This is a genomic window from Actinomadura fibrosa (genome assembly GCF_900659615.1).
In the GTDB taxonomy this organism is placed as follows: Bacteria; Actinomycetota; Actinomycetes; order Streptosporangiales; family Streptosporangiaceae; genus Spirillospora; species Spirillospora fibrosa.
Window position 1 is genome coordinate 1 of the sequence record NZ_CAACUY010000019.1, and the last position, 83,875, is coordinate 83,875.

Sequence of the window (83,875 nt, forward strand, 5' to 3'; positions counted from 1 at the left end):
GCCGAGCGGTACCAGGTGGCGACGCACTACACCGACTGGCGGGGGAAGGAGGCGAAGGTCTCGCGCGACACGCTCGTGGCGGTCCTCGCGGCGCTCGGCCGGCGGGCGCAGCCGGCCGTCCCGCCGGTGCTGGTCGCCGGCGGCCTGCGGCTGGACCCCGGGCGGCGGACCGCGACGCGGGACGGGCGCCGCCTCGACCTCAGCCCGAAGGAGTTCGCGGTGCTGGAGCTGCTCATGGGCGCGGCGGGCCGGGTCGTGTCCGCGGAGGAGCTGCTGGAGCGGGCGTGGGACGAGGCCGCCGACCCGTTCACCGGCACCGTGAAGGTGACGGTGAGCCGGCTGCGGCGCAAGCTCGGCGACCCGCCCGTCCTGGAGACGGTGCCGCACGCCGGCTACCGGATCTGACCATGGGCCTCCGGTGGACGATACGGCTCCGGCTGACGCTGCTCTGCGGCGCCCTGTTCGCGGCGGCGGGCGCGGCGCTGCTCGCGGTGACGTACCTGCTCGCGACCCGCGCGCTGCCCTGGGCGGGCATCGAGCCGCCGCGCCCGCCCGACCTCGGCCTCCCGGGCCCGCCGCCCGGCGTCCCGGACGTGCCGGACCCCGCGTCCCGGGCGGACGACCTGCGCCAGTTCCTGCTGGCGTCGGTGCTCGGGCTGGTGCTCATGACGGTCGTGGCCGTGGGGCTCGGCTGGCTGCTGGCGGGCCGCGCGCTGCGGCCGCTGCGGGCGATGGCGGCGACCGCGCGGGACATCTCCGCCCGGTCGCTGCACCGGCGCCTCGCCGTCCGGGGACCGGCGGACGAGGTCAAGGACCTCGCCGACACCGTCGACGGGCTGCTGGACCGGCTGGAGGCGTCGTTCGAGGCGCAGAAGGCGTTCGTCGCCCACGCCTCGCACGAGCTGCGGACGCCGCTGACGTTCGAGCGGAGCCTGCTGGAGGTGACGCTCGCCGACGAGGACGCCGCCGCCGCGACGCTGCGGACCGCGTGCCTGCGCGTCCTCGACAGCAACCGGAGGCAGGAGCGGCTGATCGCCGCGCTGCTCACCCTGGCCCGCGGCCAGCGGGGCCTGGACCACCGCGAGGACCTCGACCTCGCGGTCATCGCCGCGACCGTCCTCGACCGCCCGGCGGCGCCCGACCATCCGGCGGCGCCCGGGCGCGCGGCGGGGGAGGGGCCGGTAGTCGAGGCGGAGCTCGACCCGGCTCCCACCGTGGGCGACGCGAGGTTGGTCGAGCGGCTGGTCGCGAACCTCGCCGACAACGCCGTCCGGTACAACGTGCCGGACGGGCGGGTCGTGATCCGGACCGGCGTTCACGGGGGCCGCCCGACCCTGTGCGTCGGCAACACCGGGCCGGTCGTCGCCCCCGAGGACGCCGCCGCCCTGGTCCGGCCGTTCACGCGCCTGGAGCGGGGCCGAACCGGCGACGGCGGCGGCGGCGACGGCCTCGGCCTCGGGCTGTCGATCGTCGCCGCGATCGCCGGTGCCCACGGAGCCGACCTCGACGTCTGCGCGCGTCCGGGCGGCGGGCTGGACGTGCGCGTGGCCTTCCCGCCCCCGCCCGACCCGCCCGGCCCGCCGCCGCTGCCGTGAACCGCTAGATCGGCGTGGTCTCGCGCTCCACCGGCGGCTTCGCCTCCTCCAGCTCGGGCGCGCGTTCGGGGACGCTCGCGAGGTCTGCGCGGAAGCGCCGGTTGAGGGCGGCGCGCACCCGGCGCAGCGGACGCCGCGCCTCGGGGCTCTCCACGTCGTCGCGCGGCGGCGGCACGTCGAGCGGGACGGCGGGCGCCGGGCGCGGGTCGGTGATGGCCGCGATCTCCTCGTCCGAGAGGTGCCGCTCGACCTCGCTGAACCGGCCGTCGGGCGACTGGCGGATGATGCCGGTCTCCAGCCCGTGCGTGACGAGCCCGAGGTCGCGGCGCTGGAGGCCGACGCAGATCCGGTACGCGACGATGTAGGCGAGCACCGGCCCGAGGACGACGGCGAACCGGAAGAACCAGGTCGTCCAGAACAGCGAGACGTCGAACTTGTGCGCGAGGACGTCGTTGCCGCCCGCGAGCCACAGCATGCCGTAGAACACGACGCCGCCGGCGCCGACGCCCGTCCGCGCCGGGACGTCCCGGGGACGGTCGAGCAGGTGGTGGATCTGGTGGTCGCCGGTGACCCAGCGCTCGATCCACGGGTAGGCGGCCAGCCCGGTGAACAGCAGCCCGGGGACGCCGAGGACGGGCAGGACCACGTTCAGCGAGAGCGTGTGGCCCCACGCCGTGATCTCCCAGCCGGGCATGACGCGCAGCGCGCCCTCCAGCCAGCCCATGTACCAGTCCGGCTGGGAGCCCGCGCTGATGGCGCCGGGGTCGTACGGCCCGAACAGCCAGACCGGGTTGATCTGGACGAACGCGGCCAGCAGCGTCGTGACGCCCGCGATCCACAGGAACAGCGCCGACGTCTTCCCGATGAACACCGGGAAGAACGGGTAGCCGCGGACGGTGCTGTTCGTGCTGCCCTTCCCCGGGAACTGCGTGTGCGTCTGCCGCCACGTCAGCACGACCGCGTGCAGCGGAATCAGCGCGGCGAGCAGCCCCGGGATCAGCAGCACGTGGATGACGTACAGCCGCGGGATGATGTCGTTGCCGGGGAACTCCCCGCCGAACAGGAACATCACCAGGTACGAGCCGACCAGCGGGATCGAGGCCGTCGCGCCCTCCAGGATCCGCAGGCCCGTGCCCGACAGCAGGTCGTCCGGCAGCGAGTAGCCGAACAGCCCGTTGAACATCACCAGCACGAACATCAGCACGCCGATGATCCAGTTCAGCTCGCGCGGCTTGCGGAACGCGCCGGTGAAGAAGTTGCGCAGCAGGTGGACGAGGATCGCGGCCATGAAGATCAGCGTCGACCAGTGGTGGATCTGCCGGACGAGCAGCCCGCCCCGGACATCGAAGCTGATCTTCAGCGTGGAGGCGTACGCCTCGCTCATCTCGACGCCGCGCAGCTTGGTGTAGGACCCGTCGTACACGACCTCGTGCATGCTCGGCTTGAAGAACAGCGTGAGGTACACGCCGGTCAGCAGGATGATCACGAACGAGTACATCGCGATCTCCCCGACCAGGAAGCTCCAGTGGTCGGGGAACGCCTTGCGCAGGGCCTTCTTCGCGAAGGACGTCGTGCCGAACCGCTCGTCCAGCGCCCGCGTCGTGGCGTCCAGCGCCCGCGGCGGCCGCCCGGCCGCGCGGGCCCCGGCCGGCTCCCGTGTCCCCGCCATCGTCACCGTCCTCTCATCGATCTCTGGACATACGACCGATCAGGGGGGACGGATGTGACATCGTCCGATGTGCACCGCGTCACATGTTCCTGTCACCTTCCCGGGCGGACAGTCCACAGGTCGCGGCGCTCATGACGGCGAAGCCAGCGCGTCCGGTAGGCGAACCGGACCGGCGGGGGCAGCATCGCCAGCACGGCGCGGCTCGTGTCCTCGGACGCGCCGTCCAGCAGCCAGGGCAGGAAGTCGCGCAGGCCGCGGAAGCCGATCTCGCGCCGGAACTCGACCTCGAACGTCCCCCACTCGTACGGGGTGAGGAGTTCGTGGACGAGCGGCAGGGCCTTCGCCTCCGTGTAGTCGAGCAGCGTGGCCACCGCCTCCGGCAGTTCGCGCGCGCACCACGCGAAGACGTGCCCGTCGCCGCGCTCCAGGGCCGTGTCGACCGTGTCGAACAGCGGGACGAGCCGCAGGCCCAGGAACTCCATCGCGTCGACGAGCGGCGGACGCGGCCCGGCGCCCGGCACCCTGCCGCGCATCACCGTCCACAGCGCCCGCTCCTCCGCCGCCCGCTGGGCGAGCCAGTGGAGCCTGAACGTCTCCCAGCCGTTCCGCACTCCCCGCGAACCCACCGCCCCGTCCACGCCCCCGGCGGCCTCCAGCCGGGCCATGTCGCGTCGGAACGCGCCGTACATGGCGTGCAACATCGTCAGGTCGAACTGTCTGCGCGTGCTCTTTTCCGGACTGGCGCCCACTGCTCCTCCACGTCATCCACGTCCGGCCGCTACCAATGCAGATGGATCAGAGGCCCGAAACGTGACAGCCGGCGGAGGAAAAGATGCGGCGCGTCGCCCGGCACCGGCACCGGCGCCCGCTCTCGCGCTGCCGCGGGAGCGGGCGCGGGCGCGCCTCAGAGCGGCGCGCAGTCGAATCCGGAGACCCTCTGGGGAAGCTGCACGACGCCCGCGGGGGAGCTTCCCTCCTCGTCGTCCTCGCAGAGGAAGTCTTGTCGTCGCTCGCCCGCGAGATGAGGAGGAATCCCTCCTCGATCGGACCCTCCGTCAGGGCCCCCTCGGAGCCGGCGCAGCCCGGCGAGCCCCACGCCTCGCCCTTCTTGCCGGCGTACGTCCGGTCGCAGGTGTAGGTGGTCTCGGCGTCGCGCGGTGCCGTCTCGCTGGCGCGCGCGGAACGAGCCGCGGGGACGGCGAGCGCGGAGGCGGCGGAACAGGCGAGCACGACCGCCGTCAGCAGGCGGAGGCCGGAGGGGTTCGTACCGTTCATGGGGGGCGACTCCTGAACTAGGTGACGTGGAGCAACAGCATAGTGACGCAAGGTAGTCATGCGCGACACGTTCGGTTACCAGCGCCCGGATGAGACATCCCCGGACGGTCGCCGGCCCGAGCGGGAGCGCGGCGGGCGCGAGACCGCGGAGCGCGGCGGGCGCGAGACCGGGGAGCGCGGCGGCCACTAGACTCCCGCCATCGAACGCGCGCGACCACCCCGGCTCACCGAACACCCGGACGCCCCGCCCGCCGGCCCGCGACCCGGCGGAGGGCGGCTGGCCGAGGTCTACGACCCGGCCCGTCCGGGGCTGCCGCGCGGGCGCAGCAGCCTGCCCGCCGAGGTCGTCCGCGAGGCGCAGCGCGACCGCCTGCACCGCGCGGTGATCTCCGCGGTGGCGGAGGAGGGCTACGCCACCGCCACCGTCGCGCACGTCGTGGCCCGCGCCCGCGTCTCGCGCAAGGCGTTCTACGACCACTTCTCCGGCCTGGAGAGCTGCTTCCTCACGGCGCTGGACGCGGCGCAGCAGGTGATCGCGAAGGAGCTGACGGGGGCGCCCCGCGACCCGTCCGCCGCCGACCCGTCCCTCGCCGTGCTCCGCGGCGGGCTGCGCGCCTACCTGGCGCTGTGCGCGCGGGAGCCGGAGTACGCGCGGTGCATCTTCATCGAGCTGCCCGCCGCCGGGCCGCGCGCCGTCAGGGGCCGCGACCGCGGCCACCGCATGGTCGCCGACCTGCTGCGCCGGTGGCGCGAGCGCGCCGCGGCGCGGCACCCGGAGTGGCGGCCCGTCCCGGACGAGTGCCACCTCGCGGCCGTCGGCGCGGTCGCCGAGCTCGTCACCGCGCACGTCGCGCGCGGCGAGACCGAGCGCCTGCCCGCCCTGCACGGCGTGATGACCGGCATCGTGCTCCGCGTCCTGGACGCCCCGATCCCGGACTGACGGCCGCGTCCCGGACGCCCGCTCACGCGCGGATGTAGCGCACGACGAGCGCGGCCAGCTCGTCCACCATCCGCTCGCGGGGGATGGGCGGCCGGTCGAGCACGTACTTGATCGAGAGCTGGCCCACCGTCTCGGTGAGGATCCACAGCGTCGCGTCCACGTCGAGGTCCTCGCGGAACGCGTCCCGGTTGAGCAGCAGGTACACGCGGACGAGGTCGGTCAGCCGCCGCTGGAGGGCGGCCAGCTTGTCGAAGGGGCCGAGCCGCGGGATCTGCTCGACGATGATCCGCAGCAGGTCGGCGTCCTCCTCCAGCAGCCGGATCTGCGCGTCCAGCAGCGCCCGGCCCGCCACCTGCCACGGCTCGGCCATGGTGGACTCGATCTGCGCGCCGAGCCGGTCCGCGAGCCGGTCGGCGAACCGGTCCAGCACCGCGACGACGATGGCGTCCTTGTTGGGGAAGTACTGGTACAGCGAGCCGTTGCTGATCCCCGCGGCCTCCGCGATCCGGTTGGTGGACGCGCCGTCGTAACCGCGCTCCGACAGCACCCGGGTCGCCGCCGCGAGGATCCGCTCGACCGTCCGGCGCGAGCGCTCCTGGCGGGGCGTCCTGCGCGGTGACATGTCAGGTGGATGCGTCATGAGGCACCGCTCCGCCGTGTAAGCGACTGCTTATTCGCGTTCAACCTAACGGAGCGGGCGGAGCGCCGCCACCGCCGGCGGCGAGCCGCGCCTCCCGCCACGGCGCCGCGGGCCGTACGGTGCTGCCATGGGAATGGTGCATACGGTGGGACTCGTCCTGCATCCGCAACGCGACTCCAAGGAGGCCGTCGACACGATCGTCGGCTGGGCCGGTCGCCGCGGCGGGACGGTACTGGGGCTTCCCGAGGAGATCGGCCGCATCGACTGCAGCGCGATACCGGCCGGGCCCGGAGCGCTCGTCGAGCGCGCCGACCTGCTCGTCAGCCTCGGCGGGGACGGGACGATGCTGCGCAGCATGCGGCTGGTGTCCGGGCAGCGCACGCCCGTCCTCGGCGTCAACCTCGGCCGCCTCGGCTTCCTCGCCGAGATCGACGTCAAGGACCTGCCGGACGCGCTGACGAGCATCGACGAGCACCGCTACCAGGTCGAGCCGCGGATGGCGATCTCGGCGGAGCTGCCCGGCGGCGAGACCGTCAGCGCCTTCAACGACATCGCGCTGGTGCGCGTCCCCGGCGACGGGCTGGCGGCGGTGGAGGTCGCCGTCCACGATCAACCATTCGTCCGGTACGCCGGGGACGCGGTGATCGTAGCGACCTCGACCGGTTCGACCGCCTACAGCTACTCCGCGGGCGGCCCGATCGTCTCGCCCGCCGTGGAGGGCTTCCTCGTGGTGCCCGCGGCCGCGCACTCGACGTTCAACCGCGCGGTCATGCTGTCCGCGGACGAGGAGGTCACGCTGCGGCTGCTGCCGACCTGCGGGACCCTGGCCGTGGAGGTGGACGGCGGCGTCGCCGCGCAGGTCCATCCGGGCGACTGCGTCCGGGTGACCGCCGCCCGCGGCGCCGCGAGCGTCGTCCGCCTCGGCGACTCCACCTTCTACGAGCGCGCCCGCCGCAAGCTCCGCGTCAGCGGCAGCGCCGAAGCCGACTGATCACCGCTCCGACACACCGACCCGAGCCTGGACCGCGCCCCCCTCCCGCGCGATCCACGCCTCGGCTCGCGGCATGCGCTCCTTGACGCCTCCGTTCCAGAGGCGCCGGAACAGCGGATCGGCCGCGGCCGCCGCGCGGCTGGTCACGTGGAAGCGGTGGATCATCCGCTCGGCCAGGGGAACCAGGTCACGACGCTGCCGCCCGGACATCCCGTAGGCGTCGGCGAACACCGCCGCGCGCCGGGGGATGTCCGCTTCGACGAGGGCGGGCGGCCGGTCCCTGGGGTCCAGCAGCGGCGCCCACCAGTAGAGGGCGTTGGCGATGTCATAGACCCGGGTGGTCGGACGGGCGAGGTCGAAGTCGATGAGAGCCGCGGGGAGCCCGTAGCGGAAGACCACGTTGCCCGGGCAGTAGTCCCGGTGGCCGACGAGTTCGGCGCCGCCGTCGACGAGCGGGATGCCTTCCGTCCCGGGCAGCGTCGCCCAGACGGCATCGTCGGGCGGCGTCCAGCCCTCCGCAGCGTCATGAAGCCGCCGGATCAGACGAGCCAAGGCGACCAGGACGTCCTCACCCGTGGCTTCGGGCGGAAGCGGCTCGCGTGGAACATCGCCCGGCACGAACGACAGCATCTCCCAGCCCTGCTCGTCGAGGCCCAGGGGTTCGGGAGCGTCGGTGAACCCGGCCTGACGAAGGTGGGCGAGGTAGGCGTGGACCGTGGCGGTGAAAGGCCTGACCGGACGACGCACGGTGGCCCCGACACGGGTGATGTCCGGCGTCACACCTTCCGCTGCGAGCGGGACGGCCGGCACGAGGCCGCTGTCCTGGCCGTCCCGCTGCACGTCTCTCGACCCGGTTACTTCCAGGTGTCGTTCGCGGTGTGGGGGGACGTGCCGGTCGTGTAGGTGCGGTTCGCGCCGCTCTCCCAGGTCACGGTGCCGGAGCCGTCCTTCTTGATGTACTTGTACTCGATCTTCGTGCCGGTGGGAAGCGCCGCCGTGCCGCTCCAGACCGGGTAGTTCGCGGACGAGAGCGGGACCGCGGCGGCCGGGTTCCACGAGCCGAGGGCCGCGACGTTGCCGACCAGGTAGACGTTCGTGCCCCAGGTCGTGGTGGCGTTGACGTTGAAGGCGTCGGTGACGGTCGCCGGTGTACTGGTCGGCGGGGGAGTCGAGCCGGACATCGCGCCCACGTGGATCGCGACCGCGCCGTTCGCCGGGATCGTCACGCTCGCGGTGCCGCCCGACACGGTGACCGTCGTCCCCGCGCAGCCGCCGTTCGCGGTGCCGCCCGTGATGACGTCGCAGTACGCGCCGTCCGGCAGGCCGGTCGTGTACGTGGCGGTGGACGGGGAGCCCGAGTCGTTCAGGCCGATCCAGCCCCTGCCGCCGCGGCTGAACCCGATCACGTTGCCCGCGGTGGCCGTGAAGTTGGCGACGGTGGTCGCGGACGCGGTCGCGTTGTGCCAGCCCACCATGCCCTTGACCCCGGTCGACCGGGTGAGGCACTGCCAGCCGGACGAGCAGTTCGCGTCCGTGACGAAGCCGTTCGCGTCGGCGGGCGGCGACTGGCCCGACGACGACCAGGTGAACCCGTCGTACACGGTCGGCTTCCCGTACGGGTAGGCGAGGAGGAAGTAGGTGGCGAGCGTGTAGTCGGCGCCGCTCTTGTAGCTCAGCGTCGATCCGTCCCGCTCCGTGTCATGGTTGGTGACCATGGCGTAAGTCTGGGCGCCGCTCGCGTCCAGCGACCATGAGGGGATGCCCGACAGGTTCGACAGCGTCCCGTTCTGGAACTGGGTCTTGAGCCCCATCGCGTAGGAGAAGCCGAGCACGTCGCCGTTGGACGTGAACGCGGAGGGCTTCAGGTCCGCGGTGGTCGAGCCGGGCATCACCTCCTGCGCGATGTACGGCGCCTTGCCCTCGGCGGTGGTCGGGTTGAGCGCGCTCCTGATGGCCGCGAAGTCGCTCTGGGCGATGTGCTTGGCGGCGTCGACGCGGAACCCGTCCACGCCGAGCCCGATCAGGTCGTTGAGATAACCGGCGATCTTGCCGCGGACGTAGGAGCTCTGCGTCTTGAGGTCGGACAGGGACACGAGCTCGCAGTTCTGCACCTCGGACGTGTTGTTCCAGTCGTCGATGCCCGCGTCGTCGTCGTTGCAGTAGCCGTCGTTGGCGTGGTGGAAGTCGCCGTAGCCGTACGGGACGGCGGGGTACGAGAACCCGGGCGGGTCGAACGTCGATCCGCCGTAGGTGGTGTTCAGCGTGTTGTTGTGACCCGCCATGTGGTTGACGACGGCGTCCACGTACACGCGGACCCCCGCGTTGTGGCACGCGGTGACCATCGCGGCGAACTGGGCGCGCGTGCCGAGGCGGCTCGTCAGGCCGTACGAGACGGGCTGGTACACCTCCCACCACGGGTGGGCGCCGTCGCCGTTGGACGCGAGGCTCACCGACTCGGCGGGCGGCGCGACCTGGACGGCGCCGTACCCGGCGGGCCCGAGGTGGCCGGTGCACGCCGCCGCGACGGAGTTCCAGTTCCATTCCCACAGGTTGGCGGTGACGTCACTGTCGTTGAGCGCGACCGCGGCCCGCGCGGACCCGTCGGGGAGCAGCGCGACCGCGGGGGTGAGCCCGCCGAGCACGAGGGTCCCGGCGGCGAGGAGGGACTTGATCCCGGCAGGACGGGAGCCGGGACGGGAGCGTGGGCGGGAGCGGGGGCGGGAGCGGGGGCGGAGCCGGGTACCGGATCCGCGTCTGGGCAGGGGGCTTCCACGTTGCATGTCGGCGAACTCCTGTCACGCGGGCGCCTGGCGGGCGCCCAAGGGGGTGGGGGACGGCCGTCCGCGAGCAACGTGAGAATGCTCTGTTCTTGCAAGCCCGTCAAGAGCTTGCGCAAGTTTTCAGTGTTCTTGCTGCAACGCCTCACGGCGTTCGCGCTGCGGGACCACGGTGTACTTCGGGTCCTCCGCCGAGCGGACCCCGGCGTGGAACACGCCGAACCGCGTGCAGGCGGACGCGGCCAGCAGCGCCGCGCCGCTCAGCGCCGCCGCCGCACGGCTCCGCCCTCCGAGCAGCGCGCCTCCGGCCGCGCCCGCGACCGACAGCACCTCGGCCGTCCGCATCAGCCGTCCGGACCGGCCCTCCCGGTACGGCTCGGCGACCATCCCGAGCCGGCGCCGCATCAGCGTCACGGCGGCCAGGTCCAGCGCCGTGCCGAACACGGCGGCACCGCGGGCGGGCCCGTTCTCCCCGCGCGGCGCGGCGATCAGCGCCATCCCGGACGCGGCGGCGGTCGCCGAGCCCACGAACACGAACGGCAGCTCGCGATAGCCCCCGTGCCACGCCGGGACCGCGGTGTCGGCCGCCAGCACGGCCGTGTAGGACGCGACGACCGGACCGAGCACCGCAGCGCCCGCCGTCGCCGCGGCACCGAGCCGCGGGAACCACCCCGTCACGTCCAGGACGGCCGCCGCCCCCGCCGCCGGACCGTACGCGGCGAGCACCCACGACCCCACGCTCATCGGCGACGTCGGCTTGACGACGCGCAGCATGTGGTGGAACCGCGCCGGCCTCCCGAGGTCGTGCACCAGCGCGTACGTGGATCCGGCGATGGCGGCGAGCGAGGAGATCTTCAGCGCCCGCGCGGTGGCCGGAAGGCCGGTCAGCTGCGCCCCCGCCGCGAGCACCGACCCCGCGCCGGCCAGCCCGCCGAGGAAGAAGTACCCGGCGATGTCACGGGCCTCCCACTTCGGCGGGTTGAGGATCGGCTTGCCGTAGTACGACGTGAACTCCGCGTCCGGGACCATCGCGCGCTCACCGCGCCCGCCCCGGCGCCGCTTACCGTCCCGGCGCCCGCCGCGGGGATGCTCGCCCTTGCCGACCACGGCCTCCCGGCCCGGCCGCTCTCCGCGGACGCCGCCCTCGCCGACCTCCGACGTGCTCATCGGCGGCCTCCCCGGCGTGCGTGCAGGGCGTCCCCCGTCGTGCTCATCGGCGGCCTCTCCGGAGTCGGTCTAGGGCGTCCGCCGACGTGCTCATCGGCGGCCTCCCCGGCGTCGGTTTAGGGCGTCCCCCGTGTTGCTCATCGGCGGCCTCCCTGGCGTCCGTTCGCCGCGTACACGGCCGCGATGCCGCCGAGCATGGTCAGCGCCGCGACGCCCGCGTGCTTCCACATGGACGGCAGGTCGCGCGTGGTCACGACGGGGTCCGGCGGCAGCCCGTACACCTCCGGCTCGTCCAGCAGCAGGAAGAACGCCCCGTCACCGCCGACGCCGTCGTCCGGGTTCTCGCCGTAGAGGCGCGCGTCCGACACCCCGTGCTCGTGCAACTGCTCGACGCGCGCCGCGGCCCGCTCCCGCAGCTCGTCCAGCGGACCGTACTGGATGGAGTCGGTCGGGCACGCCTTCGCGCAGGCGGGCTCCTGGCCGGCGCCGAGCCGGTCGTAGCACATCGTGCACTTCCAGGCCCTGCCGTCGCCCTTGCGCTGGTCGATGACGCCGTACGGGCACGCCGGGATGCAGTAGCCGCACCCGTTGCAGATGTCCTCCTGGACGACGACGGTGCCGAACTCCGTGCGGAACAGCGAGCCCGTGGGGCAGACGTCCAGGCAGGCGGCGTGCGTGCAGTGCTTGCACACGTCGGACGCCATCAGCCAGCGGAGCCCCTCGTCGCCACCGGAGCCGTCCGGGACCTCCGCCGTCGCCGTGCCGCCTCCCGCGCCGTCGCCCGTGCCGTCGCCCGTCCGGTCGTCCACCGGGGCCCCGGCGGCGACGCGGCGGTTCTGCTCGATGAAGGCGACGTGCCGCCAGGTGTCGGCGCTGAGCCCCTGCGTGTTGTCGTAGGACATCCCGGTGAACTCAAGGCCGTCCTCGGGGACGCTGTTCCACTCCTTGCAGGCGACCTCGCAGGCCTTGCAGCCGATGCACACCGACGTGTCGGTGAAGAAGCCCATCCGGGGCGGCGGGTCCTGGTAGCCCGCGTCGCGGGCGACCTCCGGCTCGGCCCCGGCGAGCAGGTTGCGTCCGACGAGACCGCTCATCCCCGATACTCCTTCCAGGCCCTGCCAACCTTCCCCGTCGGCGGCCCGCTACACCCCGTCCGCCCTCGGACGGACCCTACAGCGAGCCGGGGCGACTTCCCGGTGCGGAGGCGGGCGCTTCTAGGCGTTCCGAACGGCGGCTGAAGTTCGATTGGCGCTTTTGCTGGAACGGTCCCCATTGAAAAACGTCCGATCGTTGAATACTTGACGTTCCGTTGGGGCTGTTCGGGGGGCTGTAGAGGCCATTCACAGGTGTGGCTCCGGTTGATTTTGTTGTGGAAAATCGGAGATTGACCGGCCATTTTGTTCTGGTTACTCTCGCGTCGAGATCCTGGGTCACGTTCTGCTCTTCGGCCGCCGAAACGCTCGCGTCCATTCCGACGAAGAGGAATCGCATGCGTAAAGGGATCGCCATTTCCGCCGCAGCCGCAGCCGCCGCCGTGCTGGCCCTGACGTCCGCGACCGCCGCCCCCGCCTCCGCGACCGCCGCCCCGGTCCTCGCTCGTACCGCCGGTCCCAACGGCGTGACCATCGAGATCGCCACCGTCAACGGCTCCGGTTGCCCCGCCGGGACCGCCGCCGTGGCCGTGTCGGACGACAAGGAGGCGTTCACCGTCACCTACAGCGACTACATGGCGCAGGCGGGCGGCAGCTCCGCCCCGACCGACTTCCGCAAGAACTGCCAGATCAATCTCAAGGTGCACGTGCCGCAGGGGTTCACCTACGCCATCGCATCGGCCGACTACCGCGGATTCGCCTCGCTGGAGCAGGGCGCCGGCGGCGTCGAGAAGGCGAGCTACTACTTCCAGGGAATGTCGCAGACCACCGCGATAACCCACAACCTGAAAGGCCAGTTCGCCGACAACTGGCAGTTCACCGACACCAACGACGTGGCGCAGCTCGTCTACAAGCCCTGCGGCGAGGAGCGGAACTTCAACATCAACACCGAGCTGCGGGTCAGCAAGGGCACCTCCGACCCGGCGAAGGTCAGCTTCCTGGCCATGGACTCCACGGACGGCAGCATCAAGACCACCTACCACTTCGCCTGGAAGCGCTGCCCGTAACCCCTTCACGCCCCACCCCAGAGGAGACGACTCCCATGCACAAGGCAATCACGGCCATGGCGGCGTGCGCGGCCGCCCTCGCCACGGCCGCGGCCACGGCGGCGGCCCAGGCTCCGGCGGCGTCCGGCGCGTCCGCGGACGACCCGCCGCCGCCGGACCGGATCGTCATCGACGTCCTCACCGTCAACGGCTCGGGTTGCCCGGCCGGCACCGCAGCGGTCGCCGCCGCGAGCGACAACACCGCCTTCACCGTCACCTACAGCGACTACCTCGCCCAGGCCGGCGGCGACTCCGACCCGACCGCGTTCCGCAAGAACTGCCAGATCAACCTGCGCGTCCACGTGCCGCAGGGGTTCACCTACGCGATCGCCGGCGCCGACTACCGCGGCTTCGCCCACCTCGCCGCCGGCGCGTCCGGCCTCGAACGGGCGAACTACTACCACCAGGGCATGTCGCAGACCACGCCGGTCAGCCACACGCTCAAGGGCGCCTACTCCGACGACTGGCAGTTCTCCGACCGGACGCCCGTCGCCGAGCTCGTGTTCAAGCCGTGCGGCGAGGACCGCAACTTCAACATCAACACCGAGCTGCGCGTGAACAAGGGCTCGTCCGGCGCCGGCGAGACGAGCTTCATGGCGTTCGACTCCGCCGACGGCAGCGTCAGGACGACGTACCACTTCGCCTGGAAGCGCTGCCCGGGCACCTGACGGCTCCTCCGTCCGGGCGGCGCCCTCACTCGGGGGAGGACGCCGCCCGGACGCGAGGCCAAGAGGAGGCGGCCCGTGCGGCTGCGAGACGGCGCGGGGCCGTGCGGACGCGAGGCCGTGCAGGTGCGGGGCCGTGCGGGTGCGGGGCGGCGCGGGGGCTGTGCGAACGCGGGGCGGCGCGGGGGCGTGCGGGCGCGGGGCGTGCGGGTGCGGGGTGGCGCGGGGCCGTGCGAAAGCGGGTGCGGGGCGGTGTTGGGTCAGCGGGCCAGGTGGCGGGAGATGACCAGCCGCTGGATCTGGTTCGTCCCCTCGAAGATCTGCATGACCTTCGCCTCGCGCATGAACCGCTCGACGGGGAAGTCGCGGGTGTACCCGGCGCCGCCGAGGACCTGCACGGCGTCGGTGGTCACCTTCATGGCGTTGTCGGTGGCGACCAGCTTGGCGATGGACGCCTCGCGGCCGTACGGACGGCCCGCGTCCCGCAGCCGCGCGGCGGCGAGGTAGGTGGCGCGGGCCGACTCGACCGCGGCGGCCATGTCCGCCAGCACGAACGCGAGGCCCTGGTGCTCGATGATCGCCTTCCCGAACGCCTCGCGCTCCTTGGCGTAGCCGACCGCGGTGTCGAGCGCGCACTGCGCGAGGCCGGTCGCGACCGCGGCGATGCCGAGGCGCCCCGCGTCCAGACCCGCGAGCGCGATCGACAGCCCCTGGCCCTCGTCCCCGATGAGGTGATCGGCGGGGATCCGCGCGTCCACCAGGCGGACCGTCGCGGTCGTCGACCCCATCAGGCCCATCTTGTCCTCGGGCTCGTCGAACTCCAGACCGGGCGTCCCGGCGGGGACGTGGAAGCACGAGATGCCCCGCGAGCCGTTGTCGGACGTGCGGGCCATGACGGTGTAGAAGTCCGCCTTGCCGCCGTGGGTCGTCCACGCCTTGGCGCCGTTGAGGACGTACGAGTCGCCATCGCGGACGGCCCGCGCCCGCATCGCCGCCGGATCGGAGCCCGCGTGCGCCTCCGACAGGCAGTACGCGCCGAGCTGCTCGCCGGACAGCATCCCCGGCAGCCACCGCGCCCGCTGCTCGTCCGTGCCGTACGCGAACAGCGGGAAACAGGACAGCGCGTGCACGCTGACGCCCACCCCGACGCTCGCCCAGGCGGCCCCGATCTCCTCCAGCACTTGCAGGTAGACCTCGTACGGCTGGGCGCCGCCGCCGAACTCCTCCGGGTAGGGGAGCGTGAGGAGGCCCGCCCGTCCGAGCGTGGTGAACACGTCGCGGGGGAAGGTGCCGGTGCGCTCGGCGTCCGTCACCCGCGGCGCGAGCTCCTTGGCCGCGATCTCGCGGGTGAGGGCGACGAGGTCCTCGGACTCCTGGGACGGCAGGTGGCGCGTGGCGGGCATGCGTGACTCCTTTCGCCCTCCGAACAGTACCAGGGCCGGTACTCAAGAACCGGTCTTGGTACTCTCCTGCCCATGACCTCGGCGGACGAGACGGTACGCGCCCTCGACACGAAGGCGGCGCGCCGCCGCGACGCCCTCATCGAACGGCTCATCGAGGTCTTCCTCGACCGAGGCTTCGCCGACCTGAGCGTGGCCGAGCTCGCCGCCCTGCTGCGCTGCTCCAAGAGCACCCTCTACACCGTCGCCGCGAGCCGCGAGCAGATCATCGCCGCGGTCGTCCGCGCGTTCTTCCGCCGCGCCACCGCCCAGGTCGAGGCGGCCCTGGAGGAGCACGCCGGCGAGGACGCCGACCCGGCCGAGCGAGTCGGCGCCTACCTGCGCGCCATCTCGGACGCGCTCGCCCCGGCCTCGCCCGCGTTCTTCGCCGACCTCGACGCGTTCGCCCCGGCCCGCGAGATCTATAAGCGCAACACCGCGTTCGCCGTCCAGCGCATGCAGGGCCTGGTGCGCGAGGCGTCCGCCGGCGCGGACGCCGCGTTCGTCGGCGCGGTCGCCGGCCAGGTCATGGAGTCGATCCACCGCGGCGAGATCAAGGAACGAACGGGCCTCGACGACTCCGCGGCCTACGCCGCCCTAGCCGCCCTGATAGTCGCAAGAATGACCACACCCCCGCGAGAATGACCGCGCCACCCGGATGATCGCGCCACAGGGACGGTCGCGCGGCCCGTATGACCATGTCCGCGCCGGACCCTCTGCAACGTGAACGGACCTCTGCACCGTGAACGGGCGGTCTGCGCCACGAATGAACCCTCCGCACCGTGAACGGGCTGTCTGCGCCGTGGACGGGCTGTCTGCGCCGTGGACGGGTTGTCTGCGCCGTGGACGGGTCGTCTGTGGCACGAACGGGCCGCAATCGGCCGTGCGGGAAGGGGGCGGGGTGTTGTGACGCCTGGTGCTACATGTCAGGCTTCGTGGTGCTTTGTCCCCGTCCCCTCCCACCGGAGACCGAAGTCATGCGCAAAGCCGCGCTAGCATCGCTCCTCGGCCTGTCGCTCGTCGCCACCACCCTCACGGCGACCGAGGCCGCGGCGGCGCCCGCCCCGTCCAGGCTGGCCTCGCTCGTCACGCTGAAGGCCGTCCGCCACCACCAGCTCAACCTGCAGAAGGTCGCGGACGCGAACGGCGGCAACCGGGCCGCCGGGCTCCCCGGCGGAACGATCACCGTCAAGTACATCGCGGACCAGCTCAAGCGCGCCGGGTACAGCCCCCAGATCCAGAACTTCACGTTCGACTTCTGGCAGGAGCTGTCCGACCCCGTGTTCGCCGAGACCGCGCCGACCCCGAGGACGTTCGCGCCGACCACCGACTTTGCGACCCTCCAGTACTCCGGGTCCGGCGACGTCACGGCCGCGGCGACCGCGGTCGACCCGGACGCCGCCGGCACGGGCAGCGGCTGCGAGGCCGGCGACTTCGCCGGCTTCCCGGCGGGGAACATCGCGCTGATCCGGCGCGGCGGGTGCTTCTTCTCCGTCAAGGCGGACAACGCGATCGCCGCCGGCGCGAGCGCCGTGGTGATCTACCAGGCGCCCGGCACCCCCGGCCCGGTCGCGGGCACGCTGACCAAGCCGTACGCGATCCCGGTGGTCGGGCCGACGAACGCCGTCGGCGTCGACCTCGTCCAGCAGGCCCGGAACGGCGGCGTCACCCTGCACGTCAAGACCGACACCCTCAACCAGAAGCGGCAGACGTCGAACGTCGTCGCGAACACCAAGCGCGGCCGGGCCGACAACGTCGTGGTGGTCGGCGCGCACAACGACAGCGTCACCGAGGGCCCCGGCATCAACGACGACGGCTCCGGGACCGCGACGCTGCTGGCGATCGCGCAGCAGATCGGCAAGCTCGGCGGCAAGATCCGCAACCAGGTGCGCTTCGCGTTCTGGGGCGCCGAGGAGGAGGGCCTGCTCGGCTCGCAGTACTACGTCGACAACCTCCCGCAGGCCGAGCGCGACAAGATCGCGCTGAACCTGAACTTCGACATGCTCGCGTCCCCGAACTTCGTGCGGTTCGTCTACGACGGCGACAACAGCACCGGCGGCAGCAACGTCGAGCCGCCCGCCGGGTCCGGCGCCATCGAGAAGACCTTCAACGACTACTTCGCCGGACGCGGGCTCGCCACCGACCCGACGGCCTTCGACGGCCGGTCCGACTACAACGCCTTCATCACCGCGGGCATCCCGGCCGGCGGCATCTTCACCGGCGCCGAGGGGATCAAGACGCCCGCGCAGGCCGCCGTCTACGGCGGCACCGCCGGGCAGCCGTACGACCCCTGCTACCACCAGGCGTGCGACCGGTACGACAACGTGAACCTCAAGGGCTTCGACCAGATGATCGACGCCACGGCCGCCGTCACCGAGCTGTTCGCCCACAGCACGCTCACCGTCAACGGCAACGAGTTCGCGAAGAAGCGTCCACAGGCCGCCAGGACCTCCGCCGCGCCGCGGACCGGCCCGTCCGCGACCAAGTAGACGAACCGTCCAGCCGTGTGAGGGACGCGTCCGCTCCGGGCGCGTCCCTCACCCTTCTCCTGGCTCACGGCGCCAGCGGCCCGCCTCTGGTTCCGATCTTCCGGGATGCCGCCGACCGTCCCCTACGCTCGGACGTCCCCGCCGCCTGTCCATCTCACGGAACCAGCACGATCCGGCCGAACACCGTGCCCGCGTCCATCTCGCGATGGGCCTGCGCCGCTTGATCGAGCGGCAGCACCTCGTGGACGACCGTACGCAGAGTCCCCTGGGCGGCATCGGCGAACTGGGACGATCGCACGGCCTGCCTCTCGGGACCGGGCACGGTGTCAGAGCTGAACGTGGCGAACGACAGCGATCTACGGAAGGCGTCCATCAGCCGCATCCCGAAGTCCGCCGGCGGCTGACCGCCGACCACGCCGACGGACACATATCGTCCGTTGGCGTTCAGCTTGTCCAGAAAGAGAGGAAGCTGAGGACCGCCCACCACGTCGATCACCACGTCGAACCCTCGTGGCGCATCTGGGCCGCCCTCCCCGGAGCGGTCGAGAACCTCGGTCGCGCCCAAGCCCCGCAGGCGGGCGCCCCGCTCCGCCGACGAAGCGGTGACCACCACCGCGCCCGCGCCACCCCTGGCCGCGAGCTGGAGCGCCGTGATCCCGATGCTGCCCGCCGCACCGCGCACGAGCACCGTCTCGCCCGCTGCGAACCGGGCACGTTCCAGGGCGAAGTGGGCGACCACCCCGGACCCGCCGAGCGCCACCGCATCGGCGCTGAACAGACCAGCAGGCATCGGAAGGACGTCCTCGACCGCGGCGACGGCCTGCTCGGCATATCCACCGGACAGGCCGGTGAACGCCCACACCCGTCGCCCGATCCACGAGTCGTCCACGCCCTCTCCCACCGCTGTGACGCTGCCCGCGACCTCACTGCCGAGAAGATGTCCTTCCCGGAAGCCGTAGGCGGCGAGTGTCCCCCGGCGGATCACCGCGTCCACACCGCCCACCCCGATCGCCTCCGTGGCGATCCGCACCTGCCCCGGCGCGGGAACGGGCACGGGCACATCGACGACCGCCAGGCCGTCCGGACTCCCGAACTTCTCGATCACGACGGCTTTCATCCTGGCCCCCCCAGTCAGCGAATGGACGTTAGCGGCGCGGACGTAGGCGGCGACCCGCGTCCCCCCCGCATCGCTGGTGACGTGCCGAAACGAGACGGCGCCACCGCCATCGGACCGTAACGGACGCACCCGTCCGTTTGGCTAATGTGAGAAACGATGACCAGCCATTTGCCTCACATCCGCTCCGACGCCCGCGACAACCGGGCCCGCATCCTGGACGCCGCCCGCACGGTCTTCGGCGAACAGGGCTTGAACGCGCCCATGCGAGAGGTCGCCCGCCGTGCGAACGTCGGTCCCGCGACTCTCTACCGGCACTTCCCGACCAAGCAGGCCCTCATCGGAGAGACCTTCGCGGAGCAGAGGCGAGCCTGCCAAGCCGCCGTCCGCGAAGCCCTCGCGAACCCCGCTCCATGGCACGGGTTCCAGGAACTGATCGAGCGGATCTGCGAACTCCACGCCCATAGTCGAGGCTTTGCCGACGCCTTCATGACGGCCTACCCCGAGACCATGGATTTCGCCGCCGACCGGGAGCGAACGCTACGCGCGGTCACCGAACTGGCCCGCCGCGCCAAGGAGACCGGCCAACTGCGCCGAGGCTTCGTCATCGACGACCTGATCCTGATGCTCATGGCCCACCGAGGCGTCCAAGACGCACCGCAACCCGCCCGCCTAACGGCCTCCCGCCGTTTCGCCGCCTACATCATCGAAGCCTTCCGCGCCGTCCCGGATTCGGATTCCCCCGTCCCACTACCCCCGCCCCCAAACCTCGAACTCGCCCTCCCATCCACCGCCCACTGACCGCCAGCCGGCGCACTGAGCCGCGGACGCTACGGGTGGGAATCCAGCTTCGCCGCAACCGATCTGGTCTAGATGGGGTTCTCACGATGTTGCCTGGTGAGAGAAATGGTGATGGTTGTGAGTGCTTCGGCGAGAGGCGAGCAGGACGCGACGCTTGCGGATCGGCGTCCGCGTGATGCGTGGTCCGCGATGGAGCGGTTCTACGCGGCGGAGGCGGCGTACGTGGCTGCGGGCGGATACGGCAAGGCGAGCTACGACCAGGTCGCCGCGTATCTGGATCCGGAGGTGGTGCTGCATCAGGCTCCCGGACTGCCGTTCACGGGAATCGGGAAGTGGCAGGGACAGGACGGCATGGAGCGGTTCCTGGCCGTCTTCAGTGAGGTCTGGGAGTCGATGGAATTCCTGGATCAGGAGCACTGGGGGGAGGGAGACACCGTGGTCGTCCACAATTGGGTCCGGTTCCGTGCCCGCGCCACCGGCCGGGAGATCGAGACTCTGATCGTGCAGGTGATCACGGTCAGAGACGGGCGCATGCTCGAATGCCGTCCCTTCTACTGGGACCCCGCCGCCATCGCCGCAGCCTGCGGTTCTCATCTGGATGCGGGTGTGGTCAGCCCGGACGCTGATTCGAGTTGACCCTGACGTTGCGTGAGGCTCCACGCTGACCGCATGACCGACTACTACGACGCGTTCGAGATCAGCCCGGTCCCGCCGCCCGGGCCCGATGTGACGCCGCCTGAGATCTACCGGGGCATCTACGGGATGCCGATGTTCGTCACCGTTCCGACGTCGGACCTGGCCGCGTCCGTCGATTTCTGGACGCGCGGGCTCGGCTTCATCGATCTGTTCTCGGTTCCCGGGCAGGTCACGCACCTTCGACGGTGGGCATTCCAGGACGTTCTGCTCGTCCCGGCCGGCGCCCCGTCAGCCCCTCCGGCGGTGAGCGTCAGCTTCTCCTGCGTGCTGAGCCAGATCGAAGAGATCGCGGAGGCGTGCTCTGCATTGGTTCCCGGATGCACGGAAGGGTCGCGGCAGACACCCTGGAACAGCGTGGAACTGGAAGTCATCACGCCGGAGAACGCGCGCGTGATCATGACCGCGGCCCGTCCCCTCGATCTCGACAGCCCCGAGGCGCGCTACCTGGAAGAATCCGGCTTCACCCTCCCTAAGGGGGAAGATCGCGCAGGTCAGGCGGCCGTGCCAGACTCGACGGCGTGATCGATGCCGCTATGGACGATGCCGTGGGCCCCGACGGGCTGACCGTCGGGGCCGCGGCATCGCACGTGGGAGTCACCGTCCGCACCCTCCACCATTGGGACGCGATCGGGCTCGTCCACCCGTCCGGACGCACCGCCGGTGGTTACCGGCTCTACTCGGCGGCCGACGTCGCACGCATCCACCGGGTGCTCATCTACCGCGAGCTCGGCCTGTCCCTGGACGACATCGGCGACCTTCTCGATGCTCCGGCGGTCGACGTGACCGTGCCGCTGAGGCAGCAGCGCGCCCAGCTCCTCGACCGCATCTCCCGTCTGCGGGCGATGGTCGATGCGGTCGATCGCATGATCGAAGTTGCGAGCACCGGGATCCTGCTGTCCGCGGAGGAACAGGTCGCGATCTTCGGGAAGCGTTGGGAGCCGTCCTGGACCGCCGGGGCACGTGACCGATGGGGCGACACGGCCCAATGGGCGCAGTACGCCGAGCGCGCCGCGGGCAGGACGTCCGAGGACTGGCAGCGGATCGCCGACGGCGTCACAACGCTCGAAGACGACCTGGCAGCCGCGAAGCGCGCCGGAATCATGCCGGGCAGCGCCGAAGCCAACGCTCTCGCGGAACGACACAGGACCTCCATTGACGCGTATTTCGACTGCACGCACTCGATGCACGTCTGCCTGGGGAAGCGGTATGCCGCCGATCCCGTTTTCACGGCCTACTACGAGGCGATCGAGCCAGGCTTGACCGTTTGGCTTCGTGAGATCATCGAGGCTAATGCCCGCGACCGAGGCGTCGACCCGGATTCAGCCACCTGGACGTGACGTACCCGCGTCCCCGCCTACTGTCATTGGGACTGCTGACGCGTCACCCAGGCTTCGGTGGGGAAGTCGAACTCCGCCTGCACCAGGAACTTGTTGACCTTTGCCCCAGAGCAGGACGGCCAGTAGCCGAAGGTCAGCTTGCTACCGCCGAACAGCATCCACCAGGCATCGAAGCCGGCCTTCTCCAGCCTGGCGGTGATCGTGTCCTTCCGCACGCCCGTCAACTCATAGGTGGCTTGGTTGCCCTGCTGAATGGCGATGGTGAACTTCTTTCCTTGCATGGTGCCGACGTAGGTTCCCAGCCATTGAGAGTACTCCGACGCGCACTCCGCCGCCTGAACGGGAGTGGAACTCGCCGAGATCGCAGTAGCGGGGTGAATTGCCGACGGCGCCGCAACAGCGGCGAGGACGGTGGCCAGGGCGAGCACGACGCGCTGAACTTGAGGCATGGCAGGATCCTTTGCATGTCGGAGGACGGTAGTGAACCGTCCTCAGGTCAGGCGCGGTGTGTGCCCACATCATCACTGTAAGTTATCTTTCGCAACTCTCTGTGGCGACAGGTTCGTCTGTCGGGTACCTCGCGCTGCGGCATTCGGTCTCCCGGCGCGATCACTTGCCCTTTGGTGGTCGAGTGACCTGGAAGCAGGTGCTGAGCTCGTCCTTCTGAAGTTGATCCTCGTGGATGCCGCGCGTAATCGGGAATAGTGGGTGTTGTCGCACATGATGGGTTGTGGCTGTTTTGTTGCGGTGCCGCCGTGGCGTGAGGGTGCATCGTGACACGGTGACGGACTGGTTTCTCGCCGCTCGTCACTGTCGCTCCGTGGTCGGCCGATGTCTCTTTTCTCGCTTTTGTGTGGTTGCGGTGAGTGGACGGTTGGGCCGACCCCTTTCCGTCGTGCGAGAGGGTCCCGCCCTCGCGATGATTGCTGGCACGTTGGTTGCTGTCGTCGGTTTCTGGTCAGTGTTCGGCTAACGGTGTCGCGCAACCCGCGCCAGTTCTCCTCGCGGTCGCCGTCCGTGCCGTGCCGCGGTTGCTGCGATCGCCTGGCGCCAGTAAGGGCGCTCTGTTGGTAGGTAGGAGAATCGCGAGCGCGGGGGCCCGGAAGAAGGTCGGATTGGATTGCTGGATATCGCTGCAAGCGATCACGGTCTGCGATATTCTGGTTACAGGCGTTGAGGGGAGGGAAGATGAGTGCCGGAATCGCGGAACTGACTGCCGAAATGCGTGGGCGGGGCGAGTGGGAGCATCGGCGTTTCTTTCCGCCCGGCCCGAAGTTGGCCCTCTGTCTTTCTGGCGGAGACGCCACCTTGGGCACTCTGTCGGAGGCCGAACTGGTCGAGGTCGCTGCGGCGGCGCGTCGGCAGACCGCCTGGGCGCAGGCCCGCGAGCTGGCCGCGATCGCCGAGCTGGCCCGCCGTCGCACTCGCGATGAACAGGACGGCCACCTCGACTACCGGATCCTCTCGGCCCACGAGTCGGTCGTCGAGGAAGTCGCCGCCGCCCTCAGTCTGACCGGTGAGAGCGCCGCCACTCAGGTCCACCTGGCCGAGCGCCTGCACACCGATCTCCCCGAGACGCGTTGCGCGCTGGAGACCGGGCGAATTGACTTGCAGAAGGCCCGTGCAATCAGTGACCTCACCGACCACCTTCCCGAGGACGTCGCGGCCTCGGTTGAAGGCGCGGTCATCGAGCAGGCCTCGGAGCAGACCACCGGGCAGCTGCGCCGCCGCATCCGTCGTGTCGTGAAGCGACTGGCTCCTGAGCATCTGGAGCGGCGCAAGCGCGAGGTGATCGCCGGGCGTCGGCTGGAGGTCTGGGAGACTCCCGACGGCACCGCCGACCTGTCTCTGCGCGACCTGGCCGCCACTGACGCGCACGCCATCCACAACAAGATCACCGCGATGGCGCACAGCTTGCGTCAGGACGGTGATGTGCGGTCGATCGACCAGCTCCGCGCCGATCTGGCCCAACAACTCCTGCGCGGAACGCCACTCCCTGAAGTCGCTTGCGCCGTACTCGCCGAACAGGCGAACCCCGCCGAGCCTTCAGTCACGCCGCCATCCGCGCTGTCGGTCGAGGCCGCCGCTCCAGTCACAGCCACGACCGCTAGCGCCTCCGTCACGTCGAGTACGTCTGGTGCGGGGGTCGCGTTGGTTGCCTGCACCACGTCCGCGGCGCCCGTTCCGCCTGTCACCTCGACTGCCACGCCCGCCACGCCCGCCGCGCCCGCCGCTTCCTCCATGGTCGCTGCGGTACCCGAGGTTCGGGACGCGGCCGACGTGTTGGCGGACGTCATCGACTCGCGGCTGGCGCAGGTCACTGAGGATGCCCGGGCGCATCAGCGGCTCAACGGGCTCGGTGTCCGCCTCCAGCACGCCGTTCGCGAGATCGAGGGCCAGGTCGCTGCCGTCCGTGACGCGCTCTGCGCAGCCGCCGACCACGGGCACTCCGGCTACCGGCCCCCCAACGCAATGCGCCGAGCGGTCGAAGCTCGACATCCGGTCTGCGTGTTTCCGAGCTGCAACCGCCGCTCCGACCACTGCGACCTCGACCACACGATCGCCTGGGACGGGCACGGGCACGGACGCACCTGCCCCTGCAACCTCGCCCCGCTATGCCGACGCCATCACCGGACGAAGCAGTCCCCAGGATGGGCGCTCCACCAGCCTTGGCCCGGCCTGCTGGTCTGGATCACACCCGCCGGAACCTGGCACATCGTCCGCCCCGAACGACAACAGGAATGAGCCAGAGAGGGTTCGCTAGCTCTCTCGCCGCTGACTCCGATCGTGCTGCCCAGCCGACGCTGTGGACGTGTTCGAGTGCCGAGTCTTCGGGGCGTCCCATTCCACACTCGGTTCACTTGCTCGGCGAGCGCTCCTTTGCAGGGCGGCCCCTGAAGGCTGTCCCGTAACGCCAGACCTTCAAGATCGTTGATCTCGCTGTGGAGCGGGTGATCAGGGCCGATCGGGACGAGATGGGTGCCGGTGTTCACTGGCCTGCCGGTGCGGCAGCTCCGCCGTCTGGTGCGGATCGTTGCAGGTCGAGGCGGTGCGCAGACCGGGACCGGGCGGCGGTGGAGTTTGCCGCTGGCCGACCGGATGCTGCTGATCGCGGTGTGCTACCGCACCAACCTCGCACTGCGGCAGGTCGCGTTGCTGTTCGGGGTGTCCAAATCCGCCGCGCACCGCGTCGTGGACCACCTGGCGCCGCTGCTCGCACTGGCCCCGGTCACCCGCCGGCACAGCCCGGACACGGTACTGGTCGTGGACGGCACGCTCGTCCCCGTCCACGACCGGACGGTCACCGCCTCGTCCAAGAAACACCGGTACTCGGCGAACATGCAGGTCGTCATCGACGCCAAGACCCGGCTGATGGTCGCCGTCGGACGCCCGGTCCCGGGCAACCACAACGACTGCACCGTCTTCCGCGATTCAGGTGCCGATACCGCGTGCCGGGGCGCGCACGTGATGGCAGACGGCGGCTACCAAGGAAACCAGCACGTCATCATGCCCTACCGGCGGCCACGCGACGGCAGCGAGCTGCCCACCTGGCAGCACGAGCTCAACACCGTCCACAAACGGGTGCGCGCCCGCGTCGAGCACGCACGACCTGGCGATAGCCGGCTGACCGGTCCGGAGGACGCCATCTCAGCGGCAGCACGCCTGGCCGCGCCTCTCGACCATTACGGGACAGCTTTTAGCTCGCTTCACCGATATGGCGTCGGGGGCTGCCGCCCGTGGTGCCTCGCCCCGCGGTGCGGCACCTGGGGCGTGGAGTCGGCCGCGGCCCGCGTCGAAGGCACGGAGATCACGGACGGGTCGGAGCCAGCGGCTCGCCGCCGTCGTACTGCGCGCTTGGGGCTAGGACGGCGCGCTCCAGCCAGGTGGCCCCGTCGAATGGTCAGTGCAGGGTCGCGATTAGGCGTCGTAGTGAGGCGTGGGCGGGCGGGCCCCATGTTGCCTTGCCGCCTGGACCGCCGTGGACGCCGGCGTGTCCGATCATGATGCCGCTGAGGGCGCGGCCTACCGCCCAGCCGCGGGCGCGGCGCAGGGTCGCGGGGTCCGGGGGAGGCTGGTAGGCGGCGTGGAAGTGGGCGGACGTGCCGTCGGGCAGCAGGATCCAGGCGGCGGCCAGGTCGAAGGCCGGGTCACCGGCGAAGAGGTCCCCGAAGTCGATGACGCCGCTGATAGTGCCGTCCGCGGTGAGGACGTTGGCCGGGTGCAGGTCGCCGTGTTGCCACAGTGCCGGGCCGTCCCAGTCGGGCGCGGTGGCGGCGTCGTCCCAGACTGCGCGGACGGCGTCAGGGTCAGGGATGAGGCCGAGCTCCATCAATGCGGCGAGATGGCTGGCGAATCCCTCGAAGTGGTCGGACAGCCGTCCTCCGCGGTCCCGGCCAATGGGCGCATGTATGGGGCGGGTTGGTGCAGGGCCGTCAGGAAGGTGGCCAGGGTGGTGGCCGCGTCGGTGGCGCGTGTGGGGGTGACGGGGGCGCGGTCGGCGGCGGTGCCCGGTACCCAGGTGGTGACGAGCCATGGGTGCGGGAAGCGTGGTGAGGGCTCGCCGAAGCGCTGCGGGACGGGCACGGGCAGCGGGAGGCGTGGGGCGAGGACGGGTAGCCAGGTGTGCTCTTTGCGCAGCAGCTCGTCCGCGGACTGCGTCGCCCAGGGCAGCCGGACGGCGAGGTCGTCGCCGAGGCGCCATAGCTGGTTGTCCCAGCCGCGCGCGCCGAGCCTCACCGGGCGGTCGGCCAGGTCGGGGTGCTGGTCGCGCAGCAGGTCCCGGACCAGCTCGGCGGTGACCTCGACTCCGGTGTGCGTCATGCGGGACAACGGCATCCAGCCCGGGGGGTCGGTGAATCAGGTCAGGGGGTGGAGGGTGGTGCGGGCGGCAGTGAGGAGGGCCGCTGCGCGGGGGAAGTCGGTCAGGGCTCGTGCCATGACGTCGAGGGCGGCGAGGACGACGGTGTCGTCGACGCCTCGGGCGGCGAGGATTCCGGCGGTCCAGCGGGTCGCGGTGGTGAAGAGGTCCGCGTCGTCGACGTAGAGGGCGGCGGCGAGGACGTCGATGAGCAGCTCCACCCACTCCACTTCCTGGTCGGTGTGGCCTCGGGCGAAGCGGGGCGGCAGGGCGGTCTGGACGTCGTGGGCGAGCTGGGCGGAGGAGCGGGTGATGAGGGAGTACTCCTGGTCGTCCAGGTGCGGGAGGGCGGGGCGGGAGCCGGTGGGGCGGAGCGGGGGGATGCCTTTCGCCAGCAGGTCGGCGGCGGTGCGGGCGTCGGGGGCCCATCCGGCGGCCTCCAGGAGGCGGGCGTGGCGGCCGTCGGAGCCGAAGGCGGGGCCGCCCGCGAGGACGGGGACGCCGAGGTCGCGGGCCGCGGTGATCGCCTGGTGGGCGGCGGGCAGGCGGGCGGTCATCGAGGCGGACAGGGCCACCACGGCGGGACGGGTCCGGCGGAGGTGCGTGGCGAGGTAGCGGGTGGGGACCTGCGCGCCGAGGTATTCGACGTCCCAGCCGCGGAGGCGGAGCACTTCGGCGAGGAGGCGGGCGGGGAGCGCGTGCCATTCGCCTTCCGCGCAGGCGACCGTGATGCGTCCTTCGACCGGTGGCCCTGGGGGCGCGGGGCGGGACGGGTGGTGCGCGAGGGCGGCGATCACCCGTTCGCTGATCGCGGTCGCCGCGTGCTCCTGGGCGACGGTCATGCCGCCGAGGGCCCATTCGGCGCCGACGCGGTCCTGGACCGCGGCGACGACGTCCATGAGGAGGGCCTCGGGGGCGAGGCCGGCGTCGAGGGCGGCGAAGGCCGTCTGGACGGAGGAGCGCTCCCGGCCGGAGACGACCATGGTCCAGAGCCGGTCGGTCCACGGGTCGGCTCTCATCGGGTCGCCTCTCATGGTTCGTGCCTCGGCGCGCCGATGGCGACGACGGCCATGTCGTCGTGGGGTCCGCCGCCGACCCAGCGGGACGCGAGCATCTGCACCCGTTCGACGACCGCCTCGCAGGGCAGGCCGGCGCAGCTCGCGAGGGCGCGGTGGAGGCGGTGCTCGCCGAACATCTCGCGGCCGGCGTGCGCGTCCCTGGCCTCGGTGATGCCGTCGGTGTAGAGGAGGCAGGTGTCGCCGGGGCGGAGGACGGCGGCGGCGGTGCGGGAGCCGACGCGGTCCAGGCCGCCGATCAGGTTGCCGCGGCTCGCGACCCGCTCGACGCGGCCGTCCGTCCGGACGATGAGCGGCGGGGGATGGCCCGCCGCGGTCAGCCGCAGGCGGACGTCCTCGCCGTGGCGCCGCAGGGACGCGAGGACCAGGGTGGCGAACCGCGGGTCCCGGTCGCCGCCAGGGCCGGCCAGCAGCAGGTCGTTGAGCAGGCCGAGGACCTTCTGGTGGTCGCCCGCCAGCGGCCGCAGGACGCGGAGCGCGGCGCGGAGCCTGCCGGTGACGAGGGCGGCTTCGAGGTCGCTGCCGCACACGTCGCCGAGGGCGACGAGCCACTCGCCGCCGTCCGCCGGGGGGAGGACGTCGTAGAAGTCGCCGCCGACCTTGTCGCCGGAGCTGGACAGGAGGCGGCCGGTGGCGAGCTCGGCGCCGTCGAGGCGGCGGAGGCGGGGCGGGGCGAGCTCCCGCGCGAGCATGTCGGTGATCGAGTCCTTCTCCGCGGACAGCCGGGCCGCGGACAGGGCCGTGCCGCCCGCGGCGGCGAAGAGGCCCGCGAAGTCCTCCTCGTCGGCGGTGAACGCGGCGGTGCGGAGGAGGATCAGCGCGCCGACGACGCTGCCGTGGCCGGTCATCGCGGAGACGGCCATCGCGGTGAAGGCGCCGAAGCCCTCGAAGCCGTCGAGGGCGAGGCGGGCCGGGACGCCGGCGGGGTCGATCCAGCCGGACGGGACGGGCGGGAGCCCCTTCAGCGCCTCGTCGAGGCCGGGGACGTCCGCCGGGTCGAAGCGGAGGTCGGCGCGGGCGACCGGGCCGCCGGAGCGGCAGTAGGCGGTGGGGAAGCGGTGGCGGGTCGCCGTCCCGACGACGAGGGCGGCGTCGGCCAGGTGCCGGGACGCCAGCAGGGCCGTCGTCGCCAGGCAGTGGTCGACGTCGAGCGAGGCGAGGCGGGTCGCCTCGGCGAGGAGGGCGCGGCGGTCGCGCTCGCGGCGCAGCGCGCGTTCGGCGCGCCGGAGGGCGAGGGCCGCGGTGTTAGCGCTGGTCAGGGTGCCGTCATCGGCGACGGCGAGGGCGGGGCGGGAGGTCTCCTCCGGGGCGCTGTCGCCGGTCGTCGGCGTGCGCCTGCCGCTGTCCTCTGCTGGCGTAGGGATCGCCTCCCCCCGGGGCGTGTCACTCTGCGGGACGGGCGGACTCCCGACTGTAGTCGGACGGTCGCTTCGACGGCTGCCTTTTCCTCAAGGGCGGTCGCCCGCCGGGGCCGCGCGGCCGGATGCCAGGATGAGATCCATGACCGGACGGTCCCGCCTGCTGCTCCTCGACGGCCACTCGCTGGCCTACCGGGCGTTCTACGCGCTGCCGGTGGAGAACTTCGCGACGACGTCGGGCCAGCCCACGAACGTCCTGTACGGCTTCGCGAACATGCTGGCCAACGTGCTGCGGGACGAGCGGCCGACCCACGTCGCCGTGGCGTTCGACGTCTCGCGCCGGACGTTCCGGACGGAGGCGTTTCCCGACTACAAGGCGGGGCGGGCGAAGTCGCCGGGCGAGTTCGGCAGCCAGATGGAGATCCTGGACGACCTGCTGGCCGCGATGGGGATCGCCACGGTCCGGGTGCCGGGCTACGAGGCGGACGACGTCATCGCGACGCTCGCCACGGCGGCGGAGGCGGCGGGCTTCGAGGTGCTGATCGTCACGGGCGACCGCGACGTGCTCCAGCTCGTGAACGACGACGTCACCGTCCTGTACTACTACCGGACGGCCGCGGAGATGATCCGGTACACGCCCGGGAGGGTCGAGGAGAAGTACGGGCTGACCCCGGCGCAGTATCCGGACTTCGCGGCGCTGCGCGGGGACCCGTCCGACAACCTGCCGGGCATTCCGGGCATCGGGGAGAAGACGGCCGCGAAGTGGATCCGCGAGTTCGGGTCGCTGGCGGCCCTGCTGGAGCGGGCGGACGAGGTGCGGGGCAAGGCGGGGGAGCGGCTCCGGGAGGCGTCGGACACGGTACGGCTGAACCGGCGGCTGACCGAGCTCGTCCGGGACCTGGACCTGCCCGTCGAGCTGGACGACCTGGTCCGCAGGCCCTATGACCAGGCGGTCTTCAGCAGACTTCTCGACGAATTGGAGTTCCGCAACGCTAGCCTCCGGAAGCGGCTGTTCGAGGCCGATCCAGGTTCCGCCGAGGTGGAGCGTTCCGCGGAGGTGGACGCGGCGCCGGTCGAAGGGCGCGAGCTCGGGCCGGACGAGCTGGCCGGATGGCTGCGGGAGAACGCGGCGGGCCTGGTGGGCCTGGCCGTCGACGCCACGTGGGCGCGCGGCTCCGGTGAGATCGAGCGGGTCGCGCTCGCTTCTCCCGACGGGCGCGCGGCGTCGTTCGTGCCGTCAGAGTTGAGCGAGAGTGATGAGGCAGCCTTCGCGGCGTGGCTGGCCGATCCGTCGCGGCCGAAGGCGTTGCACGACGTGAAGGCGCTGCTGCGGGTCCTGCCCGAGCACGGGTGGCGGCTCGGCGGCGTGGCCACGGACACGGCGATGGCCGCCTACCTGCTGCTGCCCGGCCTGGCCGCCTACGGGATCGCCGACCTCGCGGCCCGCTACCTGGGGCGCCGCCCGTCCGCCGAGGGCGCGGCCGGGACGATGCTGCGGGCCAGGGCCGTCCTCGATCTGAAGGGCGAGCTCGATCCGGAGTTGGCCGCGACGGGCATGGACGCGGTGCTGCGGGACGTGGAGCTGCCGTTGTCCGGGCTGCTGGCCCGGGCGGAGCGAGCCGGGATCCAGGTGGACGCGGACCTCCTGCACGATCTGGAGCGGCAGTTCGCTGAGGGGATGGAGCGCGCCGCCGCCGACGCCGCGGACATCGCCGGGCACCCGTTCAACCCGGGCTCGACCAAGCAGCTCCAGGAGGTCCTGTTCGGCGAGCTCGGGCTGCCGCGGACGAAGAAGATCAAGTCGGGGTACTCGACCGACCTCGACGCGCTGACCTGGCTCGCGACGCAGACCGACAACGGGCTCCCGGAGCTCCTGCTCCGCCACCGCGACCTGGCCCGGCTGCGCACCACCGTCGCGGGACTGATCCGGGAGATCGGCGCGGACGGCCGCGTCCACACGACGTTCCAGCAGACCGTCGCCGCCACCGGGCGGCTCACCTCGACGGACCCGAACCTCCAGGTCATCCCGATCCGCACCGAGGAGGGGCGGCGGATCCGGCGGGCGTTCCGGCCGGGCGAGGGCTTCGCCTCGCTGATGACCGCCGACTACGGGCAGCTCGAACTGCGGGTCATGGCGCACCTGTCGCAGGACCCGACGCTGCTGGCGGCGTTCGCGTCCGGCGAGGATCTGCACACCACGATGGCGGCGCGGGTCTTCGGCGTCGGGCCGGGCGCGGTCACCGCTGAGATGCGCCGCAAGACCAAGGCGATGTCGTACGGGCTGGCGTACGGGCTGTCGGCGTTCGGGCTGGCGAAGCAGCTCGGCATCGCGGTGGCGGAGGCGCGGCCGCTGATGGACGCCTACTTCGAGCGGCTCGGCGGCGTCCGCGACTACCTGGACCACGTGGTCGCCGAGGCCCGGGTGACGGGCTACACCCGCACGCTGCTCGGCCGCCGCCGCTACCTGCCGCAGCTGTCCAGCGAGAACCGGCAGCGCCGCGAGACCGCCGAGCGGATGGCGCTGAACGCGCCCGTGCAGGGCTCCGCCGCCGACATCGTCAAGATCGCGATGCTGCGGGTGGACGAGGCGCTGACCGCGGCCGGGCTCCGCAGCCGCCTGCTGCTCCAGGTGCACGACGAGATCGTCCTGGAGGTGGCGCCGGGCGAGCACGACCGGGTGGAGGAGCTGGTCCTGGAGGGCATGACGACGGCGTATCCGCTCAGCGTGGGCCTGGAGGCCGCCATCGGGAACGGGCCCGACTGGGACGCCGCCGCCCATTGATTCGCCCGGCCTCAGGCCGGTGGGCTGCCCTTCCAGGCGCGTTCCAGCAGTGCGCGCAGGCCGGGTTCCTCCACGGGACGCGGGTTCGCGTACGGCGCGGCGAGGACCTGGGCCAGCACGTCGTCGAGCCGAGCGGGGTCGGCGCCCAGCTCCGCGAGCGAGCGCGGGAGGCCGAGTTCGCCGGTCAGCGCCCACAGCGCGGCGGCCGGGTCGTCCTCGCCCAGCGCCCGCCGGAGGGCCTCGACGGCGCCGGGCGCGGCGGACGCGTTGTAGGCGAGGGCGTGCGGGAGGACGACGGCGTGGGTCTCGGCGTGCGGGAGGCCGAGCGTGCCGCCGAGGGCGTGGCAGAGCTTGTGGTGCAGGCCCATCGTGGTGACGCCGAGGCAGGAGCCGCACAACCACGCGCCGTACAGCGCCCGCGAGCGCGCGGGACGGTCACCCGGGTCGCGGACGACGGCGGGCAGCGCGGCGGCGAGCACGCGGACGGCCTCCTCGGCCATCAGCGACACGACCGGCGAGCGGTCCGGCGCGTAGAGCGCCTCGACGGCGTGCGCCATCGCGTTCGCCCCGGACGCGGCCGACACGCGCGCCGGCAGGCCCAGCGTCAGCGACGGGTCGTACAGGACGGTGCGCGCCAGCACCCGCGGGTCGTGCCCGGTGCGCTTGACGCCGTCCTCGGTGGTGCCCCACACCGGCGTCATCTCCGACCCGGCGTAGGTGGTCGGGACGGCCACGACCGGCAGCCCCAGCCCCTTCGCGATCATCTTCGCCAGGCCGACCGCGGAGCCGCCGCCGTACGCGACGAGGCCGTCCGCTCCGGCGGCGCGGGCCGCGCGGAGGCCCTCGGCGGCGACCTCGGCGGGCACGTGCATGACCGCCTCTGCGTGGACGCCCGCCGCCCGCTCGCCCAGCAGCCCCGCGACCCGCTCGGCGTCGGCGCGGCGTCCCGGCGTGGACAGCACCAGGACGCGGCGGAGGCCGAGCGCGTCCACCTCGTCCGCGAGCCTGCCGAGCACGCCGTTGCCGAAGACGACGCGGACGGGAAGCGGCTGGTGGACGAACTCCGGCTGGTCCATGCCCCGACTCTACGGCGGACGGCGGACGGCGGCCGGGTCCGCGGTCAGCGGCCGAGGAGGACGAGGCGCAGGCGCCGTCCACGGCGCTTGCGGTGCCACGCCTCCCGCTCGTTGACCTCCGGGAACGGCTCGTCCGGGACGGGGACGCCGAGGAACGCGCACAGCGGCTCCCAGCCGTCGCGGACGTCGAGGACGAGCAGCCGCTCCGGCGGGATCTCCGCCTTGACCTCGGCGATGTGCCGCTCGAACACCGCGAGGACGTGCGCGCGGTCGCCGACGCGGCCGTCGAAGACCCGGTCCATGACGGTCGCCTTCGCCATCCGGGGGTAGAGGGCGAAGTCCGGCGCGCGGCGCTCGACCAGCCAGCGCGTGATCCGGCGGCGCAACGGCGGCGGGCGCCGCTCGGCGAGGGCGCTCGCGAAGATCGTCCCGGCGACGCTGTCGTACCAGCGCGCGGGGTCGCGGACGGTGAGGATCACCTTGGCGTCGGGATAGTGCGCGGCGAGTTCGCGCCAGTAGGACGCGGCGGGCCAGTCCACGGCGGCGGGGAAGCCCGCGAACACCTCGTCCCAGCCGGGGCCCCGGCCCTCGGCGACGTCGAGCCATTGCCGGACCCGGAACGGCTCCTGGATGACGACGCTCATGTGGTAGCAGGGGGCGAAACCGAGGGTTTCGAGGGCCGCCCGGAGCGACGCCGTGCCCGTCCGGCCGAATCCGGCTCCGATGACCTCCACGCCGTGCCCCTCCCGCTCCGCGCGCCCGTCCCGGTTCTGCTCCGGTTCTGATCCGCGCCGCCTACCGTCGCGGTGGACGACATGCCGGTTGTACGACGGTTCCCGCGTCCGCACAACCGGCGCAGCGGCGATTTCAAGGAGCCGGACGATGCCCGCCGAACCGCCCTTTCCGCATGCCTACCAGCCCTTCCCGCACGCCGTTCTCCAGGCGCTCGCGGAGTCGCCGGGGACGGTCGCGTTCGAGCACGGGGACCGGCGCGTCACGCGCGGCGAGGTGCTGGAGACCGTCGGGCGGCTGGCGGGCGCGCTGCGCGACGCGGGGCTCGGCCCCGGCCGGGCCGTCGCGATCCGCACCGCCGTGACGCCGGAGGCGTTCGCGGCCCACATCGCCGCGCACGTCCTCGGCTGCCGGGTCGTGGGGGTCCGGCCCGGCTATCCGGCGGGCCAGCTCGCGCACGTGCTCGGCACGGGCGTGGACGCGCTGCTCGCCGACCCGTCCACCCTGACGCCGGAGTTGGCCGGAGCCGCCGGACGGCCACTGCCGCTGCTGTCGCTCGGCCCCTGCTCCGGGGCGTCCGACCTCCTGGCGTACGCGGGGCGAGCGCATTCCCTGGCGATCGCCGCCCGCCCGGACGACGTCGCCGCGCTGCACTTCACCAGCGGCAGCACCGGGCGGCCCAAGGGCTGCGCGATCACCTACCGGGCGCTGGGCGCGCACTGGGCGTGGCAGCCGCGCGCCTGGGGCCCGGCCGCCGCGGAGCTGGCCGCGGGCTCCGGCCGCTACCTGCTCTTCGGCACGCTGGCGAGCATGGTCGTGTTCGAGTTCCTCGCGCCGTGCCTGCTCGGCGGCGGCACCGCGGTCATCCCCAAGGACGACGGGCGGCCGCTGTTCCCCGACGCGCTGGAGCGCCACGGGATCACGGCCTCGATCATCACCGTCCCGCGGCTGTGCCGGATGCTCGACCTGCTCCGGGACGACCCGGACCGGGCCCGCGGGCTGCGCAATCTACGGGCGCTGATGGTCTCGGGGTCGCCGATCGGGCCGCGGCGGCTGGCGGAGGCGGCGGAGCGGCTCGGCCCGGTCGTCTACCAGGGGTACGGGCAGACCGAGGCCGGATCGATCTCGATCATGACGCCCGGGGAGATCGCGGCCCACCCGCCGCACGCGCTCGCCGCCGTCGGCCGCCCGCACCCCGGAGTGGAGATCACCATCCGGGACGACGACGGACGCGAGGTCGCACCGGGCGCCACAGGGGAGGTCTACGTGCGCAGCCCGTACCTCATGGCGGGGTACTGGGGGCAGCCGGAGGAGACCGCCGAGACCCTGCGCGGCGGGCTGCTGCGCACCCGCGACCTCGGCCGGCTCGACGCGGACGGCTTCCTGCACCTCACCGGCCGGACCCGCGACGTGATCATGGTGAACGCGATGGTCGTGTACGCGGGGCCGATCGAGCGGGTCCTCGCCGGGCACCCGGACGTCGCCGAGGCGTACGTGGCGGGCGCCCCGGACGAGGACACGGGCGAGGCCGTCCACGCGTTCGTCGTTCCGGCGGCCGGAGCCGTCCCGGACGCGGGGGCGCTGTCGGCACTCGTCCGCTCTGAGCTCGGGGACGACAGCGTCCCGCGCACCGTCACGGTGGTGCACGGCGTGCCGGAGGCGGTGGGCGGCAAGCCCGACAAGCGGGCGCTGCTGCGGCTGCTCTGATCGTTCTCTGAGATTCGGCCGTCACCCTGGCCGTTGTCCGTTCAATTACATCTCCGCGACGGAGGGGTGCCGTGCCGGACAGCGCGCTGGACTACCTGGTGATCGGGGCCGGCCCGGCGGGCCTGCAACTCGGGTACTTCCTGGAGCAGGCCGGGCGAAGCTACTCGATCCTGGAGGCGGCGTCCGCGCCGGGCGCGTTCTTCGGGACGTTCCCGCGCCACCGCCGGCTCATCTCGATCAACAAGAGGCACAACGGGACGGAGGACCCGGAGCTCAACCTCCGGATGGACTGGAACTCGCTGCTGTCCGACGACCCGGACCTGCTGTTCACCCGCTACAGCGACCGCTACTTCCCGCACGCGGACGACATGGTCCGCTACCTCGCCGACTTCGCCTCCGCCTGGAGACTGCGGATCTCCTACGGCACCCGCGCCGTCCGCGTCACCCGCGAGCGGTCCGGCGGGCCGGGCGGCGACCGGTTCCTGGTCACCGACCAGGACGGACGCGTCCACGCGGCGCGGCGGCTCGTCGTCGCGACCGGCGTCGGGCAGCGGGCCAACGTGCCGCCGATCCCGGGGATCGAGGAGGCGGACCTCTACGCGGACGCGTCCACCGACCCGGCCGACTACGTCGACCAGCGGGTCCTCGTCATCGGCAAGGGCAACTCGGCGTTCGAGACGGCCGACAACCTGGTGGAGACGGCCGCGGTGGTGCACGTGGCGGGCCCGCGGTCCCTCCGGATGGCGTGGCGGACCCACTTCGTCGGGCACCTGCGCGCCGTCAACAACAACTTCCTCGACACCTACCAGCTCAAGTCGCTGAACGCGGTCCTGGACGGCGACGTGCGCCGCGTCGAGCGGCGCGCGGACGGCGGCTACCTCGTCACGGTCGGGTTCGTCCGCGCGAACGAGGTGACCAAGGACATCCCCTACGACCGGGTCATCGTCTGCACCGGTTTCCGCATCGACGACTCGGTCTTCGCGGACGGCGACTGCCGGCCCGAGCTCACGATCGGGGACCGGTTCCCGGCCCTCACACCCGCGTTCGAGTCGGTCAACGTCCCCGGCCTCTACTTCGCGGGGACGCTGACGCAGTCGCGCGACTTCAAGCGCGGCACGAACGGGTTCATCCACGGGTTCCGGTACGGGGTGCGGGCACTGCACCGCATCCTGGAGACGCGCCACCACGGCGCCGCCTGGCCCGGCCAGGACCTGCCCGCCGACCCGGACGTGCTCGCCGCCGCCGTCCTCGCGCGCGTCAACCGCAGCTCGGGCCTCTGGCAGCAGTTCGGCGTGCTCGCCGACGCCGTGGTCCTGGACGGCCGGGGCGGCGCCCGCTACCTGGAGGAGCTGCCGGCCGGGCTGGAGGGCCCGCCGATCGGCCGGCCCGGCGCGCGCGGCCACTTCACGGTCGCGCTGGAGTACGGCCCGGACCACGACGCGCACGACCCGTTCGACGTCTCCGTCGGCAGGATCGCGCAGAGCGACGCGGGACGGGCGGACGAGGGCCACTACCTGCACCCGGTGGTGCGGTACCACCGGGAGGGCGCGCCGCCCGCCGTCCACCACGTCACCGAGAACCTGGAGAACGACTGGACGTCGCAGGAGGTCCACGTCCGGCCGCTCCGGGACTTCTTCGCCGAGCACCTCGCCCCGGCGCGGGTGTGACGGCCATGACCACCGGAACGGGCACGGCCAGGGCGGGTGGCGCCGGAACGGGCACCGCCGGGCCGGATGCCTCCTTGGCGGGAACCTCCGGAGCGGGTGCGCAGCCGCCGTTGACGCTGCGCGAGTTCGAGGCGGCGGCCCGCGCGCGCCTCGACCCCGCGCACTACGACTACTTCGCGGGCGGGGCGGGCGACGAGGTCACGCTGCGGGCCAACGAGGCGGCGTTCGCGCGGGTCGCGCTGCTGCCGCGCGTCCTGCGCGGCGCCGGGCCGCCCCGCACGGACGTGACGCTGCTCGGCACCGCGGCGTCCATGCCCGTGCTGGTCGCGCCGACCGCGTTCCACCGGCTCGCCGACCCGGAGGGCGAGCGGGCGACCGCGCGGGCGGCGGCCGCCACCGGAACGATCATGATCGTGAGCATGGCGGCGACCGTCGCCGTCGAGGACGTGGCCGCCGCGGCGCCCGGCGCGGCCCTGTGGTTCCAGCTCTACGTCCAGCCCGACCTCGCGTTCACCGAGCGGGTCGTGCGGCGCGCGGAGGCGGCGGGCTGCGCCGCGCTCGTCGTCACCGCGGACTCGCCGGCCCGCGGCGTCCGGGAGCGCGAGCTGCGGCACGGGTTCCTCGACCTGCCGGACGGCCTGCGCTGCGAGAACATGCGCGACGGCGCCGGGACGCGGTCGATCGCCATGTCGCCGGAGCTGTCCTGGGACCACATCGACCGGCTCAGGGAGATGACGGCGCTGCCGATCGTGCTGAAGGGCGTCCTCCACCCGGCGGACGTGCGGCCCGCGCTCGACCGGGGCGTCGCGGCGCTGGTCGTCTCCAACCACGGCGGGCGGCAGCTCGACGCGGTCCCCGCCGCGCTGGACGCGCTGCCCGCCGTGGCCGCCGCCGCCGGTCGCGCCGTCCCCGTGCTGCTGGACGGCGGGGTCCGGCGCGGCACCGACGTGCTGAAGGCGCTCGCGCTCGGCGCGGACGCGGTCGCCGTGGGCCGCCCGGTGATCTGGGGGCTGGCCGCCGGCGGCGAGCGCGGCGCGGCGCGCGTGCTGGAGCTGCTCCGCGCGGAGGTCGAGCTGGCGCTCGCGCTCTGCGGCTGCGCGTCCCCCGGCGACCTCGCCCCGGACATGGTGGTGCGGCGCCCATGGTGACCGGCGCGGGCACGGCGGCGATCACGGTGGCGGCGGTCCTGGTCGCCGTGGCGAGCCTGCCGTGGTGGCTGCCCGGCAGGGTCGTGGCGCTGCGCGTCCGCCTGTTCGCCCGCATCAACGGGGACGAGGGCATCCCCGTCCCCGGCGACCTGATCGGCGTGGAGCACTTCCGGGAGGTGTACTCGCACCCGGCCGCCGGCGGGCGCAGCAAGGGCGCCGCCCTCTCGGACCTGTTCTGGTACTGGCTGGCGCCGGGGCCCGAGGTCCACCAGGAGCACCTGGAGGCGGGGGAGCGGTACGACCAGGTCGCCGCGGCCACGCGCCGGTTCCTCGCGATCCCGCGCGGGGAGGCCGAGGAGCTCGCCCGCCGCTGCACCGCCGAGGTCCTGCGGGAGACGGACACGGGAGCGCCGCGGACCGTCCGGCTGCGGGACCTGATGATGCCGGTCTGGGCCGCGTTCTCCTACGAGCTCGTCTTCGGCGGCCCGTGCCCGCCCGCCGCCCGCGACCTGATCGTCGCCCACGCCGACGACGTCGCCACCGCGCTCACCTGCTGCGGCCTGCGGCACATGGACCGGCGCGCCCGCCTCACCCGGTACGTCGCCGCACGGCTGGACCAGGTGCGGCACCCCCTCCCGGACGGCCTGTCGGACGAGGAGCGCGCCTTCTACGTCCAGGGGACGTTCTTCAACACCGCGGTCGTGCAGATGGCGGAGGCGATGGCGCACCTGCTGCTCGTCCTAGCCCGGCACCCGGAGGCGCAGGAGACGGCGCGCACCGGCGACGACGCCGCGCTCGACCGGGTGATCAACGAGACGCTGCGGCTGTACCCGCTGTTCGGCGTCGCCCACCGGATCACCACCGGCGACATCGAGCTGGACGGCGGCCCGACGATTCCGGCCGGGTCGGTGCTCTGCTTCAACTACCCCGAATTCCACCGCGCGGGGTTCACCGACCCCGGGCGCTTCGACCCCGACCGCTTCCGTCCCGACCGCCGGGAGGACGGGCGCGCCGTCCGGGACCTGAACCACATCCCGTTCGGCGTCGCCGCCAACCGGCCGTGCCCGGCGTGGCGGCTCGCGCCGATCGCCGTGCGCGCCGCCGCGCGCGAGACGGTGCGCCGGTACGTCCTCGCCTCGTCCGCCTCCCACGTCCGGTCGCTGCCCAACCGGGGCCCGTGCCTGCTGATCCCGCGCGCCGGGTCGGACGCGCCCCCGGAGCCCGGCTCCCACCGCGCGGCGCTGCTGCGGATGCGGGCGCGCGACCGGTGCGAGGACGTCGGGCGCAGCGTCCTGCAACTCGTCCGCGGCGCCCGCATGGTGCGCGAGGCGCGCCGCCTGCGCCTGTGCGAGCGCCATTTCGCCGCGGACGGCACCGCCGAACGGCCCACTGACCAGCCCGTTCCGCCGCACGTCACCTGACCCGACCAGAGCGGGGACCGCCATGCTCGTACTCGCCCAGCCGCCCGTCGCCCAGCCTCCCGCCGAGCCCTCCGCCGCCCACGCCGCCCACGCCGCCGCCGTGCACGCCGCCGCCGCGGCGTCCCGTGACGCCAACCTCGACCTCGTCCTGAAGGTACTGCCCGCCCTCGTCGTCATCCTCCTGGCCGCCTGGCTGTGCGGGCGCCTGGCGCTGATGGTGATGCAGCCGCGCGTCCTCGGCGAGATGGTCGCCGGGGTGCTGCTGGGGCCGACGCTGTTCGGGGCGCTGTTCCCGGACGCGCAGGCGAAGGTGTTCCCGCCCGAGGTCAAGCCCATCCTGTACGTGCTCAGCACCCTCGGCCTGACGTTGTACATGTTCCTCGTCGGCGCCGGGCTCGACCACGGCTCCGCGTCGCCCGGCGAGGGCCGCAGGGCGATGGCGCTCGCGGTCTCCGGGGTGGTGCCCGCGTTGCTGCTCGGCGTGGGCACGGGCGCGGCCCTGTGGGGGACGCTGTCGCTGCCCGACGTCGGCCGCCTGGAGTTCGCCCTGTTCGTCGGGGGCGCGCTGTCGCTGACCGCGTTCCCCATGCTGGCGCGGATGCTGTACGAGCGGAACCTGGAGAACAGCCCCCTCGGCCGGCTGTCGCTGCTGGCGGCGGCCGTCGACGACGCGGTGGCGTGGTGCCTGCTCGCCGTCCTGACGGCCGTGCACCTGGAGTCGGGCATGGGCGACGCGCTGCGCACCATCGGGCTCGCGGCGCTGTTCGCGGCGGCGATGCTGCTGGTGGCGCGCCGGCTGCTGCGGCCGCTCGGCCGGGAGTTCGCCCGGACGGGGACCATCGGCCCCAACGCGATGTACGTCATCGTCCTCGTCGCGGTCACGGCGGGCTGGCTGACCGACTGGATCGGCATCTACTCCGTGTTCGGCGGCTTCATCGCGGGGCTGGCGATGCCGCGAGACCCGGAGTTCCGCCGCGCGCTGCACGAGCGGATGATGGGCTTCGTCTCGACGCTGCTGCTGCCGACGTTCTTCACCTTCTCGGGGCTCAACACCCGGCTGGACGGCATCGCCGGCGGCACCATGCTGGCCGCGCTGCTGGCGATCATGGCGGCGGGCTTCGTCGGCAAGTACGCCGGCTGCTCCCTCGCGATGCGCGGGCTCGGCTTCTCCTGGCGGGAGTCGTGCGCCGTGGGCGCGCTCATGAACGCGCGCGGGCTGATGATCCTGATCTTCATCAACATCGGGCTCGCCCAGGGCATGATCACGCAGGAGCTGTTCGCCATGCTCGTGCTGGTCGCGGTGATCACGACCGCGAGCGCCCTGCCGCTGTACAAGCTGGCCCTGCCGGAGCGCTACGAGCGGCGGGCCGTCCCGGCAGAGCCCGTGTCCGCGGAGCCCGCCGACGCCGCGGCGACGGCGCACGTGTCCGCGGCGCGTCCGGTTCACTAGGCGACCACGATGTCCACAATTGCCCGAAGTGTGGAGCCTGCCCCGCCGGGATGCGACGGTGGCGTCGTGGCCGCGCCATCGAGGCCGGCGGGCAGGGACGGGCGAGCCGCCGCCCACCGGCTGCTGATCGCCGAGGACGACCGCGACCTGGCGGAGCTGCTCGCCGGCCTGTTCGCCGAGCAGGGGTACGCGGTCGACCTGGCCTTCGACGGCCAGCGCGCCCTGCACCTGGCGCTCGGCCGCCGGCACGACGCGATGATCGTCGACCGGGGGCTGCCGGACGGCGACGGCGTCGAGCTCGTGCGCCGGCTGCGCCGCCGGGCCGTCACCGTGCCCGTGCTCGTCCTCAGCGCCCGCAGCGCCGTCGCCGACCGGGTCGCCGGGCTGGACGCGGGCGCCGAGGACTACGTCGTCAAGCCGTTCGAGATCGACGAGCTGATGGCGCGGGTCCGGGCGCTGCACCGCCGGCACCTCGACCACGCCGGGCTGCTCCCGCTCGGCGCGGGCTGGTTCGACGCCGAGTCCCGCGTCGTCGAGCTGCCGTCCGGCGAGCGGATCCCGCTGTCGGAGCGGGAGGGCCGGCTGCTGCGCGCCCTCGCCTGCCGCCCGCGGCACGTGCACACCCGCGACGCGCTGCGGCAGGGCGTCTTCGACGGCGCCCGGACCGAGTCGATCGTCGACACCTACGTCTACTACCTGCGCAGCAAGCTGGGGCAGAACGTCGTCCGGACGGTCCGCGGCGTCGGCTACCGCGTCGGCGAACTGTAGCGGGGCCCGGCCCGCCTCAGGAGGACGGCCGCCTGATCGCCCAGAGGACCATGAGGGCGAGGCCGGGGCCGAGGAGCACCCCGGCCACCACCTCGCCCGGCGCCTTCCACCAGAGCACCTGGCAGAGCAGGAGCGGCACGCCGGCCGCGACGGCGGCGGCGCCCGCCACCGGGACCCCGCGGGGCGGGAGGGAACGCCATCGGACGCGCAGCCGCGACATGCCGGTCATGCTCCCAGTATGCCGCCGGACGGGCCGCCGTCACGGGCGCTCGGCGCGACCGTCCAGACCGCCGTCCGGGGCCGTTCGCGCCGAGTCCGCCGCCGCGTCACCGTTCCGCGCCATGATCAACAGGTCGGTGTGAGCGCTGAGGAAGGCGGTGCCCCATGGTGAAGCGGTTCGCGGCCGCGATGGCGGCGGGTTCGGTCGCCCTGGTCTGCGGTGTGGTCCCGGCCGCCGCCGACGGTCCCGGCGGCGCGCCGCCGGTGGGAGCCGCGGCGACGCCGCCGCCGGACACCGACGGCGCCGGGTCTGGAGAGCGGCCAGACGCGCGCGCCGCTGCGACGCCCGCCGCCCCCGAGGCGGCCGGGAGCCCGACCGTCACGGCCACGACCCGGCTGGCGCCCGGCGTCCTGCTGAAGGCGTTCGCGACGTCCGGGACGGGCGGTGCGGTGACCGGCGGCCTCGTCGACGTCGACCTGCGCAGCCCCGGGACCCGCGTCGGCCTGCTGCGCCCGCCCGCCGTCGCCGCGCGCCGGACGGTCAGCGCGATGGCGGACGACCGGCACGCCATCGCCGGGATCAACGGCGACTTCTTCAACATCAGCGAGACCCACCCGGGCGTCCCGCCAACCGGCGCGCCGTCCGGGCCCGAGGTGGACGGCGGGCGCCCGCTGAAGGCCGCCGTGCCCGACGGGCAGCGGTTCGGCCCGGCGCTGCCGCCCGGCACGTCCGCCGAGGACGTCATCGGGGTCGGCGCGGACGGCCGGGGGCACGTCGCCCGCCTGCGCCTGACCGGCACGATCAGCGCGGGGCGGACCTCCCTCCCGCTGCGCGGGCTCAACCAGTACGCGATCCCGGTCGGCGGCGCGGGCGCCTTCACCCGCGCATGGGGCGCGGTGTCGCGGCTGCGCGCGGTGTGCGGCACCGACACGCGGCGCGCCGACCCGTGCGACACCGACGTGGCGGAGGTGACCGTGCGGCGCGGCGCGGTCGTCAAGGTCGCGGACACGGTCGGCGCGGGCGCGATCCCGAAGGACACCACGGTCCTGGTCGGGCGCGGGCAGGCCGCGGGCACGCTGCGCGCGTTTCGGGCGGGGCAGCGCGTGAAGATCCGCTACGCGTTCACCGGGCCGGAGCGGCTGCGGTTCGCGATCGGCGGCTTCCCGATCCTCCGCGACGGCGCGCCGCTGACCGGCCTGGACCCGCTCGGCCCGGCCCCGCGGAGCGCCGCGGGCGTCAGCCGCGACGGCCGCCACCTGTACCTCGTCGTGGTCGACGGGCGGTCCCCGCGCAGCGCCGGGCTGACCGTCGCCGAACTGGCCGGGCTGCTCGACCGGCTCGGCGCGGGCGCCGCGGTCAACCTCGACGGCGGCGGCTCGTCGGCCCTGGTGGCGCGGGGGCCGGGCGAGACCGCCGCGACCGTCCGCAACGTCCCGTCGGACGGCGCCGAACGCGCCGTCGCCAACGGCATCGGGGTCCTCCCCGCCCCGTGATCGGGGTTCAGGTGCCGGTGGCCAGGGCCGGGTGGCGCGGGTCGTCCACCTTGACCGTGACGTCGGCGGCCTGGAGCGGCCGGGACTCCGCGTCGTAGCGCGCGTAGGCGGGCAGCGTCCACGCCTCGTCCTCCGGCGTGCGGCGGGCGAGGGCGGGCGCCGACAGCGACAGGTGGACGGTCAGGTCGAGCGGCAGCCCCCGGCCGAGCAGCAGCGCCCCGTCCAGCAGCAGCACGCCGCCCGCCGGGACGGTCTCGTACCGCGCCCGCGTGGCCCGGTCGCGGACGGGATCCCACAGGCTGGGCAGCACCTTCCCGGTGCCGCCCGGCTCCAGCGGTGCGAGCACCTCCCGGACGAGCCCGCCCTCGTCCAGCCAGTGGTCGTGGAACACGTCCGGGTCGCGGCGCCCGAACTCGAACCGCAGCGACGCCGGGCGCAGGAAGTCGCGCGCCGACACCCGCAGGACGGCCCGGCCCCGGAGCCGCACGGGCCCGGCGAGCGCGTCGGCGAGCCGCCCCGGCTCCGCCGCCGGAGCGCCGTCGACCGCGACACGCAGCCACCGGTCACGGGGCTCCGCCGCGATCCGGTCGGCCAACTCCTCCACCAGGAGATCGGGCGAAATCGGACGCACGAGCATCCCCCCATCCAACAACACGCCAGCACGTGTGATCCCAGGCGCCGTCCCCAACGGCGCGGACGGCCGAGACCGCAACGCGCATGTCCTCAGCCGCCGCCTAGCGTGGCGCGGGCGGCCGAGGCTGCGGCGCGCGGGTCGTCAGCGCCGCTTCAGCGTGGCGCGGGTGGTCAACATGGCTATGCGCGTGGCCTCAACTGCCGCCTAGGACTGCTTGGGCGGCGTTGTGGCCGGGGATTCCGCTTACGCCGCCGCCTCGGCGGGCTGCCGCGCCACACAGCAGGATCCGCGGGTGCTCGGTCTCGACGCCCCAGCGGCCGCGGTCGGCGGGGTCCTCGGCGTAGGGCCAGGAGAGGTCGCGGTGGAAGATGTGCCCGCCCGGCAGGCCCGCCTCGGCCTCCAGGTCTACGGGGGTCTTCGCCTCCAGGCAGGGCGTGCCGTCCGGGGCGCGCAGGAGGCAGTCCTCGATGGGCTCGGCGAGGACGGCGTCGAACGAGGCCAGCGTCGCGCGGAGCGCCTCCGCCCGCGCGCGGTCCGGATCCGCGCGGAAGAGGCGGGCCGGCATGTGCAGCCCGAACAGCGTCAGCGTGTGCGCGCCCGCCGCCCGCAGGTCCGGGCCGAGGATCGAGGGGTCGGTCAATGAGTGGCAGTACACCTCCGCAGGGGGCAGCGCAGGGATACGCCCGGCGGACGCCTCCGCGTAGGCCCTCGCGAGCTGCGCGCGTCCCTCGTTGATGTGGAACGTGCCGCCGAACGCCTCCTCGGGACGCACGGACGCGTCGCGGAGCCGCGGCAGCCGCGCCAGCACCATGTTGACCTTGAGCTGGGAACCCTCGGGCGGCTCGCCACCGCTCAGCGCGGTCGGCGGCAGGTTGACGAGGACCCGGCCCGCCGTCACCGCGTGCTCCTTGCCGTCCGCGTCGCGGAAGGCCACCTCGCCGGACGGGTCCACCGCCAGCACCTCCATCCCGGTGCGCAGCTCGGCCCCGGCGGCGCGGGCGGCGCTAGCGAGGGCGGCCGTGACCGCGCCCATCCCGCCGACGGGCACGTTCCAGTCCCCGGTCCCGTCGCCGATGACGTGGTAGAGCAGGCACCGGTTGGCGAGCAGCGAGGCGTCCGACGGGTCGGCGAACGTCCCGATCAGCGCGTCGGTCAGCACGACCCCGCGGACGGTGTCGTCGCCGAACCGCTCGTCGACCGCCTCGCCGACCGGGCGCTCGAACAGCTCCCGCCACGCCTCCGCGTCGTCCACCGCGCGGCGCAGGTCCGCGCGATCCGGCAGCGGCTCCAGCAGCGTGGGGGCGACCCGCTCGGCGACGCGTCCGGTCAGGCCGTAGAAGCGCCGCCACGCCGCGAAGTCGGCGTCCCCGCCTGTGACGGCCCTGAAGGACGCGGCCGTCCGCGCGCCGTCAGCGCCGTCCACGAGCAGGCCGCCGCCGCCCACGGGGGTGTAGGAGGCGAACCGGCGGCGCCGCAGTTCCACCGGCAGCCCGAGGTCCCGGACGATCCGCCCCGGCAGCAGGCTGACCAGGTAGGAGTATCGCGACAGCCGCGCGTCCACGCCCGGGAACACCCGCGCGGACACCGCCAGCCCGCCGAGGTGGCCGAGCCGCTCCAGCACCAGCACCCGGCGGCCCGCGCGGGCCAGGTACGCGGCGGCGACGAGCCCGTTGTGCCCGCCGCCCGCGATCACGACGTCGTACATGATCCCAGCGAAGCACAGCCCGGCCCGCGATCACACCGCGCAGGCCAGCAGGTGCGTCCCCCAGGGACCGAGCTCGACGTACAGGCCGGGGTCGCGCAGCTCGTCCCCGTCCCGCTCGTAGACCGCGCCGCTCAGCAGGTCGCGCAGCGTCCACGCGCGGCCGCGCAGATCGTCCCAGGGCAGCGGTATCCGTGCATGGGCGGGACGGTCCGTGAGGTTGACCACCGCGACGTGCCGCGCCTCGGCGGACGTGCGGCACATGGCCACGAGGCCGAGGTAGGACGGGTCGTCCGGCCATCCCGAGCAGTCGAGCAGGCTCCAGTCGCCTTCGCGGAGCCGCCCGTCCCGCACCGCGGCCAGCAGCCGGTGGTGGAACTCCCGCGCCGCCTCGTCGGGCGGCTCATCCGGGCGGCGGGCGAGGAACACCGGAACCCGCACCCGCCGCCCCTCGAACTGGCCCTCGTGCCACAGGACGGCCCCGGGCAGCACCGCCGCCAGCACCGCCGCGGCGCGCTCCCGGGCCGGTCCCAGCGCCGCCGCGGCGCGCGGCTCGTCGTGGTTCTCCAGGAAGCGCACCAGCCCGCGCTGGTAGTCGACGCCGGCGCGCAGGTGGTCGCGGACCGCCCCGGCGTCCCCGCCGGTGATCCGGTCGTACAGCCGCTTGTCGTAGCAGAGGTCGAACCCCTGCCGCTGCAAGGCCCACTCCCGGTCCCAGTACGCCTCCGCCATGAACGTCATGTCCGGATGCCGGTCGCGGACGCGTTCGAGGACCTCCGGCCAGAACTCGGCGGCGGGAGGCGGCCCGGCGCGCGGGCCCCACGTCCGGGCGAACACGTCGTTCATCATCAGCATCGCCATGTCGCAGCGCACGCCGTCGCACCGGTCGCCGATGGACGCCAGCGCCTCCGCGGTCGCGGCGCGTGCCTCCGGGGCGAACGCGTCGAGCTGGACGACGTCCGGCCACGGCGGGAAGAACGGGTCCCGGCCGCGCGCGTAGATGCGGCCGTCGACCTGGATGAACGCGGCGGGATCGGCCGCCAGGTCCGCTTCGGTGCCCTGGACGAAGCAGTCCGGCCGGTCCGCCAGCCAGGGGTGGTCCGGGGCGACGTGGTTCGGGACGTAGTCGAGGTACAGACCGAGGCCGCGCCGGTCCAGCTCGGCGCGGGCCGCGGCGAGCCCCTCCTCGCCGCCGAGGCGTTCGTCGGCGACGTAGTCGCGGACGCAGTACGGCGATCCCGCGATGTCGGCGTCGGCGACGTCCGGCAGCGCCTCCCGGAAGGACGCGAGGAGCCCCGCGTTCGCGAGCGCGATGGCGCGCCCGGCGGGACTCCGCCGCCAGACGCCCATCAGCCACACGACGTCGGTGCCGGGGACGGCCAGCTCGTCCCACGCCTCCTTGGGGACGTCCTGCAAGCCCGCCCCGCGGCCGTGCCGCCGCTCGACCTCGCCCAGCCACACCAGCGTGTTGACCTCGTAGACGACGGGTTCGCGCTGGACCCGCCGTGCGCTCGCGGGGGAGGTCATGACGTCGCCGGCCCTTCCGCGCCCCCGCCCGCCTGGAAGTCCGCGGCGGTGAGGTCGCTGTGGAGGATCATGAAGGTGGCGACCAGGGCGGTCCAGCCGGTCTGGTGGGCGGCGCCGATGCCGGCGCCGTCGTCGCCGTGGAAGTACTCGTGGAAGCTCAGCAGGTCCCGCCAGTGCGGGTCCTCCTGGAACGTCCGCTGGCCGCCGTACACCGGGCGCCGCCCGTCCGGCCCGCGCAGGAAGACGCCGACCAGCCGGGACGTGATCTCGCGGCTCACCTCGTACAGCGTCATCCGGTGCCCCGACCCGGTCGGGCACTCGACGGTGAAGCCGTCGCCGTAGAAGGCGTGCAGGTTCAGCAGCGCCCGGACGATCAGCGCGTTCATCGGGAACCAGACCGGCCCGCGCCAGTTGGAGTTGCCGCCGAACATGCCGCTGTCGGACTCGGCCGGCAGGTACGCCACCCGGTGGACCTGCCCGTCCGTGCGGAACTCGTACGGCCGGCCGGCGTGGCGGCGCGACAGGGAGCGGATGCCGTGCGGGCTGAGGAACTCCTCCTCGTCCAGCATGATCGCGAGGACGCGGCGGAGCTTGTGCTCGTCCAGCAGCGACAGCAGCCGCCGCCCGCCGGCGCCCTCCCGGCCCGCCGCGGACATGCCCCGCGTCACCGTCGGATGGCGGGTGGCGAAGTCGCGGACCCGGTCCAGCAGGCGGGCCTCGCCGGGATCCGGGTGCGGCAGGAAGACCGTGGACGCGCACAGCGGCAGCAGCCCGACGAGCGACCGCACCTTCAGCCGGGTCGCGGACCCGTCCGGCAGCCGGAGGACGTCGTAGAAGAACCCGTCCTCCTCGTCCCACATCTCGTCCTTGACGTCGCCGACCCGGTCGATCGACGCGGAGATGCGCAGGAAGTGCTGCGCGAACCGGACCGCGAGGTCCTCGTAGCCGGGGTCGCGGTCCGACAGCACGGCCGCGATCTGGAGCATGGTCTGCGCGTAGAAGGCCATCCACGCGGTGCCGTCGGCCTGGTCGAGCGAGCCGCCGGTCGGCAGGGGCGCGCTCCGGTCGAACACCCCGATGTTGTCCAGGCCGAGGAAGCCGCCCTGGAACACGTTGCGGCCGTCGGGGTCCTTGCGGTTCACCCACCAGGTGAAGTTCAGCAGCAGCTTCTGGAACACCCGCTCCAGGAAGTCGAGGTCGTCGTTGCCGGTCAAGCGCCGGTCCAGGGTGTGGACGAACCGCGCGGCCCAGGCGTGCACGGGCGGGTTGACGTCGCCGAAGTTCCATTCGTAGGCGGGGATCTGCCCGTTCGCGTGCAGGTAGCGGTCGCCGAGCAGCACCTCCACCTGGTGCTTGGCGAGGTCCATGTCCACCGCCGCGAGCGCGACCGCGTGGAACGCGAGGTCCCACGCGGCGAACCAGGGGTACTCCCACTTGTCCGGCATGACGATGACGTCGCCGGCGGTCATGTCGAACCAGCCGTGGTCCCGCAGGCCCGACGGCGTCCACGGGTCGCTGCCGTGCTCGGCGAGCCACGTCTCGACGTCGAAGTGGTAGTACTGCTTGCTCCACAGCAGCCCGGCCAGGGCCTGGCGGAGCACCAGCGCCTCGTCCGCCGTCGCTCCGGCCGGGACCAGCGGCGCGTAGAAGGCGTCCGCCTCGCCGCGCCGCTCGCGCAGCGTCCCGTCGAAGCCCGCGCCGAACGGCGCGTCGAGCCGCGCCCCCGCGAGCCGGACCCGGACCGTCGCCGCACCGCCGCCGGGCACGGTCAGGACGTGATGCGCGGCCGCCTTCGTCCCGGTGCCCGCCGGATTGACCGCCGCCGCGTCCCCGTCCACGACGTGCCGCCCGATGCCGTCCTTGACGTACGGCGAGGCGCTCGGGGTGCCGAACACCCGCTCGTTGTGGGTCTCGTTCTCGGTGAACAGCAGCGGGACGTCACCGTCGTCGACGTACAGGTGGTAGCCGCCGAGCTCCGGGTGCTCCGCCGCGACATGGCCGCGGCCGTCCGCGCGCAGCAGCGGCCTGGGCGGATCCCCGCCCCACGACCACGTGTTGCGGAACCACAGCGTCGGCAGGACGTGCAGGACGGCCTCATCGGGGCCGCGGTTGGCGACGGTCACCTCGACGAGCACGTCCTCCGGAGCGGCCTTGGCGTACTCGACGAACACGTCGAAATACCGGCCGCCCTCGAAGACCCCGGTGTCGAGGAGTTCGTATTCGAACTCCTGCCTGCCCCGCGCCCTGTTCGTGGACACGAGGTCGTTGTAGGGGAACGGGGCCTGCGGATACTTGTAGAGGAACCGCATGTACGAATGCGTCGGCGTGTTGTCGAGGTAGAAGTAGTACTCCTTGACATCCTCGCCGTGGTTGCCCTCCCCGTTGGTCAGGCCGAACGGCCTTTCCTTCAGGATGGGGTCGCGCCCGTTCCAGAGGGCCACCGACAGGCACAGGCGCTGCTCGGCGTCGCTGATCCCGCCGAGACCGTCCTCCCCCCAGCGGTAAGCCCGCGAGCGGGCATGGTCGTGCGGGAACGAGGACCACGCGTCGCCGTCGCCGCTGTAGTCCTCGCGGACCGTCCCCCACTGGCGCTCGCTGAGGTACGGGCCCCACAGCCGCCATGGAGCGTCCGGCGCCGCCGCCTGCCGCAGTCGTTCTCGTTCGGCGTCCATGTCGGCAGTGTCCGCCCGCCGTCCGTGCCCGGCACCGCCCGCGGCGGGTGACATCTGACCGGTCGTGGACGGGCCGCGCCCGCCGGCCACCACCCGTCACATGCGCAGGCCCGTGTTCCCGTAGCGCTCGATGAGGGCCCGGACGGGCACGGTCAGGGGACGGCCGAGCGCCTCGGACGGGGTCAGCCACGCGGGCCGCCGCCCCTCCTCCAGCACCTGGACGGTGGTGCCCGCGGGGACGTCCACGACGTAGGTGTGCCAGCGGTGCGCGTCCGAGCCGCGCCAGCACGAGTCACCGGGCATCTCGTCCACGCCGACCAGGACGAGGTCCGCCTCGTCCACCAGGAGGCCGACCTCCTCGCCCAGCTCGCGCCGCGCCGCGTGCCGCGGATCCTCACCGGCGTCGATGTGCCCGGCCGGGACCGTCCACCGGAGCGGGAAGTAGACCCGCTCGAAGAGCAGGAACCGGCCGTCGGCGCGGCGGACGAACACCCCGGCGGTCGCGTGCCAGTACTCGCCCGTGCCGTCGACCCACCAGGTCAGCGCCGGATCGACGGCGAGCGTCCGCGGGTACTCCTCGCCGCACGTCGCGCAGCGGAACCCGGCCGCGCCGTCCACGGCGGTGACCGTCTCCGCGCGGCACCCCCAGCAGTACTGATGGCGCCGCCCGTCGCCGGGGACCTCGACGTCCAGCTTCACGGCCGCTCCGCGACGGATGGCCGGACGCGGTAGTGGTAGCCGTGCGAGAGGGTGAAGCCCGCCCGCTCGTACAGCGTGCGCGCCGCGCCGTTCCCCGCCTCGACCTGCAAGTACAGCCGGTCCGCGCCCTGGGCCGCCGCCCAGCGGGCCCCGGCCGCCAGGACCGCGGTCGCGATGCCCCGGCGCCGGAGGTCGGGACGCGTCGCCATGCAGAAGACCCCGGCCCAGCCCGTGTCGGCGACGAACAGCCCCATCCCGGCGGGACGTCCCGCGTCGTGGACGGCCAGCACCACGGCGGGCGGGACGATCCGCTCGATGACCCCGATGCCGTCGGCGGGCACGCCCAGCTCACCGAACAGGCTCGGCCACCGGGTGCGGTCATCGGCCTCCGCGACGACGACGCCGGCCGCCCCGCCGCCGGGCGCGGCCGTACCGATCACGTCGGCGGCGGCAGCGGTCAGGACCAGGGTCGCGGCCTGCGCGGCGTACCCGCGCGCCGCGAGCGCGGCGTCCAGCGCCCGGTACCGATCGGCGGGGCTGACCTGGACGCGGGCGGGCCGTCCGCGCTCCGCGTAGAAGGACTCGACCTCCTCGACGTCCGGCACGGCGTCGTCGGACAGGGGCAAAGCCGAGTTCGAGCGCTTGCGGTCCACACCGGGGGAGTGGCGCAGGAGCCAGCCGCCACGCTCCTCGGCGGTCTCGGCGGGCCAGGCCCGCACGGCGCGCGACTCGACCTCGAAGGCGTCCGCGGTCGCGAGTCCGGTCCTGGGCCCGGTCACCGGCGCGCCTCAGCCGACGTGCACGAGCGGGCGGCGCTCGGCGTCCGGTTCAGCCTGGCGCAGGATCTCCCGCGTCAGCGGCGGGATGTCGCCGCCGCCGAACACCAGGTAGCGCAGCAGCGCCCCGATGGGGTTGCCCTCGGCCCAGTGGAAGTAGACGTGCGGCTGCTCGGCGGTCTCGTCCCGGATCTGGAGCAGGATCGCCGCGATCGCGTTGGCGATGCTCGGGCTCTCCGTCCGCAGGACCCGGTACCCGTGCCGCTCCTCGCCCCGCACCCGCAGCGTGGACGTGAACTCCGAGGCGTCCGACACCGTCACCTCAAGGAAGACCAGGCCCTCGTCCTTGCGCAGCCGGTGCAGCTCCCACGCCTCCTCGGCCTTGTCGTCGTACTCCCGCCGGTCGCGGGCGTCGGGCTCGTTGGCGATGATGTGGAGGCCGCCGTCCCGCCGGAGGAAGCGCCGGGCCGCGTCGTCGAACTCGACGCCGGTCACGCGCAGCTCGGTCGAGCGCGTCGCCCGGGAGACCAGCGACGTCACCACGATCGCCACGCAGAACAGCACCGCGATCACCAGGCCGTCCGGGCGCTCGATGATGTTGGCCGCCGTCGCGTACACCAGGATCGCCGAGACGACCCCGAACCCGATCCCGGCCCGCCGCCGGCCCCGCTTGAACGCCGCCAGCGTCGCCGCGACCGCCGCCGAGAGGATCAGCGCCAGTACCCCGGTCGCGTACGCGCCGCCCTGCGCCTCGACCTCCGCGCCGAACAGCAGCGTGATCCCGAACGAGATCAGCGTGAAGATCAGCACCATCGGGCGGGTGGCGCGCGTCCAGTCCGGCGCCATCCCGTAGCGGGGCAGGTACCGCGGCACGATGTTGATCAGGCCCGCCATCGCCGACGCGCCCGCGAACCACAGGATCAGGACGGTGCTGAGGTCGTAGGCGGTGCCGAACCAGTCCCCGAGGTACTTGTGCGCCAGGTACGCGAGCGCCCGCCCGTTCGCCTGCCCGCCGTCCTCGAACTCCTTCTCCGGGATCAGCACGGTCGTCGCGAAGCTGGAGGTGATCAGGAAGACGCTCATGATGGCCGCCGCCGTGGTCAGCAGCTTGCGGGCGCCCCGGATCCGCTCCTCCAGCCCGCCTTTCACGAGCGGCATGACGGCGACGCCCGTCTCGAAGCCCGACAGCCCGAGCGCGAGCTTCGGCATCACCAGCAGCGACACCGCGATCATGGCGAGCGGGCTGGAGTGCTCGTCGCGCAGCAGGTTCGACCAGTCCGTGACCAGGTCCGGATCGCCGATCACCTTGGCGAGCGCCGTCCCGACGACCACCACGTTCAGCGTCAGGTACACCGCCACCAGCACGACCGCGATCGAGATCGCCTCGCTGAACCCCACCAGGAAGACGGCGCCGAGCGCGGCGATCAGCACCAGCGTCACCGGGATCTGCCAGCCGGCCAGCGCGTCCGGGACGAACGGGTTGTGCAGCAGGTGCGCGCTCGCGTCCGCCGCCGACAGCGTGATCGTCACGATGAACGCGGTCGCGACGAAGCCGAGCAGGAACAGCACCAGCAGCTTGCCCCGCCAGCCGGGCAGCAGCCGCTCCAGCATCGACAGCGACCCGAGCCCGTACGGGCTCTGCCCCGCCACCGACCGGTACACCGGCAGCGCGCCGAACAGCGTCAGCGCCACCAGCAGGAGCGTCGCGATCGGGCTGAGCGCGCCCGCCGCGAGCGCCGCGATCCCGGGCTGGTAGCCCAGGGTCGAGAAGTAGTCGACCCCGGTGAGGCACATCACCTGCCACCAGCGGTGCTGCTTCTCCGGCGCGTCCTCATGGTGCGGCCCGTGCTTCTGCCCGGGCCGGTGCAGGCCTTCGAGCAGCCACCGCCGCACCGCCGGCCCCTCGGCCGGCCCAGCCGACGTGCTCACGCCGTCACCCCGTCTTCCTCCCCGCCGAACGATCAGCACACCTTACTCAGGCGGGACGGTGCCCGGTACGGCGGCCAGCAGGTCCGCGAGCTCGCCGAACCCGCGGACGGCCAGGTCGCTCCGGGTGTCCTCCGCGCGGTCGGCGCCCCGGGCGGGCCCCTTCTCCAGGGGACGCTCCAGGAACGCCGTGCGGAGGCCCGCCTCCCGGGCGCCGTCGATGTCCCACGCGTGCGCGGCGACCATCAGGACCTCCGACGGCTCCACGTCCAGGAGCCCGACGGCGGTCAGGTACGCCCGCGGATCCGGCTTGTAGGCGCGGGCGAGCTCCGCCGACAGGATGCAGTCGAACGGGAGCCCCGCCTCCTTCACGAGGTTCGTCAGCAGCGCGAAACCCCCGTTGGACAGCGCCGCGACCACGTACCGCTCCCGCAGCCTGGCGAGGCCGTCCACCGAGTCGTCCCAGGCGGGGAGCCGGTGCCAGGACCGGACGAGCCGCCGCCGCGCGTCCTCGCCGAACGCGCCCGCGACGCCGTGCAGCTCCAGCAGCTCGTCCAGCGACTCCCGGTGCAGCGTGTCGAGGTACGCCCAGTCCCGCTCGCCGTCGTTGACCCGCCGCATGGACGGCAGGTACCGGTCGCGCCACGCGTCGGCGAACGCCCCGCCGTCCAGCTCGACGCCGCGCCCCGCGGCGATCTCCGCCACCTGCTCCGCGACCCCCGTCCGCCAGTCGACGGTCGTCCCGAAGATGTCGCAGGCCACCACCCGCACCGAACCCGGATCGAATCCCACGCGCGCCTCCCCGGCCGAGCCGCCCTCGCGGCGTCCCGGGGCCTTCCTAGCACTCCCGCCCGCCCGGAGTGGGCGTCATCCGGAGGATCGAGCGAACCGAACGGTCTTCGGTATGGCCATTTACCCGGACGGCGCCGGTTCCCTATGTTGGTTCCCGGGAGACGCCCCGCCTCCCGCCCGTCCCGGCGGGTGAGCAGCACTGGGAGGAAGCACGTGGAGCACGTCCGGCAGTTCTACATCGGTGGGAAGTGGGTCGAGCCGCTCGGCGGCGACACGATCGAGGTGGTCGACCCGTCCACCGAGAAGCCCTTCACCTCCGTCGCCCTCGGCACGGCCGCGGACGTCGACGCCGCCGTCGCCGCGGCGCGGACCGCGTTCGAGACCTACTCGCGGACGACCCGCGAGGAGCGCCTCGCCCTGCTCGACCGGATCATCGAGGTGTACAGCGGGCGCCTCGGCGAGCTGGCCGAGACGATCAGCCGCGAGATGGGCGCGCCGCTGTCCCTGGCGAACAACGCGCAGGCCCTCGCCGGCCTGGCCCACCTCGGCACCGCGCGCGCCGTCCTCGCCGACTTCGAGTTCGAGCGCCCGCTGGGCTCCACGCTGCTCGTCCGCGAGCCGGTGGGCGTCTGCGGGATGATCACCCCCTGGAACTGGCCGCTCAACCAGATCGCCTGCAAGGTCGCCCCGGCCCTCGCCACCGGCTGCACGATGGTGCTGAAGCCGTCCGAGGTGGCGCCGCTCAACGCCATCCTGTTCGCCGAGATCCTGGACGAGGCGGGCGTGCCCGCGGGCGTGTTCAACCTCGTCAACGGCGACGGCGCCGGAGTCGGCGCGCCGCTGTCCGCCCACCCGGACGTCGACATGGTGTCGTTCACCGGCTCCACCCGCGCCGGCATCGAGGTCGCGCGGGCCGCCGCGCCGACCGTCAAGCGCGTCGCGCAGGAGCTCGGCGGCAAGTCCGCCAACATCATCCTGGACGACGCCGACCTGCGAGAGGTCATCACCCGGGACGTGCGGAACATGTGCACGAACTCGGGCCAGTCCTGCAACGCCCCGACCCGGATGCTCGTCCCCGCCGCCCGCATGGACGAGGCCGCCGCGATCGCCGCGGAGGCGGCGCGCGGGATCAAGCCCGGCGACCCGCGCGACGAGGGCACCACGATCGGCCCCGTGGTGTCGGAGGTGCAGTACGGCCGGATCCAGCAGCTCATCGAGAAGGGGATCGGCGAGGGCGCCAAGCTGGAGGTCGGCGGCCCCGGCAGGCCCGAGGGCCTGGAGACCGGCTACTACGTGCGGCCCACCGTGTTCTCGCACGTGTCCAACGACATGACGATCGCCCGCGAGGAGATCTTCGGGCCGGTGCTCGTGCTGATCGGCTACGAGGACGACGACGACGCCGTCCGCATCGCCAACGACACGGTCTACGGGCTGTCCGGCTACGTCTCCGGCAGCCCCGACCGCGCCAAGGCGGTGGCCCGCCGCATCCGCAGCGGCAACGTCCACCTCAACGGCGCTGGCCCCGACTTCAACGCGCCGTTCGGCGGCTACGGCCACTCGGGCAACGGCCGCGAGTGGGGCGCGCTCGGCTTCGAGGAGTACCTGGAGACGAAGGCCATCATGGGCCACGACGCCTGATCCCGCTTCTCGGGCGGGGCTGTGAGTCCGGTGTCCCTGGTGCGCGGTCGGCCGTGCGCCGGGGGCGCCGGACCTGCTGTAATGGGCTTGTGCACCTCAACCCTTACGGCGCGGACGCCGTGAACCTCGCCGCCGACCTGGCCAACCGGCCGCCGCGCAGCGCCGAGGAGCTCGCGGACCGCTGCCGCGCCGCCGGGCTGCTGGTCGAGGAGCCCGTCACGGCGGACGACCTCGACCGCGTTCGGGCCGTCCTGCTGGCCTGGGAGAAGGTCGTCGACGCCGGGGACGAGCGCGAGCGCGCCGAGCTGCTCAACCGGATGCTGGCCGCGAGCGCCGGGCATCCGCGGCTCACCGCCCACGCCGGCGACGGCTGGCACCTGCACTACCGCGACGACGGGCAGCCGCTCGGCGCCGTGCTCGCCTCGCTGATCGCGGTCGGCACCGCGCTGCACCTGGTGGGGCGCGGCATGCACCGGCTCCGGCGGTGCGCGGACGCCGGATGCGCCGCGGTCTTCGCCGACACCTCGCGCACCGGGCGGCAGCGGTACTGCTCGCACCGCTGCGCCAACCGCGACGCCGTCCGCCGGCACCGGGCGGCCCGCGCCGACGGGAACCGTCCCGCCCCGGCATGACCGGGACGGGACGGCGCTGAGCGGGACGAGCGGGGAGAGCGCGGTCAGCCGCCGATGGTCGAGTTCTCGGCGGCGGTGACGATCGTCGTCGCGTCCTCGGGCAGGAGGTGGCCGGCGTTCACCGACGCCTGCGCGGCGGCCCGGACCTTGGCGACGTAGTCGTCATGCGTCGGGTACAGGCGGCTGAGCACCGGCTCTGCGGTGCGCGGCAGCGACGGGTCGGACGGGTCGCCGGCGTTGTGCCGGTCCCACGGGTCGGAGTCGCCGTTCCACGGGTCGCGGGCGCCGTAGAGGCCGCAGAACACGCCGCTGCCGCTGGTGTCGCGCTCCCCGGTGAGGGTCCGGGTCGGCACCGTGACGTCCGGGAGCCGGACGCCTCCGGTGGCGAGGCCGGTGGACGGGTCGCGCAGGACGGTGCTCAGCGGGGCACCGCTCGGCGGCTGCGCCCCGCCGCGCGCCCACGAGGCCAGGTGCCGCAGCGCGGCGTTCATCGAGTAGTGGCCGGGGCCGTCGTTGAAGGGGGCCGAACCGGCGGCGCAGTCGGGCTGCGGCGCGGCGGAGCCCACCGACTTCAGCACGGTCGGGTTGCCGAGGTCGTAGGCCCACTGGTCGCCGTGCGCGGTGCCCGCGAGCTCCCAGTGCACGACCCGGTCGGTGTCCGGCTGCCGCGCGACGGAGGCGAGGGGCACGTCGGTCTCGGTGAGCACGACGAAGACCGGCACCGCCGAGTCGGTCCGGATCCGGGACGGGTTGGGCATCGTCAGCACGTCGGCCAGGCTGCCGCTGATCGGCGAGGCGACCGCGCTGTTGCTGTGGACCATGAGGCCGTCGTAGACCTGGGCCACCGGCTGCACGGCGTTGGCGTAGGTCGTCATGAAGCCCGCCGACTGCGACTCGCCGTCCGCGAGCACCGTCGTGGGCCGCAGCCCGCCGAGTGGGTCCGGCCCGTTCGGGGTGCGGAGCGCCTGCCCGGCCTGGGAGAAGATGTCGTAGGAGTAGGCGTCGCCGGGGTGGACGAGGCTGCCGTAGCGGGCCGGGTCCCAGCCCTTGAGGCCGTGGACGTCGCCGAGGCCGCCGTTGACGCCGACCGCCTGCGCCGAGACGCCGACCCAGGCGTACCCGCGGCGCAGCAGCTCGTCGCGCTCGAACCAGTAGTCGGGGGAGAGGTCGAGCTGGCCGCTGACGTTGAGCCACTCGACGACGACGGTGCCGTTGAACTTCGCCGGGTCGGACGGGCGGCGGACCAGCAGCCGGCTCTTGTACGCGGCCTGGCCCGACGCGCGGACGTTCCAGCGGCCGTCCGACGTCCAGAGGCCGGACTTGGCGTAGGACGTGGCGGTGCCCTGGATGAAGTACTCGCTCTCGGTGTAGCCGAACGAGCCGAGGTCCTCGGCGGCGGCGAGGAACGGGAAGCCGTGGCTGCCGGCGGGCGGGACGGTGATCGTGGGGTTGGCGGCCGCGGCCCGGGCGGCGGGAGCGGTGGGCGGCGCGGCGATCAGGGCGGCGGAGAGCACCGCCCCCAGCGCGGCGGCGGTGGCCCGCCGCCGGATGGGCCGGAGGGGGATGCGCACGGGTGAACCTCCGTGGACGGGGTGGCAGGGATGCACAGTGTCGGCCGCGCGCACCGGACGGGACATCGGGGAAATCGCCAGCGGCGCGCTCCCGCCGGGTTCCGGGCCGGTCCCGCCCGTGGATTGCCTCAGATCACATCACCCAAATCGTCGCAGAGATTGTTAACATTCTCGGACCATCCATCTCGCGGTGCGTCCCCGCCGCGGTGCCGCCGGACCCCGGGCGGCATCCCACCCGAGGAGGCGGTCGGCGATGCGTGCTCTCTTCGCCCACGGTCCGTTCTTCCGATCGAGCGCCCGGAGACGCGGGCGCGGCCGTTCCCGGCCGGTGACCGGTCTCGCCGTCCTGACGCTCCTGATCGCGGCCCTGGCGTCCGCGGGAAGCGTGACCGGCACGGCCAACGCGGCGAACGCCGTGAACGCGGCGGGTGCGGGCGGCTCCGGCGCCGCGAGCGCGACCGCCGCGCGGCAAAGGCGGCCCGTCACCGCGGACGGCCTCGCGGATCTGCCTCCGCTGCGTCCGGTGCGGGACTGCGCCAGCCTGGTGGGGCTCGTCCTGGACGGCGTCACCGACGCGCCGGTCACGATCCAGTCCGCGACCGTCACGACGCAGGGCGCGCCCGCGCCCTACTGCGCGGTCCGCGGCACGATCGCGCCCGCCGACACGATCGTCATGCGGCTGCCGGTCAACGGATGGACGCAGCGCTACGTGCAGACGGGCTGCGGCGGCCTGTGCGGCAGCGCGAACATCGGCTACACCCAGGCGTCCACCTGCCCGCCGATCGCGGACGGCACGATCGCCAGCGCCACGACGGACATGGGGCACCAGGGGCAGAACGACGGCTCGTGGGCGGCGGGCAACCCGCAGGCGCAAATCGACTTCGCCTACCGCGGCGTACACGTCACGTCGCAGGTCGCCAAGGCCGTCATCGCCCGGTTCTACGGCCGCTCCCCGGTCTACTCCTACTTCGACGGCTGCTCCGACGGCGGACGCGAGGCGCTCATGGAGGCGCAGCGCTTCCCCGGCGACTTCGACGGCATCGCCGCGGGCGCGCCCGCGAACAACATGGTCGTCCAGAACACCCTTCACCACGCGTGGAACGTCCTGACCAACCTGGACGGGAACGGCCGCTACATCCTCCTCGCCGACAAGCTGCCGCTCGTCCACAACGCGGTCCTCGCCGCCTGCGACGCCCGGGACGGCGTCAAGGACGGCGTGCTCGACGACCCGCGGCGCTGCGACTTCGACCCCGGGACGCTGCGCTGCGTGAAGGGCCAGGCGCCCGCGACCTGCCTGTCCGCCGCCGAGGCCGGGGTCGTCCGGCGGCTGCACGACGGCGCGGTGGACGCGCGGGGCCGCCGGCTCGAACCGGCGATCGCCCACGAGTGGGGCTCCGAGCTCGAATGGACGCTGTTCGTGCCCGCCGCGCAGGGGCAGACGGTCGCCAGCGAGAACTTCGTGCTCTCCTTCGCGCGGTACCTCGGCTACACGAACGTGGCGAACCCCGGTTGGAAGCTCTCCGACCTGAAGTTCACGGCCGAGTCGTTCTGGAAGACGGTGCAGTCGTCCAGCTACCTGTCCGCGATGGACCCGGACCTGCGCGTCTTCCACCGGTCGGGCGGCAAGCTCCTGCTCTGGCACGGCTGGAACGACCAGCACATCTCCCCGCAGGGGACGCTCGCCTACTACGACGCCCTGCGGAAGACGATGGGGCGCCGGGCGGCCGACGACTTCACCCGGCTCTACCTCTTCCCCGGCGTCGCGCACTGCGGCGGTGGGAACGGCCCGAACACGTTCGACGTCCTCACCCCCGTCATGGCGTGGGTGGAGAGCGGCGCGAAGCCGGGACGGATCATCGCGTCGAACGTCACGAACGGCACCGTCACCCGTACGCGTCCGGTCTTCCCCTACCCGGCGGTCGCCCGCTACGACGGGACGGGCAGCGTCGACGACGCCGCGAACTTCACCGCCTACACGCCCCGCGAGGAGCCGCGTCCCGGCTACCACTGGCTCGGGGAGCGGCTGTACTCGCACGGCTACCAGACCTGGTGCGCGGCGGTGGGCGCGGAGCTCGCCTGCCGGCCCGCGCGAACCTGGCTCACCGCCCGCGCCTGACCGCGCTGGACGGCGCCTGATCTCAGATGGCGCGGAGCGCGTCGATCACGCTGGCGAGGTGGCGGCGCGCCGCGCGCTCGGCCGCGTCGGGGGCGTGCGCGGCGATCTCGTCGATGATCGCGAGGTGCTCGGCCAGCGACACGTGCGGCCGGCCGGGGACCAGCGCCAGCTTGAACTGGTGCCGGACGTTCTGCGCGCGCAGCCGCCCGAGCACCGCCGCGGCGGTCCGCTGGGCGCTGATCTCGACGATCCGCGCGTGCAGCGCCCGGTTGAGGTCGGAGTACTCCAGCACGCGGCCCTGCGCGACCGCGGTGCGCATGGCCGCGCCGATGCCCCGCAGCTCGGCGGCCTCCGCGTCCGTCACGCGCTCGGCGGCCTTGGCCGCGCACAGCCCCTCCAGCGCCATGCGGACCTCGGAGATCTCGATCGCCTCGTCGAGCGTCACCGCGCGGACGCGGGCGCCGCGGTGCTGGACGCGCTCGACCAGGCCCTCGTTGGCCAGCTCGAACAGGGCCGTCCGCACGCCGCTGCGGCTGGCGCCGAACTGCTCGGACAGGTCGGCCTCGACGAGGCGCTGGTTCGGCGCGAACTCGCCCCGGGCGATCGCCTCGCGGATCGCGGCGGTGACGTCCGGCCGCCCGGTGCCGCCCGGGGTTCGCGTGGTCTGCTCGTGCGCTGGCATCGATTCCTCACTCGCGGGCCGGGGCGCCGTCATTCTAGGGGCCGCACCGGGGCGCCCCCAGTTGGCCACGAATTTGGCCACCAAATCGTTGACAATCTTGTTCCGACATTCGTAGCATCAGCGTCACCCTCGGCGGTGCCCTCGGGGGAGGGCGGCCGTCCCCGCCCCGTCCAGGAGCCTTCTCGCCCCTCCACCCGACGTCCTGGAGAAGCACCGTGATCAAAGTCCGCGCGGCCCTGGCCGCCGCATCCCTCCTGCTGCTCGCCGCGTGCGGAGGCGGGGGAGGGGGCGACGCCTCCGGCGACGGCCCCACGACGGTGAAGGTGAGCGTCATCCCCATCGTCGACGTGGCGCCCATCTACCTCGGGAACCAGCAGGGCTTCTTCACCGAGCAGGGGCTCAGGCTCCAGATCGAGACCGCGCAGGGCGGGGCCGCCATCGTGCCCGCCGTGGTCAGCGGCCAGGTCGACTTCGGCTTCAGCAACCTCACCTCGCTCATCCTCGGCGCCTCGAAGGGCATCCCGCTCAAGGTCGTCGCGCCCGGCGCAGGCTCGACCGGCGTCCAGCGCAAGGACTTCGGCGGCGTGCTCGTCAAGGCCGGCAGCCCGATCAGGACGGCCAAGGACCTCGCGGGCAAGCGCGTCGCCGTCAACACGCTGAACAACATCAACGACACCACCGTCCGGGCGTCGATCCGGGCCGCCGGCGGCGACCCCAAGAGCGTCAAGTTCACGGAGCTGGCCTTCCCGGACATGCTCGCCGCGCTCGACAAGGGCAACGTGGACGCGGTCCAGGTCGTCGAGCCGTTCCTCGCGACCGGGCTGAAGAACGGCGCGCGGCTCGTCGCCTCCAACTACGTGGACACCGCGCCGAACCTGACCATCGCCGGCTACTTCACCTCGCAGAAGACCGTCGCGTCCAAGCCGGAGCTCGTGAAGAAGTTCACCGCGGCGATGCAGAAGTCGCTGAAGTACGCCAGCGACCACCCGGACGCGGTCCGCAAGGTGCTCGGCACCTACACGAAGATCGACCCGTCGGTCGCCGGGTCGCTCACGCTGCCGACGTACCCGGCGCAGGTGAACGCCGCGGGGCTCCAGACCCTCGCGAACCTCGCCGTCCAGGACGGGCTCGTCAAGTCCGCCCCCGACCTGAAGAACCTCCAGCCGTGACGGCCGCGGTGACGGCGGACCCGGCGGGGCGCGACCGGGACGGCCGCCGCCGCCCCGCCGTGCCGTCCTGGGCCCTCGGCATCGCCGGGCTCGCCGGGCTGATGGCGCTGGCCGAGCTCGTCCCCCGGGCCGGGCTGGTGCGGGAGCGCTACCTGCCGCCGTTCAGCGACATGGTGTCCGCGCTGGCCGACCAGGCCGGGACGGACGCGTTCTGGCGGGCCCTGCTGGAGACGCTCCGCGGCTGGGCGATCGGCCTGGCGATCGCCATGGCCGCGGGCGTCGTCCTCGGCATCGTGATCGGCGGCGTCCCGCCGCTGCGCGCGGCGCTGACGTCCACGATCGAGTTCCTGCGCCCGATCCCGTCCGTCGCGCTGATCCCGCTGGCCGTCCTGCTGTACGGGACGCAGATGCGCTCCACGCTGCTGCTGGTCGTGTACGCCTCGTTCTGGCAGGTGCTGATGCAGGTCCTGTACGGCGTCCAGGACGTGGACCCGGTGGCCCGCGAGACCGCGCGGTCCTACCGGTTCCGCCCGCTGACGCAGGTCCGCACCGTCATCTGGCCGACCGCGCTCCCGTACGTCATGACCGGGTTCCGGCTGGGCGCGGCGGTCGCGCTGATCCTGGAGATCACCGGCGAGCTCGTCATCGGCTCGCCGGGGCTCGGCAGGCAGATCGCGGTGGCGCAGAACTCGAACGCGGTGCCGTCGATGTACGCGCTGGTCATCGTCGTCGGGCTGATCGGCATGCTGGTCAACGCCGCCGCCCGCGCCGTCGAGCGGCGGGCGCTGCGCTGGCATCCCTCCGTCCGCCGGGAGGTGGTCTCGTGAGCGTCCTGCCCGTGCTGCGGCGGATCGTCCTGCTGCTGGCCGTGCCGGTGCTGCTCGTCGCGGCCTGGTGGGCGGCGACGGCGAACAGCACCGACTTCTTCTGGCCCCCGCTCAGCGACATCCTCGGCACGTTCGACGACACCTGGTTCCACGGCCGCATCACGAGCGACGTGCTGCCCAGCCTCGCGCGGTTGCTCGCGGGCTACTCCCTGGCCCTGCTGCTCGGCGTCGGCCTCGGCACCGCGATCGGCTCGGCGCGCGTGCTCCGGGCGCTGCTCGAACCGTCCCTGGAGTTCTTCCGGGCGATCCCGTCGCCGGTGCTCGTGCCGATCCTCATGCTGTTCGCCGGCATCGGGAACGGCATGAAGGTGCTGGTCATCGTCTCGGGCTGCGTCTGGCCCGTCCTGCTGAACACGGTGGAGGGGGTCCGCGCGCTGGACGAGGTGCTGCGCGACACGGCCCGCTGCTACCGGATGCGCCCGCACTCGCGGTTCGTCCACCTGGTGCTGCGCGGCGCGAGCCCGCAGATCGCGGCGGGCGCGCGGCAGGCGCTGTCCATCGGGATCATCCTGATGGTCATCAGCGAGATGTTCGCCGCGAGCAACGGCCTCGGCTTCACCATCATCCAGTTCCAGCGCAGCTTCTCGGTCCCGCAGATGTGGACCGGGATCATCCTGCTCGGGCTGATCGGCATCGCCCTGTCGGTCGTCTTCCAGACCGTGGAGGCCCGGGTGCTGAGCTGGTACACCGGCCTGCGCCGGTCACAGCGAGAGGGTTGACAGTGACCACCACACCGACCGGCGCCGGAAGCGCGGGCACCTCGACGGCGCTGCTGGACGTCCGCGGCCTCCGGAAGGTCTACGACGGCAGGGGCCGCGGCGTCGAGGCCGTCCGCGACCTGACGTTCACCGTCGGCGCGGGCGAGCTCGTCTGCATCGTCGGGCCGTCCGGCGCGGGCAAGACCACCCTGCTCCGCTGCGTCGCCGGGCTCCTCGGCTGCACCTCCGGCGAGGTGGTGCTCGAAGGGCGGAGGGTGACCGGCCCGCCGCCGGGCATGGCCGTCGTCTTCCAGGAGTACGGCCGCAGCCTGTTCCCCTGGATGACCGTCCGGCAGAACGTCGAGCGGCCGCTGAAGGAGAAGAGGGTCCCGAAGGCCGACCGGCGGCGGCTCGTGCGGGAGGCCCTCGACGCCGTCGGCCTCGCCGAGGCCGGCGACGCCCACCCGTGGCAGCTCTCGGGCGGCATGCAGCAGCGCGTCGCGATCGCCCGCGCCGTCGCCTACGAGCCGCACATCCTGCTGATGGACGAGCCGTTCGCCGCCGTGGACGCGCAGACCCGCGCCGACCTCGAAGACCTCGTCCGCGCCCTCTGGAAGCGGCTCGGCGTCACCGTCCTGTTCGTCACCCACGACATCGACGAGTCCGTCTACCTGGGGCAGCGCGTGATCGTCCTGTCGAACTCGCCGACCGTCGTCCTGGAGGAGGTCGCCGTCGACCTGCCGGACGGGCGCGACCAGCTCACCACCCGCTCCGCGCCCCGCTTCGCCGAGCTGCGGGCCCACATCTACAAGCTCGTCCAGCAGGCCAAGGAGGGCCACCGGCCGGCCGGGGAGTGATCAGCCGAGGGCGCCGGTCGCCACGGCGGCCATGACGCCGCCGTCGACGAGCACGTCCGTGCCCGAGACGAAACCGGCGGACGGGCCGAGCAGGAACGCGGCGACCGCGGCGATGTCGGCGGGCGTGCCGACCCGTCCGGCGGGGGACGCCTCGATCATCGCGCGCATGACCGCGCCGTGCTCGCCGTCCAGCTCCTCGCGCCCCATCGGCGTGGCGATGACGCCGGGGCTGATCGAGTTGATCCGGGCGCCCCTGGCCCCCCACCCGCGGCCGGCGCCCTTCACCCGCAGCAGGTTGGCGTACTTGGCGAACGAGTAGGCGGCGCCGCTGTGGGCGAAGTTGCCCTCGGCGCACAGGGGCAGGTCCAACAGCTCGTCGGCGGGGACGGTGGCGAGCCGGCGCGCCTGCTCCGCGTCCAGGGCGGGATGGGCGTGGCCGGCCATGCTCGCGATGACCACGCCGGCCCCGCCCGGCGCGACGACCTCGCCGAACATCTCCAGGACCAGGGCCACGCCCAGCAGATCGACCGCCAGGATCGCCTTGACCGGCGCCTGCACGGGCGACAGCCCCGCGGTGTGCACCACCGAGCGGACCTCGCCCAGCGCCGCGGCCCGCTCCGCCAGTGCCGTGACGGACGCGCGCGAGGACACGTCCACCGGCTGCGCGGTCACCGCGTATCCCTCGGCGTCGAGGCCCTCGGACGCGGCGCGCAGCACCTCCTCGCTGTGGTCGGCGACCAGCAGCCGGGCGCCCGGCCCGACGCGGCGTGCGATCGCCTGCCCCATGCCCCCGGCCCCGATGACCACGACCACCTGTTGGGCCATGCGCTCCTCCTCGTCCGACAGGTGTCTGTTATACAACACCCGTCGAAAAAGTACGATGGGTAGCGTGACCGCCGAACCCTCCCTGGACCGCCGCGCCCGCCGCACCCGCGCCGCCCTGCGCGCGGCGCTGCTGGACCTGATCGCCGAGCGCCCGCTGAGCCGGATCGCGGTCTCCGACGTGACGAGACGCGCCGACGTCAACCGCTCGACCTTCTACGAGCACTACGACGACGTGCACGGCCTCGCGGCCGACGCGTGCACCCGCACGTTCGACGAGCTGATCGCGGCCACGCCGGTGCTGCTGCCCGTCTCCGGCGAGGCCGAGCGGCGCCGCGGGCGCGCGGAACTCGCCGCCGTCTTCGCGCACATCGCGGAGCGCGCCGGCCTCTACCGCGCCCTCCTCGGCCCGGACGGCAGCGCGCGTGTCATCGACCACCTGCACCAGCGGCTCACCATCGCCGTCCACGTCAACCTCACCCGCCCCGGCGACGGCGGCACCCACGCCGGCGACCCGGCGGCCGTCCCGCACGACCCCGCGGCCGCCGCCCTGGCCGGAGCGCTCCTCGGCGCGGCCACCGACTGGCTGCGCCGCGGCTGCCCGACCACCCCCGACCGGCTCGCCGACTCGCTCTGGACGGGCCTGACCGAGACGATCGCGAACGCCTGAGCGCGCGGCGGCCGTCAGGTCCCGGGCTCGGCGGCGAAGCGCTCGCGGACGTCCGGACGGGCCAGCAGCCGGGCGGGGAAGCCGGGCCCCGGGCGCGGAGCGACGTCCTCCGCGCGCAGCGGGGCGCGGCAGTGGGAGCAGACGACCTCGGCCGTACTGTCGTGGCCGCACGGCCGGTGCTGGAAGACCACCGGCGGGCCCTCCTCCCCGGCGAGGTGCCGGTTGCCCCACGCGTTCATCGCGGCGATCACGCCGAAGAAGTCGCGTCCGGACTCGGTCAGCAGGTACTCGTGCCGGACGGGCTGCGTCTCGTAGACGCGCTTCTCCAGCAGCCCGGCCTCGACCAGCCGCCGCAGCCGGTCGGAGAGCGTGTTGCGGGCGATCCCGAGGCTCCGCTGGAACCCGTCGAACCGCCGGACGCCGTAGTAGGCCTCCCGGAGCACGAGCGGCGTCCACCAGTCGCCGAGCAGGTCCATCGTGCGGGCGATCGAGCACGGCCAGGTGGCGAACGACGTGCGCCTCATGCCGCCGACACTAGTCGATCCATCTAGCGGACTCAGCGGGTCAGCCGGGGAGGGCAGGCCCTTGCCCGGTCAGTCTTTCTACGCAACTATGGAGGTTCTTCCAGTGATCGCCGACGCGAGGAGCCGTCCATGGTCGCCGAACCGTCCACCGCGGAATGGCGGGGGAGCGCGTGCATCCTGTGCGAGTGCAACTGCGGGATCGAGATCAGGGTCGGCGCGGACGGCCGGGCCTTCGAGAAGATCCGCGGTGACCGGCGGCATCCGGCGTCGCGGGGCTACACCTGCAACAAGGCGCTGCGGCTCGACGCCTACCAGAACGGGCGCGCCGGCCGGATCACCGCGCCGCTGCGCCGGCGGCCCGACGGGACGTTCGAGGAGATCGGCTGGGACACCGCGATCGCGGAGGTCGCGGCCCGGCTGCGCGAGGTCGAGCGGGCCCACGGCGGCAAAACGATCTTCTACTACGGCGGCGGCGGGCAGGGCAACCACCTGGGCGGCGCCTACGCGCCCGCGACGATGCGGGCGTTCGGGGCCCGCTACCGCTCCAGCGCGCTCGCGCAGGAGAAGACCGGCGAGTTCTGGGTCAACGCGCGGATGCTCGGGCGGCCGAACCGCGCGGACGTCGAGCGCTGCGAGGTCGCGGTGTTCGTCGGCAAGAACCCCTACCAGTCGCACGGGTTCCCGCGGGCCCGCGCGGTGCTCAAGGAGATCGCGAAGGACCCGGCCCGGTCGATGGTCGTCATCGACCCGGTGCGGACCGAGACCGCCGACCTCGCCGACTTCCACCTCCAGGTCCGGCCCGGCACGGACGTGTACCTGCTCACGGCGATGGCGGCCGTGCTCGTCCAGGAGAAGCTGCTCGCCGCGGACTGGCTGGCCGAGCACGCCGACGGGCTGGACGCGGTCACGGCCGTGCTGGCGGACGTCCCGGTGGGCGAGTACTGCGCGATCAGCGACGTGCCGGAGGACCTCGTCCGCGCCGCCGTCCGCCGGATCGCGGCCGCGTCGTCCGTCGCGGTGCTGGAGGACCTCGGCGTCCAGATGAACCGCGACTCCACGCTGGTCAGCTACGCCGAGAAGCTGCTGTGGCTGCTGACGGGCAACCTCGGCAACCCGGGCGGCCAGTACGTGTTCTCCGGCCTCGCCGCGATCGGGCGCGACCGCGGCCACCCGGCGGGGGAGGGGCCGCGAAGCCCGGTGGCGAAGGCGCCGATCATCTCGGGGCTGGTGCCGTGCAACGTCATCGCCGAGGAGATCCTCACCGACCATCCCGACCGGTACCGGGCGATGCTCGTGGAGAGCGCCAACCCGGCGCACTCCCTCGCGGGCTCCGCCCGGATGCGTGAGGCGCTGCGCGCGCTGGACGTCCTCGTCGTCATCGACGTGGCGATGACCGAGACGGCCCGGCTCGCCGACTACGTGCTGCCCGCCGCCACCCAGTTCGAGAAGCACGAGGCGACGTTCTTCAACTTCGACTTCCCCCGCAACGTCTTCCACCTGCGGCACCCCGTCGTCGCGCCGCCGGACGGCGTGCTCGCCGAGCCGGAGATCCACGCCCGGCTCGTCGAGGCGGCCGGGGCTCTGGGCGAGGACGACTACGCGCCGCTGCGGGAGGCCCTGGCCCGCGGGCGGGGCGAGTTCGCCGCGCGCTTCGTCGAGACGCTCCAGGCCCGCCCCGGGTTGATGCGGCTCGCGTCCGTCCTGCTGTACCGGACGCTCGGCCCCACCCTGCCCGGCGGTGCCGCGGCCGCGGCGGCGCTGTGGCCGCTCGCGCACCAGTGCGCCCAGGAGAACCCCGAGGGCGTCCGCCGGGCCGGGTACGGCGAGGGCGAGGCCGCGGGCGAGGCGCTGTTCGACGCGATCGTCGCGTCCCCGCACGGCGTCGTGATCACCGACGATCCGCAGGACGAGACCTGGCGGCGGCTCGGCGGGCGGCGGGTCCGGCTCGACGTGCCCGAGCTGCTCGCCGAGATCGCCGCGCTGGACGGCCGGCCCCGTCCGCCGGAGCCGGCGGGCGCCTGGCCGTTCGTGCTGTCGGCGGGCGAGCGCCGCGCGTTCACCGCCAACACGATCATCCGCGACCCGGCCTGGCGCAGGCGCGACCCGGCCGGCGCGCTGCGGATGAGCACGGCGGACGCCGCCCGGCTCGACGTCGCCGCGGGCGACCGGGTGCGGCTGACCACCGCGCAGGGCGAGACCGTGGTCGCCGTGGAGCCCACCGACCGCATGCGGCCGGGCCACCTGTCCCTGCCCAACGGCTACGGCCTCACCTCCGCGGAGGGCTCGGTCGCGGGCGCGGCGCCGAACGAGCTGACCCGGCCGGAGGACCGCGACGCGTTCGCCGGTACGCCCTGGCACAAGTACGTCCCGGCCCGCGTCGAGCCTGTGGCCTGACCGCCGCCCGCCCCCGCCGGGGGCGGGTCGGGCGGCGGTCAGGCTCAGGCGACCTGCGGGTACAGGGTGGCCAGGTCGGCGGCGAGACCGGCCTTCACGCGGCGGGACAGCTCGTCGACCAGGACCTCGGGGGCGTCGCCCTCGATGCCGTCCAGCGCCTGCTCCGCGACGTCCCGCGGCGCGACCTTGGGGCCTTCGACGCCCGCGGCCATGTCGGTGTCGACGTAGCCGACGTGCAGCCCGGTCACGGTGATGCCGCGCGGGCGCAGCGCGAGGCGCAGCGCGTTGGTCTGCGACCACAGCGCCGACTTGGACGCGCTGTACGCCTCGGCGCCCGGGATCGTGATCCACGAGAGCACCGAGTGCACGTTGAGGATGTGCCCGCCGCCGTTGCGCTCCAGGACCGGCACGAACGCCCGGGTCGTGAGCAGCGGCCCGAAGAAGTTGACGTCGAACTCCCGCCGGACGTCCTCGACCGGGGAGCCGAGGAAGGACGCGGCGGACAGCGTCCCGGCGTTGTTGATCAGGATCGTCGCGTCGGACGCCGCCGCGGCGGCCGCCGCCACCGAGTCCGGATCGGTGACCTCCAGCGCCAGCGGCACCGCGTCCGGGTGGCCGACCGCGCCCGCGGTGCGCGCCGTCGCGTAGACCTTCGCGGCGCCGCGCTCGTAGAGCGCCTCCACGAGCGCCCTGCCGATGCCGCGGCTGCCTCCGGTGACGAGCGCCACCGCGCCCTCGATGCTGGTCATGACCCACTCCCTCTCTGGAAACCGATCGGTTTCCCCTCGACTGTAAACCGATCGGTTTCCATCGCGCAAACGGGGACGTAGGCTGGCCCCATGACGAGTCCGACTGCCTCCTCGGCGGCGCCGTCCGCCTCCACGCGCGACCGCCTGCTCGACGCCGCGGCCGACCTCTTCTACCGGGAGGGGGTGAGCGTCGGCGTCGAGGCGCTGTGCCGCTCGGCGGGGGTGTCGAAGCGGTCGATGTACCAGCTGTTCGGCAGCAAGGACGAGGTGGTGGCGGCGAGCCTGGAGCGGAGGGCGCCCTCCTACCGGGCGTCCCTGCTGCCTCCGGACGGCGACGGCAGGCCGCCGCGCGCCCGGATCCTGCACGTGTTCGAGCGCCTGGAGGCGATGGCGGCCGAGCGGGACTTCCGGGGCTGCCCCTTCGTGGCGGCCGCCGTCGAGGTCAAGTCGCCCGAGCATCCGGCCAGCCTCGTCGCCCGCCGCGCCAAGGACGCGCTGGCCGGGTTCTTCGAGCGCGAGGCCGAGCAGGCCGGTGCTGCGGATCCCGCGCAGTTGGCGCGGCAGCTCCTCGTGGTGTTCGACGGATCCAGCGTCAGAGCGGTCGTCCAGGCCCAGGGCCTCGACGGCCTGGCCGTCACGACGGCCGCCGCCCTCCTGGACGCCGCCGGCCTGCGCTGACTGAACCGGCGCGAAGACCGCGTCCGAGCGCGGCGCACGGAACGGCGGCCCGGGAAACCCCGAGGTATGGCGTTCAGGTCGATTTCGTGGAGTTCCGTTGGAAGTTCAGGAAGTCGCGATACCAGTCGGCGCTGAGCTTGGGGGTGCGGCGGCCGGTCGCGCGGTCGACCGAGACCAGGCCGAACGCGGGGCCGTAGCCGTGGGCCCACTCGAAGTTGTCGAGGAGCGTCCACACGAAGTAGCCGCGCACGTCCGCGCCCTGGGCGTGCGCGTCCGCGACGGCCTCGATGTGCCTGCGGAGGAAGCCGATCCGGTCGTGGTCGGCGACGCGCCCGTCCCGGACGCCGGTGTCGGGGAAGGCGGCGCCGTTCTCGGTGATCACGATCGGTACCGCCGGGTATTCCTTGTGCAGCCGGACGAGGAGGTCCGTGAGGCCCTGCGGCGTGATGGGCCAACCCAGGCCGGTGGTCTCGCCACGGCGCACGGGCGTCCCGTCCGCGTCGATCGTCTCGGTGAAGTAGTAGTTCACGCCGAGGACGTCGAGCGGCGCGGCGATCAGGTCGAGGTCGCCGGACAAGACGGGCAGGTCGATGCCCTCGGCGGCCAGGGCGGCGCGGACGTCGGCGGGGTACCGGCCGCGCAGCAGCGGGTCGAGGAACATGCGGAGGCCGAACGCGTCGGCGCTGTCGGCGGCGGCGCAGGCGCCGGGGGAGTCCGGGACGGTGGGCGTGAGGTTCAGCGTGATGCCGAACGCGCGGCCGTCACGTCCGGTCTCGCGCATCCGCCGCAGCGCCTCGCCGTGGCCGAGCAGCAGGTGGTGGACGGCCCGCATCGCCGCCCGGCGGTCGCGGCGGCCGGGCGCGTGGATGCCGTCCGCATAGCCGTACATCGCGACGCACCAGGGCTCGTTCAGAGTGGTCCAGGAGGTCACCCGGTCGCCGAGGCGGTCGAACACCAGCATGGCGTAGTCGGCGAAGCGGAAGGCGGTGTCGCGCTCGGGCCAGCCGCCCGCGTCCTCCAGTTCCTGGGGCAGGTCCCAGTGGTAGAGGGTGATCCACGGATCGACGCCGGCGGCGAGCAGCGCGTCCACGAGGCGGTCGTAGAAGTCGAGGCCGCGGGCGTTGACCGGTCCGCGGCCGGACGGCTGGACGCGGGGCCACGACACCGAGAAGCGGTAGGCGCCGACCCCGAGCCCGGCGACGAGCGCCACGTCCTCGGGCATCCGGTGGTAGTGGTCGCAGGCGACCTCGCCGGTGTCGCCGCCGGTCACGTTGCCGGGCGTCCGGCAGAACGTGTCCCAGATGGACGCCGTCCGGCCGTCCTCCGCGGCGGCGCCCTCGATCTGGTACGCGGACGTGCCGACCCCCCACCGGAAGCCGGCGGGAAGCCGGGACGTCCCGGCGGGCATGCGGAGTTCGTCGGGCTGGGGCTCCACGTCGCTCCTCGGGGTGGGTCGCCGGACACCCTCACCCTAGAGACGCCGCGGCGCTCTGTCCATAGAGCGTTTTAGTACGCCTCCGGGCGGGACGTGGCCTGGTGTCGGTGAGACACATGGCCGATGTGTCACTCACACGTTGCACCGCGTGAGGCGGTAGATTGGCGGCCGGGCGGCGCCGGGCCGGGCCGTCCCGTCCGGGTGCGGGACCGGGCAGGCGGCGGCAGGCGCGGAAGCGGCAGGGAGGCGGGCATCGCGGTGACGCAGGTGGAATCGGCGGGCAGGTCGGCGCGCGGATCGGGGGGCGGCTCGGGGAGCGGGGCGCGCAAGGCGACGATCAAGGACGTCGCGGCGCGGGCGGGCGTCTCGCCGTCGGCGGTGTCGATCGCGCTCCACGACCGGCCCGGCGTCTCCGCGACGACCAAGGAGCGCATCCTCAGGGCGGCGGAGGAGCTCGGCTGGCGCCCGAACCTGGCCGCGGCGTCGCTGTCCGGGCGCGGCGTCCACACGGTCGGGCTGGCGATCGCCCGGCCCGCCCGGCTGCTCGGCCTCGAACCGTTCTACATGGAGTTCATCTCGGGCATCGAGAGCGTGCTGAGCAGGCGCTCCTGCTCGCTGCTGCTCCGCGTCATCGAGGCGGACGAGGAGATCGACGTCCACCGGGAGTGGTGGCAGGGCGGCCGGGTCAACGGCAGCATCCTCGTCGACCTCAAGGTCGACGACCCCCGCGTCCCGGCCCTCGCGAAGATCGGGCTGCCGGCCGTGGTGGTCGGCGACCCCTCGCTGGCCGGGCCGTTCGCCGCGGTGTGGACCGACGACGCCGCGGCGATCGGCGAGGCGGTGCGCTACCTCGCGGCGCTCGGGCACCGGCGCGTCGGCCGGGTCAGCGGCCCCGCCGAGCTCGGCCACTCGGTGATCCGCACGCGGGCCTTCGACGAGGTGACCGCCGAGCTCGGCGTCGAGGGCCGGACGGCGGTGGCCGACTACTCGCCGGACGGCGGCGCCCGCGCCTGCCGGAGCCTGCTGCTGGCGCCGCAGCGGCCCACGGCGATCATCTTCGACAACGACATCATGGCCGTCGCCGCGCTCGGCGTCGCCGACGAGTTCGGCCTGTCGGTGCCGCACGACCTGTCGCTCATCGCCTGGGACGACTCGCAGCTCTGCCAGCTCACCCGCCCGGCGCTGTCGGCGATGCAGCACGACGTCCACTCCTTCGGCGCGGACGTGACCAGGACGCTGTTCGACGTGATGGACGGCGCGGACGCCCCGTCGCACGCGGTGCGGTCGCCGAGCCTGGTGCCGCGCTCCTCGACCGCCCCTCCGCGTACCTGACCCCGACCGAGCCCCGGCCCGGGAGCGCGACGCCGCACGGCGCGCGCCCCGGGCCGACGCGTCCGCGCAACTAAACGTTTTAGTGATCGCGCTACTCGAACGCGGTAACACGTCCGTTCATCACGCCTAAATAACACTAGACCGTTCTATGGACACGGCCGAATGTTGCGTCTAGGTTAAGCAGCCATCAGGCGCCAGGGCCCTGGAGCGGACGTCCGTCGCGCCGCCGGATGCGGTGCGGCACTGCGAGCACAGACGAGGAAGTGGTGCGACGTGCGAAGAACACGCGTGGGAGCCGGGGCGGCCGCGCTGGCGGTCGGCCTCGCGGCCTGCGGCGGCGGTGCCGGCGGCGCGGGAGACTCCGGCGCCGTGCCGGTCCCGGCCGACCCGGCGAAGGTCACCGGCTCGATCACCGTCCTGACGAACCGCACCGACCAGGTGCAGGACGGCACCACCGCGCGGTACGCGGCGGAGTTCGCGAAGGTCTACCCCAAGGTCAAGGTGCGGTTCCAGGGCCTCACCGACTACGAGGGCGACGTCAAGATCCGGATGAACAGCAAGGACTACGGCGACGTCCTGCCCATCCCGAACGCGGTGCCGACCAGCCAGTACCCGACGTTCTTCGCCCCGCTCGGGACGGCGTCCGAGCTGGGCGCGAAGTACGACTTCACCGAGCGCGGGACGGTCGGCTCGAAGGTGTACGGCCTCGCGAACATCGGCGTCGCCAACGGCTTCGTCTACAACAAGGCCGTCTGGAAGCAGGCGGGGATCACCGACTGGCCCACGACGCCCGCCGCGTTCGTCGAGGCGCTCAAGGCGATCAAGGCGAAGACCGGCGCGACGCCGTACTACACCAACTACAAGGACGCCTGGCCGATGACGAACTGGGGCAACGGCCTCGGCTCGCCGAGCTGCGACCCCGCCGCCAACGACAAGCTCACCACGACCAAGGAGCCGTGGGGGCCGGGCCAGGACCTGAACGTCGTCGACACCCTGCTGTACGACATCGTCCGCAACAAGCTGTCGGAGGACGACCCCAACACCACCAACTGGGAGAACTCCAAGAGCCTCATCGGCACCGGCAAGATCGCGACGATGTGGCTCGGCACCTGGGCGGTCGTCCAGATGCGCGAGGCGGCGAAGAAGGCCGGAGCCAACCCCGACGACATCGGCTTCATGCCGTTCCCGGCGCGGCCGAACGGGGCGTTCTGCGCCGTGGTCCGGCCCGACTACCTGTACGGGATCAACGCCAACAGCAAGAACAAGCCCGCCGCCCGCGCCTGGATCGACTGGTTCATCAACAAGTCCGGGGACGCCCAGCAGTCGCTGTCGATCTCGGCGGTGAAGGGCTCGCCGCTGCCCTCGACCCTCCAGCCGTTCCAGCAGGCCGGGGTGAAGTTCATCCACCTGAGCTACGCCAAGAACCAGCAGGTCCTCGACATCGACAAGGCGTCCGAGGTCGGCCTGAACAATCCCGACTACCCGCAGCGCATCGTCGACGTGGCGCGCGGCGCCGCCAAGGGCGACCTGCGGAGCGTCTTCGCCGACCTCAACAAGAAGTGGGCCGACGCCCAGGGGACGATCGGCGGCTGACCCGCCTCCCGAGCGGGGCGGGCCACGGCGCCCGCCCCGCGCACGGCGACCCATGTCCCCGAGGAGCCCACGTCCCCGCGGAGCCCATGCTCCCGAGGAGCCCATGTTTGCGAGGAGGAGGGACCCATGGCCGCATCCCGAACGGCGGGCGGCGGAGCCCGCCACGAGAAGCCCCCACCGGCGCCGCCCCGCCGGAACGGGGCGGACCGGCCGCCCCGGCGGGCGTCGTCCCGGCGCGTGAAGCGCGGGCGCGTACAGCGCGGGCGGGTGCAGCGCGGGCGGGTGCAGCGCGGGCGCCCGGGGTCGGGTGCCGTGCACGGGCAGCGGTGGTACGCGCCGTGGCCCTACCTCGCGATCCCCCTGGCGCTGCTCGTCGTGTTCACCTACATCCCGGTGGTGGACATGGTCGCCTACAGCTTCACCGACTGGGACGGCCTCAGCCCGCAGCGCACCTACGTGGGGCTCGACAACTACGTCGACCTGTTCACCCGCCCGCAGCTCTTCCAGGTGTTCGCGGTCAGCCTGTTCTACCTGGTCGGGGCCATGGTGCAGATCGTCGCGGCGCTGTACTTCGCGACGCTGCTGAGCTTCAACGTGCGGCTGCGGAACCTGTTCAAGGGCATCCTGTTCTTCCCGTACCTGATCAACGGGGTCGCGATCGGGTTCGTGTTCCTCTACTTCTTCCAGCCCGGCGGGACGCTCGACTCCGTCCTCGGGATCTTCGGGATCGGGCCGCGGCTGTGGCTCGGCGACCCCGACCTCGTCAACACCTCGCTGGCGAGCGTGTCGGTGTGGCGGTTCATGGGCCTGAACATGGTGCTGTTCATCGGCGCGATCCAGTCGATCCCGCCGGAGCTGTACGAGGCCGCCGCGCTGGACGGCGCCGGGCGGTGGGGGCAGTTCCGGCACATCATCGTCCCCGGCATCAAGCCGATCATCAGCCTGAGCGTGATCCTCGCGGTCTCCGGCGCGCTGTCGGTCTTCGAGATCCCGTTCATCATGACCGGCGGCTCGAACAACACCGAGACGTTCGTGATCCAGACGATCAAGCTCGCGTTCAACTTCAACAAGGTCGGGCTCGCCTCGGCGGCCGCGGTCGTGCTGCTCGCGATCGTCCTGCTCGCCACCTGGCTCCAGCGGCTGCTCGTCCCCGACGAGAGGGTGGAACTGTCATGAGCGCGGTGCCCCGGGCCCTTCCGCTGCGGCGCGCGCTCGCCGGGTTCCTCCAGTACCTGTCGCTGGTGCTCGCCAGCGCGGTCGTGATCGTCCCGCTGCTGGCGGTCGTGCTGACGTCGCTGCGCACCGGGCAGGAGATGGCCGCGAACGAGAACCCGCTGTCGGCCCCCGGCAACTGGTTCAACCTCCACAACTACAAGGTCGCCTTCACCGAGGGCAAGATGCTGCGGGCGCTGTGGAACACCTCGTTCATCCTGGTGTTCTCGCTGCTGGCGACGGTGTTCATCGGCTCGATGACCGCCTACGCCGTCGACCGGTTCCGGTTCCGCGGGCGGCGGCTCGTGCTGGCGCTGTTCCTCGTCGCCGCGCTCGTGCCGAGCGTCACCACGCAGGTCGCGACGTACCAGGTCGTCAACGAGCTGGGCGTCATGAACACCCGCTGGGCCCCGGTCCTGCTCTACATGGGCACCGACATCGTGTCCATCTACATCTTCCTCCAGTTCATCCGGTCGATCCCGACCTCGCTGGACGAGGCCGCGCGGATCGACGGCGCGAACTCGCTCACCATCTACTGGAAGGTGATCCTGCCGCTGCTGAGGCCGGCGATCGCCACCGTCGTGATCGTGAAGGGCGTCGCGATCTACAACGACTTCTACATCCCGTTCCTCTACATGCCCTCGGAGGAGCTCGGCACGATCTCGACGTCGCTGTTCCGCTTCAAGGGGCCGTTCGGCGCGCACTGGGAGGTCGTGTCGGCCGGCGCGGCGCTGGTGATCCTGCCGAGCCTGGTCGTCTTCCTCGCGTTGCAGCGCTTCATCTACAGCGGGCTGACCTCCGGGTCGTCCCGGTGAGCCGTCATCGAGCAAGCCGTTATCGAGCAAGGAGTGCACGGTTGAGCAAGCACAGCACGCCCCTCACCTCGGGGTGGACCCTCCGCCTGTCCGGCGGCGAGGGTCCCGGGGGGCTGGACGGCCTGCGCCGCGACGGCGTCCCGGCGCGGGTCCCCGGGTGCGCGCACGGCGACCTGCTGGCCGCCGGCGTGATCGAGGACCCCTACCTGGGACGCAACGAGCTGGACGCGGCCTGGGTCGGGCGGGCGGACTGGCGGTACGACACCGTCCTGCCGCGCGTCCCGGACGGGTTCGAGCGCACCGACCTGGTGTTCGAGGGGCTCGACACCGTCGCGGCCGTGGCGCTCGACGGCGCCGCCGTCGGGACGACCCGGAACATGCACCGCTCGTACCGGTTCGACGTCACCGGCCGGGCGCGGGAGGGCGCGGCGCTGTCGGTCGCGTTCACCTCCGCCTACACGGAGGCGGAGGCGCTGCGCGACCTGCTCGGCCCGCGGCCGAACGCCTACCCCGAGCCGTTCAACTACATCCGGAAGATGGCGTCCAGCTTCGGCTGGGACTGGGGCCCGACCCTGGTGACGGCCGGGATCTGGCGCCCGGTCCGGCTGGAGTCGTGGAGCACCGCGCGGCTGGCGTCGGTCCGCCCGCTGGTGACGGTCGCGGACGGCACGGGACGGGTGGAGATCCGCCTCGACCTGGAGCGGACCGTCCCCGGCGAGGGCCGCGCCCTCCGCGCGGCCGTCGAAATCGCCGGGCGCTCGGCGGACGTGGCGATCCCCGCGGGCGCCACCTCGGCCGCCGTGACCGTGGACGTCCCCGACCCGGACCTGTGGTGGCCGCGCGGCTACGGCGACCAGCCGCTCCACACCTGCGAGACCGTGCTCACCGACGCGGAGACCGGCGCCGTCCTGGACACCTGGGAGCGCCGCCTCGGGTTCCGCACCGTGCGCCTCGACCAGACGGAGGACGCGCACGGCACCGCGTTCACCATCGAGGTCAACGGGACACCGGTGTTCGCGCGCGGCGTCAACTGGATCCCCGACGACGCGCTGCCCGCCCGCGTCACGCCCGACCGCTACCGGCGCCGCCTCACCCAGGCAGCCGCCGCGGGCGTCAACCTCGTCCGCGTCTGGGGCGGCGGCATCTACGAGGACCGCGCCTTCTACGACGCCTGCGACGAGCTGGGCCTCCTCGTCTGGCAGGACTTCCTGTTCGCCTGCGCCGCCTACCCCGAGGAGCAGCCGCTGCGCTCGGAGGTGGAGGCCGAGGCGCGCGAGAACGTCGTCCGGCTGATGCCGCACCCGAGCCTCGTCCTGTGGAACGGCAACAACGAGAACCTGTGGGGGTTCCGCGACTGGGAGTGGGAGGAGCGGCTGGCGGGCGACAGCTGGGGCGAGGGCTACTACCTCGGCCTGCTGCCGCGCGTCGTCGCCGAACTCGACCCGACCCGGCCCTACTACCCGGGAAGCCCCTGGTCGGGATCCTGGGACCGCCACCCCAACGACCCCGCGCACGGGACGTCCCACTTCTGGGAGGTCTGGAACCGCCGCGACCACGCCGGCTACCTCGACGACGTCCCGCGCTTCGCCGCCGAGTTCGGCTGGCAGGCGCCGCCCGCGTACGCGACGCTGCGCGAGGCGCTGCCCGGCGAGGAGCTGGAGCCCGCGTCGCCCGGCATGCTGCACCACCAGAAGGCCGAGGACGGGCAGGGCAAGCTCGACCGCGGCCTCGCCCACCACTTCGCGCCGCCCGCGACGTTCGACGACTGGCACTACCTCACCCAGCTCAACCAGGCCCGCGCGATCGCGACCGGCGTCGCGCACTGGCGCTCCCACTGGCCGGTGTGCGCGGGCACGGTCGTCTGGCAGCTCAACGACTGCTGGCCGGTCACCTCCTGGGCCGCCATCGACGGCGCGGGCCGCCCCAAGCCGCTCTACCACGAGCTGCGCCGCCTGTACGCGGACCGGCTGCTGACCCTCCAGACCCGCGGCGGTGCCCGCGGCAGTGCCCGCGTCCTTGCCGTCGACAACCAGTCGGACGAGCCGTGGGAGGGCCGCGCCCGCGTCCGGCGGATGCGCGCCGACGGGACCGTCCTCGCCGAGGACGCCCTGCCGTTCGCGGTGCCGCCGCGGACGGTCGCGACCCTGCCGCTGCCCGCCGAGACCGCCGAGATCACCGACCGGCACAAGGAGTTCCTCGTCGCGGACGCCGACGGCCTCCGCGACGTCGTGCTCGGCGGCGCCGACCACGAGTTCGCCTACCCCGCCGCCGAACTGGACCTGGACGTGCGCCCTGTTCCCGAGGGGCACGCCGTCGCCATCACCGCGCGGACGTTCGTGCGCGACCTGCTGCTCCAGGCGGACCGCCTCGACCCGTCCGCGGAGGCCGACCAGGGCCTCATGACGCTGCTGCCCGGCGAGACGCGCACGGTCACCGTCCGCGGAACCGGCCCCGGCGGCCTCGACGAGCAGCGGGTGCGGGCCGCGCTGTTCAGCGTCAACACCGCGCAGGCGACCCGTCCCGTTGAGACCTCCCGCACCACCTAGACCTCGGGGGACCGTCACTACCAGAGGAGCACCCGATGCATCCCACCCCGCCGAGGGCCAGAGCGTTCCTGGTGGCCCTCCTGTCCGTGCTCAGCGTGGGGATCGTGAGCGTCCCGCCGGCTCACGCCTTCCCGCCCTCGTCCAAGCAGGCCGTGCTGAACTTCCTGTCGTCCATCACGGGCCGCAACATCGTCTCCGGCCAGCACAACAAGGAACCCGCCAGCAACCCCGGCCAGTACACCCAGCAGGTCAAGGACGTCACCGGCCAGTACCCGGGCCTGTGGGGCGGCGACCTGATGTTCCGGCCCGAGGACGTCGCGAACCGGCAGCGGATCGTCGACCAGGCGAAGATCGAATGGTCGCACGGCTCCCTCGTGGCCCTGACCTGGCACGTCTGCACGCCGACCGGCGGCAGCACCTGCCAGTTCGACGGCGGCGTGAAGACCTCGATCAGCAACGACCAGTTCACCCAGATCGTCACCGACGGGACCGCGCTCAACACGGCGTGGAAGCGCCGGCTCGACGAGGCCGTCCCGTACCTCACCCAGCTCAAGAACGCCGGCGTCCCGGTCCTGTTCCGCCCGCTCCACGAGATGAACGAGTCGTGGAACTGGTGGGGCAACCGGCCCGGCGCGAACGGAAGCGCCCGCCTCTACCGCATCACCCACGACTACCTGGTCGGCAAGGGGCTGACCAACCTGATCTGGGTCTGGAACGTCCAGGACAACCCGGCGGGGAACTGGGCCTCCTACTACCCCGGCTCCTCCTACGTCGACGTCGTCTCCCTCGACGCCTGGTACAAGAACTACCCGAGCCAGGCCGACTACCAGCAGATCCAGGGCATCGCCGGCTCCAAGCCCATCGCCATCGCCGAGATGGGCAAGGTGCCCAACGCGGCGCTCCTCGACAGCCAGACGCGGTGGACCTACTTCATGATCTGGTCGGAGCAGCTCCGCGGCAACAACACCAACGCCGAGATCCAGGCCGGGTACTTCCACCCGCGCGTCCTGAACCAGGGCGAGTTCACCATCTCCTAGACGGCCGCTCCCCGGTCCTGTAGACCGGGAAGCAACCGGCCCTCGGAGGCGACGACCCGGCCGGCCTTGACCACCAGGTCACGGACCGGCCGGGTCACCACCGCCTCGGCGGGCGTGCGGGCCTGGACGACCACCAGGTCCGCCGTCGCGCCCACGGCCAGCCCGTACCCCTCCACGCCGAGCGCCCGCGCGCCGCCGTAGGTGGCGGCGTCGAGCGCCAGCTCGATGTCCTCGTCGCGGCGGAACGTGCTGCGGTAGGCGAGGTGCATGGCCCGGTCGAGCATGTCGCCGGAGCCGTACGGGCCCCACAGGTCCCGGATGCCGTCGTGGCCGCAGGCGATGTTCACCCCGGCCGCGCGCAACCGCTTGACCGGCGGGACGGGGAAGTCGTACACCGCGCACGTCACCAGCGTCACCCCGGCCTCGGCCAGCCCCTCGGCCAGCCGGTCCCGCTGCGCCTCGCCGATCTGGCCGAGCGCGTAGGCGTGGCTGATCGCCACCCGCCCGCCGAGACCAGCCGCCCGGGTGCGCTCGATGATCAGCTCGATCTCCCAGGCGCCGAGCGTGCCGCCGTCGTGCAGGTGCAGGTCGACGCCGGCGCCGTGCCGCTCCGCGAGCCCGAACACCACGTCCAGGTGCCGGACGGGATCGCGGTCGAACCCGGCCGGATCGATCCCGCCGACCGTCCCGACGCCGTCCTTCAGCGCCTCGTCGAGCAGCTCCGCCGTCCCGGGATTCGTGAGCAGCCCGTGCTGGGGGAAGGCCACCTGCTCGACCGACACGATCCCGTCCAGCCGGGCCGCCGCCGCGCGCACCGCCTCGACGCCCGCCAGCCCCACCTCGGGATCGACGTCGGTGTGCGTGCGGACGTGCGTCGTGCCCGCCGCGACCATGCGCTCCAGCAGCGCGCCGATGCGTCCGGCGTCCGGAACGCCCAGCTCGCCGCGCCGCCGCCGGTCGTTCGCGATGCGCTCGGCGAGCGGATCGCCCGCCGAGTGCGGCACCCACGGCCCCCCGTACAGCGTCTTGTCGAGGTGGCAGTGCGCCTCCACCAGCCCCGGCAGGACGAGCCGTCCGGCGACGTCGATCACCTCGGCGCCCGGGGTGTCGAGGTCCGGCCCGACCCGCGCGATCAGCCCGTCGCGGATCAGGACGTCCGCCGGGCCATCATGCCCCCAGGGGCGGCCGCCGCGTAAAAGCGTCTCCGGCATCGAGGTTCTCCTTCGGCTCGCGGCCCGCACCGCACCGTGGACGGCGCGTCGGTTGCACGGTACGCGCGCCGCCGCCCGGCCGCGCCGGAGTTGGCCGCCAGCGGACGATCTCGGCGCCGCGGCCGTTCCGCGGCTGGGACGGCCGCCCTCCATGTCCGGTCAATGCCCTGTTCCCGTCCTGGTCGCGGGCCGTCGGACGGCCAAGACTCTGGAGGCACGGGTACCGTCCGCCCACCGGGGGAGCGGACCGCCGGGCCCCCTGAAGGCGGCTCGGCGGTCCGTCGACACCACCGTCCCCTGGAGGAGAACGCATGCGGTCAGAACGACGAGCGACCACCGGCCGGCGGCAGGCGACCGGGAGCCCGCGCGGCCGGCGACCACGCCGGCGCCCGCTCCGGTCCGCCGCGCTCGCCGCGGGAACCGCCGCGCTGGCCTGCGGCATGACGATGACCGCCTGGGCCGACGCGCCCGCGCCGAAGGCCGCCACCAACGACGCATATGCGGCGGCGCTCAACGGCGACGGCGTGGTCGTCGGCTACGCGGACGGCCCGGTGCGCTGGGAGGCCGACGGGCGGATCACCAGGCTCCCCGACCTGACGGGCGGCGTCGTCCCCGGTGGCGCGAGCGACGTCTACAACGTCAACGACGCCGCGGTGGCGGTCGGGGTCGCGGAGACCGACCCCGCGCAGACGATCTACACGCTGCACGCGGCGCGGTGGGACGCGAACGGCGCGGTCACCGACCTCGACGCCGCGAACGTCGGCGGGCTCAGCTTCGCGCTCGACGTGGACGCGGCCGGGAACGCGGTCGGCTGGTCGAACCCGGGCGGCCGCATCGACGCGGTGCGCTGGGACCCGAGCGGGCAGCCGCACGTCCTCGCGACCCTGCCGGGCGGCGACAGCGGCTCCGCCGTCGCGATCAACGACTCCGGCGCGGTGGCCGGGGCGGCGCGGGACTCCGGCGGCACGTGGCAGGCGGCGCGCTGGTCCCCCGGCGGGGCCGTCACCGCACTCGGCCCCGTCCCGGGCCAGACCGCGGCCACGGTGAACGAGATCAACGCCTCCGGCGCCATGGTCGGCGAGGCCACCGTCTCCGGCGGCGAGCGGGCGGTGCGCTGGTCGCCCGCCGGAACCCCCACCCTCCTCAGCGCGCTCCCGGGACACGTCGAGAGCCGGGCGGCGGACCTCAACGACTCCGGTGTCGCGGCGGGCGTCTCGCAGGCGGCGGACGGGACGCCCCGGGCGGTGCGCTGGGACCCGAACGGCCAGGTCGCCGAGCTGCCCGCGCTGCCCGGCACCGTCCGCAGCGAGGCGTACGGGATCAACAACGCGGGGGCCATCGTCGGCAACGCGTACGCGGGCGGCCGGTACCACGCCGTCCGCTGGAACCCGGACGGAACGGTCACCGACCTCGGCACCCTCCCCGCCGCCTCAGAAGCACGACACCGCACCGCACCACGCGTGACGTGCCCGCCCACGCAACTCCCACCGGGCCGCGACCTCTGCACCCCCAACGCCCCCCGGCCGTAGCACCAAGACCCGCGCCACGAACGCCGCACCCGCGAGGTTGATCCCTCGCGACCACCGTGTCCGTGACGTTGACGTCCGCGAACGCCATCGGTGACGCGCCGCCCGTGGGCTCCACCGCCGCCGACCGCGGCCGTCAGCGCTCGGGGTCCTCGCGCGGGGCGAGGTAGTCCTGGAGCTCGCGGTGCCGGAACTGGTAGGTCGCGCCGCTGATCCGCAGCAGCCGCGCCTCGCACGCCCAGTCCAGGAACGTCCACAGCCGCAGCGGCAGCAGGCCGCGCGCGGCGGTCACGATCAGGCCGATCATCGTGCGGGACCACGCGGTCGCGCCGAACGCGAGCCCGAACGCCGTCCCGCCGATCAGCGCGCAGGCCAGCGACGTGGGCACGTCCTGGTTCATGACGAAGACGAGGATCGCGGCGACGCCGCCGGTCAGGCCGAAGGCGACCCCGATCGCCGGGTTGCGGTGCAGCGCCTCGCGCGGGTGGGCCAGCTCCGCGTCCTTGCTCCAGCCGCCCGTGGCGATCCGGAACGCCACGCCGAGCGCGACGGCGAGGACGAACGCGCCCGCGACCCCGGCCGCCAGCGCCGGAGGCTCCGCGTGCGCGAGCCTCAGCGGCTGGAGCCCGGTGAGCGCGCCGCACAGCCCGAACCCGAGGAGCGTGAGCGGCTGGGCGCGGACCGCCTCCGCCACGGTCATGCGGTCGGCGCCGCGCCGCCCGGCGGCGGTCAGCCCGATCACGCCGCCGAGCACCGCGCCGCCGAGCGCCCCGGCGGCGGTCGCGAACCCCGGGCCGAACGCCTT

Annotated in this window: 71 protein-coding genes and 1 pseudogene; 39 read left to right on the forward strand and 33 right to left on the reverse strand. The window is 73.3% G+C overall.

The genetic code is table 11. The features are described 5' to 3' along the window. A partial coding sequence (locus E1300_RS10090) for a winged helix-turn-helix domain-containing protein (protein WP_207399609.1) occupies positions 1–405 on the forward strand: 405 nt, incomplete at its 5' end. Positions 406–407: 2 nt separating this feature from the next. Continuing rightward, complete coding sequence (locus E1300_RS10095) at positions 408–1,595, forward strand: sensor histidine kinase (RefSeq protein WP_131756626.1); 1,188 nt, start codon at positions 408–410, stop codon at positions 1,593–1,595. 4 nt (positions 1,596–1,599) lie between these two features. On the opposite strand, the gene qcrB is transcribed toward E1300_RS10095, so the two are convergent. Beyond that, positions 1,600–3,264 (reverse strand): cytochrome bc1 complex cytochrome b subunit, encoded by a 1,665-nt coding sequence (qcrB, locus tag E1300_RS10100; RefSeq protein WP_131756627.1) that lies wholly within the window; start codon positions 3,262–3,264, stop codon positions 1,600–1,602. 92 nt (positions 3,265–3,356) lie between these two features. Then, positions 3,357–4,013: a hemerythrin domain-containing protein gene (locus E1300_RS10105; RefSeq protein ID WP_131756628.1), complete on the reverse strand. Its 657-nt coding sequence runs from the start codon at positions 4,011–4,013 to the stop codon at positions 3,357–3,359. A gap of 908 nt (positions 4,014–4,921) precedes the next feature. On the opposite strand from E1300_RS10105, the gene E1300_RS10110 reads away from it, so the two are divergent. Next, positions 4,922–5,479: a TetR/AcrR family transcriptional regulator gene (locus E1300_RS10110; protein ID WP_207399610.1), complete on the forward strand. Its 558-nt coding sequence runs from the start codon at positions 4,922–4,924 to the stop codon at positions 5,477–5,479. A gap of 22 nt (positions 5,480–5,501) precedes the next feature. Here the strand turns inward: E1300_RS10110 and E1300_RS10115 are convergent, their stop codons facing one another. Further along, complete coding sequence (locus E1300_RS10115; protein WP_131756630.1) at positions 5,502–6,119, reverse strand: TetR/AcrR family transcriptional regulator; 618 nt, start codon at positions 6,117–6,119, stop codon at positions 5,502–5,504. A gap of 127 nt (positions 6,120–6,246) precedes the next feature. Here E1300_RS10115 and E1300_RS10120 point away from each other — a divergent pair, with 127 nt between their 5' ends. Then, complete coding sequence (locus tag E1300_RS10120) at positions 6,247–7,110, forward strand: NAD(+)/NADH kinase (RefSeq protein ID WP_131756631.1); 864 nt, start codon at positions 6,247–6,249, stop codon at positions 7,108–7,110. Here E1300_RS10120 and E1300_RS10125 read toward each other — a convergent pair whose 3' ends face one another. The 4 genes from E1300_RS10125 to E1300_RS10140 all read right to left on the reverse strand — a co-directional run bounded on the left by E1300_RS10125 (position 7,111) and on the right by E1300_RS10140 (position 12,061). Next, entirely contained in the window at positions 7,111–7,950 is an 840-nt protein-coding gene (locus tag E1300_RS10125) for a phosphotransferase enzyme family protein (protein ID WP_207399611.1), read from the reverse strand. It abuts the gene before it with no gap. Positions 7,951–7,964: 14 nt separating this feature from the next. Then, a complete protein-coding gene (locus tag E1300_RS10130; RefSeq protein ID WP_131756632.1) occupies positions 7,965–9,890 on the reverse strand; it encodes a carbohydrate-binding module family 20 domain-containing protein in 1,926 nt (641 codons plus the stop codon). Positions 9,891–10,010: 120 nt separating this feature from the next. Next, positions 10,011–11,054, reverse strand: coding sequence for an NrfD/PsrC family molybdoenzyme membrane anchor subunit (nrfD, locus tag E1300_RS10135; protein WP_131756633.1), 1,044 nt, complete (start codon positions 11,052–11,054; stop codon positions 10,011–10,013). A gap of 137 nt (positions 11,055–11,191) precedes the next feature. Then, positions 11,192–12,061 carry a 4Fe-4S dicluster domain-containing protein gene (locus E1300_RS10140; RefSeq protein ID WP_242619059.1) on the reverse strand — a complete coding sequence of 290 codons (870 nt, stop codon included), beginning with the start codon at positions 12,059–12,061 and terminating at the stop codon, positions 11,192–11,194. A gap of 482 nt (positions 12,062–12,543) precedes the next feature. Here E1300_RS10140 and E1300_RS10145 point away from each other — a divergent pair, with 482 nt between their 5' ends. Together E1300_RS10145 and E1300_RS10150 are read left to right on the forward strand one after the other, a co-directional pair. Continuing rightward, the gene (locus E1300_RS10145) at positions 12,544–13,212 is read left to right on the forward strand and encodes a DUF4360 domain-containing protein (RefSeq protein WP_131756635.1); all 669 of its coding nucleotides are present in this window, start codon (positions 12,544–12,546) and stop codon (positions 13,210–13,212) included. A gap of 35 nt (positions 13,213–13,247) precedes the next feature. Then, the gene (locus E1300_RS10150; protein ID WP_207399612.1) at positions 13,248–13,919 is read left to right on the forward strand and encodes a DUF4360 domain-containing protein; all 672 of its coding nucleotides are present in this window, start codon (positions 13,248–13,250) and stop codon (positions 13,917–13,919) included. 257 nt (positions 13,920–14,176) lie between these two features. Here E1300_RS10150 and E1300_RS10155 read toward each other — a convergent pair whose 3' ends face one another. Further along, positions 14,177–15,319, reverse strand: coding sequence for an acyl-CoA dehydrogenase family protein (locus E1300_RS10155; RefSeq protein WP_131756636.1), 1,143 nt, complete (start codon positions 15,317–15,319; stop codon positions 14,177–14,179). A 72-nt stretch (positions 15,320–15,391) separates the two neighbouring features. Here E1300_RS10155 and E1300_RS10160 point away from each other — a divergent pair, with 72 nt between their 5' ends. Continuing rightward, positions 15,392–16,000 (forward strand): TetR/AcrR family transcriptional regulator, encoded by a 609-nt coding sequence (locus E1300_RS10160; RefSeq protein ID WP_131756637.1) that lies wholly within the window; start codon positions 15,392–15,394, stop codon positions 15,998–16,000. Positions 16,001–16,332: 332 nt separating this feature from the next. Further along, positions 16,333–17,844 (forward strand): M20/M25/M40 family metallo-hydrolase, encoded by a 1,512-nt coding sequence (locus tag E1300_RS10165; RefSeq protein ID WP_165502773.1) that lies wholly within the window; start codon positions 16,333–16,335, stop codon positions 17,842–17,844. A gap of 154 nt (positions 17,845–17,998) precedes the next feature. Here the strand turns inward: E1300_RS10165 and E1300_RS10170 are convergent, their stop codons facing one another. Then, positions 17,999–19,090: a zinc-binding dehydrogenase gene (locus tag E1300_RS10170; protein WP_242619049.1), complete on the reverse strand. Its 1,092-nt coding sequence runs from the start codon at positions 19,088–19,090 to the stop codon at positions 17,999–18,001. Between the two features lie 27 nt (positions 19,091–19,117). Here E1300_RS10170 and E1300_RS10175 point away from each other — a divergent pair, with 27 nt between their 5' ends. From E1300_RS10175 to E1300_RS10190, 4 genes are all read left to right on the forward strand, one after another. Then, entirely contained in the window at positions 19,118–19,759 is a 642-nt protein-coding gene (locus E1300_RS10175) for a TetR/AcrR family transcriptional regulator (RefSeq protein WP_242619050.1), read from the forward strand. A gap of 105 nt (positions 19,760–19,864) precedes the next feature. Beyond that, positions 19,865–20,395 (forward strand): nuclear transport factor 2 family protein, encoded by a 531-nt coding sequence (locus E1300_RS10180; protein WP_242619060.1) that lies wholly within the window; start codon positions 19,865–19,867, stop codon positions 20,393–20,395. A 33-nt stretch (positions 20,396–20,428) separates the two neighbouring features. After that, entirely contained in the window at positions 20,429–20,977 is a 549-nt protein-coding gene (locus tag E1300_RS10185; protein WP_131756639.1) for a VOC family protein, read from the forward strand. After that, positions 20,974–21,792: a MerR family transcriptional regulator gene (locus E1300_RS10190; RefSeq protein WP_242619051.1), complete on the forward strand. Its 819-nt coding sequence runs from the start codon at positions 20,974–20,976 to the stop codon at positions 21,790–21,792. Before E1300_RS10185 ends, E1300_RS10190 begins: the two co-directional genes overlap by 4 nt. Before the next feature lie 23 nt (positions 21,793–21,815). Here the strand turns inward: E1300_RS10190 and E1300_RS10195 are convergent, their stop codons facing one another. Further along, the gene (locus E1300_RS10195) at positions 21,816–22,241 is read right to left on the reverse strand and encodes a hypothetical protein (RefSeq protein WP_131756640.1); all 426 of its coding nucleotides are present in this window, start codon (positions 22,239–22,241) and stop codon (positions 21,816–21,818) included. 739 nt (positions 22,242–22,980) lie between these two features. Here E1300_RS10195 and E1300_RS10200 point away from each other — a divergent pair. Further along, the gene (locus tag E1300_RS10200; protein WP_131756641.1) at positions 22,981–24,537 is read left to right on the forward strand and encodes an HNH endonuclease signature motif containing protein; all 1,557 of its coding nucleotides are present in this window, start codon (positions 22,981–22,983) and stop codon (positions 24,535–24,537) included. A gap of 197 nt (positions 24,538–24,734) precedes the next feature. After that, positions 24,735–25,395, forward strand: a pseudogene (locus E1300_RS52335) (transposase family protein); the annotation flags it as partial. A gap of 298 nt (positions 25,396–25,693) precedes the next feature. On the opposite strand, the gene E1300_RS53700 reads toward E1300_RS52335, so the two are convergent. The 4 genes from E1300_RS53700 to E1300_RS10220 are packed head-to-tail and all read right to left on the reverse strand — an operon-like array spanning position 25,694 to position 28,589. Continuing rightward, entirely contained in the window at positions 25,694–26,122 is a 429-nt protein-coding gene (locus tag E1300_RS53700; protein ID WP_306440648.1) for a phosphotransferase, read from the reverse strand. Next, positions 26,122–26,613 carry a phosphotransferase gene (locus E1300_RS53705; protein ID WP_306440649.1) on the reverse strand — a complete coding sequence of 164 codons (492 nt, stop codon included), beginning with the start codon at positions 26,611–26,613 and terminating at the stop codon, positions 26,122–26,124. Before E1300_RS53705 ends, E1300_RS53700 begins: the two co-directional genes overlap by 1 nt. A gap of 36 nt (positions 26,614–26,649) precedes the next feature. After that, on the reverse strand, positions 26,650–27,669 hold the full coding sequence (locus tag E1300_RS10215) for a cobalamin B12-binding domain-containing protein (protein WP_242619052.1): 1,020 nt from the start codon (positions 27,667–27,669) through the stop codon (positions 26,650–26,652). A gap of 11 nt (positions 27,670–27,680) precedes the next feature. Beyond that, positions 27,681–28,589: a PP2C family protein-serine/threonine phosphatase gene (locus tag E1300_RS10220; protein WP_131756644.1), complete on the reverse strand. Its 909-nt coding sequence runs from the start codon at positions 28,587–28,589 to the stop codon at positions 27,681–27,683. A 637-nt stretch (positions 28,590–29,226) separates the two neighbouring features. Between E1300_RS10220 and polA the strand changes: the two genes are divergently transcribed. Next, the gene (gene polA, locus E1300_RS10225; protein ID WP_207399613.1) at positions 29,227–31,866 is read left to right on the forward strand and encodes a DNA polymerase I; all 2,640 of its coding nucleotides are present in this window, start codon (positions 29,227–29,229) and stop codon (positions 31,864–31,866) included. Positions 31,867–31,877: 11 nt separating this feature from the next. Here the strand turns inward: polA and E1300_RS10230 are convergent, their stop codons facing one another. Together E1300_RS10230 and E1300_RS10235 are read right to left on the reverse strand one after the other, a co-directional pair. Then, positions 31,878–32,942, reverse strand: a complete 1,065-nt coding sequence (locus tag E1300_RS10230; protein ID WP_131756646.1) for a maleylacetate reductase — start codon at positions 32,940–32,942, stop codon at positions 31,878–31,880. 44 nt (positions 32,943–32,986) lie between these two features. After that, entirely contained in the window at positions 32,987–33,676 is a 690-nt protein-coding gene (locus E1300_RS10235; RefSeq protein ID WP_131756647.1) for a sulfotransferase family protein, read from the reverse strand. A 148-nt stretch (positions 33,677–33,824) separates the two neighbouring features. Between E1300_RS10235 and E1300_RS10240 the strand changes: the two genes are divergently transcribed. From E1300_RS10240 to E1300_RS10265, 6 genes are all read left to right on the forward strand, one after another. After that, positions 33,825–35,381 carry a class I adenylate-forming enzyme family protein gene (locus E1300_RS10240; protein WP_131756648.1) on the forward strand — a complete coding sequence of 519 codons (1,557 nt, stop codon included), beginning with the start codon at positions 33,825–33,827 and terminating at the stop codon, positions 35,379–35,381. Between the two features lie 71 nt (positions 35,382–35,452). Next, positions 35,453–37,048 carry an NAD(P)-binding domain-containing protein gene (locus tag E1300_RS10245; protein WP_242619053.1) on the forward strand — a complete coding sequence of 532 codons (1,596 nt, stop codon included), beginning with the start codon at positions 35,453–35,455 and terminating at the stop codon, positions 37,046–37,048. Between the two features lie 5 nt (positions 37,049–37,053). Next, the gene (locus E1300_RS10250) at positions 37,054–38,196 is read left to right on the forward strand and encodes an alpha-hydroxy acid oxidase (protein ID WP_131756649.1); all 1,143 of its coding nucleotides are present in this window, start codon (positions 37,054–37,056) and stop codon (positions 38,194–38,196) included. Then, positions 38,190–39,617 (forward strand): cytochrome P450, encoded by a 1,428-nt coding sequence (locus E1300_RS10255; RefSeq protein ID WP_131756650.1) that lies wholly within the window; start codon positions 38,190–38,192, stop codon positions 39,615–39,617. The genes E1300_RS10250 and E1300_RS10255 overlap by 7 nt, the downstream gene beginning before the upstream one ends. 22 nt (positions 39,618–39,639) lie before the next feature. After that, a complete protein-coding gene (locus E1300_RS10260) occupies positions 39,640–41,067 on the forward strand; it encodes a cation:proton antiporter (RefSeq protein WP_131756651.1) in 1,428 nt (475 codons plus the stop codon). A 66-nt stretch (positions 41,068–41,133) separates the two neighbouring features. Next, complete coding sequence (locus E1300_RS10265) at positions 41,134–41,835, forward strand: response regulator transcription factor (protein ID WP_207399614.1); 702 nt, start codon at positions 41,134–41,136, stop codon at positions 41,833–41,835. A 16-nt stretch (positions 41,836–41,851) separates the two neighbouring features. Here the strand turns inward: E1300_RS10265 and E1300_RS10270 are convergent, their stop codons facing one another. After that, entirely contained in the window at positions 41,852–42,064 is a 213-nt protein-coding gene (locus tag E1300_RS10270) for a hypothetical protein (protein ID WP_131756652.1), read from the reverse strand. A 155-nt stretch (positions 42,065–42,219) separates the two neighbouring features. Between E1300_RS10270 and E1300_RS10275 the strand changes: the two genes are divergently transcribed. Beyond that, the gene (locus tag E1300_RS10275; RefSeq protein ID WP_207399615.1) at positions 42,220–43,548 is read left to right on the forward strand and encodes a phosphodiester glycosidase family protein; all 1,329 of its coding nucleotides are present in this window, start codon (positions 42,220–42,222) and stop codon (positions 43,546–43,548) included. A gap of 7 nt (positions 43,549–43,555) precedes the next feature. On the opposite strand, the gene E1300_RS10280 is transcribed toward E1300_RS10275, so the two are convergent. The 8 genes from E1300_RS10280 to E1300_RS10315 all read right to left on the reverse strand — a co-directional run bounded on the left by E1300_RS10280 (position 43,556) and on the right by E1300_RS10315 (position 54,276). Further along, positions 43,556–44,185: a nucleoside/nucleotide kinase family protein gene (locus E1300_RS10280; RefSeq protein WP_131756653.1), complete on the reverse strand. Its 630-nt coding sequence runs from the start codon at positions 44,183–44,185 to the stop codon at positions 43,556–43,558. Between the two features lie 190 nt (positions 44,186–44,375). Further along, positions 44,376–45,887: a phytoene desaturase family protein gene (locus E1300_RS10285; protein ID WP_131756654.1), complete on the reverse strand. Its 1,512-nt coding sequence runs from the start codon at positions 45,885–45,887 to the stop codon at positions 44,376–44,378. 30 nt (positions 45,888–45,917) lie between these two features. Next, positions 45,918–47,411 (reverse strand): alpha-amylase family protein, encoded by a 1,494-nt coding sequence (locus tag E1300_RS10290; protein ID WP_131756655.1) that lies wholly within the window; start codon positions 47,409–47,411, stop codon positions 45,918–45,920. Continuing rightward, entirely contained in the window at positions 47,408–50,083 is a 2,676-nt protein-coding gene (locus E1300_RS10295) for an MGH1-like glycoside hydrolase domain-containing protein (RefSeq protein WP_207399616.1), read from the reverse strand. Before E1300_RS10295 ends, E1300_RS10290 begins: the two co-directional genes overlap by 4 nt. Positions 50,084–50,179: 96 nt before the next feature. Beyond that, complete coding sequence (locus tag E1300_RS10300; protein WP_165502774.1) at positions 50,180–50,782, reverse strand: NUDIX domain-containing protein; 603 nt, start codon at positions 50,780–50,782, stop codon at positions 50,180–50,182. Next, positions 50,779–51,561 (reverse strand): GNAT family N-acetyltransferase, encoded by a 783-nt coding sequence (locus E1300_RS10305; RefSeq protein ID WP_131756656.1) that lies wholly within the window; start codon positions 51,559–51,561, stop codon positions 50,779–50,781. The genes E1300_RS10300 and E1300_RS10305 overlap by 4 nt, the downstream gene beginning before the upstream one ends. A gap of 9 nt (positions 51,562–51,570) precedes the next feature. Further along, on the reverse strand, positions 51,571–53,487 hold the full coding sequence (locus tag E1300_RS10310; protein ID WP_131756657.1) for an APC family permease: 1,917 nt from the start codon (positions 53,485–53,487) through the stop codon (positions 51,571–51,573). A gap of 42 nt (positions 53,488–53,529) precedes the next feature. Continuing rightward, entirely contained in the window at positions 53,530–54,276 is a 747-nt protein-coding gene (locus tag E1300_RS10315) for a haloacid dehalogenase type II (RefSeq protein ID WP_242619054.1), read from the reverse strand. 213 nt (positions 54,277–54,489) lie between these two features. Between E1300_RS10315 and E1300_RS10320 the strand changes: the two genes are divergently transcribed. Together E1300_RS10320 and E1300_RS10325 are read left to right on the forward strand one after the other, a co-directional pair. After that, a complete protein-coding gene (locus E1300_RS10320; RefSeq protein WP_131756658.1) occupies positions 54,490–55,914 on the forward strand; it encodes an aldehyde dehydrogenase family protein in 1,425 nt (474 codons plus the stop codon). Between the two features lie 89 nt (positions 55,915–56,003). Then, positions 56,004–56,546 carry a CGNR zinc finger domain-containing protein gene (locus tag E1300_RS10325; protein ID WP_131756659.1) on the forward strand — a complete coding sequence of 181 codons (543 nt, stop codon included), beginning with the start codon at positions 56,004–56,006 and terminating at the stop codon, positions 56,544–56,546. A 44-nt stretch (positions 56,547–56,590) separates the two neighbouring features. On the opposite strand, the gene E1300_RS10330 is transcribed toward E1300_RS10325, so the two are convergent. Beyond that, positions 56,591–58,117: an alpha/beta hydrolase domain-containing protein gene (locus E1300_RS10330; protein WP_131756660.1), complete on the reverse strand. Its 1,527-nt coding sequence runs from the start codon at positions 58,115–58,117 to the stop codon at positions 56,591–56,593. A gap of 328 nt (positions 58,118–58,445) precedes the next feature. Between E1300_RS10330 and E1300_RS10335 the strand changes: the two genes are divergently transcribed. Beyond that, positions 58,446–60,233 carry a tannase/feruloyl esterase family alpha/beta hydrolase gene (locus E1300_RS10335; RefSeq protein ID WP_165502775.1) on the forward strand — a complete coding sequence of 596 codons (1,788 nt, stop codon included), beginning with the start codon at positions 58,446–58,448 and terminating at the stop codon, positions 60,231–60,233. A gap of 22 nt (positions 60,234–60,255) precedes the next feature. Here the strand turns inward: E1300_RS10335 and E1300_RS10340 are convergent, their stop codons facing one another. Next, on the reverse strand, positions 60,256–60,915 hold the full coding sequence (locus E1300_RS10340; RefSeq protein ID WP_131756661.1) for a GntR family transcriptional regulator: 660 nt from the start codon (positions 60,913–60,915) through the stop codon (positions 60,256–60,258). 215 nt (positions 60,916–61,130) lie between these two features. Here E1300_RS10340 and E1300_RS10345 point away from each other — a divergent pair, with 215 nt between their 5' ends. From E1300_RS10345 to E1300_RS10360, 4 genes are read left to right on the forward strand one after another with little or no spacing between them, the layout of a single operon-like run. Beyond that, complete coding sequence (locus E1300_RS10345; RefSeq protein ID WP_131756662.1) at positions 61,131–62,084, forward strand: ABC transporter substrate-binding protein; 954 nt, start codon at positions 61,131–61,133, stop codon at positions 62,082–62,084. Then, complete coding sequence (locus E1300_RS10350; protein WP_242619055.1) at positions 62,081–62,911, forward strand: ABC transporter permease; 831 nt, start codon at positions 62,081–62,083, stop codon at positions 62,909–62,911. Before E1300_RS10345 ends, E1300_RS10350 begins: the two co-directional genes overlap by 4 nt. Next, on the forward strand, positions 62,908–63,690 hold the full coding sequence (locus tag E1300_RS10355) for an ABC transporter permease (RefSeq protein WP_131756663.1): 783 nt from the start codon (positions 62,908–62,910) through the stop codon (positions 63,688–63,690). The genes E1300_RS10350 and E1300_RS10355 overlap by 4 nt, the downstream gene beginning before the upstream one ends. Positions 63,691–63,740: 50 nt before the next feature. After that, positions 63,741–64,526: an ABC transporter ATP-binding protein gene (locus E1300_RS10360; RefSeq protein ID WP_131756690.1), complete on the forward strand. Its 786-nt coding sequence runs from the start codon at positions 63,741–63,743 to the stop codon at positions 64,524–64,526. On the opposite strand, the gene E1300_RS10365 is transcribed toward E1300_RS10360, so the two are convergent. After that, positions 64,527–65,351, reverse strand: coding sequence for an SDR family oxidoreductase (locus E1300_RS10365; RefSeq protein ID WP_131756664.1), 825 nt, complete (start codon positions 65,349–65,351; stop codon positions 64,527–64,529). Between the two features lie 55 nt (positions 65,352–65,406). Here E1300_RS10365 and E1300_RS10370 point away from each other — a divergent pair, with 55 nt between their 5' ends. Further along, positions 65,407–66,018, forward strand: coding sequence for a TetR/AcrR family transcriptional regulator (locus E1300_RS10370; protein ID WP_131756665.1), 612 nt, complete (start codon positions 65,407–65,409; stop codon positions 66,016–66,018). Positions 66,019–66,032: 14 nt separating this feature from the next. On the opposite strand, the gene E1300_RS10375 is transcribed toward E1300_RS10370, so the two are convergent. Beyond that, positions 66,033–66,542 carry a winged helix-turn-helix transcriptional regulator gene (locus tag E1300_RS10375; protein ID WP_131756666.1) on the reverse strand — a complete coding sequence of 170 codons (510 nt, stop codon included), beginning with the start codon at positions 66,540–66,542 and terminating at the stop codon, positions 66,033–66,035. A 129-nt stretch (positions 66,543–66,671) separates the two neighbouring features. On the opposite strand from E1300_RS10375, the gene E1300_RS10380 reads away from it, so the two are divergent. Continuing rightward, complete coding sequence (locus tag E1300_RS10380) at positions 66,672–68,936, forward strand: molybdopterin-dependent oxidoreductase (protein WP_131756667.1); 2,265 nt, start codon at positions 66,672–66,674, stop codon at positions 68,934–68,936. 44 nt (positions 68,937–68,980) lie between these two features. Here the strand turns inward: E1300_RS10380 and E1300_RS10385 are convergent, their stop codons facing one another. After that, positions 68,981–69,685, reverse strand: a complete 705-nt coding sequence (locus E1300_RS10385; protein ID WP_131756668.1) for an SDR family oxidoreductase — start codon at positions 69,683–69,685, stop codon at positions 68,981–68,983. Positions 69,686–69,775: 90 nt separating this feature from the next. On the opposite strand from E1300_RS10385, the gene E1300_RS10390 reads away from it, so the two are divergent. Next, positions 69,776–70,363, forward strand: coding sequence for a TetR/AcrR family transcriptional regulator (locus tag E1300_RS10390; RefSeq protein ID WP_131756669.1), 588 nt, complete (start codon positions 69,776–69,778; stop codon positions 70,361–70,363). A 73-nt stretch (positions 70,364–70,436) separates the two neighbouring features. Here E1300_RS10390 and E1300_RS10395 read toward each other — a convergent pair whose 3' ends face one another. After that, complete coding sequence (locus E1300_RS10395) at positions 70,437–71,798, reverse strand: GH1 family beta-glucosidase (RefSeq protein ID WP_306440650.1); 1,362 nt, start codon at positions 71,796–71,798, stop codon at positions 70,437–70,439. 258 nt (positions 71,799–72,056) lie between these two features. Between E1300_RS10395 and E1300_RS10400 the strand changes: the two genes are divergently transcribed. The 6 genes from E1300_RS10400 to E1300_RS10425 all read left to right on the forward strand — a co-directional run bounded on the left by E1300_RS10400 (position 72,057) and on the right by E1300_RS10425 (position 80,333). Next, complete coding sequence (locus E1300_RS10400) at positions 72,057–73,130, forward strand: LacI family DNA-binding transcriptional regulator (protein WP_242619057.1); 1,074 nt, start codon at positions 72,057–72,059, stop codon at positions 73,128–73,130. Positions 73,131–73,403: 273 nt separating this feature from the next. Further along, positions 73,404–74,723, forward strand: coding sequence for an extracellular solute-binding protein (locus E1300_RS10405; RefSeq protein WP_131756671.1), 1,320 nt, complete (start codon positions 73,404–73,406; stop codon positions 74,721–74,723). A gap of 126 nt (positions 74,724–74,849) precedes the next feature. Continuing rightward, entirely contained in the window at positions 74,850–75,899 is a 1,050-nt protein-coding gene (locus E1300_RS10410; protein ID WP_207399618.1) for a carbohydrate ABC transporter permease, read from the forward strand. Then, positions 75,896–76,750: a carbohydrate ABC transporter permease gene (locus E1300_RS10415; RefSeq protein ID WP_131756672.1), complete on the forward strand. Its 855-nt coding sequence runs from the start codon at positions 75,896–75,898 to the stop codon at positions 76,748–76,750. Before E1300_RS10410 ends, E1300_RS10415 begins: the two co-directional genes overlap by 4 nt. Positions 76,751–76,791: 41 nt before the next feature. Further along, positions 76,792–79,296 carry a glycoside hydrolase family 2 protein gene (locus tag E1300_RS10420; RefSeq protein ID WP_131756673.1) on the forward strand — a complete coding sequence of 835 codons (2,505 nt, stop codon included), beginning with the start codon at positions 76,792–76,794 and terminating at the stop codon, positions 79,294–79,296. Positions 79,297–79,331: 35 nt separating this feature from the next. Next, positions 79,332–80,333 (forward strand): glycosyl hydrolase, encoded by a 1,002-nt coding sequence (locus E1300_RS10425; protein WP_131756674.1) that lies wholly within the window; start codon positions 79,332–79,334, stop codon positions 80,331–80,333. Here the strand turns inward: E1300_RS10425 and E1300_RS10430 are convergent. Then, the gene (locus E1300_RS10430; protein WP_131756675.1) at positions 80,330–81,544 is read right to left on the reverse strand and encodes an amidohydrolase family protein; all 1,215 of its coding nucleotides are present in this window, start codon (positions 81,542–81,544) and stop codon (positions 80,330–80,332) included. The two genes, E1300_RS10425 and E1300_RS10430, sit on opposite strands and share 4 nt — an antisense overlap. Positions 81,545–81,855: 311 nt before the next feature. Here E1300_RS10430 and E1300_RS10435 point away from each other — a divergent pair, with 311 nt between their 5' ends. Continuing rightward, the gene (locus tag E1300_RS10435) at positions 81,856–83,073 is read left to right on the forward strand and encodes a hypothetical protein (RefSeq protein ID WP_131756676.1); all 1,218 of its coding nucleotides are present in this window, start codon (positions 81,856–81,858) and stop codon (positions 83,071–83,073) included. Positions 83,074–83,206: 133 nt separating this feature from the next. Here E1300_RS10435 and E1300_RS49940 read toward each other — a convergent pair. Continuing rightward, positions 83,207–83,875: hypothetical protein (locus tag E1300_RS49940; RefSeq protein ID WP_207399619.1), on the reverse strand; the 669-nt coding region annotated here is incomplete at its 5' end.

Bases quoted from the DNA above. Each gene is read 5' to 3' on its own strand.
- E1300_RS10095 (WP_131756626.1), top strand. From the start codon at position 408: ATGGGCCTCCGGTGGACGATACGGCTCCGGCTGACGCTGCTCTGCGGC.
- qcrB (WP_131756627.1), bottom strand. From the start codon at position 3,264: ATGGCGGGGACACGGGAGCCGGCCGGGGCCCGCGCGGCCGGGCGGCCG.
- E1300_RS10115 (WP_131756630.1), bottom strand. From the start codon at position 6,119: ATGACGCATCCACCTGACATGTCACCGCGCAGGACGCCCCGCCAGGAG.
- E1300_RS10120 (WP_131756631.1), top strand. From the start codon at position 6,247: ATGGGAATGGTGCATACGGTGGGACTCGTCCTGCATCCGCAACGCGAC.
- E1300_RS10130 (WP_131756632.1), bottom strand. From the start codon at position 9,890: ATGCAACGTGGAAGCCCCCTGCCCAGACGCGGATCCGGTACCCGGCTC.
- nrfD (WP_131756633.1), bottom strand. From the start codon at position 11,054: ATGAGCACGTCGGAGGTCGGCGAGGGCGGCGTCCGCGGAGAGCGGCCG.
- E1300_RS10140 (WP_242619059.1), bottom strand. From the start codon at position 12,061: ATGGGCTTCTTCACCGACACGTCGGTGTGCATCGGCTGCAAGGCCTGC.
- E1300_RS10145 (WP_131756635.1), top strand. From the start codon at position 12,544: ATGCGTAAAGGGATCGCCATTTCCGCCGCAGCCGCAGCCGCCGCCGTG.
- E1300_RS10150 (WP_207399612.1), top strand. From the start codon at position 13,248: ATGCACAAGGCAATCACGGCCATGGCGGCGTGCGCGGCCGCCCTCGCC.
- E1300_RS10155 (WP_131756636.1), bottom strand. From the start codon at position 15,319: ATGCCCGCCACGCGCCACCTGCCGTCCCAGGAGTCCGAGGACCTCGTC.
- E1300_RS10160 (WP_131756637.1), top strand. From the start codon at position 15,392: ATGACCTCGGCGGACGAGACGGTACGCGCCCTCGACACGAAGGCGGCG.
- E1300_RS10165 (WP_165502773.1), top strand. From the start codon at position 16,333: ATGCGCAAAGCCGCGCTAGCATCGCTCCTCGGCCTGTCGCTCGTCGCC.
- E1300_RS10175 (WP_242619050.1), top strand. From the start codon at position 19,118: ATGACCAGCCATTTGCCTCACATCCGCTCCGACGCCCGCGACAACCGG.
- E1300_RS10180 (WP_242619060.1), top strand. From the start codon at position 19,865: ATGGTGATGGTTGTGAGTGCTTCGGCGAGAGGCGAGCAGGACGCGACG.
- E1300_RS10185 (WP_131756639.1), top strand. From the start codon at position 20,429: ATGACCGACTACTACGACGCGTTCGAGATCAGCCCGGTCCCGCCGCCC.
- E1300_RS10195 (WP_131756640.1), bottom strand. From the start codon at position 22,241: ATGCCTCAAGTTCAGCGCGTCGTGCTCGCCCTGGCCACCGTCCTCGCC.
- E1300_RS10200 (WP_131756641.1), top strand. From the start codon at position 22,981: ATGAGTGCCGGAATCGCGGAACTGACTGCCGAAATGCGTGGGCGGGGC.
- E1300_RS53700 (WP_306440648.1), bottom strand. From the start codon at position 26,122: ATGGAGCTCGGCCTCATCCCTGACCCTGACGCCGTCCGCGCAGTCTGG.
- E1300_RS53705 (WP_306440649.1), bottom strand. From the start codon at position 26,613: ATGACGCACACCGGAGTCGAGGTCACCGCCGAGCTGGTCCGGGACCTG.
- E1300_RS10215 (WP_242619052.1), bottom strand. From the start codon at position 27,669: ATGAGAGCCGACCCGTGGACCGACCGGCTCTGGACCATGGTCGTCTCC.
- E1300_RS10220 (WP_131756644.1), bottom strand. From the start codon at position 28,589: ATGGCCGTCTCCGCGATGACCGGCCACGGCAGCGTCGTCGGCGCGCTG.
- polA (WP_207399613.1), top strand. From the start codon at position 29,227: ATGACCGGACGGTCCCGCCTGCTGCTCCTCGACGGCCACTCGCTGGCC.
- E1300_RS10230 (WP_131756646.1), bottom strand. From the start codon at position 32,942: ATGGACCAGCCGGAGTTCGTCCACCAGCCGCTTCCCGTCCGCGTCGTC.
- E1300_RS10240 (WP_131756648.1), top strand. From the start codon at position 33,825: ATGCCCGCCGAACCGCCCTTTCCGCATGCCTACCAGCCCTTCCCGCAC.
- E1300_RS10250 (WP_131756649.1), top strand. From the start codon at position 37,054: ATGACCACCGGAACGGGCACGGCCAGGGCGGGTGGCGCCGGAACGGGC.
- E1300_RS10255 (WP_131756650.1), top strand. From the start codon at position 38,190: ATGGTGACCGGCGCGGGCACGGCGGCGATCACGGTGGCGGCGGTCCTG.
- E1300_RS10260 (WP_131756651.1), top strand. From the start codon at position 39,640: ATGCTCGTACTCGCCCAGCCGCCCGTCGCCCAGCCTCCCGCCGAGCCC.
- E1300_RS10270 (WP_131756652.1), bottom strand. From the start codon at position 42,064: ATGACCGGCATGTCGCGGCTGCGCGTCCGATGGCGTTCCCTCCCGCCC.
- E1300_RS10275 (WP_207399615.1), top strand. From the start codon at position 42,220: ATGGTGAAGCGGTTCGCGGCCGCGATGGCGGCGGGTTCGGTCGCCCTG.
- E1300_RS10280 (WP_131756653.1), bottom strand. From the start codon at position 44,185: ATGCTCGTGCGTCCGATTTCGCCCGATCTCCTGGTGGAGGAGTTGGCC.
- E1300_RS10285 (WP_131756654.1), bottom strand. From the start codon at position 45,887: ATGTACGACGTCGTGATCGCGGGCGGCGGGCACAACGGGCTCGTCGCC.
- E1300_RS10290 (WP_131756655.1), bottom strand. From the start codon at position 47,411: ATGACCTCCCCCGCGAGCGCACGGCGGGTCCAGCGCGAACCCGTCGTC.
- E1300_RS10295 (WP_207399616.1), bottom strand. From the start codon at position 50,083: ATGGACGCCGAACGAGAACGACTGCGGCAGGCGGCGGCGCCGGACGCT.
- E1300_RS10340 (WP_131756661.1), bottom strand. From the start codon at position 60,915: ATGCCAGCGCACGAGCAGACCACGCGAACCCCGGGCGGCACCGGGCGG.
- E1300_RS10365 (WP_131756664.1), bottom strand. From the start codon at position 65,351: ATGGCCCAACAGGTGGTCGTGGTCATCGGGGCCGGGGGCATGGGGCAG.
- E1300_RS10370 (WP_131756665.1), top strand. From the start codon at position 65,407: ATGGGTAGCGTGACCGCCGAACCCTCCCTGGACCGCCGCGCCCGCCGC.
- E1300_RS10375 (WP_131756666.1), bottom strand. From the start codon at position 66,542: ATGAGGCGCACGTCGTTCGCCACCTGGCCGTGCTCGATCGCCCGCACG.
- E1300_RS10380 (WP_131756667.1), top strand. From the start codon at position 66,672: ATGGTCGCCGAACCGTCCACCGCGGAATGGCGGGGGAGCGCGTGCATC.
- E1300_RS10385 (WP_131756668.1), bottom strand. From the start codon at position 69,685: ATGACCAGCATCGAGGGCGCGGTGGCGCTCGTCACCGGAGGCAGCCGC.
- E1300_RS10390 (WP_131756669.1), top strand. From the start codon at position 69,776: ATGACGAGTCCGACTGCCTCCTCGGCGGCGCCGTCCGCCTCCACGCGC.
- E1300_RS10410 (WP_207399618.1), top strand. From the start codon at position 74,850: ATGGCCGCATCCCGAACGGCGGGCGGCGGAGCCCGCCACGAGAAGCCC.
- E1300_RS10415 (WP_131756672.1), top strand. From the start codon at position 75,896: ATGAGCGCGGTGCCCCGGGCCCTTCCGCTGCGGCGCGCGCTCGCCGGG.
- E1300_RS10425 (WP_131756674.1), top strand. From the start codon at position 79,332: ATGCATCCCACCCCGCCGAGGGCCAGAGCGTTCCTGGTGGCCCTCCTG.
- E1300_RS10430 (WP_131756675.1), bottom strand. From the start codon at position 81,544: ATGCCGGAGACGCTTTTACGCGGCGGCCGCCCCTGGGGGCATGATGGC.
- E1300_RS10435 (WP_131756676.1), top strand. From the start codon at position 81,856: ATGCGGTCAGAACGACGAGCGACCACCGGCCGGCGGCAGGCGACCGGG.